The sequence below is a fragment of the Streptomyces sp. NPDC054796 genome, assembly GCF_053611545.1.
Map to the genome: position 1 here is coordinate 55,337 of NZ_JBSHAO010000015.1, position 112,736 is coordinate 168,072.

The 112,736-nt window shown below is 70.5% G+C and carries 98 protein-coding genes, 2 tRNA genes, 1 other RNA gene and 1 pseudogene (2 of these 102 running past the window's edge); 46 read left to right on the plus strand and 56 right to left on the minus strand.

Features of this window, described 5'->3' with window-relative positions:
- The 3 genes in view from ACWGJ2_RS15230 to ACWGJ2_RS15240 are tightly spaced (at most 20 nt apart) and all read left to right on the plus strand, a layout consistent with a single transcriptional unit that may run on beyond the window.
- Positions 1-195 carry the final stretch of a hypothetical protein gene (locus ACWGJ2_RS15230; protein ID WP_453346550.1) on the plus strand. It extends 513 nt beyond the left edge of the window, so the window shows 195 of its 708 coding nt (coding positions 514-708); its start codon lies off the left edge, out of view; the stop codon is at positions 193-195.
- A gap of 20 nt (positions 196-215) precedes the next feature.
- The gene (locus ACWGJ2_RS15235; RefSeq protein ID WP_453346551.1) at positions 216-500 is read left to right on the plus strand and encodes a helix-turn-helix transcriptional regulator; all 285 of its coding nucleotides are present in this window, start codon (positions 216-218) and stop codon (positions 498-500) included.
- Positions 497-1,675 (plus strand): hypothetical protein, encoded by a 1,179-nt coding sequence (locus ACWGJ2_RS15240; RefSeq protein WP_453346552.1) that lies wholly within the window; start codon positions 497-499, stop codon positions 1,673-1,675. The genes ACWGJ2_RS15235 and ACWGJ2_RS15240 overlap by 4 nt, the downstream gene beginning before the upstream one ends.
- 75 nt (positions 1,676-1,750) lie before the next feature.
- Here ACWGJ2_RS15240 and ACWGJ2_RS15245 read toward each other — a convergent pair whose 3' ends face one another.
- The 15 genes from ACWGJ2_RS15245 to ACWGJ2_RS15315 all read right to left on the minus strand — a co-directional run bounded on the left by ACWGJ2_RS15245 (position 1,751) and on the right by ACWGJ2_RS15315 (position 16,979).
- Positions 1,751-2,674 (minus strand): D-alanyl-D-alanine carboxypeptidase family protein, encoded by a 924-nt coding sequence (locus ACWGJ2_RS15245; RefSeq protein ID WP_453346553.1) that lies wholly within the window; start codon positions 2,672-2,674, stop codon positions 1,751-1,753.
- 312 nt (positions 2,675-2,986) lie between these two features.
- Complete coding sequence (locus ACWGJ2_RS15250) at positions 2,987-3,973, minus strand: NADP-dependent oxidoreductase (protein WP_453346554.1); 987 nt, start codon at positions 3,971-3,973, stop codon at positions 2,987-2,989.
- Positions 3,974-4,123: 150 nt separating this feature from the next.
- Positions 4,124-4,921: an HAD family hydrolase gene (locus ACWGJ2_RS15255; RefSeq protein ID WP_453346555.1), complete on the minus strand. Its 798-nt coding sequence runs from the start codon at positions 4,919-4,921 to the stop codon at positions 4,124-4,126.
- A complete protein-coding gene (locus tag ACWGJ2_RS15260; RefSeq protein ID WP_453346556.1) occupies positions 4,914-5,213 on the minus strand; it encodes an acyl carrier protein in 300 nt (99 codons plus the stop codon). The genes ACWGJ2_RS15255 and ACWGJ2_RS15260 overlap by 8 nt, the downstream gene beginning before the upstream one ends.
- A gap of 53 nt (positions 5,214-5,266) precedes the next feature.
- The gene (locus ACWGJ2_RS15265) at positions 5,267-6,280 is read right to left on the minus strand and encodes a beta-ketoacyl-ACP synthase III (protein ID WP_453346557.1); all 1,014 of its coding nucleotides are present in this window, start codon (positions 6,278-6,280) and stop codon (positions 5,267-5,269) included.
- 88 nt (positions 6,281-6,368) lie between these two features.
- Positions 6,369-7,358, minus strand: a complete 990-nt coding sequence (locus ACWGJ2_RS15270; protein WP_453346558.1) for an AvrD family protein — start codon at positions 7,356-7,358, stop codon at positions 6,369-6,371.
- 145 nt (positions 7,359-7,503) lie between these two features.
- Positions 7,504-8,997, minus strand: coding sequence for an MFS transporter (locus ACWGJ2_RS15275; protein ID WP_453346559.1), 1,494 nt, complete (start codon positions 8,995-8,997; stop codon positions 7,504-7,506).
- 50 nt (positions 8,998-9,047) lie between these two features.
- On the minus strand, positions 9,048-9,845 hold the full coding sequence (locus tag ACWGJ2_RS15280; RefSeq protein WP_453346560.1) for an ATP/GTP-binding protein: 798 nt from the start codon (positions 9,843-9,845) through the stop codon (positions 9,048-9,050).
- A 61-nt stretch (positions 9,846-9,906) separates the two neighbouring features.
- Entirely contained in the window at positions 9,907-10,569 is a 663-nt protein-coding gene (locus ACWGJ2_RS15285) for an AAA family ATPase (RefSeq protein ID WP_453346561.1), read from the minus strand.
- 154 nt (positions 10,570-10,723) lie between these two features.
- Complete coding sequence (locus ACWGJ2_RS15290) at positions 10,724-11,881, minus strand: LLM class flavin-dependent oxidoreductase (protein ID WP_453346562.1); 1,158 nt, start codon at positions 11,879-11,881, stop codon at positions 10,724-10,726.
- Between the two features lie 133 nt (positions 11,882-12,014).
- The gene (locus tag ACWGJ2_RS15295) at positions 12,015-13,118 is read right to left on the minus strand and encodes a Gfo/Idh/MocA family protein (protein WP_453346563.1); all 1,104 of its coding nucleotides are present in this window, start codon (positions 13,116-13,118) and stop codon (positions 12,015-12,017) included.
- Positions 13,119-13,204: 86 nt separating this feature from the next.
- Positions 13,205-13,792, minus strand: a complete 588-nt coding sequence (locus ACWGJ2_RS15300; RefSeq protein WP_453346564.1) for a flavin reductase family protein — start codon at positions 13,790-13,792, stop codon at positions 13,205-13,207.
- A 177-nt stretch (positions 13,793-13,969) separates the two neighbouring features.
- Positions 13,970-14,821 (minus strand): MBL fold metallo-hydrolase, encoded by an 852-nt coding sequence (locus tag ACWGJ2_RS15305; RefSeq protein ID WP_453346565.1) that lies wholly within the window; start codon positions 14,819-14,821, stop codon positions 13,970-13,972.
- Positions 14,822-14,901: 80 nt separating this feature from the next.
- Complete coding sequence (locus tag ACWGJ2_RS15310) at positions 14,902-15,810, minus strand: helix-turn-helix transcriptional regulator (protein ID WP_453346566.1); 909 nt, start codon at positions 15,808-15,810, stop codon at positions 14,902-14,904.
- A 404-nt stretch (positions 15,811-16,214) separates the two neighbouring features.
- On the minus strand, positions 16,215-16,979 hold the full coding sequence (locus ACWGJ2_RS15315) for a S1 family peptidase (RefSeq protein WP_453346567.1): 765 nt from the start codon (positions 16,977-16,979) through the stop codon (positions 16,215-16,217).
- Between the two features lie 176 nt (positions 16,980-17,155).
- Here ACWGJ2_RS15315 and ACWGJ2_RS15320 point away from each other — a divergent pair, with 176 nt between their 5' ends.
- On the plus strand, positions 17,156-17,803 hold the full coding sequence (locus ACWGJ2_RS15320) for a response regulator transcription factor (RefSeq protein WP_453346568.1): 648 nt from the start codon (positions 17,156-17,158) through the stop codon (positions 17,801-17,803).
- A gap of 88 nt (positions 17,804-17,891) precedes the next feature.
- Here the strand turns inward: ACWGJ2_RS15320 and ACWGJ2_RS15325 are convergent, their stop codons facing one another.
- The 9 genes from ACWGJ2_RS15325 to ACWGJ2_RS15365 all read right to left on the minus strand — a co-directional run bounded on the left by ACWGJ2_RS15325 (position 17,892) and on the right by ACWGJ2_RS15365 (position 24,697).
- A complete protein-coding gene (locus ACWGJ2_RS15325) occupies positions 17,892-18,314 on the minus strand; it encodes a PIN domain-containing protein (RefSeq protein WP_453346569.1) in 423 nt (140 codons plus the stop codon).
- The gene (locus ACWGJ2_RS15330) at positions 18,311-18,526 is read right to left on the minus strand and encodes a type II toxin-antitoxin system VapB family antitoxin (RefSeq protein ID WP_453346570.1); all 216 of its coding nucleotides are present in this window, start codon (positions 18,524-18,526) and stop codon (positions 18,311-18,313) included. Before ACWGJ2_RS15330 ends, ACWGJ2_RS15325 begins: the two co-directional genes overlap by 4 nt.
- A gap of 49 nt (positions 18,527-18,575) precedes the next feature.
- Positions 18,576-19,379 (minus strand): alpha/beta fold hydrolase, encoded by an 804-nt coding sequence (locus ACWGJ2_RS15335; protein WP_453346571.1) that lies wholly within the window; start codon positions 19,377-19,379, stop codon positions 18,576-18,578.
- A 111-nt stretch (positions 19,380-19,490) separates the two neighbouring features.
- A complete protein-coding gene (locus tag ACWGJ2_RS15340; RefSeq protein ID WP_453346572.1) occupies positions 19,491-20,396 on the minus strand; it encodes a VOC family protein in 906 nt (301 codons plus the stop codon).
- 277 nt (positions 20,397-20,673) lie between these two features.
- Positions 20,674-21,813: an FAD-dependent oxidoreductase gene (locus ACWGJ2_RS15345; protein ID WP_453346573.1), complete on the minus strand. Its 1,140-nt coding sequence runs from the start codon at positions 21,811-21,813 to the stop codon at positions 20,674-20,676.
- Between the two features lie 179 nt (positions 21,814-21,992).
- Entirely contained in the window at positions 21,993-22,688 is a 696-nt protein-coding gene (locus ACWGJ2_RS15350; protein ID WP_453346574.1) for a TetR/AcrR family transcriptional regulator, read from the minus strand.
- The gene (locus ACWGJ2_RS15355; RefSeq protein WP_453346575.1) at positions 22,685-22,984 is read right to left on the minus strand and encodes a hypothetical protein; all 300 of its coding nucleotides are present in this window, start codon (positions 22,982-22,984) and stop codon (positions 22,685-22,687) included. Before ACWGJ2_RS15355 ends, ACWGJ2_RS15350 begins: the two co-directional genes overlap by 4 nt.
- 283 nt (positions 22,985-23,267) lie before the next feature.
- Complete coding sequence (locus ACWGJ2_RS15360) at positions 23,268-24,233, minus strand: scabin-related ADP-ribosyltransferase (protein ID WP_453346576.1); 966 nt, start codon at positions 24,231-24,233, stop codon at positions 23,268-23,270.
- 379 nt (positions 24,234-24,612) lie between these two features.
- Positions 24,613-24,697, minus strand: a tRNA-Ser gene (locus tag ACWGJ2_RS15365).
- 140 nt (positions 24,698-24,837) lie between these two features.
- Between ACWGJ2_RS15365 and ffs the strand changes: the two genes are divergently transcribed.
- The 5 genes from ffs to ACWGJ2_RS15390 all read left to right on the plus strand — a co-directional run bounded on the left by ffs (position 24,838) and on the right by ACWGJ2_RS15390 (position 29,722).
- Positions 24,838-24,936: signal recognition particle sRNA small type (ffs, locus tag ACWGJ2_RS15370), an RNA gene on the plus strand.
- 196 nt (positions 24,937-25,132) lie between these two features.
- On the plus strand, positions 25,133-27,601 hold the full coding sequence (locus ACWGJ2_RS15375) for a DNA polymerase III subunit gamma and tau (protein WP_453346577.1): 2,469 nt from the start codon (positions 25,133-25,135) through the stop codon (positions 27,599-27,601).
- A 213-nt stretch (positions 27,602-27,814) separates the two neighbouring features.
- On the plus strand, positions 27,815-28,156 hold the full coding sequence (locus ACWGJ2_RS15380; RefSeq protein WP_453346578.1) for a YbaB/EbfC family nucleoid-associated protein: 342 nt from the start codon (positions 27,815-27,817) through the stop codon (positions 28,154-28,156).
- A gap of 305 nt (positions 28,157-28,461) precedes the next feature.
- Positions 28,462-29,061, plus strand: coding sequence for a recombination mediator RecR (gene recR, locus ACWGJ2_RS15385; protein WP_453346579.1), 600 nt, complete (start codon positions 28,462-28,464; stop codon positions 29,059-29,061).
- On the plus strand, positions 29,054-29,722 hold the full coding sequence (locus ACWGJ2_RS15390) for a DUF5063 domain-containing protein (RefSeq protein WP_453346580.1): 669 nt from the start codon (positions 29,054-29,056) through the stop codon (positions 29,720-29,722). The genes recR and ACWGJ2_RS15390 overlap by 8 nt, the downstream gene beginning before the upstream one ends.
- Positions 29,723-29,793: 71 nt before the next feature.
- Here the strand turns inward: ACWGJ2_RS15390 and ACWGJ2_RS15395 are convergent, their stop codons facing one another.
- The gene (locus tag ACWGJ2_RS15395) at positions 29,794-31,932 is read right to left on the minus strand and encodes an AIPR family protein (RefSeq protein ID WP_453346581.1); all 2,139 of its coding nucleotides are present in this window, start codon (positions 31,930-31,932) and stop codon (positions 29,794-29,796) included.
- An 84-nt stretch (positions 31,933-32,016) separates the two neighbouring features.
- A complete protein-coding gene (locus ACWGJ2_RS15400) occupies positions 32,017-32,673 on the minus strand; it encodes a hypothetical protein (protein WP_453346582.1) in 657 nt (218 codons plus the stop codon).
- 266 nt (positions 32,674-32,939) lie between these two features.
- On the opposite strand from ACWGJ2_RS15400, the gene ACWGJ2_RS15405 reads away from it, so the two are divergent.
- The 3 genes from ACWGJ2_RS15405 to ACWGJ2_RS15415 all read left to right on the plus strand — a co-directional run bounded on the left by ACWGJ2_RS15405 (position 32,940) and on the right by ACWGJ2_RS15415 (position 35,131).
- Positions 32,940-33,752 carry a helix-turn-helix domain-containing protein gene (locus tag ACWGJ2_RS15405; protein ID WP_453346583.1) on the plus strand — a complete coding sequence of 271 codons (813 nt, stop codon included), beginning with the start codon at positions 32,940-32,942 and terminating at the stop codon, positions 33,750-33,752.
- Entirely contained in the window at positions 33,749-33,928 is a 180-nt protein-coding gene (locus ACWGJ2_RS15410; protein ID WP_453346584.1) for a DUF397 domain-containing protein, read from the plus strand. The genes ACWGJ2_RS15405 and ACWGJ2_RS15410 overlap by 4 nt, the downstream gene beginning before the upstream one ends.
- 255 nt (positions 33,929-34,183) lie before the next feature.
- The gene (locus tag ACWGJ2_RS15415) at positions 34,184-35,131 is read left to right on the plus strand and encodes a hypothetical protein (protein ID WP_453346585.1); all 948 of its coding nucleotides are present in this window, start codon (positions 34,184-34,186) and stop codon (positions 35,129-35,131) included.
- 18 nt (positions 35,132-35,149) lie between these two features.
- On the opposite strand, the gene ACWGJ2_RS15420 is transcribed toward ACWGJ2_RS15415, so the two are convergent.
- The 5 genes from ACWGJ2_RS15420 to ACWGJ2_RS15440 all read right to left on the minus strand — a co-directional run bounded on the left by ACWGJ2_RS15420 (position 35,150) and on the right by ACWGJ2_RS15440 (position 43,820).
- Complete coding sequence (locus ACWGJ2_RS15420; RefSeq protein WP_453346586.1) at positions 35,150-36,772, minus strand: type I restriction-modification system subunit M; 1,623 nt, start codon at positions 36,770-36,772, stop codon at positions 35,150-35,152.
- Positions 36,769-38,187 (minus strand): restriction endonuclease subunit S, encoded by a 1,419-nt coding sequence (locus ACWGJ2_RS15425; RefSeq protein ID WP_453346587.1) that lies wholly within the window; start codon positions 38,185-38,187, stop codon positions 36,769-36,771. Before ACWGJ2_RS15425 ends, ACWGJ2_RS15420 begins: the two co-directional genes overlap by 4 nt.
- A gap of 20 nt (positions 38,188-38,207) precedes the next feature.
- The gene (locus ACWGJ2_RS15430) at positions 38,208-41,759 is read right to left on the minus strand and encodes a DEAD/DEAH box helicase family protein (RefSeq protein ID WP_453346588.1); all 3,552 of its coding nucleotides are present in this window, start codon (positions 41,757-41,759) and stop codon (positions 38,208-38,210) included.
- A gap of 172 nt (positions 41,760-41,931) precedes the next feature.
- Positions 41,932-42,621 (minus strand): DUF4276 family protein, encoded by a 690-nt coding sequence (locus ACWGJ2_RS15435; protein WP_453346589.1) that lies wholly within the window; start codon positions 42,619-42,621, stop codon positions 41,932-41,934.
- Entirely contained in the window at positions 42,618-43,820 is a 1,203-nt protein-coding gene (locus ACWGJ2_RS15440; RefSeq protein WP_453346590.1) for an AAA family ATPase, read from the minus strand. Before ACWGJ2_RS15440 ends, ACWGJ2_RS15435 begins: the two co-directional genes overlap by 4 nt.
- Before the next feature lie 340 nt (positions 43,821-44,160).
- Here ACWGJ2_RS15440 and ACWGJ2_RS15445 point away from each other — a divergent pair, with 340 nt between their 5' ends.
- The 5 genes from ACWGJ2_RS15445 (at position 44,161) to ACWGJ2_RS15465 (ending at position 50,562) form a co-directional block, all read left to right on the plus strand.
- The gene (locus tag ACWGJ2_RS15445) at positions 44,161-45,474 is read left to right on the plus strand and encodes an aspartate kinase (RefSeq protein WP_453346591.1); all 1,314 of its coding nucleotides are present in this window, start codon (positions 44,161-44,163) and stop codon (positions 45,472-45,474) included.
- 88 nt (positions 45,475-45,562) lie between these two features.
- Positions 45,563-46,594: an aspartate-semialdehyde dehydrogenase gene (locus tag ACWGJ2_RS15450; RefSeq protein WP_453346645.1), complete on the plus strand. Its 1,032-nt coding sequence runs from the start codon at positions 45,563-45,565 to the stop codon at positions 46,592-46,594.
- A gap of 386 nt (positions 46,595-46,980) precedes the next feature.
- Positions 46,981-47,556 carry a SigE family RNA polymerase sigma factor gene (locus tag ACWGJ2_RS15455; protein ID WP_453346592.1) on the plus strand — a complete coding sequence of 192 codons (576 nt, stop codon included), beginning with the start codon at positions 46,981-46,983 and terminating at the stop codon, positions 47,554-47,556.
- A complete protein-coding gene (locus tag ACWGJ2_RS15460; RefSeq protein WP_453346593.1) occupies positions 47,553-49,529 on the plus strand; it encodes a hypothetical protein in 1,977 nt (658 codons plus the stop codon). Before ACWGJ2_RS15455 ends, ACWGJ2_RS15460 begins: the two co-directional genes overlap by 4 nt.
- Positions 49,530-49,659: 130 nt before the next feature.
- The gene (locus tag ACWGJ2_RS15465) at positions 49,660-50,562 is read left to right on the plus strand and encodes an SURF1 family protein (protein ID WP_453346594.1); all 903 of its coding nucleotides are present in this window, start codon (positions 49,660-49,662) and stop codon (positions 50,560-50,562) included.
- Here ACWGJ2_RS15465 and ACWGJ2_RS15470 read toward each other — a convergent pair.
- Positions 50,480-52,324, minus strand: a complete 1,845-nt coding sequence (locus ACWGJ2_RS15470) for a prolyl oligopeptidase family serine peptidase (RefSeq protein ID WP_453346595.1) — start codon at positions 52,322-52,324, stop codon at positions 50,480-50,482. The two genes, ACWGJ2_RS15465 and ACWGJ2_RS15470, sit on opposite strands and share 83 nt — an antisense overlap.
- 331 nt (positions 52,325-52,655) lie before the next feature.
- Here ACWGJ2_RS15470 and ACWGJ2_RS15475 point away from each other — a divergent pair, with 331 nt between their 5' ends.
- The 3 genes from ACWGJ2_RS15475 (at position 52,656) to ACWGJ2_RS15485 (ending at position 56,749) form a co-directional block, all read left to right on the plus strand.
- Positions 52,656-53,570 (plus strand): PRC and DUF2382 domain-containing protein, encoded by a 915-nt coding sequence (locus tag ACWGJ2_RS15475; RefSeq protein ID WP_453346596.1) that lies wholly within the window; start codon positions 52,656-52,658, stop codon positions 53,568-53,570.
- Positions 53,571-53,765: 195 nt separating this feature from the next.
- Positions 53,766-54,329 (plus strand): DinB family protein, encoded by a 564-nt coding sequence (locus tag ACWGJ2_RS15480; protein WP_453346597.1) that lies wholly within the window; start codon positions 53,766-53,768, stop codon positions 54,327-54,329.
- 359 nt (positions 54,330-54,688) lie between these two features.
- Positions 54,689-56,749 carry an ATP-binding protein gene (locus tag ACWGJ2_RS15485; protein ID WP_453346598.1) on the plus strand — a complete coding sequence of 687 codons (2,061 nt, stop codon included), beginning with the start codon at positions 54,689-54,691 and terminating at the stop codon, positions 56,747-56,749.
- On the opposite strand, the gene ACWGJ2_RS15490 is transcribed toward ACWGJ2_RS15485, so the two are convergent.
- Together ACWGJ2_RS15490 and ACWGJ2_RS15495 are read right to left on the minus strand one after the other, a co-directional pair.
- On the minus strand, positions 56,709-58,049 hold the full coding sequence (locus ACWGJ2_RS15490) for a hypothetical protein (protein WP_453346599.1): 1,341 nt from the start codon (positions 58,047-58,049) through the stop codon (positions 56,709-56,711). The genes ACWGJ2_RS15485 and ACWGJ2_RS15490 overlap by 41 nt on opposite strands.
- Positions 58,050-58,805: 756 nt before the next feature.
- Positions 58,806-59,810, minus strand: a complete 1,005-nt coding sequence (locus ACWGJ2_RS15495) for an acyl-CoA desaturase (RefSeq protein WP_453346600.1) — start codon at positions 59,808-59,810, stop codon at positions 58,806-58,808.
- Between the two features lie 861 nt (positions 59,811-60,671).
- On the opposite strand from ACWGJ2_RS15495, the gene ACWGJ2_RS15500 reads away from it, so the two are divergent.
- On the plus strand, positions 60,672-61,124 hold the full coding sequence (locus ACWGJ2_RS15500; protein ID WP_453346601.1) for a DUF5994 family protein: 453 nt from the start codon (positions 60,672-60,674) through the stop codon (positions 61,122-61,124).
- Between the two features lie 617 nt (positions 61,125-61,741).
- Here the strand turns inward: ACWGJ2_RS15500 and ACWGJ2_RS15505 are convergent.
- From ACWGJ2_RS15505 to ACWGJ2_RS15520, 4 genes are all read right to left on the minus strand, one after another.
- On the minus strand, positions 61,742-62,473 hold the full coding sequence (locus ACWGJ2_RS15505) for a GAF and ANTAR domain-containing protein (protein WP_453346602.1): 732 nt from the start codon (positions 62,471-62,473) through the stop codon (positions 61,742-61,744).
- Between the two features lie 74 nt (positions 62,474-62,547).
- On the minus strand, positions 62,548-63,303 hold the full coding sequence (locus ACWGJ2_RS15510) for an ANTAR domain-containing protein (RefSeq protein WP_453346603.1): 756 nt from the start codon (positions 63,301-63,303) through the stop codon (positions 62,548-62,550).
- Positions 63,304-63,554: 251 nt separating this feature from the next.
- Positions 63,555-63,758, minus strand: coding sequence for a hypothetical protein (locus tag ACWGJ2_RS15515; RefSeq protein ID WP_453346604.1), 204 nt, complete (start codon positions 63,756-63,758; stop codon positions 63,555-63,557).
- A gap of 798 nt (positions 63,759-64,556) precedes the next feature.
- Positions 64,557-65,201, minus strand: a complete 645-nt coding sequence (locus ACWGJ2_RS15520; RefSeq protein WP_453346605.1) for a toll/interleukin-1 receptor domain-containing protein — start codon at positions 65,199-65,201, stop codon at positions 64,557-64,559.
- 142 nt (positions 65,202-65,343) lie between these two features.
- Between ACWGJ2_RS15520 and ACWGJ2_RS15525 the strand changes: the two are divergent.
- Both ACWGJ2_RS15525 and ACWGJ2_RS15530 read left to right on the plus strand, forming a co-directional pair.
- Positions 65,344-66,526, plus strand: a pseudogene (locus ACWGJ2_RS15525) (LacI family DNA-binding transcriptional regulator); the annotation flags it as partial.
- 222 nt (positions 66,527-66,748) lie between these two features.
- The gene (locus tag ACWGJ2_RS15530; RefSeq protein ID WP_453346606.1) at positions 66,749-67,864 is read left to right on the plus strand and encodes a DUF3644 domain-containing protein; all 1,116 of its coding nucleotides are present in this window, start codon (positions 66,749-66,751) and stop codon (positions 67,862-67,864) included.
- 19 nt (positions 67,865-67,883) lie between these two features.
- Here the strand turns inward: ACWGJ2_RS15530 and ACWGJ2_RS15535 are convergent, their stop codons facing one another.
- The 4 genes from ACWGJ2_RS15535 to ACWGJ2_RS15550 all read right to left on the minus strand — a co-directional run bounded on the left by ACWGJ2_RS15535 (position 67,884) and on the right by ACWGJ2_RS15550 (position 70,815).
- Entirely contained in the window at positions 67,884-68,675 is a 792-nt protein-coding gene (locus ACWGJ2_RS15535; protein ID WP_453346607.1) for a hypothetical protein, read from the minus strand.
- 130 nt (positions 68,676-68,805) lie between these two features.
- Positions 68,806-69,495 carry a DUF488 family protein, N3 subclade gene (locus ACWGJ2_RS15540; RefSeq protein ID WP_453346608.1) on the minus strand — a complete coding sequence of 230 codons (690 nt, stop codon included), beginning with the start codon at positions 69,493-69,495 and terminating at the stop codon, positions 68,806-68,808.
- 246 nt (positions 69,496-69,741) lie between these two features.
- Positions 69,742-69,815: transfer RNA gene (locus ACWGJ2_RS15545), tRNA-Pro, on the minus strand.
- Positions 69,816-69,885: 70 nt separating this feature from the next.
- A complete protein-coding gene (locus ACWGJ2_RS15550) occupies positions 69,886-70,815 on the minus strand; it encodes a metallophosphoesterase (protein WP_453346609.1) in 930 nt (309 codons plus the stop codon).
- A gap of 72 nt (positions 70,816-70,887) precedes the next feature.
- On the opposite strand from ACWGJ2_RS15550, the gene ACWGJ2_RS15555 reads away from it, so the two are divergent.
- Positions 70,888-71,352, plus strand: a complete 465-nt coding sequence (locus tag ACWGJ2_RS15555; protein ID WP_453346610.1) for a GatB/YqeY domain-containing protein — start codon at positions 70,888-70,890, stop codon at positions 71,350-71,352.
- A gap of 220 nt (positions 71,353-71,572) precedes the next feature.
- On the opposite strand, the gene ACWGJ2_RS15560 is transcribed toward ACWGJ2_RS15555, so the two are convergent.
- The gene (locus tag ACWGJ2_RS15560) at positions 71,573-73,855 is read right to left on the minus strand and encodes a transglycosylase domain-containing protein (protein ID WP_453346611.1); all 2,283 of its coding nucleotides are present in this window, start codon (positions 73,853-73,855) and stop codon (positions 71,573-71,575) included.
- Between the two features lie 423 nt (positions 73,856-74,278).
- Here ACWGJ2_RS15560 and ACWGJ2_RS15565 point away from each other — a divergent pair, with 423 nt between their 5' ends.
- Positions 74,279-74,623 carry a WhiB family transcriptional regulator gene (locus ACWGJ2_RS15565; protein ID WP_453346612.1) on the plus strand — a complete coding sequence of 115 codons (345 nt, stop codon included), beginning with the start codon at positions 74,279-74,281 and terminating at the stop codon, positions 74,621-74,623.
- On the opposite strand, the gene ACWGJ2_RS15570 is transcribed toward ACWGJ2_RS15565, so the two are convergent.
- Together ACWGJ2_RS15570 and ACWGJ2_RS15575 are read right to left on the minus strand one after the other, a co-directional pair.
- Entirely contained in the window at positions 74,605-76,113 is a 1,509-nt protein-coding gene (locus ACWGJ2_RS15570) for an ArsA family ATPase (RefSeq protein WP_453346613.1), read from the minus strand. The genes ACWGJ2_RS15565 and ACWGJ2_RS15570 overlap by 19 nt on opposite strands.
- Entirely contained in the window at positions 76,110-77,078 is a 969-nt protein-coding gene (locus tag ACWGJ2_RS15575) for an ArsA-related P-loop ATPase (RefSeq protein WP_453346614.1), read from the minus strand. Before ACWGJ2_RS15575 ends, ACWGJ2_RS15570 begins: the two co-directional genes overlap by 4 nt.
- Before the next feature lie 44 nt (positions 77,079-77,122).
- Between ACWGJ2_RS15575 and ACWGJ2_RS15580 the strand changes: the two genes are divergently transcribed.
- The 4 genes from ACWGJ2_RS15580 (at position 77,123) to ACWGJ2_RS15595 (ending at position 79,701) form a co-directional block, all read left to right on the plus strand.
- Complete coding sequence (locus tag ACWGJ2_RS15580) at positions 77,123-77,281, plus strand: DUF4177 domain-containing protein (protein ID WP_003991873.1); 159 nt, start codon at positions 77,123-77,125, stop codon at positions 77,279-77,281.
- Positions 77,278-77,742, plus strand: coding sequence for a RidA family protein (locus tag ACWGJ2_RS15585; RefSeq protein WP_453346615.1), 465 nt, complete (start codon positions 77,278-77,280; stop codon positions 77,740-77,742). The genes ACWGJ2_RS15580 and ACWGJ2_RS15585 overlap by 4 nt, the downstream gene beginning before the upstream one ends.
- 175 nt (positions 77,743-77,917) lie before the next feature.
- Positions 77,918-78,874 (plus strand): NUDIX hydrolase, encoded by a 957-nt coding sequence (locus tag ACWGJ2_RS15590; protein ID WP_453346616.1) that lies wholly within the window; start codon positions 77,918-77,920, stop codon positions 78,872-78,874.
- Positions 78,871-79,701: an MBL fold metallo-hydrolase gene (locus tag ACWGJ2_RS15595; protein ID WP_453346617.1), complete on the plus strand. Its 831-nt coding sequence runs from the start codon at positions 78,871-78,873 to the stop codon at positions 79,699-79,701. Before ACWGJ2_RS15590 ends, ACWGJ2_RS15595 begins: the two co-directional genes overlap by 4 nt.
- Positions 79,702-79,797: 96 nt before the next feature.
- On the opposite strand, the gene ACWGJ2_RS15600 is transcribed toward ACWGJ2_RS15595, so the two are convergent.
- Entirely contained in the window at positions 79,798-80,472 is a 675-nt protein-coding gene (locus tag ACWGJ2_RS15600) for a Crp/Fnr family transcriptional regulator (RefSeq protein WP_016473040.1), read from the minus strand.
- 292 nt (positions 80,473-80,764) lie between these two features.
- Between ACWGJ2_RS15600 and nth the strand changes: the two genes are divergently transcribed.
- The 3 genes from nth to ACWGJ2_RS15615 all read left to right on the plus strand — a co-directional run bounded on the left by nth (position 80,765) and on the right by ACWGJ2_RS15615 (position 83,878).
- Positions 80,765-81,844 carry an endonuclease III gene (nth, locus tag ACWGJ2_RS15605; protein WP_453346618.1) on the plus strand — a complete coding sequence of 360 codons (1,080 nt, stop codon included), beginning with the start codon at positions 80,765-80,767 and terminating at the stop codon, positions 81,842-81,844.
- Between the two features lie 131 nt (positions 81,845-81,975).
- Positions 81,976-82,665, plus strand: coding sequence for an NUDIX hydrolase (locus tag ACWGJ2_RS15610; protein WP_453346646.1), 690 nt, complete (start codon positions 81,976-81,978; stop codon positions 82,663-82,665).
- Positions 82,666-82,678: 13 nt separating this feature from the next.
- The gene (locus tag ACWGJ2_RS15615) at positions 82,679-83,878 is read left to right on the plus strand and encodes a MarP family serine protease (RefSeq protein WP_453346647.1); all 1,200 of its coding nucleotides are present in this window, start codon (positions 82,679-82,681) and stop codon (positions 83,876-83,878) included.
- Positions 83,879-83,948: 70 nt separating this feature from the next.
- On the opposite strand, the gene ACWGJ2_RS15620 is transcribed toward ACWGJ2_RS15615, so the two are convergent.
- The 6 genes from ACWGJ2_RS15620 to ACWGJ2_RS15645 form a co-directional block, all read right to left on the minus strand.
- Positions 83,949-84,125: a hypothetical protein gene (locus tag ACWGJ2_RS15620; RefSeq protein WP_453346619.1), complete on the minus strand. Its 177-nt coding sequence runs from the start codon at positions 84,123-84,125 to the stop codon at positions 83,949-83,951.
- Between the two features lie 128 nt (positions 84,126-84,253).
- Positions 84,254-85,189 carry an alpha/beta fold hydrolase gene (locus tag ACWGJ2_RS15625; protein WP_453346620.1) on the minus strand — a complete coding sequence of 312 codons (936 nt, stop codon included), beginning with the start codon at positions 85,187-85,189 and terminating at the stop codon, positions 84,254-84,256.
- Positions 85,186-85,680, minus strand: coding sequence for a phage holin family protein (locus ACWGJ2_RS15630; RefSeq protein ID WP_453346621.1), 495 nt, complete (start codon positions 85,678-85,680; stop codon positions 85,186-85,188). Before ACWGJ2_RS15630 ends, ACWGJ2_RS15625 begins: the two co-directional genes overlap by 4 nt.
- 286 nt (positions 85,681-85,966) lie before the next feature.
- Positions 85,967-87,940: an acetate--CoA ligase gene (acs, locus tag ACWGJ2_RS15635; protein ID WP_453346622.1), complete on the minus strand. Its 1,974-nt coding sequence runs from the start codon at positions 87,938-87,940 to the stop codon at positions 85,967-85,969.
- 167 nt (positions 87,941-88,107) lie between these two features.
- Positions 88,108-88,962 carry a ScbR family autoregulator-binding transcription factor gene (locus ACWGJ2_RS15640; RefSeq protein ID WP_453346623.1) on the minus strand — a complete coding sequence of 285 codons (855 nt, stop codon included), beginning with the start codon at positions 88,960-88,962 and terminating at the stop codon, positions 88,108-88,110.
- A gap of 458 nt (positions 88,963-89,420) precedes the next feature.
- The gene (locus ACWGJ2_RS15645; protein ID WP_453346624.1) at positions 89,421-90,071 is read right to left on the minus strand and encodes a ScbR family autoregulator-binding transcription factor; all 651 of its coding nucleotides are present in this window, start codon (positions 90,069-90,071) and stop codon (positions 89,421-89,423) included.
- 483 nt (positions 90,072-90,554) lie between these two features.
- Here ACWGJ2_RS15645 and ACWGJ2_RS15650 point away from each other — a divergent pair, with 483 nt between their 5' ends.
- On the plus strand, positions 90,555-92,009 hold the full coding sequence (locus ACWGJ2_RS15650; RefSeq protein WP_453346625.1) for an IS701 family transposase: 1,455 nt from the start codon (positions 90,555-90,557) through the stop codon (positions 92,007-92,009).
- 56 nt (positions 92,010-92,065) lie between these two features.
- Here the strand turns inward: ACWGJ2_RS15650 and ACWGJ2_RS15655 are convergent, their stop codons facing one another.
- Positions 92,066-94,873: a SulP family inorganic anion transporter gene (locus ACWGJ2_RS15655; protein WP_453346626.1), complete on the minus strand. Its 2,808-nt coding sequence runs from the start codon at positions 94,871-94,873 to the stop codon at positions 92,066-92,068.
- 254 nt (positions 94,874-95,127) lie between these two features.
- Between ACWGJ2_RS15655 and ACWGJ2_RS15660 the strand changes: the two genes are divergently transcribed.
- Positions 95,128-96,360, plus strand: a complete 1,233-nt coding sequence (locus tag ACWGJ2_RS15660) for a hypothetical protein (RefSeq protein WP_453346627.1) — start codon at positions 95,128-95,130, stop codon at positions 96,358-96,360.
- 103 nt (positions 96,361-96,463) lie between these two features.
- Here the strand turns inward: ACWGJ2_RS15660 and ACWGJ2_RS15665 are convergent, their stop codons facing one another.
- Positions 96,464-97,447 (minus strand): ATP-binding protein, encoded by a 984-nt coding sequence (locus ACWGJ2_RS15665; RefSeq protein ID WP_453346628.1) that lies wholly within the window; start codon positions 97,445-97,447, stop codon positions 96,464-96,466.
- A 90-nt stretch (positions 97,448-97,537) separates the two neighbouring features.
- Between ACWGJ2_RS15665 and ACWGJ2_RS15670 the strand changes: the two genes are divergently transcribed.
- Positions 97,538-98,359 (plus strand): oxidoreductase, encoded by an 822-nt coding sequence (locus tag ACWGJ2_RS15670; protein ID WP_453346629.1) that lies wholly within the window; start codon positions 97,538-97,540, stop codon positions 98,357-98,359.
- Positions 98,360-98,722: 363 nt separating this feature from the next.
- On the opposite strand, the gene ACWGJ2_RS15675 is transcribed toward ACWGJ2_RS15670, so the two are convergent.
- Positions 98,723-99,562: an HAD family hydrolase gene (locus ACWGJ2_RS15675; protein WP_453346630.1), complete on the minus strand. Its 840-nt coding sequence runs from the start codon at positions 99,560-99,562 to the stop codon at positions 98,723-98,725.
- A gap of 453 nt (positions 99,563-100,015) precedes the next feature.
- Here ACWGJ2_RS15675 and ssd point away from each other — a divergent pair, with 453 nt between their 5' ends.
- The 7 genes from ssd (at position 100,016) to ACWGJ2_RS15710 (ending at position 105,776) form a co-directional block, all read left to right on the plus strand.
- Positions 100,016-101,170, plus strand: a complete 1,155-nt coding sequence (ssd, locus tag ACWGJ2_RS15680) for a septum site-determining protein Ssd (protein ID WP_453346631.1) — start codon at positions 100,016-100,018, stop codon at positions 101,168-101,170.
- Positions 101,171-101,391: 221 nt separating this feature from the next.
- Positions 101,392-102,594 (plus strand): TadA family conjugal transfer-associated ATPase, encoded by a 1,203-nt coding sequence (locus ACWGJ2_RS15685; protein WP_453346648.1) that lies wholly within the window; start codon positions 101,392-101,394, stop codon positions 102,592-102,594.
- Between the two features lie 68 nt (positions 102,595-102,662).
- A complete protein-coding gene (locus ACWGJ2_RS15690) occupies positions 102,663-103,520 on the plus strand; it encodes a type II secretion system F family protein (protein WP_453346649.1) in 858 nt (285 codons plus the stop codon).
- Positions 103,517-104,515 (plus strand): type II secretion system F family protein, encoded by a 999-nt coding sequence (locus ACWGJ2_RS15695; protein WP_453346632.1) that lies wholly within the window; start codon positions 103,517-103,519, stop codon positions 104,513-104,515. The genes ACWGJ2_RS15690 and ACWGJ2_RS15695 overlap by 4 nt, the downstream gene beginning before the upstream one ends.
- A 317-nt stretch (positions 104,516-104,832) precedes the next feature.
- Complete coding sequence (locus ACWGJ2_RS15700) at positions 104,833-104,970, plus strand: DUF4244 domain-containing protein (protein ID WP_453346633.1); 138 nt, start codon at positions 104,833-104,835, stop codon at positions 104,968-104,970.
- A 43-nt stretch (positions 104,971-105,013) separates the two neighbouring features.
- Positions 105,014-105,382 carry a TadE family type IV pilus minor pilin gene (locus ACWGJ2_RS15705; RefSeq protein ID WP_453346634.1) on the plus strand — a complete coding sequence of 123 codons (369 nt, stop codon included), beginning with the start codon at positions 105,014-105,016 and terminating at the stop codon, positions 105,380-105,382.
- Positions 105,354-105,776, plus strand: coding sequence for an Rv3654c family TadE-like protein (locus ACWGJ2_RS15710; RefSeq protein ID WP_453346635.1), 423 nt, complete (start codon positions 105,354-105,356; stop codon positions 105,774-105,776). Before ACWGJ2_RS15705 ends, ACWGJ2_RS15710 begins: the two co-directional genes overlap by 29 nt.
- A gap of 95 nt (positions 105,777-105,871) precedes the next feature.
- Here ACWGJ2_RS15710 and ACWGJ2_RS15715 read toward each other — a convergent pair whose 3' ends face one another.
- The gene (locus tag ACWGJ2_RS15715) at positions 105,872-108,331 is read right to left on the minus strand and encodes a DEAD/DEAH box helicase (RefSeq protein WP_453346636.1); all 2,460 of its coding nucleotides are present in this window, start codon (positions 108,329-108,331) and stop codon (positions 105,872-105,874) included.
- 106 nt (positions 108,332-108,437) lie between these two features.
- Here ACWGJ2_RS15715 and bldG point away from each other — a divergent pair, with 106 nt between their 5' ends.
- The 4 genes from bldG to ACWGJ2_RS15735 all read left to right on the plus strand — a co-directional run.
- A complete protein-coding gene (gene bldG / locus ACWGJ2_RS15720) occupies positions 108,438-108,779 on the plus strand; it encodes an anti-sigma factor antagonist BldG (RefSeq protein WP_453346637.1) in 342 nt (113 codons plus the stop codon).
- Positions 108,780-108,915: 136 nt separating this feature from the next.
- Positions 108,916-109,395: an ATP-binding protein gene (locus ACWGJ2_RS15725; protein WP_453346638.1), complete on the plus strand. Its 480-nt coding sequence runs from the start codon at positions 108,916-108,918 to the stop codon at positions 109,393-109,395.
- Positions 109,396-109,894: 499 nt separating this feature from the next.
- Positions 109,895-112,303, plus strand: coding sequence for a sodium-translocating pyrophosphatase (locus ACWGJ2_RS15730; RefSeq protein WP_453346639.1), 2,409 nt, complete (start codon positions 109,895-109,897; stop codon positions 112,301-112,303).
- Between the two features lie 256 nt (positions 112,304-112,559).
- On the plus strand, positions 112,560-112,736 hold the start of the coding sequence (locus ACWGJ2_RS15735; protein ID WP_453346640.1) for a small secreted protein. Its footprint extends 390 nt past the window's final position; 177 of the gene's 567 nt are visible here — the first part of the coding sequence; the start codon lies at positions 112,560-112,562; the stop codon falls past the right edge of the window.

The window sequence follows — 112,736 nt, forward strand, 5'->3', positions numbered from 1 at the left end:
GAACCTCCCAGTGGGGTTGGCGGGCTGGCCTCAACCCTTCGGTTCACCGAGTCACGGAACCGTCGCGAAGGGGTACGGCTCGGTGCACTCGCCGGACGTCTCGGGCTGAAGGACGTCGTCTTTCAGGCGCGGCGTCCCGGCGCAGGGCCCCGCATCGGCACCCTCGCGCTGCGCCCGGCGGGGGCGACGCGATGAGCCCCCGTTCGGGACCCCCGATGGGCTTCGCTGAGGTCTTCGACCTCCCGCTCTGCACGGATCTGCGGACCGCGGCCCGTGTCTTCGGCGTGAGCATGAGCACGGCATATCGACTCGTCGGACTCGGCCAGTTCCCCTGCCCAGTGCTCCGGGTGGGTGGGTGCTACCGCATTCCGACGGCGTTCATGCTGCGGGCCCTCGGCATCGAGGAGCGGCCCGTGTACGCCGTCGACCTGGAAGCCGGAGCTGAGCACACCGACCCAGCACACTCCTCGCCCCACCTCGGAACGGAGGCTCGTACATGATCGCGCCCAGTACCACCGGGGCACCGCCGCAGACCGGTGATGTGCCGCAGCAGGAACAGGACAGCGTCCGGACGTGCTTCGTCATCGGCCCCATCGGAGATGCCCACGCGCCGCACCACTCGGACGAGCACCGTTCCTACGAGGATCACCTGCGCGTCTTCGAGAAGGTCATCGTCCCGGCCTGCGCCAGGTTCGAGATCGAGGCGCTCCGGGCGGATCGCATCAGCCGCGCGGGGGACATCAACGAGCAGATCTGCCGACACGTTCTCCAGGCCGACATCGTGATCGCGGATGTCAGCGGTGGCAACCCCAACGTGATGTACGAACTCGGGCTGCGCCACATCACCGGGAAGCCGACCATCCACATCGGTGAGCACGGCCAGCTCCCCTTCGACATCGCTCCCATCAGGACCATTCGGTACAGCAGGTCGCTGAGCGGTTTCGCGGACGCGCGAGCGGAGATCGAGGACGTCCTGGCAGGCGGCATCTCCGACGGGTTCGACATTCTCACCCCCGCCCGGGTGCTGCGCGGGTTGCAGACCAAGGACGTGGTGCGGCAGCCCGACGGCGGGGAGCCTGGGGACGACGAAGACGCCCCCGGCCTCCTCGATGACTTCGCGGCCATCGAGGAGGGCTTGGAGGAGATGACTGCGGACATGGAGGCGATCACCCAGGCCGTCGAGACAATCGCCGCGTTGACGGAGGAATCCGCTCCGGAGATGGACAAGCTCACCCGGGCCAACGCCCCCATGAGCGCTCGGCTGGCGATGGTCAGTACGTACGGCAAGAGCATCAGTGGCCCTGCGGAGGACCTCGACCGGTGCGCCCAGGCGTTCGCGAAGCGCATGGCCACCCTGGACAGTGGGGTCAGGGCCGCGTTGGGGCTCGTCCAAGCCACACCGGCCGCGGAGCGGGACGAGGGGACGGAGGAGTTCCTCGGCCAGCTCATGGACCTGGCCCGGTCCGCGGAAGAAGGTCTGGAAGGGCTTACCGTCTTCGGGACGGCGGCTCAGGAGCTGGGGGGACTCAGCCGGAACCTGCGGGGTCCGGCCAAGCGGATCTCCTCCGCCGTGAAACGGGTGGCTGCGGCCATCACGTGTATCGACGAGTGGGCGAGCACCGCCCGGAACCTGGCTTCCGAGGACAACCTGAAGCTCTCCCACGTGGCGGGGTGAACGGGCAGGACCCACAGAGCAAGGCCCCCACCGGTCCGCCGGTGGGGGCCTTGCTCAGCGAATACGGTCCGGCCCTCAGCCGTCCTCGCCCTCCGCAGGGAGTTCGGGGATCTCCACGTCGCCGTCGTCGTCCCCGAAGCCGTGGTTCAGGATCTTCGCCGCGTCGGTGAACCTGTCGCCGCTGTCCATCAGGGCGCCGACGAAGGTCTTGTCGCCGCGCGTGGCCGCGAAGACCAGGCACTTGCCCGCACGGGCCGTCGTGCCGGTCTTGATGCCGATGGCGCCGTCGTACGCGCCGAGGAGCTGGTTCGTGTTGGTCCAGGTGTACGTGCGTGTACGGCCGTTGGCCGCAGGCGCTTCGCCCTTGTACTTCTTCGTCTTGACGACCTTGCGGAAGGTGGCGTTCTCCATCGCGTGCCGGGCCAGCTTCGCCAGCTCGGCCGGGGTGCTGGTGTCCTTGCCGTGGCCGTCGAAGGTCTTGTACGTCGTCTCGCGCAGCCGCAGCTCCCGCGCCTTCGCGTTCATCTTCGCGACGAACGAGCGGATCCGCTCCGCACCGGTGGCCCCGGTGCCGAAGGTGTCGGCGAGCGCGTAGGCCGCGTCGGCGCCGGAGGGGAGCAGGGACGCGTAGAGCAGTTGGCGGACGGTGACCTCGTCGCCGGTCTGGAGGTCGGCGGTGCTGGCGTGGTGCTCGGTGACGTAGTCGCGGTACCGCTGGCGGACCTGCACCTTCTGTTCCAGGTCGACGCCCTCGGTGCCGAGGACCACGGAGGCCACCATGATCTTCGCCGTGCTGGCCATGGGACGCGGGGTGCCGGCGTCCTTCGCGTAGACCGAGTGGCCCTTCTCGTCCAGCAGCACGACGCCCTCGGCCTCGACCTCCGGAGCCGGGTTCCCGAACGGCATGGCGTGCGCGACCAGCGCGGACAGGGCGAGCACGGTGCCGCTGACGGCGGCGGTGACGGCGGTCCTCCGTCTGGTCAGGGAGCTGGCGTTCATGGCGTGGGTACTCCGCATCGGCGGGATCTGCGGGATCTGCGGTCGGGCCCAGGGAGGGGCGGTTGCGCTGTCCGCGACTCCGCTACGGCACGACCGCGTGACGGTGCGACGGCGCGACGGTGCGACGGCGCGACGGCGCGGCGGTGCGGAAGAGGCGGACACCGGAGTTCGATGGCGGGCCCCTCGGAAAAGTTCACGGCGCCGCCCGTGCGCGCCCACGCCCCGCCCCCGTGCGCGCCCACGCAAAAGGCCCCCACCGGCGAACCGGCGGGGGCCTCGGCGTCGTACCCCGGGTGCGGGACACGGACCGCCTCACAGGGACGAGGACCCCCGGCCGTCGCCGAAGGCGATGAGCTGCCGCCCCCGCACCCCGCCCCCCGCGAGCCGCCAGTGCGCCTCGCAGACCCGCTCGGGCGCGAGCACGGAGGCCGTACGGACGGTCAGCGTCCCCTCCGCTGCCAGCGCCGCCAGCTCGGCGAGCGCGTCGGTCTTGCCGGGGTAGGCGAGGACGTTCGCCTCGTGCTGGGTGATGCCGCGCTCCAGGGCGAGGCGGCCGGGGCGGCAGGTGACGATCTGGCCGCCGTCGCGGACGGCGCCGAGGATGGGGTCGCCGACCACGGCCGCGTCGACCACCGCGTCCACGCCCTCGGGCACGGCCCGGCGGTACCGGTCGGCGAGGTCGGCGGACTCGCCGTTGTCCGGCTGCACTTCGCGGGGCACGAGGATCTCCGCGCCGAGCTGCTTGAGCAACCGCTCGTCCTGCGCGGTGGCCTCGGCGGCGACCCGCAGCCCCCGGTGCACGGCGAGCTGGATCACGAAGCCGCCCAGCGCGCCCGCGCCGCCCGTCACGGCGAGCGTGGACCCGGCGGGCAGCCGCAGCAGGCCGAGCGCCTGGTGTGCGGTGAGGGAGTTCATGGGCAGCCCGGCCGCCGCGACGAGGTCCAGGCCGCGCGGCACGAGCGTGGTGTCCTCGGCGGCGACGACGACGTACTCGGCCTGTGCTCCCCCCTGCGGCCTGAACGGGTTGACGAACGCCATGACCTGGTCGCCGAGCGCGAACAGGGTGTCGGCGCCCGTCGCGTCGACGGTTCCGGAGACGTCCATCCCCGGCACGTACGGGGGGTCGAACTCCGCGACGTAGGGCGCCAGTTGTCCCGACCTGAGCATCAGGTCGGTCGGGTTGACGGCGGCGGCGGTGACGCGCACGCGCAGCTCGCCAGGCCCCGGGTCGGGGATGGCACGATCGACGACTTCGAGCACTTCGGGGTCGCCGAATTCCAGAATTCCGACTGCGCGCATGCCGAGGGGTCCTTCCTGTGCGGAGAAAGATGACTGGGGGAGCCAGTCGCGGGGGTGATGGTCGGCCGGGGTGGTGGGCAAAGGAGGCGCGGGGCGGGGCGGAACCGGGCTGCCATGGCCCGGCCCGCCCCGCCCCGCACCGGCCCGTGATCAGGCCGGGAGCCGCGGCACGGGCGCGGGCAACGGGGCGGACAAGGGAGCGGACAGCGGCGCTGACAACGGCGCTGACAACGGCGCTGACAGGGGCGCGGGCGCCGGCAACTGGCGCCAGCCCCGCCACCGCGCCCTTTCCCGCAGCTCGGCGTCGCCGCCCACGAGCACGCCGCGCCCCGTCAGCTCCAGCAGCGGCAGATCGGAGGAGTGGTCGCCGTACGACGTCGAGGCCGTCAGATCGACGCCCCGTGCCCGCGCCCAGGAGCGGGCCGCGTCCGCCTTGGCCCGGCCGATCATCGGGGTGTGGACCCGCCCCGAGTACCGTCCGCCGACGATCTCCGGCTCCGTGGCCAGCACCGCCTCCACGCGAAGGTGCCGGGCGAGCGGCGCGAGCGCCGCGGGAAAGGACCCCGATACGAGAACGACAGGCTCCCCCGCCGCCTGGTGCCCGCACAGGGCGGCGACGGCGGGCCCGTGCAGGAACCCGCCGTGCGCCAGTTCGCCGCTGAACCACTCGGCCGCCAGCTCCGCCACATAGGACGCGTCGAGCCCCGCGTAGCTGGCGAAGTACGCGCGGTTCGTCTCCGTGCGCGGCACGCCTCCCGACGTCATCGCGCGCAGCCGCTGCCGCTCGTGCCGGTACGCGTGCGCGGGACGGCCCTCGGCCGCGAACCGGTACTCGAGGAAGCGGAACAGGGTGGTGCCGGTGGTGAGGGTCCCGTCGACGTCGAAGAACGCCGCTCCGCGCGCCGACGGGCCCGCCGAAGGGCTCGGGCCCGGGGTCGGCTCAGCCATGGGGCCGTGCGCCCTTCCCGGCGAGCAGCGCCGCGGTACGGGTGACGTCGGCGGCGTCCAGGATCTCGTCGTCGGTGACCTCGACCCCGTACTCCTTCGTCAGGTGCACGGCGAGTTCCAGGAGCACGAGGGAGTCGAACTCCATGTCCTCGTACGGGGTCTCCGCCGTGGAGCCCTGGGGCGCCTCGAACTTGCCGCGTACCGTGGCCAGCACCTCCTCGGTCAGCTCCCGCGTGACGGCGTCGGTCCGGGCGACGTGGGTGGCGGTCTGGGCGTGGGTCTGGATGCTCATGGTGTCCTTCCTTGGTGTTCTGAGACGGGTTGCGGGGCCGACGGCAGGGGCCTTCAGGCCGGGACGATGTCCGGCCAGGTCAGCGCGGCGGAGCCCCAGGTCAGCCCGCCGCCGAAGGCGGTGAGCAGCAGCCGTTCGCCGGGCACGAGGCGGCCGTCGGCCGCGGCGTCGGCCAGGGCGAGCGGTATGGAGGCCGCCGACGTGTTGCCGACCTGGTCGAGGTTGACCACCGCGCGCTCGGCCGGGACGCCCAGTTGTTCCGCGACGGCCCGCAGGATGCGCGAGTTGGCCTGGTGCCCGACCAGGTGCCCGACGCTGTCGGTGCTCCAGCCGAGCCGGTCCAGCAGCGACTGCGACGACTCGGTCATGCGCTGGACCGCCGACAGGAACACCTTGCGGCCTTGCATGGTGAAGAACTCGTCACCGGGGGCCGGCGCCGTGCCCTGGGAGCGCTGGCGCGAGCCGCCCGCCGGGATGCAGATCAGGTCCTTCTGCTGGCCGTCGGAGCCGAGGTCGAAGCCCTGGAACGCGCCCGTCTGGCCCTCTTCCCCGGCCGTCAGCACGGCAGCGCCCGCGCCGTCCCCGAAGATCACGGAGGTGGTGCGGTCCTGCGGGTTGAGGATCGTCGAGTATGTCTCCGCGCCGATGACGAGCACGCTGCGCGCGCGTCCGGCCAGGATCGCGTTCGCCGCGGTGTCCAGTGCGTAGAGGAACCCGGAGCACACCGCGCTGATGTCGAAGGCGGCGGGCGCGCCGAGCCCGAGCCGGGCAGCGACGTCGGGCGCGGTGGCCGGGCAGGGGTGGTCGGGGGTGGTGGTGGCCAGGACGACCAGGTCGACGGCGCCCGGTTCCGGGACGAGCCCGGCGGACTTCAGCGCACGGTGACCGGCCTCCACGGCCAGGTCGCTGGTGGAGATGCCGGGGTCCGCCCAGCGACGGGTGCGGATACCGGTCCTGCTGGTGATCCACTCATCTGTGGTGTCAAAGCGGTCCGCGAGTTCTTCGTTGCTGACGCGGCGCGGCGGCAGGTAGGCACCGAGTCCGGTGAGTACCGCTGGCTGGGGCATGACGTCTCGCCTCCTGAGAAGAGCCGTGAAGAGAGCGAAGGGGGGCCGGGGGCCCGGAAAGCGGCCGGAGCGGCCGGGGAGAGGGCCGTCAGGCGGCGGGCAGCAGATGTGCGACGGAGCAGGTCAGCCGCAGGCCCGCGTATGCGCTGACCACGTCGGCGCTGCGCCAGGTGCCCTGCGCGCTCTCCAGCAGCGTCGGCTCGCTCAGGGCCACCTCGAACCGGCCCTTGCCGCCGCCTGCCGCGCCCGCGCCCTCACCCTCCGCTGCGGGGCCGATGACCGTACGGCGCATCCAGAGCGTGTTGCTGTCCGCCCTGGCCACACCGTCGAGCGAGTACAGCAGCACCTGGGCCAACTGGAGCGCGGAGACGAACAGATCGACCATGGTCGGCTCGCCCGTCTCGCCACCCGGCGAGAGCGCGAGGTCGGCGCGTGCCAGACAGGCGGACGTGTCGATCTCGACGTCGGTCAGGAACTGGCCGCGCTCCCGGTGCGGGACGCCGAACGGCGCGTCGTTCCACGCACCGGGAAGCTCCGCGGCTGAGCCGTAAGTGCCGTCGCCGGGCCAGGAGTTACGCACCGGACGGCCGGTTCCCACGGCCGCCTCGATCCGTACCGTCAGCAGACCGATCCGGCACTCCATCGTCACGATGCCGTCGTCGGACACGGTGCCGTCCTGCGCCGGAGCCGCGCTCTCCACCAGCCTGCCGGAGACCGCGAACGTGTCGAGGCCGTCCTCCTGCGGCTTGCGTCCGGCCTTGATGACGCACGAGCGGACCGCGAACGGCGTGCCGGGCCCGAGCCGCCCCGCGTGCGCGGCGTACAGGCCGGTCAACTGCGCGCCGAGCAGCATGACGTCGATGGTGGACAGGTGGGGGCGCTGGGTGGTCTCGCCCTTGCGGGACCAGGCGCCGGGTATCTCCAGACCGGCCGTGGCAGTGATCGTGCCGTCCTCGACGGCGATGTCGGTCAGCGCGTGGTGCACGCGCTTGAAGCCCTCCCCGAAGAAGCGCCCTTCGCGTGCTCCGAGGAAATCGTCGACAGTTCTCAGGGTGACAAGAGGTAGTGCGGTGGACATAGAGTTTCCTTCGTAGGCAGCGGTCACCCTTCGGGGTGCGGCTGTTGAACGACGGCGGCGATGCCCGGGACCCTCGGCAAAAGTGGACCGGGTGTCGCCGACGTCCGGCGCTTTCAGGCGCCCAGCATCAGGAGGCATGTGCCTCTCACGAGGTGCGCCCGGCCTGTACCGGCTCCGCAGCGCCCGGCGCGCCCGGCGCGGGCTCGGTCAGTGCGGGTTCGACGTGGTCGTCCGCTTCGGCCCCGGCGGCGGCCCGCTTGTTCAGGTTGAGCACCACCAGGAACGTCAGCGCGATGCCCACGGCGATCGCCCACGTCGCGGTGATGACGCCGTCCGTCAACTGGGCCGGGTCCTTCGTGCCGCCGCCGTTCACCGACTCGGCGATGGCGATCAGCACGGCCAGACCCACGGCGCCGCCGATCTGCTGGCCCGTTGTGGCGATGCCGGAGCCGATGCCCTGGTCCTCGCCGGCCACACCGGTCGTCGCGGCGGCGAACATGGTCGTGAAGACGATGCCCTGGCCGAGCGAGAGCAGGAAGAGCGACGGCGCGAGGACCGCGTAAGAGACGTCCTGCGTCAGCGTCAGCGCGAGCGCGACGGTGCCGACGACACCCATGGTGAGACCGATGAACAGGGTGTTGCGGACGCCGAACCTGGTGGCCCACTTGCCGCCGACGATCGTGCCGATCAGCACGCTGCCGGACGGGACGACGAACGCGAAGCCCGTGGTCCAGGCGCTGTACTCCTGCACGACCTGCCAGAACTGGGTGAGGAAGTAGGCCAGCGCACCGAAGGTGGCCATGAACAGGAAGGTGATACCGGCGCCCGTGGACAGGTTGCGGTTGCGGAAGAGCCGCAGCGGCACCATCGGGGCCTTCGACTTGCTCTCGATGAGCACGAACAGCAGCAGCATCACGACGGCCACGCCGAGCGCGCCCAGCACCTGGCCCGAGCCCCAGCCCGCCTCGGGACCCTGCACCAGGGCGAAGACGAACAGCGTGGAGGCGAGGGTGCCGGTGACGGCGCCCGGCAGGTCGAAGGCGCCGGAGGTCTCGGCGCGGTCGCCCGGCAGCAGCGACATCGCGGCGATCATGCCCGCGCCCGCCAGGATGACGTTGACGTAGAAGACCGAGGGCCAGCCGAACGCGTCGGTCAGCAGACCGCCGAGGATGGAACCGAGGACCATGCCGGAGCCGCCCGCGCCGCCCCACACGGACAGGGCGCGGTTGCGCTCCTTGCCCTCGGCGAACAGCGTGGTGACGAGGGAGAGCGTGGCGGGCGCCAGGAACGCGCCGCCGAGACCCTGCACCGCGCGGGCCGCCATCAGCAGCCATGGCTCCTGGGCGAGACCGCCCGCGAGCGAGGAGGCCGCGTAGAGGAACAGGCCGAAGATGAACATCCGCTTGCGGCCGAACAGGTCGGTCGCGCGCCCGCCCAGCAGCAGGAAGCCGCCGAAGGCGACCGCGTAGGCGGACACCACCCACTGGAGGTTCTGCGCGCTGAAGCCGAGGTGCTCGCCGATTTCGGGGAGGGAGACGAAGACGATGTTGTAGTCGATGGCGATGATCATCTGAGCGAAGGCGAGCAGCGCGAGCACTGCTCCCAGATGACGCGGCCTCGCGGTCACGTTGCTGGACACAACGATGTCCTTTCTTGGACAGGTTTCGTATGGGTGGGGAGGGGAGGGGCTCAGTAGCGCATCGCGTAGGCGATGCGGCGCGGGAGCGACTTCTGGCGCTGCGCCTCGTGGAAGCGGGCGTCGGCCTTCAGGTCCTCGATGTCGGCCTCGACGCGGCGCTGCGCCTCCGCGATGGCCTCCTCGATCGGGACGACCACGGGCAGGTCGAACATCTTCACGATCTTCTCGATGCGGTCCGGGATCGGGCCGCCGACGACGCGGTAGGGAATGTCCATCCGGTCCAGCGCTTCGATCAGCAGGTCGTCGGAGAGGCGCCGGAACTTCTCGGAGACGGGACGGTGGCCGTCGGGCTCCATGTCGAACTCGACGGGCAGGTGGACGTACGCGTCGTAGACGCGCTTGGCGCGGGCGCGGGTGATGTCGCCGAGGGTGTCGGTGTAGCGCTGGTAGAAGTGCTTCACGGGCAGGCCGACGACCTTCTTGATGCCCTTGAACCACCAGTCGGCGCCGGGGTTGATCCCGACGCGCATACGGGCCTCGAAATAGACCCACTCGTGGAAGACGCCGCCGTCGGAGATGAACGCGTCACCGCTGGACTCGTTGTGCACCCGCTCCTCGAAACGCCGCAGACCGAGCTTCACCAGCTCCATCGCGTTCAGCTCCATGACGGTCTTCCCCGGCACGAGGTCGACGAGCAGTTCGCGTGAGGTCTTGGCGTGGGTACGGGGAATTCCGGTCGCGATGGAAAGGGCCTCGGTGGTGGTCGACTTTCCCGTCGAATAGGTGCCGGAAATAGCGAGTTTGAGCTTGGGATTGTCCTTGAAACTGGGTACTTCGAGTGCGCTCACAGGAATGTCGCCTTCACAGGAGAAAAGCCCGGCGGGCTTGCGGGCTTGGTGGAATGGGTGATTACTCGGAGTCGGGCGCCGTGGTGAGGCGGACGGCTTCTTCGACGTCCATGACCGCTGTCTCCGCGAGTCCGAGGTGCTCGACGGCCTGCTTCAGGCGGTCGGCGAGGTCTCCGTTGACCGTGTGGACCGGCACGCCCGTCGCCGCCAGCGCGGGCAGCAGCAGGGCGTCGGAAAGGCGGCGGAAGTTCTCGTTGATGGGCCGGTTGTCCGGGGCGAGTTCGAATTCGACGGGTACGTGGACGAACGCGTCGTACGCGGTGCGGGCGTGGTGCTTCATCAGCAGGCCGATATCGTCGACCGCCGCTTCCAGCACCGCGGTCTTGGTGCTCCGGTGCCGGTCGTCCAGGGGGACGTCGGTCCCCGGGTAGGAACCGGCCACCAGCCTCAGCTTCGCGTACGTCCACTCGTGCACGACGGAGCCGTCGGAGACGAACCCTTCCGGATGTGCTGCCTCGCCGAGCAGCCGCTCGGCGTAGCGGTTCACGGTCAACTGCATGAGCTGGCCGTCGGTCCAGTTGTGGACGCTGTGCCCCTCGCCGCCGATCGGCTCCCGCATCGGGGAGCCGTGGGTACGCGGCAGGCCGGTCAGATGGGAGAGCGCCGTGGAGAGAGTGGTCTTCCCCGACCCGTAGGCGCCGACTACTGCTATTCGCTTGCTCACGGATCCAGATTCACACTGAAACCAAGTACGTACCAGATGTCATTAATGGTATTGCCAGGAACAACAGGAACGCACTTCTGGAGTTGACAATTCCGTGACTCGTGATGCGGAACGGTGCGTTGCGGAACGGAGAAGTCAACTCCAGAAGCCGATTTCAGCTCGCGGTGCCGCCCACGCCGTTGAGGCGGTTGCGCAGCGCCTCGGTGTGCGGGAAGACGGCCCGGTTCTCCACGCTCCAGCGGATCGAGTCGAGACCGCGCTCGGCCGACCCGTTGAAGCGCGGGGCCACCTCGCTCGCCAGCAGCTCGAAGCTCCGCTTGACCTTGTCGAACGAGGCCCAGTTGACGACGTAGGTGAGGAACGTGCCGAACCCGCCGGTCGTCTCCTGGAGCCGCTGGATCGCCTCGACGGCGTCCTCGACCGAACCGATGATCGCCCGCCCCTGCTCGACGGTCGTCTCCAGCTCCCGCGACTCCGGCACCCCTTCGAGGCCCGCCGCGACATCCGCGCCGACCGACTCGCCCCAGTACCCGTGCAGCCACTTGCCGAAGCCCGCGCGCGCGTCGCGGTACGCCTCCTCGCGGGTCTCCGCGATGTGCAGCGGCACGGCGATGCGCCAGTTGCGACGGTCCACGGTCTGCCCGTGCTCCTCGGCCGACTCCTCCGCGTACCGCCACTGCTGCGCGAGGTCGGTCGACGGCCAGCCGGGGGGCGCCGCGCCGAAGGAGAGCAGGCCGATCCCGTACTTGCCCGCGATCTGCGGGCTGTTGGGCGTGCCGACGCTGGAGATCGCCATCTCGATGCCGGGCCTGCTGTAGCGCGGCAACTGCATCTTGGCGTCCTGGAGTGTGTACCAGTCCGTCTTCTCGGAGATCCGCTCCTCGCCGTTGACCAGCTCCAGGATCGTCGGCACCGCCTCGCGGGCCATGCGCTTCAGCTCGCCCGCGTCGAGACCGAGCATGTGCGCGTCGTTGGGCGTGGCGCCGGGGCCTACGCCCAGGATGTAGCGGCCACGGGTGAGGTGGTCCAGCATGATCGCCCTGGTGGCGACGTGGAACGGGTGGTGGAACGGCAGCGTCACGACGCCGTTGGCGAGCTTGATCTGACGGGTGCGCTCGGCGGCGGCGGCGATCAGGGTCTCGGGGGCGCCGATCGTCGGCCAGGACAGCGAGTGGTGCTCGCCGAACCAGCACTCGTCGAAGTTCAGCTCGTCGAGGTGCTCCACGAGCTGGAGGTCGCGCCGGATGGTCAGATGCGGGTCCTGGCCGGGGGCGTGGAGAGGGGAGAGAAAGGCTCCGAAGCCGGTGTGCATGGGGACTCCTCAGATGGTTCGGATAGGTGGAAAACAGGGGTTTTCGGGCATGGCAGGGCAGGGTGAGCCCTTGCATGAGCCATGCGTGAGTGGTGTGGCGTAGGGAGGAAGGGCGAGTGGACGGGGGAGGGGGTCAGGCTTGGGTGCCGGTGCGGGCCGCCGTCCCGATGCGGTCCAGGAGGCGGTGGTGCGCGGCGGCGTGCGCGAAGTCCGGTACGTGGTGGGTGCCTTCGGCGAGGTCGGCGCGCAACTGGACGTACGCGTTGGCGACGACACCGGCGGGCCCCTCCAGGCCCGGCGCCAGCTCATAGCTCTCCGGCACCGGGAGCGGACGGGGCTCCGCCTCCTCGCCGCGGCTGCCGCGCAGCTCGACCTGCCCGAACTGGAGGTGTCCGGAGCCACCCGTCACCACGAGGTCGCCCTCGGTGCCGTTGATCTCCCACAGGAAGTTCGTGCCGCGCGACGAGCCGCCCCGGTAGTGCAGCGATGCCACAGCGCCGCCCGCCAGCCGCCCCGTCACGGCGATCTGGTCCTCGGCCGTCATGGGCAGCGTCGCACCGGTCTCGGCGACCCGGACCTCGGTGCGGCGGGTGGCGGTGGTCGCGGTGAGCGAGTCGAAGCCGGAGAGCACCATGGTCAGCGCGTCGAGGGTGTGACCGAAGGGGACGGTGAGCATGGTGGCGCCGTTGGCGCGGTCGGCCACATAGGCGGACCGCTCCTGGACGGCCGGGCCCCAGCCCCCGCCCGAGCCGACGAGCGTGGTGGACAGCACCTCGCCCACATAGCCGTCCGCGACGAGGTCCCGCAGATAGCGGACGACGGGCGCGGAGCGCGCCTGGAGGCCGACGGCCGTCCGGGTGCCCGACTCGGCGGCCAGCGCCGCCAGTTCCTCCGCCTCCGCGAGACCGTTGCCGAGCGGCCACTCGCTCAGCACGGTCTTGCCGGCGCGGAGCAGCGGAAGGATCAGCTCCCGGTGGCGGGGCACCCGCACGGTGACGACCACGACGTCGACGTCGTCCCGCGCCGTGAGTTCACCGGCGTCCGTCCCGGCCGCCGACTCGGGCAGCCCGAACGCGGCGGCGGCCTTGCGTGCCGACTCCGGTGTGGACGCCGTCAGCGCGCGCAGCTCGTAGCCTCCGGCGGCGGAGAGCGCGGGCAGATGCCCCCGCGCGCCCCAGCCGCCGTCCGCGCTGAGTCCGACGATCCCCACACCGAGCGGGGCAGCGTTGTGCGCCACGAATCTTCCTTTCGAACGAGATGAGCGAGATGAGCGAGACGAGCGAGACGAGCGAGACGAGTGGGCGGTCATGCGCCGCATGGTGATCAGAGCTGGGCGTAGCGCCCGTAGAGACCGCGGAAGAAGACAAGGGGGGAGTCCTCTTCGGAGGCGTCCAGATCGTGTACGCGGGCGAGTACGACGGTGTGGTCCCCGGCCGTGATCTCCTCCTCGACGGAGCATTCGATCCAGCCGATGGAGCCGTCGAGCACGGGAGCGCCGCCCGGCGACGGCGTCCACGGCACGCCGCTGAACTTCTCCGCGCCGCTCGTCGCGAAGCGCGTGCTGAGCATGCGCTGGCCCTCGCCGAGGATGTTGACGCAGAAGCGGTCGGCCGACCGTACGTCGGGCCAGCTCGTGCTGGTCCTGGCCACGCAGAACAGGATGAGCGGCGGTTCCAGGGAGACCGAGGTGAACGAGTTGACCGCGAGCCCGACCGGGGCGCCGTCACTCGCGCGCCGCGCTGTCACGGCCACCACTCCGGTGGTGAACCGTCCGGCGATGGACCGGAAGCGGCGGGCGGCGACCGGGGTGGCCGCGGACGCCGGGGTGGCCGTCGGGGTCGCCGCGGATGCCGGGGCCGCCGGAGCCGCCTCGGAAGTCTGGGACGTCGGGGAGGTAACCGTCGAGGACATGTCTCCAGACTCGGGGCGGCCCGCACCCCCTGCCAGTGCGCAGACAACATATTGGTCGCGCCAACAGACGCACCGCGAAATCGCCCCGGAACACGGGAATAGGCCCGGGAACCGTCCGTGGAACGGCAGCGCCCCGGCCGCTGACGTACGGCGGCCGGGGCACGGGAACGTGACGTCTCAGACGGCGAGCGGCTCCCAGCGCGGACGCGAACCGTCGGCGCCCGTGGCCTCGGCCCCCGTGGCCTCGGGACCCGCGTCGGAAAGGGTCAGCCGCCCGAAGACCGCACCGGCGAAGTGCCCCGCGTACCCGATCGTGCCCGGCCTGGAAAGCTCCGCGACGATCCGTTCGCGGCTGCGCACCGCCTGCGCGGGGTGGACGTCGGAGAACGCGTTCCACGACAGGTCGGCGAGCTGGAGAGGGGAGTGGAGCACGTCCCCGACGACAACGGCACGCGCGCTCCCCAGGCCCCCTTCCGCCTCGCCGATCACGTACGAGAGGTGCCCCGGCGTGTGCCCCGGGGTGGCGAGCACCCGCACCCCTGGGAAGATCTCCTCGCCGTCCGACGCCGCGACGGCGTGCCCCGCGACCGCTCGCGGCTCCGCGCGCCACTCCTCGGCCGACGCGACGAACCGCGCGTGGGCGAGACCGGGATCGGTGGCCCAGCCGACGTGATCGTCGTGCAGATGCGTGAAGGCCACACAGCTCACCGACGCGAAGGTGTGCCCCACGGCGGCCAGGCTGGCCGGAAGCGCGCCGCCCTCGATCCGGCCGAGGGGCGGGATGGTGCGGTCGGCGGGGATACGGGCCGGGCCGAAGCCGGTGTCGATCAGCATCGCCTCGTCCCCGTACTCCACCAGCAGGGCGCCCACCGAGCCGATGAGGCAGCCGTCGGCGTCGAGGTGGTTTCCCTTGTCGGCCCAGAAGGCGTCGGGCGAAGCGGGATACCAGGTGTGCGGGTGCAACTGCACATAACCGTCGGGCAGATACGTCAGCCGGTGTGCTCCGGCCGTGACGCCGGACGGCCTCATGGATGCCAGGCTGCCGACGTTCCCGGGTCCGGTACCGGTACCGGTACCGGTACCGGACCCTGCCCCGGTTCCGAGCCCGCTCATCGTGTCTCGCCGAGCGGATCGACGGCGTTCATGCCCTGCGACAGCGAGACGTGTGAGAGCCGCCGGAGCGCCGCCTCCGTGCCGGTGCCCGGCGTGGGCAGGAAGACGGTCATCCGCATGGCGATGCGACGGGTGAAGTCCAGCGTGGCGCGGGTGAAGTGGAGTTCACCGACGTCGCGGTGGCGCAGGACCTCAGGGCCGCAGGAGTCCTCCACGACCTCGTGCCGGTCCCACAGCTCGGCGAAGTACGGGCTGTCCGCCATGAGTTCGGCCGCCAGGGCCGGGATCGCGGGCTCGTCGAGATGGTGCGCGGCGTGGCTGCGGAACCGGGCGACGAGCGTCGGCGCGGTCTCCTTCCAGCTCGGGAACGCCGCGCGCATGTGCGGGCTGGTGAAGAACTCGCGCAGCACGTTGTAGGGACGGCCCTCGGCGTCCTGCTGCGCCGAGTCGATGCCGAGGAGCGCCTGCGCCGCCGCGTTCGCGACCACGATGTTCCACGCGTGGTCGGCGATGTAGGCGGGGTTGGGCCACCAGTTGTCCACGAACGGGCGCATCGCCTCGGCCTCTGGCTGCGCGACCTGCGGATGCGGAACGGCCTGGACGCCCGCCAGTTGACGCATGTACAGGCGCTGGTTCTCGCTGAGCTGGAGCACGCGGGCGATGGAGTCCAGCACCTCCCCCGAGACGTTCTCGGCCCGGCCCTGTTCGATCCACGTGTACCAGGAGACGCCGACCCCGGCGAGCAGGGCGACTTCCTCCCTGCGCAGCCCCGGAGTGCGGCGCTTGCCCGCGTCGGGAAGCCCGACCTGGCTGGGAGCGACCTCGGCCCGGCGCGTCATCAAGAATCGGCCCAGATCGACCAACTGCGGAGACACAGCCCTGCGGGCTGAAGCAGTGTTCCCCATATCGGTTCGAGTCCCTTCTGTTCATCGCGGAGCAGAGGGGTGGTCAGGTTTCGTGCAGCTCCCCCGTGCCGCCGTACCTCTCAAACAAACATACTCGTCTGTTTATTGCGGTATGGCTACGTGATTTTGAACAGCAGGGTCCAGATCGGACATCGGGCGCCGTCGGCGGACGGGCGGGGTACCGGCCCAACTGTGGCTCCTGTCAGGGCATTTCATCCCGACGAGTTCCTCCGGATGCCCGCCGCGCGGCCCTCGGAACCCCTACCCTCCGCCCCAACAATTTCTTGGTCCGCATCATGAACAGAAACCGCCTGACTGGTATGTGAAGTATCGGCTCCGCATGTGTACGGCTCGGGCCGAGTCGGGGCGGATGGGGTGACGGCTCAAGTCGGCGCCGTCGCGGATCACTTGGCGGTGACGCGCTCGATCCAGTCGCGGTGCGCGGTCAGGTCGGTGTAGATGCCGGGCCCCGTGGCGCACTTCGGGTCGGCGTCGCCGTCGCGGCTGGTCGCCCCGATCAGCTCCCAGTGCCCGGGGCGGCCCTTGATCTGCGGCCCGCCCGAGTCGACCATGCACGCCTGCGCGTTCTCGGTGGGGCTGTCGGTGCACAGCTCGTTGGCCGCGTTGTAGTTCTCGCTGCACAGGGCGTCCGGAACGAGCTTGGTGTCCAGCTCCTGCAACTTCCTCGGCAGGTCCGGGCACTCGCTGCCGTCCTCGCAGGTCATCCCCCAGCCGAGTATCCGCGTCTTGGTGCCCGTCGGCCCGGGTTCGGCGGCCAGCTCGACGGGCTTCGCGTCCACGGGATGGTCCAGCTTCATGACGGCGACGTCGTCGCGGAACGGCTCGTAGGAGAAGTCCGGGTGCGCGACGACCTTGGTGACCTTCGCCTTTGCGCCCTTCGTGCGGTCCTGGTCGCCGACGCGCACGGAGAGCTGCTCGGGCTTGACGTTCACCGAGCAGTGCCCGGCGGTCACGATCCAGTCCGGCTTGATCAGGGAGGCCCCGCAGTAGTGCTTGCCGTCCTTCTGCACGCTCACCATGAACGGGTACTCCGAGGTGGCGTCGTGTCCCCCGATGATCGCCGATGCCGACGGTGCCAGCGCCACGGTGAGCGCGACAGCGCCCGCCCCCGCCACCGCGCACAGCGCCGCCTTGCCGCGCTTGATCATCCGACCTCCTGTGTCTCGTCGTCGTCCAGCCGTCTTCCGACGCCGTCGATCCTGACCCGCGCGGCACTCCCGGCACATCATCCTCAGCGCTCGGGCGCACTTACCCGAAAGTGGTACAGGGGGCCGATACCGTGTGCGGGCGATGTTGCCCGTGCGCGGATGAGGTGGTGGCGTGTGTGACCGTCAAGGTGGTCCTGCTCGACGACGAGGAACTGGTGCGCAAGGGCATCCGGCTGATCCTCGACGCCGACCCGGACATCGAGGTGGTCGCCGAGGGCGCTGACGGCACGGTGGCGGTGGACCTGGTGACCGGCCACCGCCCGGACGTCGTGCTCACCGACATCCAGATGCCCCGCGTCGACGGCCTGGAGGTCACCCGCCGGCTCACCGCACTCCCCGACCCGCCCGCCGTCGCGGTGCTCACCACCTTCGACGCCGACGAGTACGTCTACGCCGCGCTCCAGCACGGCGCGGCGGGCTTCCTGCTCAAGGACACCCCGGCGCGCGAACTGGCCGACGCGGTACGGGTCCTCGCACGCGGCGAGGCGATGCTCTCACCGCGCATCACGACGAAGCTGCTGTCCGCCTTCGCCACGGGCGCGACCGCTCCGCGCGCGCGACCGCGGATGGCGGAGCTGACGGCCCGCGAACGCGAGGTCGCCGTGGCGGTGGCGCAGGGCCGCAGCAACTCCGAGATCGCCACCGGCCTGCTGATGAGCCAGTCCACGGTCAAGGTCCACCTCAGCCGCATCATGACGAAGCTCGACGCCGCCAACCGCACCCAGGTCGCACTGATCACCCACGACGCGGGCCTGACGGCCTGACCGCCCAGCTCACGGGCCCGGGCTCAGGACCCCGGCCGAGGTGGCGCTGGGCGGAGCGAGTGCGACCAGGGCTGCGGTCATCGCCTGCCTATTTGCCGCTCTCCGGGCCGTACCACTGGAGAGCCTGGCCGGTGACTGCCGCGATGCACTCGAAGTCGTGATCGCGATGGAGCAGGGTGAGCCCTTGCAGTTCGGCCGTCGCGGCGACGACGAGGTCCACCGCACCCGCACTGCGGTGCTTTCCCCGTTTGGTGAGAGCTTCCTGGACCTGCCAGGCGCGGTCATAGGAGCGGTCGTCGACGGGAACCCAACCGAAGATCAACCGCATGTCTTCGATGCCGCGTGCCCTGTCGGCAGCCGACCGGGCGCTGTAGAAGAACTCAAGCTCGGTGACCGGGCAGGTGGCGATGAGCCCGGCGGCTGCCGCTTGGTCCCAGCCGTACTGTTCCGCGTCCTCGCGCATGAATCGAGCGAGCGCGCTGGTGTCGATCAGGAACTGGGCCGCGTTCACCGGCGGTAGTTCCCCTTGTTCTCGAACAGTTCCAGGTCGAATGCGCCGTCCCCGGCCGTGGCGCGCAGCCGGGCGAGAGCCAGGGCACGACGCCGACTCTCCAGCACCTCGCGAAGAGCGGTGTTCACTGTCTCCTTCTTGGTTCCCGTCCCGAGAGCTTTCGCCACGTCCGCGACCAGGTCGTCGTCCAGGTCGATAACCGTCCGACTCATGAGCACCTCCCTGATATCAAATGTGGAGTTAAGTATACCTCGTGAGATGTCAGGTGCTTCGCGTATTCGGCGACGAACAGGCGCGGGGGGCGTCGTCGAGGAAGTCGCGGATGCGGCCGGCGACGGCCTGCGGCTGTTCGCGCATCGGGACGTGGTCGGCGTCCTTGACGAGTTCGAAGCGCGCGGCGGGGATGGCGGCGGCGTAGGCGCGGCCGAAGTCGGGCGTGACGACCACGTCCTGCTCCCCCCACAGGACCAGGGTGGGCACCTCGAGGCGTCCGAGCCGGGTCGCGAGGCGGGGGTCGTGCATGCTCTCGCCGGCGTACGCCCTCAGGGCTGCCATGGAGGCGGGGGCGGGGCCCTGGCGGGGTGTGCCGCTGCCGGCCGGCGGCCGGGGCTGCGGGGCACCCGGTGGGCGGCCCGGTCCGGGGGTGCGGATCCGGTGGCCGTCGATCTTCGGGCCGATGGCGTCGATGAGGATGAGCTTGCTGATGAGCCGGCCGCGGTCGCGGACCGCCATCTCCGAGGCCACCCAGCCGCCCATGGAGGTGCCGATGACGGTCACGTCCTTGTGGCCGCGGCTGTCCAGGAGGTCGAGGTAGCACTCGACGAGGGAGTCGATGCCGGCGAACCAGTCCGGGCGGGGGGTGTCCGACCAGCCGGGGTGGGTGGGAACGATGACGTGGTGGCGGTCGGCGAGACGTCGCGCCAGGTCGGTGACGCCTCCCGGGCCGGTGCCGCCGTGCAGCAGGAGGACCGGGGTGCCGGCGGTGCCGGTGGTCCGGGTGTCGAACTCTTCGATCAGTACGGTCACTTCCGGGTACGGCGCGTACGTCCAGGTGTGCGGATCCACGGTTGAGCCTTTCTGCGGGAGCCCCGTGGCGGCGGTGGACCGGCGGCGGTGGGCTGGCGGCGGTGGACCGGCGGCGGTGGACGCCATTCGGCACGGAGCGGAACGGGACGGTCAGCGGTTCCGCGGGCGCCGCCGGGAACCGCGTGCGGTCCAGGCGGAGGCGGCCACGTCGAAGCGGAGCGTGTTGCCGGACGGGTCCTGCACCGTGAGGTCGTTCCCGGTGTGCTCGTACGGATGGCCGGCGGCCCGGAGGCGCTCGGCCAGGGCGTCGACGGCTTCCGGGGTGCCCAGCGAGAGCCGGACACCGAGCAGCCGGGCGGTGCCGGGGCCGGCCGGCCGGCCGCCATCGGGGCTGAACCGGTTGGTGACGACGAGGAGATTGCGGTGGTCGGCCACGCCGAAACCGAGGAAGCGGTCTCCCAGTCGGGCGTAGATCTCCATGCCCAGCACGTCGTTGTAGAACTGCCGGGTCGCCGTCAAGGCGGTGTCGGTCACCTTGAGCTGGACGTGTCCCATCTCCGTCCCCACCGGCAGACGCGCCGACGGTGGCGCGGCGGGCTCGTCCCGCAGGTCCGCCAGGCCGATCGGCTCGGCGACGACGACGGGCAGGCCGTCGGTCCACTGCCACTCTTCGCGGGGAGTGATCCAGGTGGCCTCGATGGTGTGGCCGTCGGGGTCGGTCACGTAGCAGGACCGGGAGACGACGTGGTCGTGGAGGTCGACGGCCAATCCGGCGTCCAGGTGACGCTGGGCGAAGTGCGCCACATCCACCTTGGCGGGCACCGCGGGAGCGAAGTGGCTCAGGCCAGGGCTGGACGGCGGCGGCAGCACGGCGCCGGGGGCCTCGCGAAGGTCGGCCAGCACGGTGTCCCCCGCACCGAGCCGCGCGCGGTGAGGCTCACGGGCGAGCACTTCGAAGCCGGCGATCCCGGTGTAGTAGCGCAGGCTGCGTGCCAAGTCGGCGACCGTCAGCTCGACTGCGCCGAGGGTGAAGCTCTGATCCATGGTGCTGGGCACGGTGTGACTCCCTCCACTGCCGTGGGCCGCGACAGGTGGTGATGTGTGAACGGGAGAGCCGTCCATGGGGCGGCTCCGCAAGCGTGACGGTGGGCGGGTCAGGCGGTTGCGGCGGCCTCGGCGTCACGGACCTGGGCGAGCGCCTCGGTCCAGGCCGGCAGCCGGCCGAGCAGCCGCGTCAGGGCGGGGCCCTGGTGCTCGCCGGGGTGAAGGACGCTCCGAAACCGGCGAAGCCGGGCCTGGCGGGCGTTGGCGTGAACCCTTCGCCGGGCGGGGGTTACTGGCCGCCGGGGCCGGTGGTGAAGAACGCCATCAGCCGCTCCAGGCCCCGCGGGCCGAACATCGACTCCAGGTTCTCGGCGGAGTCGGCGGCCGAGGTCTCGCTGCGCGGGAAGAGGGCTGCCTCGTAGGCGGCCAGGGCGGCCTCGGTGTCCCCGGGGTGGGCGGCGATGGCCGAGGCGAGTCCGGCGCCGTCGAACATGGCCAGGTTGGCGCCCTCACCGGCGAAGGGCGACATCAGGTGCGCGGCGTCGCCCAGCAGGGTCACGCCCGGCACCCGGTCCCAGCGGTGGCCGACGGGCAGGGCGTGGATGCGGCGCGGGGTGATGGTGTCCGCGTCGCAGACCAGGCGGCGCAGGCCCTCGTCCCAGCCGTCGAAGTGGGCGAGCACGGCGGTCTTGGCCGTCTCCTTGTCGGTGAAGTCGATGGTGTCCAGCCAGTCTTCGTCCGCCTTGAGGGCGGCGTAGACGTGCAGGCTGCCGTCGGTCTCCCGGTGGGCGAGGAAGCCGCGTTCGTCGCCGAGGCTGATGAAGAACCCGCCGCCGATGACGGCGGCGCTGCGCGGGTGACGGGTGTCCGCCTCCCACAGGTCGGTCTCCACGAACGAGATCCCGGTGTAGGCGGGCTTGGCGTCGGAGACCAGCGGCCGGATGCGCGACCAGGCGCCGTCGGCACCGATCAGCAGGTCGGTGGTGATGGTGGAGCCGTCGGCGAAGGTCACCTCGTGGCGGCCGTCGCCGAGTGCGCGGGCGCCGGTGACCTTGCGGCCCCAGCGGACGGTGCTGTCCGGCAGCGAGTCGAGCAGCAAGTCGCGCAGGTCGCCGCGGTCCACCTCGGCGCGGCCGCCCGTGCCGTCGTCCTCCTCGGAGATGTGGACGGTGCCGTCCTTGCCGAGCAGGCGCATGGCCTCCCCGCCCTCGTGGATGATCTTGCGGAACCCGTCGGACAGGCCGGCGGCGTGCAGGGCCTGCTGGCCGTTCTCCTCGTGGATGTCGAGCATGCCGCCCTGCGCGCGGGCCTCGGGGGAGCCCTCCAGCTCGAAGACGGCCGACTCGATGCCGTTGACGTGCAGGACACGGGCGGCCGTGAGGCCACCGAGGCCGCCGCCGATGATCGCGATGGGGTGGTGCGTGCTCATCCGGGAACTCCAAGGGGGTGAGAGAGCGTGACGCCGCGGGCGAACCGTTATCGGCGCTCACAGATCCACCGTAACGAACATGTTCGCTACGAACAAGTTCGGCCGAGGTCGCGTCGCACCTTTCACGACCGAGCGGAGCCCTCACCCACCGCCGCAGGGCTGCGAGCGCGGCCGGGCGGCTAGCCTCCGGCACCCGGGACGGGCGTGTGGATGATGCCGTTGATCACGACGTCGAAGCCCCAGGCCAGCCTGCCGCTCTCCGTCCCGGACAGCAGGACCGGAAGGTGTGCCTTGATCATGGGGTGGACGGCCTCGTCCACTCCGTGCGCGGCCCGGGCGAGAGCGTCCCAGTCGTCCTGGCTCATGGGGTCGCGCTCCTGCGTGCCGTGCTCGGCCGCGGTGGCCGTCGCGTACTGAAGGAGATTGTCGACACCCCAGGCGACCTGCGCCTGAGGGGCGCCGCTGCGGGAAAGCAGGAGCAACAGGCGCTCGACCAGGTTGAGGTAGTTCTCACCGCTCGGACGGGCCACCAGCGCGGAGCGGGCCAACTGCGGGTGCTCGAAGAGCAGATACGCATAGGACGTCAGGACCGCGACGAGCTGGTCGCGCCAGTCGGCCCCGGGCTCGTCGGCGGGCAGCTCCACCTCGCCCAGGAGGGCGTCCAGGACTGCGGCGTGCAGCTCGGCGGTGTTGGCCACGTAGACGTAGAGCGAGGCCGGACCGGTGTCCAGCTCCTGGGCCAGGCGCCGCATGGTGACCTTCTCCAGTCCCTCGGACCGCATGACCCGCACGGCCACGTCGACGATTCCGCGCCGGGTCAGGGCGGGCTTCGCGGGTCGTTCACGCCGGCTGATCGGTTCTCGCTGCGCAGTCATACCCCGATCGTAACGAACATGTTCGTCACCGAGCCGGAAAGCCCGGCGAGCGGCTCCACCACCGCTTCCAGATCCGGGGAGGCGGGGGCGAACTCGGCATGCTCGCCCTCCTCGACGGCGTCAAAGCCGAGCAGTGTCCACCCGGCCGCCACCACGCGCCACAGCACGCGCGGGCAGGAGTCGGGCAGATAGGTGTCGACCTGGTACTCCCGGTCGAGCTCATCGGCCTCGTCGTGGCCGTGCGGCATCCCCTTCACGAAGACGGCGCGGGTGCCGGTGGAGAGCACGGCGGCCACCGCCCAGGGCGTCGACGGCGGTGTACGCGCTGTCCTCCGGGTGCCGGGCGACGGCCTCACGCACTGCACCGGGCAGTTGAGCCCAGGGGATGCGGTCCATGACGCCGACTACTTGGGTGGCTTCGGCGACGGGAACGGAGGGTCCTTGTCCGGTGTGACCGGGCCGGGCGGACGCTCGGGAGGCATGGGGTTTTTCGGGCCGGGCGGGGGCTTTCTCCCGGCGGTCGGCAAACGCCGAGGGTAGCGGCGCCGTACGGGTCCTGTCCGGTCTGTGTCCTCACCATCACGGACGCCGGCCTCTCTGCTGTCCCGAGCCGTAGCGGCCGTGGGCTGCGGCGCTCACCGAGGGCCCCTGGGCAGAGCCGGCAGAGCCTGCCGAGCGCGACTGCGAATACGACGGGCCGACGGCCAACCGCTGGGCGACGGTGAAGGATCCTTCGGGGGAGTAGTGGGGGTTGTAGTACCGCTTCGCTTTGAGCGCTCCCGTCCGGAGATCGATCTCCTGCGCGTACTTGATGTACCTGGATGGGATGCGACCTGGGGCGATGTACTCTCGCTGATCCGGAAACGCCGAGGCGATGTCGAGGGTGGCGTTGACGTTGATGGCCCCGTGCGGAAGGTCGATGTTGTACGCCCACCGGTCCTTCATGGAAGAGACCGGGACTTGGCTTTGCATGGCCGTCCGCTGAACGTAGTTCTCGACGGTGGTGAGGCTTATGTATGTGGTGTTCTTTGGTGAATCATATACGAAGCTCAGTAGGTTGGGTGTCTCTCTTCCCTTGGTCAAGAAGCCTTCAGCAAAAACCTTAGGCGGTGAATGCCTGCTGTTGCGCCAGAGCTCAACGCCATCGGTCGGTGCCCATACCGGTGTCGGATGAATCCGTGAGAGGTGTATACCGGATTCATGGGCGACCCCCCGCCAGTATTCGGGTGTCGTTGTGAAATTTGTTCCCCACTCGGTCTCAGGGAGAGAGTCGAACGCGCCGATGGATGCCCCGACCTGCCGACCGCTCTGGTCGTACCAGTTCCATGCCGGAATCTCTCCCAGGGAGAACTGGTTTCCCGCGTAGTCTGTGATCTTTCCTGTGCGCGGCCCTGCCTGGTCATAGAAGCCGACGAGGCTGCCGTCCCTGAATTGGGCCGCGTACGACTCACTGGAATTATCCGTGAGCAACCGCCATGTCCCGTTTTCCTGAATCACCTCCGTGAACCCGGTCGGCTTGTTCGGATAGCCGCTGCGCTGATTCATTTCCATGGCCCCTGTATCTTGTGAGAGCTCGGCGCACTTGACGCTCCGCGCGTCTCAAGCGCCGCGAGCAGCAACGGGCTCGGGAACCAAAGGGTTCAACGGATGCCTCTGAGGATAAACGGCGGGTGTTATTTGAGGCCGAATAATCTGATTACCCTGGTTTGTTGAGGATGTGTGATCGAGGTGCGGCTGCGGGCAGCCGCGTCGGCACGGCTTCACCCCGTAGCGCCCGGCCCGCTCGCGTCCGGTCCAGCGCGAGCCTGCGGTGGGCCGGATCCCGAGCGGTCGGGGCACTGGCCGGCGGCAACTGAGACCACCAACTACGAAGGGCCCCACCGCCGGAGCGGTGGGGCCCTTCGTTCAGCCCGGTGAGGCTGGGCGGAGGATACGAGATTCGAACTCGTGAGGGGTTGCCCCCAACACGCTTTCCAAGCGTGCGCCCTAGGCCACTAGGCGAATCCTCCGCCGCAAACACTACAAGACGTTGAGGGGTGCTCGCGAACTCGATCCGGGGTCGCGAACCGGAACGGGTTCGGGGGTGGTCCGGAGGTGGGGTGGAGGGGGTCCGCGTTCGGTTCGCGCGGCGGGGATCGGGTAAGGTGGGCGCAGCCCCTCACGTGGCGCTATCTCTCTGAACTCCCCCAGGGCCGGAAGGCAGCAAGGGTAGGAGGGCTCTGGCGGGTGCGTGAGGGGCGCTTGCGTTCTGCGGGACGTCGGGCGCTCCGGGTTCCCGGGGCCCTCGCGGCGCGGGAAGCGGTACGGCAGTGGTGCGCGTACGTCGCCGGTGTGACGTGTGACGCATCCGGAAGCCGTCCCGGCCGCCTCGCGTACCACGGTCCGCTCCCGCGTATCGCTGTGACCGAAACCACTTGTCAGCGGTCCCCGATATCGTCGTTGTTGTGTCGTCCCTCGCCCTGTACCGCCGCTATCGCCCCGAGACCTTCGCCGAGGTCATCGGGCAAGAGCATGTCACCGACCCTTTGCAGCAGGCGCTGCGCAACAACCGCGTCAATCACGCGTATCTCTTCAGCGGCCCCCGCGGCTGCGGCAAGACGACCAGCGCGCGCATCCTCGCCCGCTGTCTCAACTGCGAGCAGGGGCCGACGCCCACGCCGTGCGGCGAGTGCCAGTCGTGCCAGGACCTCGCGCGGGGCGGCCCGGGTTCCATCGACGTCATCGAGATCGACGCGGCCTCGCACGGCGGTGTGGACGACGCCCGTGAGCTGCGCGAGAAGGCGTTCTTCGGCCCCGCCTCCAGCCGGTACAAGATCTATATCGTCGACGAGGCCCACATGGTCACCTCGGCGGGCTTCAACGCCCTGCTGAAGGTCGTCGAGGAGCCGCCGGAGCACCTGAAGTTCATCTTCGCGACGACGGAGCCCGAGAAGGTCATCGGCACGATCCGCTCGCGTACGCACCACTATCCGTTCCGCCTCGTCCCGCCCGGCACGCTGCGCGATCACCTCGCGGCGGTGTGCGAGCGGGAGGCGATCCCCGTCGACGACGCGGTGCTGCCCCTCGCCGTCCGGGCCGGTGCCGGTTCCGTGCGTGACTCGATGTCCGTCATGGACCAGCTCCTCGCGGGCGCGGGCGACGACGGTGTGACATATGCCATGGCCACGGCTCTGCTCGGCTACACGGACAGCGCCCTCCTTGACGACGTGGTGGACGCGTTCGCCGCGGGCGACGGCGCGCGGGCCTTCGAGATCGTGGACCGCGTCATCGAGGGCGGGCACGATCCGCGCCGCTTCGTCGCCGATCTGCTGGAGCGGCTGCGGGATCTGGTGATCCTCGCCGCCGTCCCTGACGCCATGGAGAAGGGGCTCATCGAGGCCCCGGACGACGTGGTCGAGCGCATGCAGGCCCAGGCGTCGGTTTTTGGCCCCGCCGAGCTGAGCCGCGCCGCTGATCTCGTGAACTCGGGGCTGACGGAGATGCGCGGGGCGACGTCGCCGCGTCTGCAACTGGAGCTGATCTGCGCGCGGGTGCTGTTGCCCGCGACGTACGGGGACGAGCGGTCCGTCCAGGCGCGCCTCGACCGGCTGGAGCGCGGCGCGGCCCTCTCCGGGCTGGGCGGCGGCGGACAGGGCGCCCCCGGTCCTGGGCCCGGTCCCGGCCCGGCGGCAGTTGGGCCCGGTGCGTTCCAGGGCGGGGGCGCGCCCGTTCCCGGCCCGGCGACGCCCCCTGGGCCCGTCGACGGCGCGGGTGCGGGTGCGGGTGCGGGTGCGGGTGCTGGTGGTCCGGCGCCCGCCGCTCCGGCACCGTCCGAGGCCGCACCGCCGCCCATGCCTCCTGCGCAGCCCCCGCAGCCCGCGTCGTCCGCGCCGGCCGACGAGGGGCGCCGCCCCGGCGCCTGGCCAGGTGGCACCGCTCCCGGCGGGGGCGGCGAGCAGACCCGTCGGCCCGGTGCCTGGCCCGGCAGCGAGGGGGCGCAGCCCGCACCCGCACCGTCGGCAGGGGCCCAGGCTCAGGCCCCCGCCCCTGCACCGGCTCAGCCGCCGCAGCCGCAGCCGCAGGCCCCCGCTCCCGCCCCCGCCGCTCCGGCGTCGTCGGGCCAGCGGGGCGGCGGCCAGGACCCGTCGCAGGGCGCGGCCCAGGTGCGGAACATGTGGCCGAACATCCTGGAGGCGGTCAAGAACCGTCGCCGCTTCACCTGGATCCTGCTCAGCCAGAACGCGCAGGTGGCGGGCTTCGACGGCACGACGCTCCAGATCGGGTTCTCCAACGCGGGCGCGCGCGACAGCTTCGCCAACGGCGGCAGCGAGGACGTGCTGCGGCAGGCGTTGAGCGACGCGCTCGGCGTGCAGTGGAAGGTCGAGGCGATCGTCGATCCCTCCGGTGGCGTCTCCTCCCCGGGCGGCGGCAGCGGAGGCTCCGGTCCCGGTTCCGGCGGCGGCTACGGCGGCGGCTTCGGCGGTCCGGGCGGCGGCCCCGGCGCGGGCCCCGCGAGCCCGCGTCCGCCCCAGCCCGACCAGGGCCCGCCGCCCTCCGCGCCCGCGCCCCAGGCCCAGCCGCCCCAGGCCCCGCCCCCGCAGGACAGCGGCGGCGGCGGCGGTGGTGGCGGTGGTGGTGCCGCCTCCGCACGGCAGGCGCTGGCCACGGCACAGGCGGCCTCGGACGCGCCCCCGCCCGGCGGCCGGTCCGAGTGGTCCGAGTCCGCTACGGGCTCGTCCGCCGCCATGTCCGGCACGTCCACGGTCGCCGAGCCCCGCTCCTCCGGGGCGTCCTCCCAGGGGGCGTACGCGGGCCTCGAGGACGACATGCCTGCCGAGGACGATCCCGATCTCGACGAGTCGGCGCTCTCCGGCCACGATCTGATCGTGCGGGAGCTGGGTGCGACGGTGATAGAGGAGTTCCACCACGAGTGAGGGCCCGGAGGCGGCGAGCGGGCGCGCCCGTCGGCCTGGCCCCCTGACGGCGGCTCCCTGACGGTCACCCCGGCCACCCGTACGGCCCCGTGACGAGCCCGTACCTCCCGCGTGTGCCCATGGCGGGATCAGGACGGCGGAGGCGTCGGCGACCACGTAGGCTCGGGCCGAGCAAGCCGAGCAAGACATTGTCGACGAGCCAGGAGCCAAGTCGTGATTCCCGGTGGTGGCCAGCCCGATATGCAGCAGTTGCTGCAACAGGCACAGAAGATGCAGCAGGACCTCGCCGCGGCTCAGGAGGAGCTGGCCGAGACCCCCGTGGAGGGGTCGGCGGGCGGAGGTCTCGTCAAGGCGACGGTGACCGGGGCCGGTGAGCTGAAGGGCCTGGTCATCGACCCGAAGGCGGTGGATCCCGAGGACACCGAGACGCTGGCCGACCTCGTGCTCGCCGCCGTGCGCGACGCGAACGCCAGCGCGCAGGAGTTGCAGCAGCAGAAGCTCGGCCCCCTCGCCCAGGGCCTGGGCGGCGGCGGGATGCCGGGCCTCCCGTTCTGATCCGACGTCCCGGGCGGGACCTGACGGGACCTGCCCGGGCCTGACAGGACCCGCCGGGACCCCGCCGGGATCCCCGTCGGGACCTGACGGGGTCGGCCTGGATCGGACGAGACCGGACAGGACTGGTCCGGTCCGGTCGGGGCTGGTCACGGCCGGGCGGAGCCGGACAGGTCCCGCCCGGCGCCGGGACGTCACGTTCCGGGGGCGGCGAGGGCCGGGAGGACAGAACCGCCGGTAGCTGGTGGCGGGGGGCGCGGGCAACTACGGTTCGTAGAGCAGAGCCAGCGGAAGAAACGGGAGCATCCGTGTACGAAGGCGTGGTCCAGGACCTCATCGACGAGTTGGGCAGGCTGCCCGGCGTCGGTCCCAAGAGCGCGCAGCGGATCGCCTTCCACATCCTCCAGGCCGAGCCGACGGACGTCCGGCGCCTCGCGCACGCGCTCACCGAGGTCAAGGAGAAGGTCCGGTTCTGCGGTGTCTGCGGCAACGTGGCGCAGGAGGAGCAGTGCCGGGTCTGTCTCGACCCGAGGCGGGATCCCTCGGTCATCTGTGTGGTCGAGGAGCCCAAGGACGTCGTCGCGATCGAGCGGACCCGCGAGTTCCGCGGGCGCTATCACGTACTCGGCGGGGCCATCAGCCCCATCGAGGGCGTCGGCCCCGACGATCTGCGGATACGGGAGCTGATGACCAGGCTCGCTGACGGCACCGTCACCGAGCTGATCCTTGCCACGGACCCCAACCTGGAGGGCGAGGCGACAGCGACGTACCTCGCGCGCATGGTCTCGGCGATGGGTCTCAAGGTGACCCGCCTTGCCAGCGGCCTCCCCGTAGGGGGCGATCTGGAGTACGCCGACGAGGTCACGCTGGGGCGGGCCTTCGAGGGGAGAAGGTTGCTCGATGTCTGACGCCACGCTGAACGCCATCAAGGACGACCCGAACGACTTCGAGGTGCAGATCGCCGACCAGGTCGAGAGTTTCATCGTCGCGGTCGCCGAGGTCGCCAAGGGTGACGAACCGGACAGTGCGATCCCTTATCTGCTCCTGGAGGTCTCCCAACTCCTCCTCGCGGGCGGCAGGCTGGGCGCGCACGAGGACATCGTTCCCGACGAACGCTACGAGCCGGACATCGGCCCGGAGCCGGACGTCGACGAGATGCGCATGCGGCTGGCCGCTCTGCTGGAGCCGGTGGACGTCTACTCCGAGGTCTTCGACCCGTACGTGCCGCGCACGGCGCCCGTCGCCTGCCGGATCTCCGACGACCTCGCCGACGTGGTCACCGACCTGCGGCACGGCATGGCGCACTACCGCGCGGGCCGGGTCAGCGAGGCCATGTGGTGGTGGCAGTTCTCCTACCTGTCGAACTGGGGCCCCACCGCCTCCGCCGCGCTGCGCGCCCTCCAGTCGCTGGTCGCGCACGTACGCCTCGACACCCCGCTCGACGAACTCGACGGCCTGGACACCGACAGCAACGCCACCCCGGACGACAGCGAGCTGGAGGCCGAGGCGGGCGCGGTGATGGCCGCCGAGATCGGCGTCCCCCTGGGCATGAAGCAGGGGCAGGCGTGAGGCGGGGCCGGGCGTAGCCGCCCGTACCCACTGGCTCTGACCGCCCAGCCCCCTGCTCGCCTCTCCGGGATCTACTGCTCCGGAGAGGCGAGGGTGTCCTCGTTCTGCTGGCGTACCAGCCGACTGGCCAGGTCGGCGAGTGAGCCGCGACCCGGTACGTTCCACAGCGCTGTGGCCTGCTTGGGGCCGGGTTCCGCCGCGCCGGCGGAGTGGAACATCTGCTTGTAGAGGCTGTTCGCGGAGTACCGCTGACCGTCCATCTCCCAGAGCAGGTAGCGGCTGCGGCTGTTGACCCAGGTGGCACGTCCCCGTCGGGGGTCCTCCGCCAGCCACTCCGAGAGGGCGGCGCGCTCCCGGGCCGACTTGGGCGTGAACTCCAGGACGGTGCCGTTGGCGATGGCGTCGTTGTCCACCAGGATGTGGGAGGCGAACGGCTGTTTCTTCGGCGCCTTGAGCAGGTAAGCGGGTGCCAGCTCCGGCTCACCCGTATCGGAACCGCCGCCGTTCTCCGCCGCCTGCTCCGGGATCCCTGTACCGCCCTCCAGGGACGCTTCGGCGCGCCGGGCCAGGGCTACGAAGCGCCGCTCGTTGCTGAAGAGGGCGCCGATGTAGATCGACCGCTCGTCGGAGTTGTCGATGTGGTGCAGGGCCCAGCGCAGCGTCCTGTCGACGAGGGCGGGCAGGGACTCCTCCAGCGCCCGCCACTCGTCCTCCGAGTACCTCTCCCACCCCTTGTGCTGCCGAAGGACCAGGTGGGTGACGAGATAGGTACCGTTGTCGGCCACGGCAGCCGCACGGCCTCGCAGTCCCTTGCGGATGGCGGCCAGCGCGGTGGTGCAGGCCCGCAGCGCCTGCACCGCGCGCCAGATCCGGAAGACGTCCGTCTTTGGCGTGAACACCTCGGGGTAGGTCTCCTCGGCCCACAGCTTCCACGGCTCGGCGGCACGGTGGGCGAAGACGGGGTTGCCGTGCGCGCACGCGAGTGCGCGTGCCGCCTCCAGCAGTCCGCAGCCCTCGGACTCGGCGGGCGCCTGCTCGCCGCGCCGCAGCACGTACGTCTTGCCCAGCAGTGCGGCGAAGTCCTTCCGTAGTTGTGCCTGCTCGGGCTGGTCGGCGACGAAGTCCTGAGCTTCGGTCCCGTTCTGCCGGTTCTTGCCCCGCACGAGCTGGCGCACGAAAGCCGGTTCCGCCCCCTCGGAGGACACGAAGACCGCGCGTAGTCGCACTCTGTCCACGAAATCGGGCGCCTGCCGGTAGGCGTGATACAGGGAGGCGACGGTCTGGGCGCCGTCGATGATGCTGGCGGCGGTCAGCTCCACGTCGCTGCCGCGGGGACTGCTGATGATGCGGTCGCAGGAGACCGTGATGCCGTGGTTCAGGTACCAGAATCGTTCCGGCTGTTCCAGGATGGTGGTGACGATCTCCTGGTTGACGTCGGTCATACCGAGCGGGTTGCGCACATTGCGGAGGAAGAGGTCGTACCGCTTGTCGTCGAACCACTCGGCGACGGTGGTTCCGCTGACGGTCCCGTGGATGGCCTTCTCCGGACCCGGATGCCAGGTGGCGCCGCTGAGATGGGCGTGCAGCGTCGGTCGTGACGGCTCGGTGGACAGGTCGAGGTGCCCGATCATCTCGCCGAGCTTGAGGGGTACCCACTGGAACGCCTCGTCGTTCCGGTCCTCGTTGAAGTCGTCGCACAGATTCTGGATGGCGTCGCTGACGGGGCCTGGGAGATCCGTGGTGCTGGGCAGTACGGGGACCAGCGTGATGCGGGCGCCGTAGGAGTGCAGAGCGGCGGAGATCTCCGTACGGCGGGCCCGGATACGGTCGTTCAGGCGGTCGTACTTGTCCGCGAGCAGCAGCTCCAGCCCTTCCTTCCAGGCCAGGACGTCGCGTTCACTGAGTGACTTCGAGCCGGTCTTCCACTTCGACTGGGCCACGACGATGCGAGGCGCGCGGGCGCTGGTGTCGATGCCGATGGCATCCATACCCCGGTCCTTGAAGTCGTCGGTGACGGAGGCCGCGGCCTGTTCGGGTGTGAGGTTCGCCACCATCTCCAGCGTGAGCGCCGCCTGGGCCCGGCTGAGGAAGCTGCGCTCCGGGTCCTCGTGCCTGCCTTCGAGGTCCTCGGTGCTGATCAGCGAGCCGTAGTGCCGCTTCAGGAACGCCCTCAGCCGCCCGATCTGCCGTTGTGCTTCTTCTGGTGTCACGCTCCACCCACCGCTCTCGTGCCCCGTGATCCGTGCTGCGTCGAACGCATCAGATTATCGGCGGGGATGCGCCACGTCGTCCGCTTAGTTGTCGTCCAGCACTTTCGCCACGGCCAGGACCACGCGCTCCAGCCAGTTCACGGCCTCGTTCGCGTCGGCTGCGGTGATCGGGCGGCGCTGCTTCAGGTCGCCGTCCTCAAGGTCCGCGTGATGCGCGATCTTGTTCCGGCGCTCGATGACGGCCGAGAAACGCTTCCGTACGGTCTGGCTGCTGAAGTTCGTGCGGTTCTGGTTCCAGCCGTTCATCCGGACGGCGACCTTCTGCCACAGGTCGATGTCGCTGACGAGCTTGTACGCCTCGGCGATCTTGCGCGGGTTGTGGAGGGACGCGAAAGCCCACTTGGCCCGGACATGGTGCAGCACCGCGTCGGCCATGGTCCGTTCCTCGCGCCGTACGGCCTCGATGACGGACAGGGGAAGCTCGAAGCGCCGCAACTGGGCGGGAAGGTCCGCTTCCGGGTCGGCCGCCAGTTCCTCCACCCGCCGGAAGAGTTCCTCGTGCAGCCAGTGGTCCGTCGCGCTGACGGCCTGCACCCAGGCCGCGCGGTAGAGATCGGTGATGTCCAGGGCGCCGGGCTGGAGTCCCTGGAGGCTCTCGCCCGCCGCGATCAGCTTGCGGGCGTATTCGAGGTTGGTCTGGAAGGACTGGAACTGTCGTGTCTGCGGCGGGGCGATCGGCATGCGGTCTTTCCTTGCTCCTGCTCGTTCGCGAAGCTCGTGCTCGCGTCGAAAACCGGCCGTACGGCCAGGTACGACGCGTTTCGCCGCCGCGCCGACCGTTCAGGCTCCGGGGACCGGACGGGGACAGTCAAGGGTGTACGCGTCCCGTACCTGTCCGCTTCTCCGATCTCCGCGTACACAGGGTGCGCACGTCAGTAGCCTCCTGCGTGACGGTGCGCTCACACAAGGTGATGAACGCGGGGTGAGCAGGAGAGAGGCGGGAGTCGGTGGCGAAGAAGGAACGGCCGTCCGCGACGATGCGGATGTTCGGCAGTCAGTTGAAGATGTGGCGGACGCGGGCCGGGGTGAGCCGCGAACAGCTCGGTGAGGAGAGCGGCTACTCCCCCGAGATGGTCAGCGCGGTCGAGCGCGGCTTGCGAAAGCCGCCTGTCACGGTGATCCGCGCGGCGGAGGACCTGTGCGGGGCGGGCCCGTTCCTCCAGGACGCGGCGGACAAGATCGTCGTCAGTAGATTCCCCGACTGGTTCGAGGAGTACGTCGAGTACGAGGCGGACGCTGCCTCGCTGGGCCTGTACGAGAACCATGTGGTGCCGGGGCTGTTCCAGACGGAGGAGTACGGGCGGGCGGTGTTCCTCAACGAGTACCCGCGACTGGACGACGACGAGATCGAACGGCGGCTCGCGGCGAGACTGGAGCGCCAAGCGCTGCTGTCCCGTACTCCTACGCCGATGATCAGCGCCGTGATCGAAGAGGCCATGCTGCACCGTTGGATCGGCGGACGGGAGGTCATGCGGGAGCAGATCGCGCGGTTGGTGGAGATCGCGGAGATGCGTCACGTCGAAGTGCAGGTCATGCCGACCCGACGCGAGACCCACGTAGGGCTGGCGGGGCCGATGTACGTCGTTGAAACAACCGATCAGCGTCGCCTTGCCTACTCCGAAGTCCAGAAGGGAAGCGTTCTGATTTCCGACCCCGAAGTCGTCAGCGTTCTCAACCAGCGCTATGCAATGCTGCGTTCGCAGGCTCTGACGCCTGAAGACTCGCTGAGCCTGCTGCGGACGACGTTGGGAGAGCTATGAACGACGGTCTGGCATGGTTCAAGTCCAGCTACAGCAGCGGCGAGGGCGGTGCTTGCGTCGAGGTGGCCCAAGCGCCGAGCGCCGTGCACGTGCGGGACTCGAAGGTTGTGGCGGGGCCGCGGTTCGCGGTGTCGCCGGAGGCGTGGGAGGCGTTCGTCGCGCTGGCGGCGCGCTGAGCCCGTAAGGGAACGCGCGGGGGCCCGAGCGTCGGGCTGCGGGCCCCCAACCCCGAGCGCTTTTTCTGAGGAATGGGTGGTGGGACTTATCCCGCCCACCCACCCCAAGCGCGAGGCCAGGGGGCGCGCTTGGCGGCGTCGCGCGCCGTTGCAGAGGGTTACGTCGTGTGGTTAGCGTTCCCGCAGACAAACAACCCCGGCGCGGTGCAGCAACACCGGCCGGGGTCTCACCACCAGAGTCAGGACATTGACTTGATGGCTTCCGAAGACTTTAACGCTGCCCTCGCCACGCCCGCACCTCCCATGGCCAAGCTGGGGTTCGGCAAGCGCACCCCCGACACCGGGCAGCCGCAGCCCGCGCCCTCACAGTCCGACTTCGTCCATCTCCCGAAGCGCGCGGCGTATCTCGCGGCGTTCATCGACCGGCTCCCCGAGGGCGCCGCCATCGACGTGAAGACCCTCTCCAAGTCCCAGCCCCACTACGGCCAGCAGGCATGCCGTTCCGCGTTACGCGAGCTGTCCTGCGCGGGGCATCTGCGCCGGGTCGGCGGGCGCGCGGGGGAAGGGCTTCCGCAGCACGTGACGCGGACGTACTTCTCGCGTACCGCACGGGATGACCAGTGGTGGTCGGACTTCCTGGACGAACGCCAGCCGTCCGCTCCCGCCCCTGCGCCTGCCCCCGCTCCTGCGCCGTCTGCCCCTGCTCCTGCCCCCGTCTCCGCACCTCGGCGCACCGATGCGTACGAGGCACTCGCCGCCCTCGGACACCGCGACCCCCGCCTCGTCCTCTCGGCGACGGAGTGCGCGGAGCTGGAAGGGCAGGCCGGGGAGTGGCTGGCCCGGGACGCGGATACGGAACGGTTCACGTACGCGATGGCGGCCGGTCTCCCACCCGTTGTCCACAGCCCTGTGGGTCTGCTGCGGAAGCGGCTCAGGGCCAAGCTGCCGCCCGTACCGGCGGCTCCGGTACGGAAGCCCGCGCCGCCCGTACGACTCCGTCCGGAGTGCATCGACTGCGGCCGTCCCGGCACCACGGAATCCCTCCCCGACGGCATGTGCCGCTCCTGCCGTGGGAAACCCGCCTACCGGTCCTCACAGCGCGACGGCCTCTCCCGCGAGGAGGTCCGGAGCTGGGCCGCCCGAGTACGGGCTGACCTGGCCCCACGCCGTCTCCGTACGGGGCCGCGCCCGCGTCTGGCGTGACCGTGCGGGGCTGATTCCTCAGACGGTCTCGCCGCCCGTCCCCTCGACGGTCTCCGTGACTTCTGTGATCTCCGTGGCCTGCGCGTCGATCGCCGGGACCTCGCCGCCGAGGGCCTCGGCGATCGCGGCGAACTCGTTCAGCGCGGCCTGGAGGTCCTGCACGATCTCCTGAGCGATGACCTCCGGGGGAAGAAGACTGTCGGCGTCGTCAAGAGCCGGGTCCTTCATCCACGAGAGGTCGAGGTTGACCTTGTCGCGGGCGATCAGCTCTTCATAGGTGAAGCACTTGAAGCGCTCGTCCTCGGTCTCCTCGCGGTCGCCGTGGGGGCGCTTGTCGTCGGTCGGCTTATAGGCCTTGACGAAGTCGTCCAGGTCCACTCGACGGAGCTGGCGCTGCTTGAGCGTGAAATGCTTGGCCGTACGGAAGTCGTAGACCCACAGCTTTTCCGTGTTCGGATGGTCATCGCCGCGAGGGGTCTTCTTCTCGAAGAAGAGGACGTTCGCCTTGACCCCGCCCGCGTAGAAGATGCCGGTTGGTAGACGCAGGATCGTGTGAAGGTTGAAATCCAGGAGAAGGCGTCGGCGGATTTTCTCGCCGGCGCCGCCCTCGAAGAGGACGTTGTCGGGAAGGACGACCGCAGCTCGACCGTTCGTCTCCAGCATCGACATGATGTGCTGGAGGAAATTGAGCTGCTTGTTGGTGGTGGTGGCGCGGAAATCGTCGCGGTTGTAGGAGATGTCCTCGCGGTCGACTTGGCCGTCCGTACCGATCACGGTGATCGCGGACTTCCGTCCGAAAGGCGGGTTCGCGAGCACGAGGGAATAGTGGCTGCCCGGCTTGTTCGCGAGAGCGTCGGCGACGGTGATGAGGCTTTCACCCTGACTGTCGCCGATGCCGTGCAGCAGCATGTTCATAGCGGCGAGACGGGCGGTACCGGTGACCAGTTCGGTACCCGCGATCTTGCCCCTCTTGCTGAGGTCGAGGCGCTGCTCGCGGGTCAGGTCCTTCATGCGGTTCTGACGGATGTAGTGGTGTGCGGCGATGAGGAAGCCGCCCGTACCGCAGGCCGGGTCCGCGATCGTGTCGTCGGCCTGGGGTCGCATGACGTCCACGATCGCGTCGATGAGGGGGCGAGGGGTGAAGTACTGACCGGAACCGGTCTTGGTGTCCTCCGCGCCCTTGGCCAGCAGTCCCTCGTACGCGTCGCCCTTCAGGTCCGTGCCCTGGATCGTCCAGTCTTCCTTGCCGATCAGATCGACGACGAGCTTTTCGAGCAGGGACGGCTCGGTGATGCGGTTCTGGGCCTTGGCGAAAATGGTGCCGAGAGTGGTTTTGCTGTCGCCCTTGAGGTGTTCGAGGATGGCACGGTAATGCTCTTCGAGAGCGTGCCCCTTTTTGGAAGCGAGCGACTTCCAGTCGTAGCCCTTCGGGACGACGGGGGTGGCCTCTTCCTCGGTGAAAGGGTCGTCGGCGATCTCGTCGGCCATCTTCAGGAAGAGCAAGTAGGAAAGCTGCTCGACGTATTCGATGGTGGACAGCCCGTTGTCACGCAGGACGTTGCAATAGTTCCAGAGCTTCGCGACCAGCGTGCTGGTCTGTGCGTGCTGCTGGGGGGTGTGGGCGGGGGCGTAGGTCGTCACTGGTCAGCGTCCTGGGGCTTGGTCTCGGGCTCGTCCTGAAATACGTCGAACGTCGGCTGCACGGCGTGCGTGGGAAGCGGCGCCGACGACGCGGCGGGCGGCGGCCCCCCTGCGCTCGCGGTTCGCTTGGCGGGAGCCCGCCGCGCCCGCTTCGGCTTCACCTTCGCCTGCGCGGCACGCTCCTCCTGAATACGGGCCAGGAGGACGGAGGCGGGCTCGTCGGCGGGGTCCTGGGGGACGAGACGGCCGGTGAAGGCGTGGTGGAGGAGGGCGCGGCGCAGGTGTTGAGAGCGGATGCTCGCTTTCGAAACCTCTGCGTCGAATGCATCAGCGCCTCTTAGCTGCTCCTGGCAAACGGTTACCAATCGCTGTTGTTCTTCTAGCAGCGGGATCGGGAACTCTACGGATTTCAGGCGTTTCGCCGAGAGGTGCGCGATGTTTGTTGTGATGCGCACCTCTTGCATGAAGCGTCCAGTGTGCAAATGGCGTCGGAAAACAAGGAGGGCCCATTCAGGTAGCACATCTTCTCGCGCCCTGAATCGAAGCAGACTGTTAGTGAAGGCGACGTTCTTGGGGAAACCGCGGTACATCGCGGGTCGGCCGACTAGATGTGGGCTCTGTCCTTCGTTGAGAAGGATGTCGCCAGGGTGAAGCTTGTACCTATTGAAAATCCCTGAAAAATCCATTTCCATGACGTCGGAATCGTCAATGCGATCTTCGAATACATTGGCCACCCTTAGGTATGGGTGCATTTCTGGCCCATTGTGCCAATCTGGGTGGCGCTGACGCCCCAAATCAATACTTCCCGCTTCGCCCACGGTCGTGACTTCCCATGAAGGGGGAAGTGGCTGTGGGATGATCTTGGCGAGCAGTGACTTTCGTAGAGATGCAATACGGTGGCGGGATTCGGCCATGGTTTTTTCTGTCGCATCAAGGTGTGACAGGTGGCCTTCAAGGGATTCAACGATTCGGGACTGCTCGGCGAGCGGCGGGATTGCCACCGGTAGTTCATCGAATTTATTTCGCGTTACGTGAACCATTCCTGAGCCGTGAGTGGAGCCCGTGATGTTCTTGAGTTGATAGTCGATCAAATGCCGCAAGAATTTTTTGTCGATGAAGGGGGTGACTTTAAAGATGTGCTGGTTCAGTGCAGCCTCGGGGCCACTCCAGATGTAGACCCCCAGAGAAGCGGCCCAAGAGACCAGCAAATCTCCGGGCTGCACGATGTGCTTGTCTTCAAGCGGTCCAGGGAAATAATTGAAAGATTCGCTAGATCCAGTGAGGTTCTGGATACGGATGATTGGGCGTCCGGATGTCGACCACTCCGCCTTCTTGAAACCGCGCCCATTGATGTATTCTGCAAGATCCCCAAGCGTCGCCCAAGCCCACCCCTCCGGCAGCTCCGTCCCCGCCACGTCCCCCTCAGCAACCCCACTCACGCAAGCTCTCGATTCAACTCGTCCAGCAAAGCCCGTACGTCCCGATCCCCGAACGCGTGCTTGAAGCCGCGTCCGCCGCCCTTGGCAACGAAGGGCTCCCCGCCCAGGTCACTGGGCCCTATGCCCACGTCGCTCGCGATCACGTCGCGTATCTTCTCCAGCCACCACATCTGATCCTCGGTGAACTCCGCGCCGGCCTGCTCCTGCCGGAGGAGCCACGCGGCGAACCGTTCCTCTACCTGTTGGCGGTAGAGGCGCAGCTCCGTGTCGGCGCCGAGTTCGTACCGGATCAATGAGATCAGGTCGGGGACATCCGCCTTGCGACCGCCCCGGGGGCCGGGCACGTCGAGGTCCTCGTAGCACTTCCACAGGGACTCGGCGGTCCAGGCGTACTGGGGGCGGTGGATCTCGTCGGCGAGGGCGCGCAGCGCTGTCCACGCTTCGGTCTGCGAGGTGGCGCGGGGGCTGCTGAGGGCGATCTGGATGGCGGCGATCTCGTCGCGCCGCTCCTCCAGGAACCGGTGCCACGAGCCGATCTCGTTGCGGGCGCGCTCCTCCGGCGGGACGAGTTCCAGGCCGGTGCTGGTGACCTCGGTCGTCTCGTCGTAGACGTAGTCCTTGTCGCGACGGATCTCCAGAATGCGCTGGCGCAGCTCCGGGTTGCTGGTGAGTGGCGCGATGGCGTCCTCGATGAGCTGCCGGGCCGCAGCGGGGCCCTGCGTCTCAGCGACCTCTTCCTGACGGTCCATGTCGGCGGCCCGCATGATCCGTCCCGCGATGTCCGTGAGGCGCTCGCCTCCGGCCTGGCGCTGGAGCTCGTCCCGTTCCTCGTCGTTGAGCTGGTGGGTGAGGCGGGCCAGGCGGCCGGCGAGGACCTCCGCCTCCTCCGCGCTGATGGCCTTCGTGCCGACCTTGTCGAGAAGCTTCTCCAACGCGATACGGCGCGGCCCCTCCGCCGGGGCCAACGGCCTGGCGTCGATCAGCGGGGACTGGGTGACGCCGACCGCGTCGAAGAGGATGAACCGGCTCTTGCGGGTGTTCTCGTCGGAGTCCGGGGTGACGTCCCGCAGCTCGGTGGGCTCGATGGTGCGGGCGCCGCGCCCCTTCATCTGCTCGAAGAGCACCGCGCTGCGGACCTCGCGCAGGAAGATCACACACTCCAGTGCGCGGATGTCCGTGCCGGTGGCGATCATGTCGACCGTGACGGCGACCCGCAGCCGGGGCGAGGTGCGCAGCTCGCGGATGAGTTCGTCGGGGTCGTGGCCCGCCGCGCGGCTCTTGTAGGTGATCTTCTTGGCGAACTCGTCGCCGCGCCCGAAGACCTCCTTGACCTGGGTGAGGACGTCCTCGGCGTGGTTCTCCCCGACGGCGAAGATCAGCGTCTTCGGCAGCTCCGTACGGTCGGGGAACCAGCTCCGCCAGTTGTCGCGGAACTCCGACAGCACGAGGCGGATCTCGTCCACGCTGACCACCGAGCGGCCGATCTGGGGCGTGGTGTAGCTGAGGTCGTCATCCAGCTCCTGGAGCCGTTCGCGGCGCGTCTTCCGGTCCCGTACGCGCACCGTCGTGCCGGACTCGATCGTCGCGCCGCCGTCCTCGCGCAGGCTGGTGCCGAGGCGCGCGACATCGAAGTCGACGTTCACTCCGTCCGCGACGGCCTGCTCGCGCGTGTACTCGGAGACGAGGTTGCGCTGGAAGAAGCCGAAGGTCTGCGGGACGGGGGTGGCGGTGAGGCCGACGAGGTGGGCGTCGAAGTATTCGAGGACGCCGCGCCACTTGCCGTAGATGGAGCGGTGGCACTCGTCCACGACGATCAGGTCGAAGGACTCGATCGGGACGGCCGGGTTGTAGCCGACCTCGATCGGGAGGTCGGTCTCGTAGCTGTCCTCGTCGTGGGTGAAGGCCGAACTGTCGCGGGCGTCGTCGGCCGCGTCGTCGTCGGTCACCTCCCCGCCGGTGAGCAGCCGGTGCATCTTCTGGATGGTGCAGATGACGACGGACGAGGTGTCCTGGAGCCCCGCGGAGCCCAGCCGATCCACGTTGTAGATGTCGGCGAACTGGCGGCCGTCGTCAGGGGTGGGAAAGTTGCGGAACTCGTCCTGCGCCTGACGGCTCAGGTTGTTGCGGTCGACGAGGAAGAGGACACGGCGGGCCTCGGCGTACTTCAGCAGCCGGTACGTCTCGGCCACCGCCATGAACGTCTTGCCCGCGCCCGTCGCCATCTGGATCAGGGCTCGGGGCCGGTCCTGCGAGAGGGAGGTCTCCAGGCCGCTGATCGCGTCGAACTGCGCGGTGCGCAGCCCGTTCGTCTCCAGGTGGGGCAGAGCACGCAGTGCCGCGCGGAACGTGGGGCTCTCCGGCTTCTCGTCGGCCCGCCGCATCCAGAGGGCGACGGTCTCGGGGCGGTGGAAGGTGAAGACCTCGCGGGAGCGGTGGTCCGGGTCGAGCCGGTTGACGAAGTACGTCTCGGCCCCGGTCGTCGCGTACCGGAAGGCGAAGGGCTCGTCCTGCCGCCACACGGCGAGGCTGTACTCCTTCGCGACGCCCGAGGCGTAGCGGTCGTTCTGGGCGAGGGCGCTGCTGAGGACATCGCCCTCGCGCTTCGCCTCGACGACGCCGACGATCTTCCCGTCCACGTACAGGACGTAGTCGGCGCGCCCCGTCGCGAGGGTGAACTCGCGGACCGCCACACCGATACCCGCGGTCGGGTTGATGCCGACGCGGTCCTGGATGACCCAGCCGGCGGCGCGGAGCATGCCGTCGATGACCTCGCGTGCCTGCACCTCGTTGAGCGGGGCCGGGCGCTGGGCGCGATGCACGATCTGGTCGCGGACCGCGCTGTCGACCTTGCGCGGTTCCCGGCGCAGGACCTCGTAACTCTGGCTCTGCTCCTCGCGGAGTCGCTTGATCTCCGCGGTGAGCTGCTCGATGGTCGCGGCCATGCCGCTGCGCTGCTCCTCGGCGCCCGCGATGAGCCGCTCGGCTTCCGCGCGGGCCCGGCGCTCGGCCTCCAGCCCGCTCTCCTTCTCGGTGAGCCGGGTGCGGGCCTCGGTCAGCGCCTGCCGGTGGCCCTTCAGCGCCTCGCGCAGCTCCTCCAGCTCGGCGGGGTCGGTGATCCTCGCGGCGGCACTCGGCTCGGAGGGCGGCACGAACGCGGCGACGGTGCGGCGCCCTGAGAGGGCGTCGTGGAACCAGAGGCCCAGCTTGTAGCAGGTACGGACGGCCTTCAGCGCCCGCGTGGTGTCGAAGACGTGCTCGTGCGCGGCGTCGTTGCGCTCGCGACGCAGCAGGTCGAAGTCGTCGCGGATGCCGGAAACGAGGAACTGGTTGCGGGTGAGCGCGTTGAGACGGTCGACCTGGCGGTTGCCGTGGACGGTCAGCCCACTACGGGTGATCAGTTCCTCGGCCAGCACCTCACCGAACTGGCCGGCCTGGACGAGGGAGGCGTTCGGGTTGGTGAAGACGGTGACCTCGGAGAGGGCGCCGAAGAGGGAGAGCAAGGGCTGATGGGGGAAGAGCAGACCGAAGTTCGGCGAAGCCTTCGCCATCCGTTCCAGGTTCTCGTCCACTGTCCCCAGCCCTCTCGCGCCCGTACTCGTGGTCCTGTTTCGTCCGCAGCCTCAGCTCAGGTAAGGGGGAAGAGTAGTCCTGTGGTCCATGGGGCACGAGCGGGAGGGGACGCGGCTCTTCTGGCCTGGCCTGACGTTCGCAAGAGCGGTGTCAGGACGACGCTATGTCGCGTACGCCCTTCACGAAGGCACGGAAGCTGGGTGACTTGTTGCCGTCCACGCTCAGGTTCGGTCCGACCCGACGGCCCCACTCGGGCTTCGAGGCGATATTCACCCTGCTCGCACGCAGCATCTTCTCGAAGTCGTCGGAGCACTTCTTGTCGACCGAGTCGGGATTGCTCCGGTAAGCACGGGGTGCGTCCTTGGGCACCTTGGGGAACCCGGCGCGCACTGCTTCCCAGTCACCGAAGTACCAGCTTTCCAGCTCGCGTACGGCGACACAGGTCAGCACGTGGAACGAGCCCGACGATCCTGAGCCGGTTCCGGCGCGAGGCGTCAGCCCGGCCTCCCGTGCGATGGCGTCCAGGTCTGCCTTGAGCACGGCACAGTCGTCGGAGTCCCGGTCGACGAGCACCACCACGCGGAGATCCTCGCCTCGCTTGCGCGCCTGCGCGTAGCCCCTCAGCCGCTCGGGGAGCCTTTTGATCAGATCGGGTTTCCCCCGGAAGTGACGGATCTGGAAGCGCGCCCCGGTGCCTTCGAGGATCTTGTGTATCAGGGGCCTGAGCGCGGTGCTCGCCGACTCCTCTTCCACCAGTACTTCGATGGTGACCGGCTGATCCGCAGCTTGCGCGTTCTTCCCCTGCTGTCTGATCTTCTTCGATTTTGGGATCCGGGTCACCGCTTGCCCTCGCCGAGGTCGGTGACGGGTGTAGCGGGGGCGGGTACCTCGTCGAAGTAGTTCTCCTGCCAGAGGGCGCCGAGCTGTGCGCCTTGCTCGAGCATGTCCGTGACCAGGGGGATCTTGTTCGGGCGCACCACCTGCGTGTATCCCTCGTGGTCCCGGTAGAGGGCGATCACCTCATCCGGCTTGCACGAGTTCACGAAGTCGTGAGAGTGCGTGGTCACCAGGACCTGGGAACGCTCGCTGGAATGCCGGCACTGATCGGCAAGCCCCGGCAGGACCGAGGGGTAGAGGTGGTTCTCCGGCTCCTCGATGCCGATGAAGGGGGCGGGATCGGGATCATGCAGGAGGGTGAGGTAGGAGAGCAGCTTCAATGTGCCATCAGAGGCGTTGCTGGCCAGGACCGCGTCCCTGAAAGGAGCGTCCTTGATGAAGAGGACGAGACGGCCATCCGGTGACGTGTCGTAATCGACGCGTTCGAGGGTCGGGATCGTCTCCTGGAGAGCGTCGATCACGGACTGCAATCGCTTGGGGTGGTTCTCCTTCAGATACTGGAGAACGTTGCTGATGTTGTCCCCGGACTGGGAAAGCCGTTCCTGTGGCCCGGCCGCAGGGGACTTACGCTCCTCCGCGACGGAGAGGTAGGAGAGGTACCAGCCCGAGATGAAGCGTCGGAGTGCCGTCACCCGCGGATGGGAGGTGAGCTGCCCCAGGGCGTTCACCGCGAGCCTGTCCGACCCGTCGAGCGTCTCGTGGTTCTGCGCGCCCGTCTCCTCGTCCTCGACATAGCCTGATCCGTGCTGGAAGTCGAGGAAGTGCCTGGGGCGCCCCTGGCCCTCTCCCTTCGTCCAGCGCAGCAGCTCTCTGACCACGACGGGACGGCCGCGCTCCTCATCGAGTTCGAGGCGGTACGTCAGGCGCTTCGCGCTGGGGCGCTCCCGGTAGGAGAACTGGATCGCGATAGGTCCGTCCGCGCCCCGTGACTGGAGCTGTCGCTTCCCTCCACGCTGGTCCCAGGCGTTGCGCACGCCCAGGGTGAAGCAGGTCTCCAGGAAGGCGAAGACGTCGAAGAGCGTGGATTTTCCGCTGCCGTTGGGGCCGATGAGGACTGTGAACGGCTTCAGGTTGTTGATCTGCACGTTTTGCAGAACGCGGTAGTTCTCGATCCTGATCGCCTCGATCACCGGGGGTCGCATATTCGCTCCTCATCAAGCGTTCGTGGCGGCGCCATCGTCTCTCTCCGGACCGGGATCTTCATCCTAGGACTCGACCTGGCGTCATGAGCGCTCCTGCCGGTCGGGCCCGTGCCGCTCGTGCGGGACATCGTGCCGGGGACACCAGGATGAGCGCCCCACTCCATGCCCCCGCTCACTCACTCTCCGTCGTGTGAGGTCTCTAACGTTCCCGTGTGGGTCCCGGATCCGGGGGCAGGGTCGTCGCTGGACGAGAGGGCCGGGCGCTCTCTCGTTAGACTGAGCCGACCGCAGGATCCCGGCAATAGGGTCCAAGAAAGACTGATTCGAGGAGCGAGCACACGTGGGCCTTGTCGTGCAGAAGTACGGCGGCTCCTCCGTTGCCGATGCCGAGGGCATCAAGCGCGTTGCCAAGCGGATCGTCGAGGCCAAGAAGAACGGCAACCAAGTGGTGGTCGTGGTCTCTGCGATGGGTGACACGACGGACGAGCTGATCGATCTCGCCAAGGAAGTTTCCCCGGTCGCGTCCGGGCGCGAGTTCGACATGCTGCTGACCGCCGGAGAGCGGATCTCCATGGCCCTTCTGGCGATGGCGATCAAATCCCTCGGCCACGAAGCGCAGTCCTTCACCGGAAGCCAGGCCGGGCTGATCACGGACTCCGCGCACAACAAGGCGCGGATCATCGACGTCACGCCGGGCCGGATCCAGACCTCCGTCGACGAGGGCAACATCGCCATCGTCGCGGGCTTCCAGGGCGTTTCCCAGGACAGCAAGGACATCACCACCCTGGGACGCGGCGGTTCCGACACCACCGCCGTCGCGCTGGCCGCCGCGCTGAACGCGGACGTCTGCGAGATCTACACCGACGTCGACGGCGTCTTCACCGCCGACCCGCGGGTCGTCAAGAAGGCGCGGAAGATCGACTGGATCTCGTTCGAGGACATGCTGGAACTGGCCAGCTCCGGTTCCAAGGTGCTGCTGCACCGCTGCGTCGAGTACGCGCGCCGGTACAACATCCCGATCCACGTGCGCTCGTCCTTCTCGGGCCTCAAGGGCACGTGGGTCAGCAACAAGCCGCTGGACGACGAGACCGGCCAGGGCGATCAGAGCGAGAGCGGGCAAGGGGAACAGTCGATGGAGCAGGCGATCATCTCGGGCGTCGCACACGACACGTCCGAGGCCAAGGTCACGATCGTCGGGGTGCCCGACAAGCCGGGCGAGGCGGCGACGATCTTCCGGACGATCGCGAACGCCGAGGTCAACATCGACATGGTGGTGCAGAACGTCTCGGCCGCCTCGACGGGCCTGACGGACATCTCCTTCACCCTGCCCAAGACCGAGGGCCGCAAGGCGATCAGCGCGCTGGAGAAGACGCAGAGCGCGATCGGCTTCGATTCGCTGCGCTACGACGACCAGATCGCGAAGATCTCCCTCGTCGGCGCGGGCATGAAGACCAACCCGGGCGTCACCGCGACCTTCTTCGAGGCGCTGTCCAACGCGGGGGTCAACATCGAGCTGATCTCCACCTCCGAGATCCGCATCTCGGTCGTGACCCGCGAGGACGACGTCAACGAGGCCGTCCGCGCGGTGCACTCCGCCTTCGGCCTGGACAGCGACAGCGACGAGGCCGTCGTCTATGGGGGCACCGGAAGGTGACCCGGTGACCCCGGCCGCCCGCTCCCACTCCCAGGGCGCCCCCTACGGGGGTCCCCGTGAGGGCGGGGGCCGTACGGGCAGACCGGCCCTGGCGGTCGTCGGCGCGACCGGCGCCGTCGGGGCCGTCATGCTCGGGCTGCTCTCGGAGCGGGCGGATATATGGGGCGAGATCCGGTTGATCGCCTCGCCCCGCCGCGCGGGCGGCAAGCTCACCGTGCGGGGCGAGCCGACGGAGATCCTCGCGCTCGGCGAGGACGCGCTGGAAGGCGTCGACGTCGCGCTTTTCTGCGTGCCCGACGAGATCGCGGAGGAGTGGGCTCCGGTCGCGGCGGCCAAGGGCGCCGTGGCCGTCGACGGTTCGCGGGCCTTCCGCGCCGACCCCGAGGTGCCCCTCGTGGTGCCCGAGGTCAACGCGCACGCCGCGCGGCTGCGCCCCCGCGGCATCGTCGCCAGTCCGGGCTGCGCGACCCTCTCCATGATCGTCGCCATGGGCGCCCTGCACTCGGAGTGGGGCCTGGAGGAACTGGTCGTCTCCTCGTACGAGGCGGTCTCCGGTTCCGGACGCGCGGGCGTGGACGCGCTGCGCGGCCAGCTCTCCGCCGTGAGCGGTACGGAGCTGGGCGAGCTGCCGGGCGACGTACGGCGGGCCGTCGGCGAGGGGACGGGCCCCTATCCCGCGCCGATCGCGCTCAACGTGGTGCCCTTCGCGGGGGTGCTGGCGGACGGCGGCTGGACCTCGGCCGAGCTGGACATCCGCGAGGAGACGCGGAAGGTGCTGGGGATGCCGGGGCTGCGGGTCACGGCGACCTGCGTACGGGTACCGGTGATCACCGGTCACTCGCACTCCGTGCACGCGCGCTTCGAGAACGAGGTCACGGTGGCCGCCGCGCACGAGATCCTCGCGAACGCGCCGGGCGTCGTACTGTGCGACGACCCGGGATACGGCGAGTTCCCGACGCCGGCCGACGTGGCGGGCACCGACCCGACGTGGGCGGGGCGCGTACGGCGCTCGCCCGACGATCCGAGGGTGCTCGAACTCTTCGTCTGCGGCGACAACCTCCGCAAGGGCGCGGCGCTCAACATGGTGCAGATCGCGGAGTCCGTGGCCGCGGATCTGTGAGGCGGTTCGGGGTGCTTGGGTGCTGAAAGCGCCGGTTTTGATTACCCTCCGGTTTCAGTTGTGAAGCATTTGTGACCGTGATGCGGTCGTGCGCCACTGGTAAGGGAAGCGCTTCCTGGCCGACAATTTCAGCAGCTCCTCCCTGCAACCAATGGCAGGTCGGGGAGCGTCTCAGTGTCCGCTGCCAGGACTCGGAGACGCTGTGATAATTGGGGCATTGGGGAAGAGCTGGTACGCATGAGGACATTTGACACATCGTCAAGGGCGGTGTCTTACGCGTACAACCCTGACGGGGGGAAGTGTGTCCAACAGGCGTGGCAGAACTCGGACTCGGACTCGGAATCGCAACGGCCCCGGCAGGGCCCTCCGGTGTGCACACCGGAGGCATGCCCGTGATCGCGCCGTGGCCTGCCGCCCGTCCCGCGCGTATGCCGTCTCAACGCGGGGATTCTGACGACGCGATGACAGTGGGCACCACAGTTGACCACCTCACCGAGACCTATCGGCTCCACTACCGTTCCCTGCTCGGCCTCGCCGCGCTGCTCCTCGACGACACGGCGTCCTGCGAGGACGTCGTCCAGGAAGCGTTCATCCGGGTGCACTCCGCCCGTAAGCGTGTCCGTGACCCGGAGAAGACCCTCGCGTATCTGCGGCAGACCGTGGTCAACCTCTCCCGCTCCGCGCTGCGCCGTCGCATCCTCGGCCTCAAGCTCCTCTCGAAGCCGATGCCCGACATGGCGAGCGCGGAGGAGGGGGCCTACGAGCAGCTCGAACGCGATCAGTTGATCCAGGCCATGCGTGGCCTCCAGCGGCGTCAGCGCGAGGTGCTGGTGCTGCGCTATTTCGCGGACATGACCGAGGCACAGGTGGCCGAGACCCTGGGCCTGTCGCTGGGTTCGGTGAAGGCGTACGGCTCGCGCGGTATCGCCGCGCTCCGTGTCGCCATGGAGGCGGCTTCATGAGTGAGCGCGAGCGCGAGGAGCGCGGACGCGAGGAGGGTACGTACGAGCGGGAGCCCGGCACGGAGCCGGAGGAGCCCGACTCGGACTCGGGCCGCGTCCCGGGCGGCCGGGGCGACTTCGCGGGTGCGGGGAGTTCCGCTCCGACGGGCGGGTCCGCCGCGACGGGCCAGGCCGGGGCGACGGGTGACTCCGGCGCCGGCGGCCGGGGCGACCCGGGTGACACGGGCGCGGAGCGCGTGGAGCGGGAGTCCTCCGAGGGGCTGGACCCCGTGCTGCCGCACGGCCCCGGCTCGGACGACACGGAGACCGACCCCGGTTCCCCCGAGGAGCTGGACCCGGTGCTGCCGGAGGGCCCGGAGTCGCCCGAGACGCCGGAGGTCGAGGCGCCGGACCTGCCCGAGGGGCCGACGTCCCCCGAGGGCCCCGACATCCGGCCGCCCCATCTGCCGGAGGGTCCGGTCGGCGACGACGCACCGGGCTCCCCGGGCACGTCGGATGCCCCGCTGGTCCCTGACTTCGAGGTGCCCGAGCCGCCGGACATTCCCATGCCCGAGATCCCCGAGGCCCCGGAGATCCCGGAACCCGAACTTCCCGAGATGCCCGAGCCGACTCTGCCGGAGGCTCCCGTGATCCCGGAACCCGAGCTGCCCGAGCCGCCGGACATTCCCGAGCCCCAGTTGCCCGACGCGCCGCCCGAGGTACCGGGCCCGATCAACCCGCGCGGCACGGGCATCCCCAGGGGCCCGGCCATCCCGCACGCGCCGGGCACGAAGGGCCCCGACCTGCCGGAGATGCCGCAGCCCGACGCACCGGAAGCGCCCCGCGCACCCGGCGCGCCGGACCGCGACGAGGAGCCCGGACAGGGGCAGGGACAGGGGCAGGAGCAGGAGCAGGAGCCCGGCGAGGGCGAGACGCGCGGCGAGGGGGAGTCGCTCGGTGAGGACACGCTGCGCCGCCTCCTGCACGACAGCGTCGGCGATCTCGAACCGTCGCCCGGCTCGCTCGACCACATCCGGCGCGCCGTCCCGGCGCGCCGCACGCACCGTCGTCAGGCGCTCGTCGGCGCCGCCGCGGCGGTGGTGCTGGGAAGCGCCGGGTTTCCGGTTCTGGTCAGCGCGGGGTTCGTTCCCGGCATGGGGTCGCACGAGTCGCCCGCGCGGGCCGACGGCGGCCACCAGCAGTCGCAGGGCCCCGACGGGCACCGGGGACCCGGCGCCGGAGAGGGCGGCGAGTCCTCGGGCAGGGACGCGAGCGGCAAGGGGCGGGACGGTCAGGGCGAGGGCGGAGGCGCCGCCTCACCGAGCCCGTCGGCAGGCACGGCCACGGGCGGCGCCGACCCCAGCGACACCCTCATCGCCAGTGCCCCGACCTGCGACCGTGAGCAGTTGGGCGACGGCTCGGCCGAGTCCGGCTCGCCCGACTCCGAGGGCAAGGTCTACGGAAGCTTCCGCGTCGTGAACACCTCGGGCGACGCTTGCGCGGTCGAGGGCGAGGGCATGGTGGGCGCCTCGGCGCGCGGCCGTGCCGACAGCTCCCGTATCCAGGTCGTCGACCACACCACGGGCGATCCCGCCACGGGCCTGCCCGATCCGGGGACGGCGCCGGACGAGCTGGTGCTCAAGCCGGGCGAGGCGTATCTGGTGAAGTTCGCCTGGATCCCGGCCGACTGTCCCACCTCCGGCTCACCGACCCCGAACACCAGCGCCAGCGACCAGACCGCCGAGACCAGTGGCGGCGACGGCGGCGGCGAGGCGCAGGGCGCGACGGGCGGCGGCACCGGCAGCGGCGGCACCGACACGGGCGGCGGCGACAGCGGCAGTACGGGCGAGACGGGCGGCGGTGGCGAGTCGGCCAGCGTGGTCCTCAGCCACACCCCCGAGGTCGGCTCCCCCGAGGCGGCGGACACCACGCTCTCCGGCGCCTGCGCCGGCACCGTCTACCGCACGGGCCCGCTGGCAGCCGACGGCGGCTGACGCGTCCGGCACGGTTGACGCGACGGACGCGGCGGACACGGCTGACGCGTCCCGCACGGCGGACGCGCACGAAGGCGCATAGCCGGGGGCGGATCGGGCGGCGCGGACCCGCACCCGTACCGTGGAGGGCGTGTACCGGTTCCTGCTGACCCCGCGGTGGTGGGGAATCAACCTCTTCGCCGTGCTGGCGATCCCGGTCTGTCTCTTCATGGGCAGCTGGCAGCTTTCGCGCTTCGAGGCGCGCGTGGACACCCACCAGCAGCAGGAGCAGAGCGCGGACAAGGCGGAGCACGCCAAGGCCGAGCCCCTGCACGACCTGCTGCCCCTCACCGGGGAGACCGTGGGGCGCACGGCGAAGACCACGGGGCGCTACGACACCGGGCACCCGCTCCTCGTACCGGACCGCGAACTGGACGGGAAGCGCGGCTTCTACGTCCTCTCCCTGCTGCGTACGGACTCGGGCAAGGCCCTTCCCGTCGTACGGGGCTGGCTGCCGGGCGCCGCCGACCCCGGCCGCGTTCCCGCGCCGCCCAAGGGCGAGGTGACCGTCTCGGGCGTGCTCCAGGTGTCGGAGTCCGCGCGCAGCCCCGACGTCGAGTCGGCCGGTGGCCTCCCCGAGGGCCAGCTCGGCATGATCAGCGCCGCGGCCCTGGTGAACGTCGTGTCCTACGACGTCTACGACGCCTGGATCACCCAGCAGCGCACAGAGGCCCCGCTGAAGCCGGTGCCGCCCGTCCAGCCCGACAACTCGGGGCTCGACATGAAGGCGTTCCAGAACCTGGGCTACACGGGCGAGTGGTTCGTCTTCGCGGGCTTCGTGGTCTTCATGTGGTTCCGGCTCTTCCGTCGGGAGGCCGAGCTGGCCAGGGACGCGGCACTGGGCCTCATCCCCGACCAGCCCGACGAGTCCGGCGAGTCCGGTCAGCCCGACGAGTCCGACGGGCCCGGCCCTAGCGAGTCGGCTGAGCCTTCTGCGGAGGGCCGCCGGGGAGATGACGGAGAGCAAAGTCGATCTCCAGCCTCAACTGCTTGATCCGCTCCTCCACGACGAGCGAGCCGTGCCCCGCGTCGTAGCGGTAGACCTCGTGCGGGTGACCCCGGTCCTCCAGCCGCGTCACGTAGTTGTCCACCTGACGGATCGGGCAGCGGGGGTCGTTGACCCCGGCCGAGATGTAGACGGGCGCCCGTACCGCGTCGACGTACGTGAGCGGCGAGGACGCCTCGAAACGCTCGGGGACCTCGTCCGGCGTCCCGCCCAGGAGGGTGCGGTCCATGGACTTCAGCGCCTCCATCTCGTCCCAGTACGCGGTGACGTAGTCGGCGACCGGGACGGCCGCGAGGCCCAGCGCCCACGCCTTGGGCTGGGTACCGAGGCCCAGCAGGGTGAGGTATCCGCCCCATGAGCCGCCCGCGAGAACCATCCGCTCCGGGTCGGCGAGGCCCGAGGAGACGGCCCACTCGCGTACGGCCTCGATGTCCTCCAGCTCGATGAGCCCGATCCGGTGCTTGAGCGCGTCGGTCCAGGCGCGGCCGTAGCCGGTGGAGCCGCGGTAGTTGACCCGTACGACCGCGAAGCCGTGGTCGATCCACGCGGCGGGCTGGGCGGCGAAGGCGTCGCTGTCGTGCCAGGTGGGGCCGCCGTGCACCTCGAAGACCGTCGGGAACGGGCCCTCGCCCTCCGGGCGCTGCACCAGCGCGTGCACGGTCCCGCCAGGACCCTCGACCCAGGCGTCCTCGACAGGCACCGAGTCCGGGGCCTTCATCCCGGGCGGGTCCAGCACGACGGCGCCCGTCGTGCTCCGCATGCGCGGCGCCTCCGCGGCCGACGACCACATGTACTCGACGGAGCCGTCGGGGCGCGGGCCCGCGCTGGTGACGGAGCCCGCCGGGGTCTCGACGCGGGTCAGCTCGCCCGTGGCCAGCTCGTAGCGCCACAGCTCGCTGCGCGCCTGGAAGCTGTGGACGACGAGCAGTGCGCTCCCGTCCGGGTACCACTCGGCGGAGACGTCGCCGGGGAGGTCGATGGCGAGGTCCGTGGTGTCGCCGCTCGCGGTGTCCCAGATCATCGGCTCCCAGCGCCCGCGCCGCTGGTGTCCCACCAGCAGCCTGGCGTCGCCGTCGACGGGCGCGAAGCCCAGCACCGTCAGGCCCAGCTCGCGCCGGCCGCCCTCGCTGTCGTCCAGCTCGGCGACGGGCGTGCCGTCGGTGCGCACGACGCGCAGCGCGGAGTGCATGGCGTCGCCGTGCTCCGTGTGCTCGATCGCGATCAGTGAGCTGTCGTGCGACAGGTCGCCGACCCCGGCCGACTCGCGGTGCCGGTAGATCTCCACGGGCTCGCCGCCCGCGGCGGGTACGACGTGCAGCGTCGTGCCGTCGTCGTCCGTGGAGCGGCCGACGACCGCCGTGCCGTCGCGGCCGATGGCCAGTCCGGCGGGGTAGGAGGGTTCGAGGCCCGGTACCGCGGGCTCGTCGGGGCCGCCGCCGAAGGGCTGGCGCATCCACACGCCGAACTCGTCGCCGTCCGTGTCGGAGAACCACCAGATGGTGCGGCCGTCGGGCGTCAGCGTCCCGTCGGTGGTGCCGTTCGGCCGGTCCGTGACCTGCCGCTGCTCGCCGGTCGCGCGGTCCCAGGCGTACAGCTCGTGCGTCCCCGTCACGTTCGAGACGAACAGCGACCGCTCCGGCGCGTCCTCCGCCCAGTCGGGCAGTGAGACGCGGGGTGCCCGGAAGCGCTTCTCCCAGTCCGGCATGGGATCCGTTGGGCCCGTGGAATCCGTGTTCGCGATCGAAGTCATGGCCCCCATTCTGCGCTGGCGCCCGGGGGCGCCGAGGGGGAAGGGGTGCTATGGCACCGGGACGGGGCGCGGGCGGAGCGGGGACGGGGCGGGGGCGGTGGCGGTACCGGCGGTGGTGTCACCCGTATGGAGTAAGAGGGGTTTGGGGGACGGGATGCCACTGAGATGGCCCCTGCCGCCGCATGAGGCCGTTCGGGGGACCCGGGGCCCGCTGTGACGGGGCACGACGGGGGTGGCGCGGGTTGCCGTGGCCATGCGCGTCATGCGTGATGGTGGAGGCGCGTTCCCCGCCGAGGAACTGCCCCGCGGCGCGCCGCGACAAGGAGTCCGCATGGAACCCAACGGCCGGACGGACGGCTTCACCAATTCCGAGGAACTGAGCGGCCTCACCGTATACGACCCCGAGGGCGACAAGATCGGCTCGGTGGAGCACGTATACGTCGACGACCGCACGGGACGCCCTGACTGGGTGACCTGCAAGACGGGTCTCTTCGGCAGCAAGGAGACCTTCGTACCGCTCGCCGGGGCCCGGCGCCAGGGCTCCGACCTGCACATCCCGTACTCCAAGGAGATGGTCAAGAGCGCTCCGAACATGGACGCCGACCAGCATCTGGACCGCAGCGAGGAAGAGCAGCTCTACCGGCACTACGGGCTGGACCGCGGCATGAACACCGGCACGGACACGTCCGGCGAGCGCGGCATGGGTGCGGGCGCGGGTGCCGGTGCCGGTGGTATGGCGGGCGCTGGCGCGGGCACGGGCCGGGGCACCGGCGGTTCCGCCTCGGACATGCGCGAGCCCGCGATGGCCCGTTCCACGGACAAGGGCGACGAGTGGAGCGACAAGGAGAGCATGATCCGCTCCGAGGAACAGATGCACGTCGGCACCGAGGAGCACGAGGTCGGCCACGCCCGGCTCCACAAGTACGTGGTCACCGAGCATGTGACGACGGAGGTGCCCGTCAGCCACGAGGAGGTCCGCGTCGTCCGCGAGCCGATCAACGAGGCCGACCGGCCCAGGTCCGCCAACATCGAGGAGTCCGAGATAGAGGTGACGCTCCACGCGGAGGAGCCGACGGTGCGCAAGGAGGCCGTCCCGGTGGAGAGGGTCCGCCTCGACACCGAGAAGGTCACCGAGCAGCAGGAGGTCTCGGCCGACATCCGCAAGGAGCAGGTCGAGTACGACACCAAGGACGACGACGCCTCCGGAGGCGGGGGCAGGGGCGGCCGGCACGGCCGTGGGCGGTGACGTCCGGCGTCGGGAGACGCCGGGGGGCGCGGGGGGCGTGAGGGAGGGGCATCCGCACATCGCGGATGCCCCTCCCTTTTTGTTCTGCGGTCGCCTTTCTCCGTGGGCATTGAGGACCGAACCTGACCGCAAGGGTTCATAACGTGGGGTTCATCGGGAGGCGCACTCCGGCGCCTCGGGATGAGAGGCGGCGACATGCCCGTAGTGGTGAAGAACGAGGCCCCCGGCGACGAGCGCGGCGCGCTGCTGCTGTACCTGGAGGCGCAGCGGGGCGGCATCCGGCGCTCGGTGTACGGGCTCACCGAGGAGCAGGCCCGCAGCGTCCCCTCGGCCAGCGCGCTCTCGCTCGCCGGGATCCTCAAGCACGTGGTGCACGGGGAGCGCGGCTGGCTCCGTACGCTCCAGGGCAAGACGTCCGACTTCGCCGAGGCCAGCAAGGAGTGGGAGCACAGCTTCGCGCCCGCCGAGGACGAGACCGTCGAGTCCCTGCTCGCCCTCTACGACCAGGTGGCCCGCGAGACCGAGGAAGCGGTGCTGGCCCTGCCCTCCCTGAACGTCACGTTCGAGGCGCTCAAGATGCCCTGGGACGAGGGCGGCCCGCGCTCCTGGCGCTGGGCCCTGCTCCACCTCATCGAGGAGGTGGCCCGCCACGCGGGGCACGCGGACGTGATCCGCGAGTCCATCGACGGCAAGGGCGCGTTCGACCTCGTCTTCGCGACGGGCGCGATGGCCGAGCCGGACTGGACCGCGGTCCAGTAAGGGGCGGGGGCGTCCGGCGCCGGGCCCTGGCGCGGGCCCGGCCCGGCCCGGCGCGGGTCAGGCCGTCGGTCAGGCCGTCGGCAGGAGGACCACCCCGTCGCCGTCGGCGTGCAGGATGTCGCCGGGGCCGAAGGTCACGCCCCGAACGAGACCGGTACGTCCACGGCACCCTCGCCCGCCTTCCCGCTCTCGCGCGGGCTGGTGCCGAGCGCCTGGACCGGGCCGGGCTGTCGTTCCGCCGTGCGACGTGGATAAAGTCGGCGGGGAGCGGACCCGGGAGGGGCGGCGTGATCGAGGTCGTGACGGCGAGTGCGGTCACAGCATTTGTGACTGCTGTGCTCAATGGTGCTGCCGGTGAGATGGGCAAGCAGTTACTGCTGTCGACCCAGGCGCAGATCGTGCGGACCCTGGGACGGCCGACGCCGCTCCCGGCCAGCGGCCCCGAGCTGGACATGGTGGGCCGCGAGATCAGCTCCCGGCTCGAACCCGACCAGCGCCTCACCCGCGAGTGGGCACTGCTCCTTGGCAGCGCGCCCGTCGCGGCCACGCTGACCCCCGGAGCGGGGATGCCGCCGTCACCCCGGGACTTCACGGACCGGGTGGCCGTGCTGCGGCAGCTGAAGCGCGAGGCGACGCGTCCCGCGAAGGGGCGGTCGCGGGTGGCGCTGCTGTGGGGACCGCCGGGTATCGGCCGCCGGGTGATCGCGTTGCAGTTCGCGTCCGAGAACGCGGGTCTCTATCCCGACGGGCAGTTCTACGTCGATCTACGGGACGTTGCCGGAGACCAGGCCGTGGAGCCCGTCGTCGTACTCCAGCGCGTGCTGCGGGAGATGAACGTCGGCCCTGACGACCTTCCGGCCACCGAGCTGGGGTGCCAGGACCTCTACCGGCGCCTGACGAACGGCCGTCGCGCCCTCGTAGTGATCAACCACGCGACGACGGCAGCCCAGGTGCGCCCCCTCGTCCCCAACACGCCGGAACTGTTCCTGGTGGTCGTCGCCTCAGGGCCGCCCTTCGCCCTGGACGCCGAGCGTATCGAGGTGCCCCCGCTCAAGGACCGGGACGCGAAGGCGCTGCTCAAGAAGGCGGCGGGAGCTGAGAACGTCGCGCGGGCAAAGGCGCGGCTGCCCGGAATCCTGGAGCGCTGCGCGGGGAACGGCTACGCGCTGCGGGCGGCGGCGGTGCGGTTGTTCGACGCGGAGCCGCCAGAGCCGCCGAGCGGACCCCGCTCCCCGTCCTCCGACCCCGTGCGCGGCACGGTGCGGGCTGTCTGCGCCCGGCTGCCGTCGCCGACGGTGCGGATGTGCCGTCTGGTGGCGCTGGGCGGCTGGCCGGTGGTGACCGCCGAGCTCGCCGCGTGGGCGGTGGCGGCTTCCCCGGAGGACGTCGCGCCGATGCTGACCGAGGCGGCCGAAGCGGAACTGCTCCAGCCCCTGGGCGACGGCGGCTACCGCTTCCCTCCCGAGGTGGGGCGCTACCTCGCGGACACGGCGGGCGCGGAACTCGGCGCGCCCGCGTGCTCGGCCGCTGTGTCCCAGATGCTGACGGGCCTGCTGAACCGCGCGGAGCACGCGGCGCACGCCGCGCTGCCGCAGAGCTGGCGGGTCGCGGAAGCGCCCGAGCAGGGCGAACCGTACGCGGGGGAGGCCGAGGGCCTGGCGGCGCTCGTGGCCGGGCGGGTGAACCTGCTGCGGGCGATCCTCGTCGCGGAGGACTACCAACACGTCGAGACCTGCCTGCGGCTGGCCCGCACCCTGTGGCCCCTCGTACTGAAGGCCGGGTACTGGGCCGAGGCGCTGCCCGCGCTCCAGGTCGCGGCGCGGCGCGCGGACGAACGGCATCCGGAGTCGGAGACGTCGGCGGCGCTGCACTTCCAGCTCGCCCACTGCCTGGGCCAACTGCGCCGCTGGGACGAAGCGGAACGCGAGGCCGGGACCGCCGTCGCGCACGAGCGGGCCGCCGGGCACCTCTTCGGAGAGGCATCCTGCGTCGAATATCTGGGCCTGCTGCACCTCTACCAGTCGAAGGGCCCGGAGGCCGCGCAGCGGTTCGCCGAGGCCGGAGCGCTCTACCGGCGCACCGTGGACGACCGGGGGGACGACCAGGGGGAGGACCGCCAACTGCGACGCGCCCTCGCCCTCCTGGAGCGCCACACGGGGCGCGCCCTGTGGGTCAACGGAGAGCTGGCGGAGTCCCGCCGTCATCTGGGCGTCGCACGCGCCCACTTCGAGCGGGAGGGAGAGGACTACAACCTGGCCCGCACGCTCACCGACCTCGCGGAGACGACGCACACCATGGGGCGCGACGACGAGGCGCTGGACCACATCGCCGAGGCCGAACGGCTGCTTCCCGCCAGCGCGAGCGCGCACCGCCGCTATCTCACGGACCTGCGACGGCGCTGCGAGGCGACGTCGCGGTAGCGGACTCCACCGTCACCGGGTGCGTACGGCCCGCCGTGCGCACCCGTAGCGTCGTCGTCCCCTCGGGGGACAGGGAGCCTCCGCCTGCCAGCCAGGCGTGCAGCGCCGAGGCGTAGGCGGCGGGGTCCGCGTCCGCGTCCGGCCCCGAGGCGAGCTGGAGCAGGCCGTACCCCCGCACGTAAGCGGTGCAGGTGTGGGGGCCGGTGACGTAGGCGGCGAGCGCGCACTGCGGGTACCGTTCCAGCGCCTCCGCGGCCCAGACCGCCGGGCCGCCCCACCGCGGATCGTCGCGCGGCCCCTCCCGCGTGATCACGTCGGTCACGGTGAGATCGACGGGGTTCCGCGTGTCCTCGTGCACCGCGAGGTGGGTCTCGCCACTCGCCCCGTACGGGTGCTCAGCCGTCCGCTCGACGCCGATGCGCCGCCCCTTGACCCAGGTCCGCACGTGCAGCGGCGCCGTCCGCCGGGGCGGCTCGTAGGGCGGCAGCGCCAGCGGCTCCAGCAGCGCGGGGGACGCGGGCTCGGAGAGGCCCAGCAGCCCGTAGAAGCTCCGGCGCAGCAGGGCGGCGGACTCACCGGGCACCGAGCTGGTGAACTCCGCGGGGCCAGGGAGGGGGCGGTGCGCCGCGAGGGCCCGCTCCAGTTGGCCGCGCAGGTCGGCGTACGGGTCGAGCCGGGGAGCGGTACGGACGAAGTCCGCGAGCGGCGCCTCGGGGTCCAGCCGCTCCTGGCCCGTCGCCGCGAGCAGTACGGGGACGCCCAGCGCCGCGGAGTAGTAGGAGACGGCCCCGAAGTCGCCCAGCACGATGTCCGCGGCCAGGAGGGCCTGCCGCCAGGAGTGCAGGGGGTCGATGAGCGCGAGCCCGTGGCGACGGGCCCGGTCCAGCCACGCGCGCACCTGGCCCGGACCGTGGCCGTACCAGATGTTGGGGTGCAGCACGGCGGCCACTCGGTACTCGTCCGCCGGAAGCTCGGCGGCCAGCCGGGGGAGCAGGCTCGGCAGCAGGTCCTCGGAGCCGCCGTCACCGAAGAAACCCTCGGGGTTCCAGGTGGAGTTCAGCACCACGAGCCGCTGCCCGCGCCGCACCCCCAGGGCACGTCGGAACCGCTCCCTGTACGGGCGTCCCGCGAGCATGCGGTCGTAGCAGGGGTCACCCGCGAGGACCGCGGCGTGCGCCGCCTCCGGGCACGTGCGTCGCAACCGCGAAAGCTGCTCGGGGTGGGACAGCACGAGGGCGTCGACGAACGGTTCGCCGTCCACCAGCAGCCAGTCGGGCGCCAGCCCGAACGTCGGCTCCAAGGCTCGCGGCTCGCGGCTCGCGGCTCGCGGCTCGCGGCTCGCGGCTCGCGGCTCGCGGCTCGCGGCTCGCGGCTCGCGGCTCGCGGCTCGCGGCTCGCGGCTTAGCCAGCTTCTTAGTATATCCGACTCCATGTGACAAAACGCACAATTTGCCCTTCAGGGCATGGAGTTCGCCCCCGAAGCTCGCGGAGATCGCCAGGTCGACGGGTGTGGAAAGGGCCTGCTCCCAGGGGAGCACGGGCAGTCCCAGCTCGGTGAAAAGCTCTCGGATCCCGCCCTGGAAGGCCGAGGATCCCGTCGCGGTGACGAGCGACTGCACGCGGAAGTCATCGTGGAAGAGCGGCAGGACGTCCAACAGACGCCCGGCCGAGGTGACGTTGTGGACCACGAACAGCACCCGGCGCGGCGCCTTCCGGCTTGCCCACTGATCGGCATCCAGTCCCACAGGCACGCGTATGGCCGAGGGATCCGCTGATCCCACCCGTCCTCCTGCTGGCTGCGATGTCGTCAAGCGTCCCCGGCCACCCTAGCTCCGGGCCCGGCGGCGGTCGCAGGGGCGTGGGTCATCGTTGCCGCTCCCGCTCCCGCTCCCGCTCATGTTCCCGTTCGGAGCGCGGCTCCTCCATGCTTCCCAGCGTGTCCCGCCGACAGGGGCGCGGACCCTCGCCGGGTCCGCTCATGTCGATCTCACCGGCCGAGGTGATCAGCGCCTGGCTCCCCCTGTCGTGCCGGTGGACGTTCAGACGGTGCGGGAGTTCAGGTACGCCGGGACGCGACGCGGTCCGTTGTCGGCCAGCGCACGTCGTGCACCCAGCCGAGGCGTTCGAGCAGGCGGATCACGGCGGCGGACGGGTCGATCTGGCCGCGGTCCACACCGTGGCGGGCGCTGGTGGGGTCGGAGTGGTGGAGGTTGTGCCAGCTCTCGCCGAAGGAGATGAGCGCCAGTGGCCACAGGTTGGTGGCGCGGTCGTGGCGCCGGGTGCGGAACGGGCGCTGTCCGATCACGTGGCAGAGGGAGTTGACACTCCAGGTCACGTGGTGGAGCAGCGCGATACGTACGAGGCCGGCCCACAGCAGCGCGGTCGTCGCGTGGACCCAGGTGCCGCCGATCACCCAGCCGAGTGCGAAGGGGAGGGCCAGGGTGAGGACGCACAGCGCCGGGAAGGCCCGGGAGACGGCGCGGATGTCGCGGTCGGCGAGCAGGTCGGGGGCGTAGCGCCCGGCGGGGGTGGGGTCGTTGCGGAAGAGCCAGCCCACGTGGGAGTGGGCGAGGCCGCGCAACTGGCCGCGCAGGTGTGTGCCGTAGCGGTAGGGGGAGTGCGGGTCGCCGGGGCGGTCGGTGAAGGCGTGGTGGCGCCGGTGCGTGGCGACCCAGCCGATGACGTCGCCCTGGAAACTCATCGACCCGGCCACCGCGAGGGCGATCCGCACGGGCCGGGGTGCCCGGTATCCGCCGTGGGTGAGGCCGCGGTGGAAGCCGACCGTGACGCCGAGCCCCGTGACCACGTACAGGGTGAGGCCGAGCAGCACGTCGGTGGAGTGGACGAGACGCCCCCACAGCAGCCATACGGCCAGGCCGAGCGCGAGGAACGGCAGGACGACGATCAGTGCCGTCACCGTCACGTACAGCCGCTCGCCGCCGCTGCGCGCGGGCGCCGGGTGGTCGTCGGAGGGGAAGGGGGCCGTCCCGTCGTACTTCTGGGATGTGGTGACGTCGCGCGGCGGGGCGGGGGCTTGGGAAACGGAGGAACTGGGGGTCATGCAGGGCTCCTTGGCCTCGGTCCGGAAGAGGTGGCCGGGGTCCGGGGCCAGGGGATCGCTGGGTGGGTGACCCGGGGGTCAGCTCGTTTCGCCGACGTGGCCGACGTGGCCGACGTGGCCGACGTGGGTGCGCCGCGCCCGTGAGCGGCTTTCCCCGGGCCAGGACTCGGCTGCCGGGCCGGGCCCTTGGGGCAGCGGGGTGTCCACCGTCAGGTGGAGCCGAGTACCCCCTTTTCCGTCGTCCATGGGGCAGCTGCGGGACTCGTCGCGGACGAAGCCGTCGCGGACGAGGAACCGGCTGTGGAGCAGCGCATCCTGCCGTGCCGCTTCGAGGGCGGCGACGGCGCGGACCTCTCACCCGTTCGTCCGGAGTCGTACGTCCCGGTCGTTTTCCGTCCGGCAGGAGTACGGTGGAGAGGCGAGGGCGTTCGTACGCCGGTGCCCTACCGACTGGAGAACTCCTCCCTCGCCGTCCGTCCACTCAGGGGCAGCCCTGGACCTCGGCCGCGCCATCCGCAACCAGGCCGAGGAGCCCGCGCATGTCCCGGACATCCATCGCTCGTGCCTCCCCGAGTCCCCGCAGGGCGCAGCCCCGTACCGGGATCATGACGGCGACCTTCCTCGTCCACAGGGGAGTGCGATGCCGCGCGGGAGGTGGGGAGCGTCGGTACACCCCCTGGGCCCGGCACGGCGTGGAACGCGTCCGGCTCGACCCGTCGGCCACCCTCGTCCGCCTCTCCGAAGCACCTCGGCCGCGCATGCGACGGCCTCCGCGAACCACTCGCGAACCACTCGCGAACCACCCCGTCACGTCCCCGTGAACACCCCGTCCGAGCACGGCAGTCGGCAGGAGCCGCACCCATGACCCTCACAACGAACCCCCCGCTTCCCTCCCCGCCTCTGCTCCGCCTGCGCCTGGCATCTCACGCCGACGGGCCCCGCGCCATCGACGGAGCATGGCGACCGCGCTCGTACGATCTGACCGCCGAGCTCCCCGGGCTGCTCGCCGGGCTGCCCCGCGCCTGGGGGCACATCACCACCGTCACGTTCAACGGTGCGGTGTGGTCGTCGACGCCGGGCCGGATGTTCGTCGCAGGTCAGGTCGTCCGTCTGTGCAGGAGCCTGTCGCCCACGGTGGCGCACACCGTCGTCCTTCTCGCTCCCGGCCATGGGCGCTGGGACCTGCTCGTCGTCCCGCCGGACACGACCGAGGAGGCCGCGCAGTCGATTATGGAGCGTGTGGCGGGAGCAGGGAGTGTCGCGGGGCCGGCATCCGCCATGGCGATCCCCCTGGCGCCCCGGGCGCGCTCCTGACGCGGACGAGGCGGGCGAGGCGGGCGAGGCGGACGAGGAGATCCCGGAGGGGAGCGCGTTCGCTCGCCCTGGCCGACCGCGCCGCGCTGGCGGCCGTGTCCTGGCTGACCAGTCCGCTCTCGTCCGACGACCATCTCGGCCTGATCGATCCACTGTGGTCGGCGAGGCGCCCCGCGGGCCGGGTGAGCGCCGTGCGGCGCGAGGTGCCCGGTGCGGCCACGCTGGCGATCCGGCCGGGCAGGGGCTGGAACGGTCACCGGGCCGGGCAGTGTCTGCCGCACGGAGCCGAGATCGACGGCGTACGGCACGGGCGTACGGATGGACGGCTGACCGCGGCCCGGACCGTCGAACTCTGCCCGGACTGGCGCCGTCGGGAGACCTGGGCATGCGGTCCGGCCGGACTCCTCGACGCGGCCGAGGCGCGGTGGGCCGCCGCAGGCGTGCGGGAACGGCCGCGGGTGGAGCGTTTCCGCCTGGCACCCGTGCGGGCACCGGGGGCCGATGCGGTCGGCGGCCGGGTGCGGTTCGGCCGCAGCGGCTCCGGCAAGAACCTCGGAAGTTCTTGCCGGAGCCGCGTTCCTACGTACGCTGCCCGTCTGCCGTTTTCGACGTGGGGCTTACTTCTGGGGCTGTTCGGGGCGGAGATCGGTGAGGGGTTCGGTACCGCTCATGAAGGCGGTGGCGAGTTCGGTCAGGCGCCGGTTGTGCGAGCGTGCGTAGGCGCGCAGCAGCCGGAATGCCTCGTCCAGGCTCACGCCATAGCGTTCGGAGAGCTTGCCCTTGGCCTGCTCGATCACCACGCGGGTGCCGAGCGCGGTCTCCAACTGCCGGGTGAGCAGGTCCTGGTCCTCGCTGGTGCGCTGTTGCAGGACGCTGATCGTGGCGACGTCCGCCATCGCCTGCGCGATCTCGGCGACCCCCGGGTCCTGCGGCTGCGCGGCGGTGTGGAAGAGGTTGAGGGCGCCGATGACCTTCTGCCGCAGCCGCAACGGCAGCGCGTGCACCGCGGTGAAGCCCCGCCGCTGGGCGTCCTCGGCGAAACGCGGCCAGCGCTCCGTGCCCTCCGTCAGATCGGGGACGATCACTGCCTCGCCGCTGCGGTAGCAGGTCAGGCAGGGTCCGCTGTCGTTCTGCACCTGGAGCAGCTCTATCAGCCGAACGTCGTCGCTGGAGGCGCCCATCACCCGCAGCGACCCGCCGCGGTCGGCCAGCAGCACCCCGGCCGCGGCGACCTCCAGCGTCTCCACGCAGTGGCTGGTGAGCAGCGTCAGAAAGTCGATGAGGTCGAAGTCGTCGACGAGGTTGTCGGCCAGCTCGACGAAGGCGGGAGCCAGACGCTGTTCATCCACGCTGCTCACTCCCGGTCCTGATGGTCTCTGTCCTCGGCCGCCCGAGACGTCGGAAGTCGGGGTACATGGAGATGTCACTCCCCTTCACGGACGCGCGCTGTGCCGTCCGGGTCGAAGCGCAGACGGCGGGAGACCACTTCGATGGCGATGTCCGTCACCGTCTGCGAGTGGGCGTAGGCGTGGGCGCGCAGCCGCACGGCTGCTTCCTCGACGCCGACGCCGATCTGTTCGGTGAGCATGCCGACGGCCTGGTCGACCTCCGCCCGGTAGTGGTCAAACCCGAGGACGTCCTCCATCGTGCCCGGCCCGGGGGCTTCCACCGAGACGACGCTGGCGGCGGTGAGCAGCAGCAGTGTGGCGGCGGTGTCCGCGAAGGCCAGGGCATCGGCGAGGGCCTCCCCCTCCAGAATGCCGGTGCGGGCGGAGTACATGTCCAGTACGCCTGGCATACCGGCCCGTGCGGCCAGCGGCAGCGAGAACAGCGCGTTGGCCCCCGCGGCGTGGGCGGCCGGGGCGAAAGCGGGCCACCGCTCGTGCGGCTCGGGGGCGGACAGATCACCTGTGAGCACCGGAAGCCCGGTGGTGATGGCATCGACGCACGGCCCTTCCCCCAGGGTGAGCTGCAACTCCTCCAGCTCCCCGCTGATCCGGTCGGTGGTGTGCAGTACGTGCCGCAGCGCGGGCGAGCTGGCCATCGAGATGCCCACGCCGTCCACCGGAAGCGCCTTGACCGCCGCGGTGCACACGTCCCGCACATCAATGGTGCCGACGCGTCCTCCGGCTTCCCTGGCCACGAGTTCGAGCACGCGCATGGCCCGGTGGTCAGACACGGACGTAGAGGCAATGGGTTGCGGGCATACCGCACATGATCCGGCTCCGTTCCGACGCAGCGCCGACTGCACCGAAGCCCGAGGTGTCAACAGCGGGGACTCGACCATCAGCCCTGATCCCACGAGGCAGCCCTGAGTTTCCAACGTACCGCAAGAACGAGCGGCATCGCAGTCGCGGGGACGGACCGCCGCACGGAACCGGCGCTGGGCGCGACTGTCTTCCGCACCGCGCCCTGGGGCAGGTCGCGCTGTCAGGGCTCGCGGGTCAGTTGGTACGGCGGGTCCATCGGATCGAGGTGGAACAGATCGTCGACGTCGGCGTAGGGCATGTGCCCGGGGGAGCCGCGTAAGTAGGCGACGGCGGCACTCGTGAGCCGGACCCTGCCGCCGCCGAGGTCGGTCACGCCCTTCGGCCGGCCGAGCGCCCCCAGCCATTCGGAATGCGCCGGGTCCATCGTGGCGACGTAGGTGCCGGGTGTGCCGGGTGTGCCGGGTGTGCCGGATGCGAGGTCGCGGGCAGCCAGGACGTCTCCGTCTGGACCCAGCCGATGAGGAACCCGTCACGACTGCCGTCGTCCACGCGGATCTGCACCACCCCGCGCGACGTCCCCGGCCTCACGAACAGGTTGCGTCGGCGCAGCGTGTCCCTGGCGTGCGCGCCCAGACGTTTGAGGTCCATGGGCCAAGAGTGTCAAGGGAGTTGGCGAGGGCTGGCAAGACCACCTCGTCAGGCACAGACCGAGGCCGTCGCGTGGTGACCGGGCAGTGCGAGGCGGCGCTGGGTGCCCGTCTCGCACTGTGCCCGACGGGTGGCCCCCCAATGGCCCCCACGTAGCAGATCAGGCCCGGCGCTGATCTCTCAGCACCGGGCCTGACCTGGTGTTTCCTCTGTCGGGGTGGCGGGATTTGAACCCACGACCTCTTCGTCCCGAATGAGGTCTGGGTGTGATCGTCACCAGATAGTTCGCTATTTTGCCTGGTCAAAGCGTTGGTACTGGGTGGTCTCAGAGGGGGTCGACGGCGCGCGGGGAGCTGGTCGGCTCCCGAATGGCTCCCAAAAGTGCCGGGGAACGTTCTGCAGAGCGTCCCTCGGAGGGCGTGCTCGTGCACGCGACGGACTGTCTCGTAGCGTGATGTGTGACTCGGCCGAGTCGTCGGGCGTTTCTTGAGACAGGCGCTCGCACCCTCGGGCGCGTAGGCGAAGAGCCAGCAGCCTGGATGTGGGCCGAGCAACCAGCGCGGAGCCGCCTCACCTACTCCTCATCGAGCAGTACGGCTTCGGCGATCTTCTGTGCGATGCCCTCCACAGAGTCGTACTCCGTGCTGAAGCCCGCCTGGTCGCGGAGGAAGCTACTGAACTTCCCGACATCCCCGAAGCTCACGCCGTGGAGTACGGGGATCACCGTGTCCTTGTGCAGCAGGGCACCCAGCTCGCGCTCGGTCCAGAAGCGTCGCCCCAGGTACGCCTCAGTAAGCAGCGTCACACCGGCTCGCGCTCGGGTAAGTCCGTCATCCATCTGACGGGACAGGCTCTTCCCGGCGCGGATGGCCACTTCGTCAAACCAGACTGTGATGCCGAGGGAGTCAAGCTCGCTACGCAGATGTTCGGCCACATCGGCTCCGTCGACACGTGCGTAACTCAGGAATACGTCGTACTCGCGCTCGTCCTGCTCGGCGACGGCGCTCTGCACTCGGTCGACAAGGTGCTGCTCTTCCACTGTGAACGAGACCGACGAGCCGCTGCTCTGCCTGAGCTTGGCGAGCTGCTGACGGTTGTGTCTTTCAGCCGTGCGGTTGTAGTCCGACACCGTCTTCCTGACCTGACTCTCGAACTTGCGCTGGGCCCTCTTGGCGTCCTGCTCTGCTTTGCGCTGGGCGCTTCTGAGCTGCTGGCGCATGGAGCTCGTGCTGATCCTCTTGGCCACTGGTCCTCCGGAAACCACTGAAGCGTGTGCCTCTTCACGAGGCTCCGGTTGACCACGCTAGACGATGGGTCTGACAGCGGAGCGAAACATCAAAGATGCTTCCATTGCGGTCGTTACAGCCAGGTTCGCCACCAAGGGCGAGGCCCAGCGCGCCGCGAGCGAGGCGAGAATCGCTACCGTCGCGGCGACTGGCGCGACCCGGTCCTCGGCCAGGAGACCTTCGGCGAGTACGCCAGCCGCTGGTTCGCCGCCCAGGACCTGGCCGCCTCGACCATGCAGAACTACAAGCGCCATATTGAGGAGCGCTTGCTCCCCGAGTTCGAGGACAAGGCACTCGTCGGCATCCTGCGCGCGGATGTCGACGCCTGGGAGAAGAAGGAGAAGGCTGCCTACGCGGCCTCCAGCGTCAAGACCTGGCGCTCCACCCTCCACTTGATCTTCGAGGACGCGATCGATGAGGGCCTGATCACGTCCAACCCGGCCGCCAGGCGGCGCGGGCGCGGCAAGCGCGCGGGCCGCTCGCGGGACCGTGGTCCGGAGAAGGTCGTCACCGGTGCGCTCGGCATCCTGCTGACCGCCTTGGTCCTCAACCACGTCGCCCGCACGAAGCCGACGCCCTGCCCCTGCCACGGCAGGACTTATGTCTTCCGGGGCCTGGGCGCGGCCCGTACTGGTGGCCACCAGGGTGCGAAGCTCGTCGACGTCGCGCGTCTCGCCGGGGTCTCCACGGGGACGGTCTCTCCAACGTCCTCAACCACCCCGATCGCGTACGGGAGGACACTCGGGCCCGTGTCGTGCGGGCGGTCGCCGACCTCGGATTCGTCAGGGGCGGCGTGGCGCCGGAGCACGCGGCCCACTGGCGCCGCAACGGTTTCGCCACCTGGCTCTTCACCCCGGCGGTCTCCGGCTGGTACCCGAAGAAGGCGCCGCAGGAGGCCCGCCCGGTACCGATCCTCGGCGAGCCGTGACCCGGCATCCCGGCACAGGGCCGAGGTGCTTCTGCTTGAGCAGACGCCTGCTGGCTTCCGATCGCCAAGGGCCTCGCACCCCACGGCCTCCGCCACACGCACCGCACGATGATGGAGGACCTTGGCACCGAGAAGGTCCTCATGGACGAGCGCATGGGCCACATCGACGGCTCGATCTCGGCCCGCTACGCCCACGTCACGCCGGGCATGCGCAGGCGACTCCTGCTCGGGCTGACCGAGCAGTGGGAGGCGGCGCTCGAAGCGCGCCGAGAGCTGGCCCCAAGGTCTCCGGTGTCAGCCCTTGATCGTCTACTCCAGGAACGGCCCTGATCTCGGGAAGTCCTCATCAGGCGAGCTGATTTTCAGTTGCGGGATGATGGCCCAGCCCCGTCACTTCTCTCCGATCTCCGGAGCAAGGGCGGGGTTTCCTGAGTATCTACTTCTCCTGCCTCGGTCGGTTGCGCGTGCTCTTCCGGCCTTGATCGTTGATTTTCGCTTGCCGTGACTCTGCTGTCGGTTTGATCCTTCTCTTGAAAGAGGAGGGCGTGTGACATGGCATACGCTCGTTGGCGCCACGTCCTCATAGAGTCCCAGCGGCACGCTCTCAAAGCGGTGGACGAGTGGAATTGCACGACTGGAAACTACGGTGATTTCCTCACGCACATGCACAAGGCGTGGCACTACCTGCTCCATGCGGAGTTTCACAAGGCGAAGATCGACTATCACTACAAGGACTCCAGGACCGGCCGCCACCAGCTAATCAACGGTGAACCCAAGGCTTGGGATCTGGAGCGGTGCTTGCGGGAGCGATTCCCCAACAACCAGGACCCCGTGCGTTTGAACGGAGAGTTGTTCGTGGCGCTCCGCAACAAGGTGGAACACCGCTACGAGCACAACCTGAAGATTGTTACAGGTGGAAGGGCCCAGGCGCTCGTGATGAACTACGAGCAGGAGATGGTCGCCCACTTCGGCCCCGAGCACAGCCTTGCTGATCGACTTCGATTCCCGATTTCACTTCAGGCTCTCACTGCCGAGGAACGGGCGCAGCTCCAGGCGGCGGCGAAGAAGCTACCGAAGTCCACCCGCGATCTGGTAGCGAAGTTCCAGGCCGCCATTGACCCGGCGCTGCGGGACGATCTCCGGTACGACTACCGTGTGCGGCTCGTGCCCGTCGTCGGGCCGAAGACGGAAGCCGACCTGGCGATCAACTGCGTCAAGCTTGATGAGCTGAGCGAGGATGAGCGCAGGACTATGGTCGAGGCCGGGCGTCGCGGCACGGTGATTGAGAAGGTCAAGCACGTCGAAGTAGTCGACAAGGACAAGCTGCTCCCGGGCCAGGTAGCTCGCCTCGTCGAGAACCAGGTGCCCTTCGAATTCAGCGCCAGTCACGAGCACGCGAAGATGTGGCGACGTCTTGGGGTGAGACCTGCGGCCGGAGCTTCCGACCTTCGTGCTACGAACACGAAGTACTGTGTGTACAACGAGGCGTTCGGTGCGTACGTCTACACGCCCGCTTGGGTGAAGAAGGTCGTCAAGGAGATCGGTACCGTCGAGAAGTACCGGCAGTTCTTCGGTAAGGAGCCCCGGCTGAAGACGGTGGCCTCGTTTCCGAGGCAGCCGGGAGCGCCGGAAGCGAGCGATGCACAGCAGCACAGCGAGTCCGCCTAATCCTCGAAGGACAGGGGTGTTACTCGCCGAACAGACTGTCTTGCACGTACTCGACGACCTTCCGCTCCGGGTAGAAGACGGCTAGCAGCATGAACGTTTTGGGGTGGGAAGCGATGTTGCCCACGAAGAAGTGGACGGCCCGGTTCGGGGCACACATCCGGTTGTACCAGCGCTCCTGCAACGCATCACGAACTCCGCGCTCACCGTACTTGCGTAGGAACTTGCGGTACGACTGACCGGCCTCCCAGTCCTTCAGCCTCATGTCGTGACTCGGACAGTCGTCGTCCGCGCAGCGGAAGCTGTAACGGAGATCGAGCGGCACCCACTCCAGCGGGTTCAGCTCCTGCTCGAACAGATCGATCTGGTCGGCCAGCGCGGCTTTGGAGACGGGCCAGGGCTCGGCCTCCTCTAGCCGGAAGCGGGTGATCTCAGCGGGCCGGAAGACGCCGAGGGACGTCCCCCGTTTCTCCTGATCCCGCTTGATGGCGCAGAGCGACGGGGCGACCAGTGGCTCTACGTACCGGTACCGCTTCTTCCAGCCTTCGTCGGACGGTATGTCACCCACGATTTCCAACGTGTCGAGGTCGGGGCGCAGACTCTCCGGGCGAGAGTCCCGCTCCGGCCGGTGCGGTTCGACGTCGACTTCGATGAGCGAATACTTGGAGAACTGGGCGTCCTCACTGAGGAGCCGGAAGGGCACAGGGAATAGCCGTACGTGCTGCGGCTCGCCCTGGTCCAGGCGTATGCCGGCAACGCAACTGGTCTCGCGGTACTTGTTGGACAGCTCCGGATACGTCTTGACCGTGATCATGATCCGTGCGCGCTGCCTATTCCTGAACGCCGACGACGCCATGGCGTGCCCCCTCCATCGGTCTCCCCGATCTGATTGGAAGAGCGACATGTGCCACGGGCAAGGGCGCGTGTAGGAGCTAGGGGCGAAGTCAGGCCAGGGGATTCACCGGCACCGCGGCCCGTTTGCGGATCGTCTCCAGGACGACCTGCCGGTGACAGCGGCTCTCATCCTTCTCGAAGCACAGCACCGCTACCCGCGATGCTCGGGCGTGCTCCGCGAGGCGGTCAAGATCGGCTTGGGCTTCCTCGGACCGCAGTACGCCACGGAAGCGTGCCCGGCCCACTTCGACGCGGCCGTCCCAGAAGGGCTCCCGATTGTCCTTCGGATTGCCCAGGCCACGCAGGTGCGTGTACTCGATGCCGGCTTCAGCCAGAGCCTCTCCGAGACGGGTCTTGCTGAAGCCCTTCTTGCGGCTGATCGGGGTGAGCCGTACATCTGCCACGACACCGATGTGGCTGTCGACGAGCGAGGCGACGAACGAGTCGATGTCCCGTCCTTCGTATCCGGCCGACCAGAGACCGGGGGTGATGGGCGGGGCCTGGGCCAACCGGAACAGATCGTCGAGAGAGACCGCAAGGGCCCCGGCCACCGCGCCGACAGTGAAGAAACCTGGCTGGATCGTTCCCTCGCTCTCCAGGCGGCCCAGCGTCCTGACGGTGATGCCTGCTTCCTTGGCCAGCCGTTCGCGGGTCCACCCTCGGTCTTCCCGCAATGCCCGTACCCGCTGGGCGAGCGCGCGGGCGTTGCCGTGGGGAGGTGCTGAGCGAGGACCTGCCATGTGCGGTGTTCCTAACGACCGTTGGGGTGGCCCGCACGGATGTTCCTGGTCAGTTGCGAGCCTTGGGTTCGCGAACGCGCAGGTCTGAGGGGCGGGCGAGCACCGCTCTTCCTGCGGCACTGGAGACTGCTCCTGGGAGAAGCCGACCAAGATCTTCTCCCAGATTTCTCCCAAGCGATCTCCAGAAACCCGTCAGGGGCCTGACCCGCTCTCGCGAATCAGGCCCCTGACCTGGTGTTTCCTCTGTCGGGGTGGCGGGATTTGAACCCACGACCTCTTCGTCCCGAACGAAGCGCGCTGCCAAGCTGCGCTACACCCCGAAGCAACGAGGACTACTTTAGCCCAGGTGAGCGCTGAGGCGAAATCCGGTTTGCGGGGGCCGGGTCCCCCTTACTCGCGGGCCGTCAGCGTCAGCAGCGTCGCCTCTGGTGGGCAGGCGAAGCGGACCGGGGTGTAGCGGTTCGCGCCGCAGCCAGCGGAGACGTGGAGGTAGGAGGTGTGGCCGCCCGCGCGGTGGTGGGAGAGGCCCTTCACGCGGTCCGTGTCCAGGTCGCAGTTGGTGACCAGCGCACCGTAGAAGGGGACGCAGACCTGGCCGCCGTGGGTGTGCCCCGCGAGGATCAGGGGGTAGCGGTCGGCGGTGAAGGCGTCCAGGACGCGCAGGTACGGGGCGTGGACCACGGCCAGGGAGAGGTCGGCGTCCGTCTCGGGCCCGCCCGCGACCTCGGCGTAGCGGTCGCGCTTGATGTGCGGATCGTCGAGCCCGGTGAGGGCGATCTCCTGGCCGCCGTCGAGCTTGAGGCGGCCACGGGTGTTGGAGAGCCCGACCCAGCCCGCCGCGTCGAACGCGTCCTGCATGCCCTCCCACGGGTTGTGGACGGCGCCCACCACGGGCGCGTTCCCGTTCAGCCCGTGCCGGCCGGTCGCCTTCTCCAGCAGGTACTTGGCGGGGTTCTTCGGCTTGGGCCCGTAGTAGTCGTTGGAGCCGAAGACGTACGCGCCGGGGAACTCCATCAGCGGCCCCAGCGCGTCCAGCACCTCGGGCACCCCCTCGGTGTCGGAGAGGTTGTCGCCGGTGTTGATCACGAAGTCGGGGCGGAGACCGGCGAGGGACTGGAGCCAGCGCCGCTTCTTGTTCTGCCCGCTGACCATGTGGATGTCGGAGACCTGGAGCAGCCGCAGATCGTGCATGCCCCGCGGCAGTACGGGCACGGTCACTCTCCGCAGGCGGAAGGAGCGGGCCTCCACTCCTGCCGCGTAGCCGACGCAGGCCGCGCCGAGAGCCGTCATTGCGAGAGGTACTCCGTATCGCGCACGCATGGGTCCATCGTCGCAGACGTGGCGAGCACAATGCGGTGGGTGACCGACAGGCTTGCTGGCATCCTTATGGGCATGACCACGCTCAAGTCCCGGCTCCAGGACGACCTCACCGCAGCGATCAAGGGGCGCGACGAACTGCGCTCCGCGACCCTCCGTATGACCCTCACCGCGATCACCAAGGAGGAGGTCGCGGGCAAGGAGGCGCGCGAACTCTCCGACGACGAGGTCCAGCAGGTGATCACGCGCGAGGCGAAGAAGCGGCGCGAGGCCGCCGAGGCTTTCGCGGGCGGCGGCCGTGCCGAGCAGGCCGAGCGGGAGCGGGCCGAGGGCGAGGTGCTCGCGGACTACCTGCCCCAGCAGCTCGGGGACGAGGAGCTCGACGCGATCGTCGCCGAGGCGGTCGCCGAGGCGAAGGCGGGCGGCGCCGAGGGGCCGCGGGCCATGGGTGCCGTCATGAAGATCGTCAACCCGAAGGTGGCGGGCCGGGCGGAGGGCGGCCGGGTGGCCGCCACGGTCAAGAAGCAGCTCGCGGGCTAGCCAGCCCCCTTGCTTCCGGGGTCCGCCCCTGCTTCCGGGGCCTGCCCCTTTTCCGGGGTCCGCCCCGTTGCCGGTTGCCCGGTCCTCACGGGCCCCGCACCCCGCGCATGAGTAAGGGGCACCCTCCCCATGAGGGTGCCCCTTACTTACGTGCCCGGAGCGGGGGCGGAAGCGGTACGGCTCGGCCCCTCCGCCCGCGCACCCGCCCTGCGGTCAGCGGCTAGCGCCAGCCCCCGTTGCCATTGCCATTGCCGTTGCCGCCGATGTCCCAGCCGCCACCCGGACCGCCGTCGGCGCCGCCGTTGCCACCGCCGCCGATGACGTCTGGCGGGATGCTGACGTCGGGCCACGGGTCCTCGGGCTCCTCGGCGGGCGGCTTGTCGTCCGTCGAGCCGCCGTCGTCATCGTGGTTGCGGCCGCTGTCCGGGGTCTTGTCGCGGCTGCTGCCCTTCTTGTCGTCCTTGATGGCCGAGCCCTTGAACTTGGGCGCGGGCTTCCCCGACAGCGCCCCCGTCATCGCGTCGCGCCAGATCGGGCCCGGGACCTCGCCGCCGAAGACCTTGTCGTGGTACTCGCCGCCGATGGTGATGTCGGTCATCTGGGTGCGGTGTGCGGGGTCGCCGACCCAGACGGCGCCGGACATGTTCGGGGTGTAGCCGACGAACCAGGCGGCGTAGCGCTGGTCGGTCGTACCCGTCTTGCCCGCGCTGTCGCGTCCGCTCAGGCCGGCCTTCTTGCCCGTGCCGTCCTCGACCACGCCCCGTAGCAGGGAGCTGACGGTGTCCGCCGTCTTCGTCGTCATCGCCCGCTTGCACTTCGTCTTCGGCACGGGCAGCTTCTTGCCGCGCGCGTCCGTGATCGACTCGATGGCGATCGACGTGCAGTGCACGCCCCTGTTCGCGAAGGTGGCGTAGCCCTCGGCCATCGTCAGCGGCGAGACCTCCTGGGTGCCGAGGCTGATGGAGGGGACCTGGTCCATCTCCTTGCCGTCGGCGCGCTCGATGCCCATCTTCTTGGCCAGGGTGGTGACCGGGCAGACGCCGATGTCGCTGATCAGGGAGACGTAGTAGGTGTTGACCGACTTCGCGGTCGCCTCCTTCATGCGGTACGGGCCGACCTCCGAGCGGTTCTCGTTCTCGACGGGCGCGCTGCCGCTCCACTTGCCCTTGCAGGTGTTGACGGGCGACGGGTACTGCATGCGGTACGGGGAGGCGTAGCGCTTGTAGGGGCTGGTGCCCCTGTCGAGGGCCGCGGCGGCGATCACGGGCTTGAAGGTGGAGCCTGGCTGGTAACCGGCCCCGCCGCCCATGTCGCCGTCGACGGCCAGGTTCATCTCCGTCTCGTTCTTCTTGTAGCCGTACGGCCGGGACTGGCCCATTCCGAGGATCTTGCCGGTGCCCGGCTCGACGATGGCCGCGGCGGTGGCGACCTTGTCCGACTTGTTGACGTGCTGCTCGATCGACGCCTGGATCGACTCCTGCGCCTGCGGGTCCATGGTGGTCTTTATCGTCAGACCGCCCTGGTCCCAGCGCTTGGAGCGCGCCTTGCGGGTCTTGCCGAAGGTCTCGTCGTTGAGGAAGACCTCGCGTACGTAGTCGCAGAAGAACCCGCCGCCCTTGACGGCGGTGATGCAGCCGTTCTTCGGGGTGCTGACCTTCAGATCGATGGGCTTCTTCTTGGCCTCGGCGGCCTCCGCCTTGGTGATGTCGCCGAGGTCGGCCATGCGGGCGAGCACGGTGTCGCGCCGCTTCTTGGCCTCCTCCTCGTTGTTTATCGGGTCCCATCTGCTGGGGGACTGCACTATGCCCGCGAGCAGCGCCGACTCCTCCAGGGCCAGGTCCTTGGCCGGCTTGGAGAAATAGCGCTGGGCCGCGGCCTCGACGCCGTAGGCCTGCTGGCCGAAGAACGTGATGTTCAGGTAGTTCTCCAGGATCCGCTTCTTCCCGAGCGTCTCCTCGACCTGTATCGCGTACTTCAGCTCCTTGATCTTCCGCCCGATCGTCTGCTGGGTGGCCTGGGCGACCTTGTCGGGGTCGTTCCCGGCCTCCTCCACGAAGACGTTCTTGACGTACTGCTGGGTCAGGGTGGAGGCGCCCTCCTGGACCTGGCCCTGCTGGGCGTTCCGGTTGACGGCGCGGAGCACGCCCTTGAGGTCGATGGCGCCGTGCTTGTAGAAGCGCGCGTCCTCGATGGCGACGATGGCCTTGCGCATGGAGGGCGCGATGTCGTCGAGGTCCACCACGGTGCGGTCACGCGAGTAGACCTTGGCGATCTCCCCGCCGTCCGCGTCCAGGATGGTGGTGCGCTGGCTGAGCGGGGGGCGCTTGAGGTTGGCGGGGATCTCGTCGAATCCCTCGACGGTCCCCTTCGCCGCGAGCCCCAGGCCACCGGCCGCTGGCAGCGCGATCCCCGCCAGCACGGCACCGGCGAGCACGCTGACACCGACGAACTTGGCGGCTTGCTGCGGCCCTGACAGCCCTCCGCCCGAGCGCTTCTTACCCATGAGGGGCAGCCTACGTGTCGAATCCCCGGACAGGGGACCATCTGTTCGCCTAGGCTGTCGGATGTTCACCCCTCCACACCCGTCACATCGGCCTCCCTTCGTCACATCTTCCTAGTCACTCCAGTGAGTGATGAGAAGTGTCCGTAATGGCGTGAACTGTCGGTATGCATTAGCCGCGCGCTCCGTTTGGCGGAGTCTTGGCGGAGTCGAACTGTCCCGTCCTGCCCCGTAAGACTTTTATGTCACCGGCTCACTCCGTTGGGTGATCTGCCGCATACGCATAGTCCGTTCGGGCCATTCAAGATTGGGCCCGAAGGGGGTGTTGCGCCCTGCCCCGCTTCCGTAACGTCCTCAACTGGCAATGGTGAATATGCCGTTCACCGCCGTGGGGGAGCCTCGATTCGGGAGAGGACGGCACCGGCTATGAGCTGGGTAACCGACTGGAGTGCGCAGGCAGCCTGCCGCACGACCGATCCGGATGAACTGTTCGTACAAGGGGCGGCCCAGAACCGCGCCAAGGCGGTCTGCACCGGATGTCCGGTGCGTACGGAGTGCTTGGCCGACGCCCTCGACAACCGCGTGGAGTTCGGTGTCTGGGGTGGCATGACGGAGCGCGAGCGCAGGGCACTCCTGCGCAGGCGCCCGACGGTCACCTCATGGCGACGCCTCCTGGAGACGGCGCGTACGGAGTACGAGCGCGACACGGGCGTGCTCCCCGTCGACGTCGGTCTCGACGACGAGGAAGAGGACTACGCCGTGGCGGGGTGATCCGGCTGGTCGGGCCGGTCGTCCGATCGCGGCTTGTGATCCGACCCCGACTCCGACTGCTGACGGGCCAGATGGTCGCCGATGGCACGCAGCCCCGCCAGGTCGTGCACGTCCCCCGGCAGTGCGCCCACCTCCACGACGGGCACTTCAGGGTGCAGCGCGGCGAAGCGGTCGCGCGTGCGCCGTTCACGGGCCAGCAGCCGCATGCGCTCCGCGTGCAGGCGCAGCAGGCCCGCGGCGAGTTGCTGCGCGGACGCGTGTGCGGCTGCGGCGTGTGCGGTCGATGCCTGTGTCCCCTCGTCGTCCGCCGTCCCGGCCGTTTCGGCCATCGCGTCGCCGGTGTCCACCGCGTCGTCGGTCTGACGGGCTCCGGGGCGGGGGGAGTCGCCCTCGGGAGCGGCCGACGGGACGCTGTGCCCCTCACCATTCCCGTGGCCGAGATCCACAATGCCGCCCTCTTCAAGATTTTCCGCGGCGGCCAGGGCCCGCTCCGCGCTCAGCCGTGACGCCTCGCTGCCGTGCATGCGGTTGAGGACGAGACCGGCCAGCGGCATGTCGTCGGCGGCCAGCCGCTCCACGAAGTAGGCGGCCTCGCGCAGCGCGTCCCGCTCGGGCGCCGCGACCACCAGGAAGGCCGTGCCGGGGGCCTGGAGCAGCCGGTAGGTGGCGTCGGCGCGGGTGCGGAAGCCGCCGAACATGGTGTCCATCGCGGCCACGAAGGTCTGCACGTCGCTCAGCAGCCCGGCGCCCAGCAGCTTGTTCAGCGCGCCGGTGAACATCGAGAGCCCGGCCATGCCGAGGTTGACGAACTTCATGCCTGCCTTGCCGCCGACCTTCGCCGGGGCCATCAGCAGCTTGATGAACCTCCCGTCCAGGAACGAACCGAGCCGCTTCGGGGCGTCCAGGAAGTCCAGCGCCGAGCGCGAGGGCGGGGTGTCCACGACGATCAGGTCCCACGTGTCCTGGGTCCGTAGCTGCCCCAGCTTCTCCATCGCCATGTACTCCTGCGTACCGGCGAAGCCGGCGGACAGGGACTGGTAGAAGGGGTTGCCCAGGATGGCGCGGGCGCGGTCCTGGTCGGCGTGTGCCTCGACGATCTCGTCGAAGGTCCGCTTCATGTCGAGCATCATGGCGTGCAGTTCGCCGCCCGCCGACTCGTCCACCCCGGGGACCTTGCGCGGGGTGTTGTCCAGCTCGCTGAGCCCCATCGACTGGGCCAGGCGGCGGGCCGGGTCGATGGTGAGGACCACGACCTTCCTGCCGCGCTCCGCCGCCCGTACGCCCAGGGCAGCCGCCGTCGTCGTCTTGCCGACGCCGCCCGAGCCGCAGCAGACCACGATCCGGGTCCGCGGGTCGTCCACCAGGGGGTCGACGTCCAGCCGGAGGTCCTGGAGGGCTCCCGAAGCGGCCTCCTTGTGCTCCCTCTGCTCCTTGCCGGGCGTCCCGGGCGTCCCGGGTGCTCCGGGTATCCCGGATGTCGCGGGTGTCATGCAGCCTCCTTGTGTGGCCACTGGTCGCGCAGCTCGGCGGAGAGCCCGTACAGGCCCGCCAGCTCGACGCCGTCGGCGAGCAGCCCCAGCTCGTGCGCCGGCAGCCCCAGCTTCTCCAGCTCGCGGCGCTGCGCACGCTCCAGCGCGACGCGCTCCGCGTGGGCGTGCGCCTGGTCGAGCAGGGGCCGCACGAGGGCGCCGCCCTGGGCGAGGCCCGCCTGCGCGAGGGCCTCGGATATCTCCTCGCGGCGCCCGTCGGCCGCTGCCACGAGGTCCTGGTCCAGCAGATGCGGGCGCACCATGTTGACGATGACGGAGCCGACCGGGAGCCCGGCGCCCCGCAGCTCGGCCACCCCGTCGACGGTCTCCTGGACGGGCATCTCCTCCAGGAGCGTCACCAGGTGCACCGCGGTCTCCGGGGACTTCAGCACCCGCATCACCGCCTGGGCCTGGTTGTGGACGGGGCCGACCTTCGCGAGGTCGGCGACCTCCTCGTTGACGCCCAGGAAGCGGGTGATGCGCCCCGTGGGCGGCGCGTCCATGACCACGGCGTCGTACACGCGCCGGTCGCGCTTGTCCTTGCGGCGTACGGCCTCGCACGCCTTCCCCGTCAGCAGCACGTCGCGCAGCCCCGGCGCGATCGTGGTGGCGAAGTCGATGGCGCCGAGCTTCTTCAGCGCCCTGCCCGCGCTGCCCAGCTTGTAGAACATCTGGAGATAGTCGAGCAGCGCCTTCTCGGGATCGATGGCCAGGGCGTACACCTCCCCTCCGCCGTGTGAGACCGCGATCTTGCGCTCCTCGTAGGGCAGTGCCTCCGTCTCGAAGAGCTGCGCGATCCCCTGGCGTCCCTCGACCTCGACGAGCAGCGTGCGCTGCCCCTCCTCGGCGAGCGCCAGTGCGAGTGCGGCGGCGACCGTCGTCTTCCCGGTCCCGCCCTTGCCCGTGACAACATGCAGCCTGCTCACGCCCGGGAGCCTAACCACCGGGGCGACGGGCTACGCTCGGCACCATGACGAAGTGGGAATACGCGACCGTGCCCCTGCTGGTGCACGCGACCAAGCAGATTCTGGACACCTGGGGCGAGGACGGCTGGGAGCTGGTCCAGGTCGTGCCGGGACCGAACAACCCCGAGCAGCTCGTGGCGTACCTCAAGCGGGAGAAGCAGTGAGTGCGGCCGAGGACAGGCTGGCCGAGCTGGGTCTGACCCTGCCCGAGGTCGCCACCCCGGCGGGCGCGTACGTACCGGCGCTGCGCAGCGGCCCGTACGTCTACACCGCCGGCCAGGTCCCGCTGGTGGCGGGCGAGCTGCCGCTGACCGGCAAGGTCGGCGGCGAGGTCACCCCGGAGGAGGCGAAGGAGCTGGCGCGCACCTGCGCCCTCAACGCCCTCGCCGCGGTCAAATCCGTCGCCGGTGACCTGGACCGCATCGCGCGCGTCGTCAAGGTCACGGGCTTTGTCGCCTCTGCCCCGGACTTCACGGGCCAGCCGGGCGTCATCAACGGCGCGAGCGAGCTGCTGGGCGAGGTCCTCGGCGACAAGGGCGTGCACGCGCGCAGCGCGGTCGGCGTCGCGGTGCTGCCGATGGACGCGCCCGTCGAGGTCGAGATCCAGGTCGAGCTGACGGACTGACGGACCGGGGCTGCCGGACCGGCGGGCTGACGGACCGTACGGCCGGTTCCGGTTCGGGTCCCGGCCCGGGTTCCGGTTACGGCGTCCCTCCGGCGACCGTACGGGTGACGGCCTCCCGCCGCGACGGGACGGAGTCCCCCTCGAACATCGGCGCGGGGACCCGTAGCATCCGCCCATGTCGTCCACCACCAACGGCCAGTGGTACCCGCAGGAGTGGCCGGAGCGCATCCGGGCCCTCGCAGCGGGGGAGATCACTCCCGTGCCGCCGCGGCGGGCCGCGACCGTCATGCTCCTCCGGGACACCGACCCGGGCCCCGTCGTCCACATGCTGCGCAGACGCGCCTCCATGGCCTTCGCCGGAGGCGCGTACGCGTATCCGGGCGGCTCCGTCGACGCGCGCGACCAGAGCGACCAGCGTGACCTCGGCTGGGCGGGCCCGACGCGCGCGGAGTGGGCCGAGCGCTTCCGTACGGACGAGGCCACGGCCCAGTCCATCGTCTGCGCCGCCGTCCGCGAGACCTTCGAGGAGTCCGGCGTCCTGCTCGCGGGCCCCGACCCGGAGACGGTCGTCGCCGACACGACGGGCGAGGACTGGGAGGCGGACAGGGCGGCGCTCGTCGCGCACGAGCTGTCCTTCGCCGATCTGCTCGCCCGGCGCGGGCTCGTACTGCGCGGCGATCTGCTGGGCGGCTGGGCGCACTGGATCACCCCGGAGTTCGAGCGGCGCCGCTTCGACACCTGGTTCTTCGTCGCCGCGCTCCCCGAGGGCCAGCGCACCCGCAACGCCTCGACGGAGGCCGACCGCACCGTCTGGACCCGGCCGGCCGACGCGGCCGACGGCTACGACAGGGGCGAGCTGCTGATGATGCCGCCGACGATCGCGACGCTGCGCGAACTGATCCCCTACGGGACGGTCGACGAGGTGCTCGCCGCCTCGGCGCACCGGGATCTGACGCCCGTGCTCGCGAAGGCGCGCATGGAGGGCGACGAGATCGTGCTGAGCTGGCCGGGGCACGACGAGTTCACGAAGCGGGTGCGGACGCACGCCTCCGGTGCGGAAGCCGGTACGGGCGGGGAAGGCCCTGGCGACCCGAGCGGCACCGGCGACACGACGAGGAACGGGACCGCATGACCGACGCCGCCGCACTGCCAGGACAGCCGCGGGGCGGTGCGCTCACCGGGATGGGCACCGCGCGCGCCACCTGCGTCCTCGCGCCCAACCCGTCGCCCATGACGCTCGACGGCACCAACACCTGGATCGTCGCCGAGCCCGGTTCCGACCTCGCCGTCGTCATCGACCCAGGGCCCCTGGACGAGGCGCACCTCAAGAACGTCGTCGCGACGGCCGAGCGCGCCGGGCGGCGGGTGGCGCTCACCCTGCTGACCCACGGCCACCCGGACCACTCGGACGGCGCGGCCCGCTTCGCCGAGCTGACGGGCACGTCCGTACGGGCCCTGGACCCCGCCATGCGGCTGGGCGACGAGGGGCTGGCCGCGGGGGACGTCGTGACGACGGGCGGCCTGGAGCTGCGCGTCGTGCCCACTCCGGGGCACACGGCCGATTCGCTCTGCTTCCATGTACCGGCCGACGCGGCCGTGCTGACCGGCGACACGGTCCTGGGCCGGGGCACCACCGTCGTCGCGCACCCCGACGGGCGGCTCGGCGACTACCTGGACTCCCTGCGCCGCCTGCGCTCGCTGACGGTGGACGACGGCGTCGGCACGGTGCTGCCGGGCCACGGGCCCGTGCTGGACGACGCACAGGGCGCCATCGACTTCTACCTCGCGCACCGCGCCAAGCGCCTGGCCCAGGTGGAGACGGCCGTGGAGAACGGGTACGTCACCTCGTCCGAGGTCGTCGCGCACGTCTACGCGGACGTGGACCGGTCGCTGTGGCCGGCCGCCGAGCTGTCCGTGAAGGCGCAGCTCGACTATCTGGGGGAGCACGGGCTGATCTGAGGCCCGCGTGCACGGACGCGCGCACAAGTAGGCAGAAGTAAGGGGCGCCCTCCAGGGAGGGCGCCCCTTACCTACGTCCTATGTGACCGGATCAGGTCAGCGCGAGCGCTTCGCCAGCCGCTCGATGTCGAGCAGGATCACGGCGCGGGCCTCCAGACGGAGCCAGCCGCGGCCCGCGAAGTCGGCGAGCGCCTTGTTGACCGTCTCGCGGGAGGCGCCGACCAACTGGGCCAGCTCCTCCTGGGTGAGGTCGTGGACGACGTGGATGCCTTCCTCCGACTGGACCCCGAAGCGGCGCGACAGGTCGAGGAGCTGCTTCGCCACTCGCCCCGGAACGTCGGAGAAGACCAGGTCGGACATGGAGTCGTTGGTGCGCCGCAGACGGCGGGCGATGGCCCGCAGCAGCGCGGAGGCGACCTCCGGGCGCGCGTTCAGCCAGGGCTGAAGGTCGCCGTGGCCCAGTCCGAGCAGCTTGACCTCGGTGAGCGCGGAGGCGGTCGCCGTCCGTGGACCCGGGTCGAAGAGGGAGAGCTCGCCAATGAGCTCACCCGGCCCGAGTACGGCCAGCATGTTCTCGCGGCCATCGGGGGAGGTGCGGTGCAGCTTCACCTTGCCCTCGGTGACCACATAAAGACGGTCGCCCGGGTCACCCTCGTGGAACAGGGCCTCCCCGCGGGCGAGCGTCGTCTCGGTCATGGAGGCGCGCAGCTCAGCGGCCTGCTCCTCATCGAGCGCCGCGAAGAGCGGCGCGCGCCGCAGAACGTCGTCCACGAGTTCTCTCCTTGTCGACCTGCCCATGGAGTGCGTCGGTCCCATGATGCCGGACGGTAAAACAGTGCGATCAATCACAAGTTTGACGCACGTGACGCACAGCCCCTACGGCAGGGGGCCGATTGGACCGTTAATTGCCTTCGTGCGGGGCGAATGTCGGTGGTCCCCTTTAGTCTGGCCGAGTGTCCAATACCCCGGTGAGCGCACGGAGAAGGGGGCCGGGCGGGTGACGGCGAAGGAAGATTCCGCTGTGGGCGAACACGCGCCCGTAAAACAGGCAAAAGGGGCAAGCGTGGCGAAGAGTGCCGCCGATCAGGGGGCCCGTAAGCCCGCCAAGAAGTCCGCGTCGGTGAAGAAGACGGCTCCGGCCAGCGGAAACGCCAAGAAGGCCGCCCCGGCCAAGAAGACCACCTCCGCGAAGAAGGCCGTCGGCGCGAAGAAGACCGCTCCCGCCAAGAAGGCGGCCCCCGCGAAGAAGACCGCCGCGAAGGCGGCCAAGCCAGTGAAGGCCGCGAAGCCCGAGTCGCGGGCCACCATCGTGCGCCGGGCGCGCCGCATCAACCGCGAGCTGGCCGAGGTGTACTACTACGCACACCCCGAGCTGGACTTCGAGAACCCCTTCGAGCTGCTCGTCGCCACCGTCCTCTCGGCCCAGACCACGGATCTGCGGGTCAACCAGACGACGCCGGCGCTCTTCGCCGCCTACCCCACCCCCGAGGACATGGCGGCGGCCGATCCCGAGCACCTCGAGGAGCTGCTCAGGCCCACGGGCTTCTTCCGCGCCAAGGCGAAGTCCCTGCTCGGGCTCTCGGCCGGGCTGCGGGACGAGTTCGGCGGCGAGGTGCCCGGGACCATAGAAGAGCTGGTCAAGCTGCCCGGTGTGGGCCGTAAGACCGCCTTCGTCGTGCTGGGCAACGCGTTCGGGGTCCCCGGGCTGACGGTGGACACCCACTTCGGGCGGCTCGTGCGGCGCTGGCGGCTGACGGAGCAGACCGATCCGGTGAAGGTGGAGGCCGAGATCGCCGACATCCTCCCGAAGAGCGAGTGGACGATGTTCTCGCACCGGACGATCTTCCACGGCCGCCGCATCTGCCACTCCCGCAAGCCCGCCTGCGGCGCCTGCCCGATCGCGCATCTGTGCCCGTCGTACGGCGAGGGCGAGACGGACCCGGAGAAGGCGAAGAAGCTGCTCAAGTACGAGATGGCGGGGCAGCCGGGGCAGCGTCTTAAGCCCCCGGCCGACTTCCCAGGGCCGCCCGCACCGCCCCTCGGCGCGTCCACGACCGCCTCCGCCGCCTCAGCAGCCTCTGCCGCCTCCGCGTCCACCGTCGTCTCCGTGTCCGCCTCAGCGGGCGCCGGAGCCGCCGAGTGAGCGGAGCCCGCCCCCGTTCCGCGCACGACGGCACGCACGGCACGCACAGCACGTACGGCCCGTCGGACGGCCCGCACAGCCCCGGCGCCGGTTCTGGTGACGGCCACGGGCCCGGCCGCTCTCCGGCCGACGTGGGCGCCCCGGACGTCCTAGGCGACGTCGAGGTCAGCGACCGGGACCTGCCCGGCTGGCTGGCCCCCGTGGCCCGAGCGGCCCGCACCGTCGCGCCCGAGCAGCTGAGCAGGTTCCTGCCGCCGGCGGACGGCGGCGGGCGGCCCTCGGCCGTCCTCGTGCTCTTCGGCGAGGGCCAGCGCGGCCCCGAGCTGCTGCTCATGGAGCGGGCCTCCAGCCTGCGCTCCCACGCGGGCCAGCCGTCCTTCCCCGGCGGCGCGCTCGACCCCGAGGACGGCGACCCGCTCGGCGAGGGCCCGCTGCGTGCCGCGCTGCGCGAGGCGGAGGAGGAGACCGGGCTCGATCCGGCCGGGGTGCGGATCTTCGCGACGCTCCCCGCGCTCTACATCCCCGTCAGCGGCTTCGTCGTCACGCCCGTGCTGGGCTGGTGGCGCGAGCCCACGCCCGTCGCGCCCGTGGATCCGGCCGAGACCGCGCGCGTGTTCACGGTGCCGGTCGCCGAGCTGACCGACCCCGCCAACCGCGCCACGTCCGTCCACCCCTCGGGCCACAGGGGTCCCGCCTTCACCGTCGGAAACGCGCTCGTCTGGGGGTTCACGGCCGGGGTGATCGACCGGATTCTGCACTATGCCGGATGGGAGCGCCCGTGGGACCGCGAGAAGCGTGTCCCGCTCGACTGGCACGCATGAGACGGTGGCTCTCGTGAATGTGCTGGACATCGTGCTGTGGCTGGCCGCCGTGTGGTTCGCGGCCGTCGGTTATCGCCAGGGTTTCGTCGTCGGTGTGCTGTCCGTTGTCGGGTTTCTCGGGGGCGGACTCGTCGGCATCCTCGTGCTTCCCGTCGTCTGGAAGGCCGTCTCCGACGGGGCCTCTCCTGGCACGTTCGGTGTCGTGGTGGCGGTGGTCATCGTCATCGTCCTGGCCTCCGTCGGCCAGGCGGGCACCACGCACCTGGGCAACAAGCTGCGGCAGCACATCACCTGGAACCCCGCGCGCGCCCTCGACGCGGCGGGCGGCGCGCTCGTCAACGTGCTCGCGATGCTGCTGGTCGCCTGGCTGATCGGCGCGGCCCTCGCCGGTACGTCGCTGCCCACGCTCGGCAAGGAGGTGCGCGACTCGCGGGTGCTCCAGGGCATCTCCCGGGTGATGCCGGAGATGGCCAACACCTGGTTCACCAACTTCTCCTCGGTGCTCGCGCAGAACGGTCTGCCCCAGGTCTTCTCGCCCTTCTCCAACGAGCCCATCACCTCCGTGCCCGCGCCCGACCCGAAGCTGGCCCAGAGCCCCGTCGCCGCGCAGGCCAAGCAGAGCATCGTCAAGGTGCTGGGCACGGCGTCGAGTTGCGGCAAGGTCCTGGAGGGGACGGGCTTCGTCTTCGGGCAGCAGCGCGTGATGACGAACGCGCACGTCGTCGGCGGTGTGGACGAGCCGACGGTGCAGATCGGCGGCGAGGGCAGGCTCTACGACGCGCGGGTCGTCCTCTACGACTGGGAGCGGGACATCGCCGTCCTCGACGTACCGGGGCTCCAGGCCCCCGCGCTCCGCTTCACCGACGACGACGCCTCCAGCAGCGACGACGCCATCGTCGCGGGCTTCCCCGAGAACGGCGCCTTCGACGTCCGCTCCGCGCGCGTGCGCGGCCGGGTCGACGCCAACGGCCCGGACATCTACCACCGGGGCACCGTCCGCCGCGACGTCTACTCGCTCTACACCACCATCCGCCAGGGCAACTCCGGCGGACCGCTGCTCACGCCCGAAGGCGAGGTCTACGGCGTCGTCTTCGCCAAGTCCCTCGACAACCCCGACACCGGCTACGCGCTCACGGCCGACGAGGTGCGCGAGGACATCGCGAAGGGACGCACCGCACAGCGCGAGGTCGATACGGAAGGCTGCGCGATGTGACGCGGTGACGTGACGGGCGGCGAGGCCGCCGCGCGAGCGGCGGGCCCGTCAGCCGGGACTCGGCCGGGATTCAGCCGCGCGAGTGCCGCAGGCGTGCGCCGAACCAGCGCGCCCTGCGGCGGAGCAGGTGGGGAATTCCCGGATCGGGGTTCTGGGGATGGTGGCGGTCCATGCGCTGGGCAGGGACCTTCTCCCTCAGAATGCTGCGGTTACGTGCCACGTCACGGTAGTCGTGCGTCCAGCCCATACAGCGCACTGTGCCCGCGCCCCATGGTCAGTAACCGCTTCGGGGGCATCCAATCGGCCTATGCTGGGGGCATTTTTACGACCCCCCGTACGGCCGCCCGCCGGGTCGCGGGAACCCCGCCGGGGGAACTAGCGGTCCGGCTCCGGGTCCTTGAGCCAGCTCACCAGCTCCGCCGTGAACGCCGCCGGATCCTCCTCGTGCGGCCAGTGTCCCAGGCCGTCGAAGAGCCGCCAACGGTACGGCGCCTCGACGTACTCCCCCGACCCCGCCGCGCTCCGGGTGCGCAGTACCGGATCGAGTGAACCGTGCAGGTGGAGCGTCGGCACACGCACGGGGCGCTTCATGCGCCGGTTGAACTGGATGCCGTCGGGCCGCGCCATCGAGCGCACCATCCAGCGGTACGGCTCGATCGAGCAGTGCGCCGTCGAGGGGATGCACATGGCGCGCTGATAGCGCTCGACGGCCGCGTCGTCCAGGTGGTCCGACATCTTCGGGCCCGACCACTCCCGTACGAGCCGCCCGACCAGCGCTCCGTCGTCCGCGACGAGTTGACGCTCCGGCACCCACGGCCGCTGGAACCCCCAGATGTAGGAGCCCGCCGAGGTCTGCCGCAGGTCGCCCAGCATCGAGGCGCGCCAGCGCCTCGGGTGGGGCATCGACGCGACGGCCAGCCGCCGGATCAGCTTGGGGCGCATGACCGCGGCCGTCCACGCGAGGTAGCCGCCCAGATCGTGCCCGACCAGCGCCGCGTCCGGCTCGCCGAGGGAGCGGATGACGCCGGTGACGTCGAGGGCGAGGTTGGCCGGATCGTAGCCCCGGGGCGTGCGGTCGCTGCCGCCGACGCCGCGCAGGTCCATCGCGACGGCGCGGTACCCCGCCTCGGCGAGTGCCGGGAGCTGGTGCCGCCAGGCCCACCAGTACTGCGGGAAGCCGTGCAGCAGCAGCACCAGCGGCCCGTCGCCCATCTCCGCGATGTGGAACCGTGCCCCGTTGGCCGCCACGTCCCGGTGGGTCCAGGGGCCTTCGGGTCGTACGACTGTCGCGGGGCTGTCGGGGAGCGTCATACGGACGAGCGTGTCACATGCTCGTCCTTGGGGCGGACCGTCGAACCGTCCGGCTTCACGAACACCTGGCCGTCGGAGCCCGCGCGGGCGGCGCGCGGGTGCGGCTTGACGTTCGAGAGGACGGCGGCGGTCTCCTTCGCGGAGGCGATGGACTTCTCCGGGGGCTTGATCTTCTTGAACTTGGCGACCGCCGCCAGCACCAGGATCAGGGCCAGCACGATGAAGGCGCCGCCCACGATCAGGAAGGACCAGGCGAGGCCGAGCCCCAGGTTGTGGATGCCGTAGGCGGCGGCGAAGCTCAGCACAGGGAGCGAGAAGAGGAGCAGCACGCCCGCCGCGATCGCGGCGCCGCCGCCGATCGCCCCCCGCTTCACGTCCTGCCGGATCTCGGCCTTGGCCAGCGCGATCTCGTCGTGCACCAGCGCGGACATCTCGGCGGTTGCCGCGGCGACCAACTGGCCGAGGCTGCGGCCGTCGTCGGCTGCGCTCATCGGTATCTCCCTCTTCTCTTGACTCTCTTGACCCGTGCTGCTCGATGCTCTGCTGTCACTCTGTACCGCTCCGGGTGACGTGTCACGCCGGGGGTGGGCGTATTCCCCCGTGCCCCATCAGCATGCCGGACCATCGTCCGTCACGCGTCGGCGCGCGGCCACCTCGACGGGCCGTACGGGAACGACGGCGCTACGGGGTCCCGTACGGGAACGGCTGAGGGGCGCCCGGCCGTGCCGGACGCCCCTCAACCCTCACTCGGCCTGGACCGCCGGGCCCAGTCCTCGCTCAGTCCTCGCTCGACGCGCTCGGCAGCTTGTCCTGGATCAGGTTCATCACCGAGGAGTCGGTCAGCGTGGAGACGTCGCCCAGGGCGCGGTTCTCCGCCACGTCGCGCAGCAGGCGCCGCATGATCTTGCCCGAGCGGGTCTTGGGCAGCTCGGCCACCGGCAGGATCCGCTTCGGCTTGGCGATCGGGCCGAGCTGCTTGGCCACGTGCGAGCGCAGCTCCTCGCTCAGCCCCTCGTCCTCGGCCGCCGTGCCGCGCAGGATGACGAAGGCGACGATGGCCTGCGTCGTCTGCGGGTCCGTCGCGCCGACGACGGCCGCCTCGGCGACCTTGGGGTGCGAGACGAGGGAGGACTCGACCTCGGTCGTCGAGATGTTGTGCCCGGAGACGAGCATCACATCGTCCACCCGGCCCAGCAGCCAGATGTCGCCGTCGTCGTCCTTCTTGGCGCCGTCGCCCGCGAAGTACTTGTTCTCGAAGCGCGACCAGTACGTGTCGAGGAAGCGCTTGTCGTCGCCCCAGATGGTGCGCAGCATCGACGGCCACGGCTCGGTGAGCACCAGATAGCCGCCCCCGCCGTCGGGCACCTCGTTCGCGTCGTCGTCCACGACCGTCGCGGCGATGCCGGGCAGCGGGATCTGCGCGGATCCCGGCTTGGTCTCGGTGACGCCGGGCAGCGGGCTGATCATGATGCCGCCGGTCTCCGTCTGCCACCAGGTGTCCACGACGGGCGTGCGGTCGCCGCCGATGTGGTGCCGGTACCAGACCCACGCCTCCGGGTTGATCGGCTCGCCGACGGAGCCGAGGACGCGCAGCGAGGACAGGTCGAACTTCGCCGGGATGTCGTCGCCCCACTTCATGGCGGCGCGGATCGCGGTGGGCGCGGTGTAGAGGATGGTGACGCCGTACTTCTGCACGATCTCCCACCAGCGGCCCTTGTGCGGGGAGTCGGGCGTGCCCTCGTAGAGCACCTCGGTCGCCCCGTTGGCCAGCGGCCCGTAGACGATGTACGAGTGCCCCGTCACCCAGCCGACGTCCGCCGTGCACCAGAAGACGTCGGACTCCGGCTTGAGGTCGAAGACGGCGCTGTGGGTGTAGGCGACCTGCGTCAGGTAGCCGCCGGTCGTGTGGAGGATGCCCTTCGGCTTACCGGTGGTGCCGGAGGTGTAGAGGATGAAGAGCGGGTGCTCGGCGTCGAAGTTCTCCGGCGTGTGCTGCTCGCTCTGCCGCTCGACGACGTCGTGCCACCAGACGTCGCGGCCCTCGGTCCACTCGATGTCCTCCTGGCCTGTCCGCTTGACCACCAGCACGTTGCGGACGTTCTCGGTGCCGGGGCGGGTCAGCGCCTCATCGACGGCGGGCTTGAGCGCGGAGGCGCCGCCCTTGCGGTAGCCGCCGTCGGCCGTGACGACCACGCGGGCGTCGGCGTCCTCGATGCGGGTGGCCAGCGCGTCGGCCGAGAAGCCGCCGAAGACCACCGAGTGCGGGGCGCCGATACGGGCGCACGCCAGCATCGTGACCACCGTCTCCGGGATCATCGGCAGATAGACGGCGACGCGGTCACCGGCCTTGACGCCCAGCTCCGTGAGCGCGTTGGCGGCCTTGGAGACCTCGCGCTGGAGATCGGCGTAGGTGAGGGAGCGGGAATCGCCGGGCTCACCCTCGAAGTGGAGGGCCACCCTGTCCCCGTTGCCCGCCTCGACGTGGCGGTCGACGCAGTTGTACGCGACGTTCAGCTTGCCGTCGGCGAACCACTTGGCGAAGGGCGGGTTCGACCAGTCGAGTGTCTCGGTCGGCTCGGTGCCCCAGCTCAGGCGCCGCGCCTGCTCGGCCCAGAAGCCCAGCCGGTCGGCCTTCGCCTGCTCGTATGCCCCCGCGGTGACATTGGCGTTCGCCGCCAGTTCGGCGGGTGGCGCGAACCTCCGCTCCTCCTTGAGCAGATTGGCCAGGTTGGCCGAGCTTTCGTTGCTCACGACTTCTCCCTTTCCCAGGGTGTCCGCATGTGTCCCAGGCCATAGCTCATCAGCCGGTACACCCCCATGACAAGGGCCCTCGGAGAAATTGGTTTAGACCTGTCAGCCATGTCATGGGGTACGGGTCCGGCGGCCTCGCGCCTGCCCGGTGCGGGGGAGGGGGCCCGTCAGGCGAGGGTGCGCGCCAACTCGGCCGCGTCGTCGAGGCCGTTCGGGGTGCGGGACCCGGGGGCGGCGCCGGAACCGGGGCCGGAGGCGGGGTCGGCGCCAGGGGTGGACGCGGTTCCGGTGCCAGGGGCGGTGCCGTTGCCGGTGCCGTTCCCGGCCGTCGTGTCGTCCGTCGCCGCCGCTATCGCCGCCGCCGTCGCGCTGCGGTCCCGCGCCACCTCGATCGACGCCATGACACGGGCGCCCCTGTCGGGCGCCATGTCCAGGCGTCCGAGCACCGCGGGCACGGCCACGGACGGCATGATGCAGTGGTAGAGGCTGGAGGCCCGCTCGCACACGTCCTCGTAGTCGGAGAACGTCTGGGACATCCCCTGGATGCCGGCGAACGCGCCGACGATCATTTCAGCGGTCTGCTTCGTGGAGACGTGCGGCAGCAGTTCGCCGCTCTCACGGGCCATCTCCAGTTGTCCCCACACCTCTTGGGACCAGCGCAGATACGGGAGGCGACGGTCCGGGGCGCCCCGGCCGCCGCGTTCGACGGTGAGCCGGACGCTGCCGCGTACGAGCGGGTCGTGCTTCAGCAGATGCCCCACCAGCATGCCCTGGTCCAGCATCCGCTGGAGCTTCAGCGGCTGTTCGGGAGGCGCCGGGACGGAGCTGACCTGTACGTCCAGTACGGCCTGTGCCAGTTCCTTCTTGGAGGCGAAGTGGAAGTACAGCGCCCCCTTCGTCACGCCCGCCGTCCGCAGGATGTCGGAGATCGTGGCGGCTTCGTACCCGATGTTGCCGAACACCTCGGCGGCGGCGCGCACGATCGTGGCCTTGGTCCGCGCTGCTCGCTGTTGCTGTGGCATGCCCTCTCCGTCTCTCGCCGCATCTGACACCAGCGGGGGTGCTCAGAACCGCACGGACAGTATCCATGGTTCGCTCGTAAAAGACCGTGCGGTTCATATTCTGGCAGCTTCGTCGCACCGGCCTTACGGGTGCGGGGCGCCATGACACGCTCGCCATAGGTTCCACACCCTGATGGCACGGCCGTGACCGGAAACCGCGGGGGACTGCGGGAAACCGCGTGGAACCGCCACGCATCGCCTCCGGAGGTAAACAATCCGTCAATCCGGTTTCGTCTTGCGCACGCAGAGTGTCCTGTTCATGCGGGGGCGAAGGGGATGCGTGAGTGTGGGCGCGGGTCCGGGTCCGGGTCCGGGTCCGGGTCCGCGCTCGGGCCGGGGCCGGGGAAGACGCCGTCGCCCCCGCGGCGGGGGAGGGCGCGGGGGCGACGGGCGGCCGGGCCGCGAACGGCCCTCGTGGTTCAGGCGGGTGCGAGCGCGAGGGCGTCGGACCAGTCGGCCTCGGAACCGGCGGCACGCAGCGGCCAGGGACTCTGCTCGGCCATCAGCGCGGGCAGTGACAGCTCCCACAGCTCGCTCAGCCATGTGTGCACTTCGACGCCCGGTTCGAGCTGGTGCGGCTGCGAACCGGAGACGAGCGACATCGCCAGCGCCGCCACCGAGTGGGGCGCGAGGTCCCGCCGCAGGCTCTGGTCCTTCTCGGCCTCCATGGCGACCTCCATGAAGCACTCCTGCCAGTTGGCGAAGGAGTGCACCGACGGGTCGGAAGGAGTGCAGCGCTCGCGGGTCAGCCGCACTCCCGCGCGGGTCGTCTCGTCGTGCGCGAGCTGCTGCGCGGTCGCGTGCGTCATGTCGATGAGCGTCTGGAGCGCGGGGACGTCCCTGGCGCGCAGTTGCTCCATGCGGGCGCGTGCCGTCGAGCACGCCAGGAGCTGGACGGTGTCGGCCAGCTCGGCCTTGCTCGCGAAGTGGAACGACAGGGCGCCCTTGCTGACTGCTGCCATGCTGCTGACCTCGGAGAGCGTGGCCCGTTCGTAGCCCACGCGGTCGAACATCGTCGCAGCCGCCAACGTCAGGGCGGTCCTTGTGCGTTCGGCCCTTTCTTGCCTCATGTGTGGATTCCTTCAGCCGATCCGGCACGTGGTCGGCGAGCCGGTGGGGACACGGGCAGGGAATGATCAACGTCCTGTCAAGAATAAAAACGGCATGTACGGTTTGTCAACGGTCGGTCACTGTCCGGATGTTGCCCGGAACGCTCGGAAACCGCAAGGGGAGGCAAAGCGGTTGATCTTTGCAGTTCAGAGGCGTCTTTCTCTGTGAAATGCCTGTGCGTTGGCTGTGTGGGGTGTAGTCGCGCAAGGACGCGTGGTGACCAAATCGGCGTTCCACTGATGGTCAACGTCGCGTCCCATACCTGTAAAACAGGCATCCCGGTTTGTTAGAGTCGCGAGGAGGCCACGCTCGCCGGGGCGCGACCGCATCCGAACTCCCTTCGCAGACGGGGACGTCCGAAACAGAAGAAGACGTCCGAGTCCGGACCCGAGGGAGTCCCCCGACCGCTTCGCTCATATCCGGCCGCAGGCAAGGGGGAGTGCGTGAGTAAGCCCGAGTCCCGTCTCCAGCACACGGTGCCGTCAGCCGTCGCCGACGAACTGGCCTCAGACGTCTTCGCCTCCCTCCCCAGAAGTGACCAGCGCCGCAAGGCACGTCAGTACGTGCGCGGCCTGCTGGAGGCCGAAGGGCGCAAGTCCATCCGCAAGATCGCCGCACTCACGGGCGAGCGCGCGGCCGAGCAGAGCCTCCAGCACTTCGTGAGCTGCTCCACCTGGCCGTGGGACGTGGTGCGGGCGACGCTCGCGCGGCGCATGGAGACGGTGGTCCGCCCCTCCGCCTGGGTGGTGCGGCCGTTGGTGATCCCCAAGGCCGGATCGCGCTCCGTGGGCGTGGGCCGCAGGCTCGTTCCCGAACTGGGCCAGGTCATCAACTGCCAGCGCGCGTACGGCGTCTGGCTCGCGAACGACGCGGTGAGCTGGCCGGCGCACTGGCGGCTCGACCTCCCGGCCTCCTGGACGGACGACCCCACGAGCCGCCGCGAGGCCGATCTGCCCGACTGGGCCGCCGCCGAGAGCCCGTCCCTGGGCATCGCGCGGGCCGCCGTCGAGATGGCCGAGGGAGGCTGGGGCCTCGCCCGCCGCCCGGTGGTGCTCGACGCGGGTGACGGGGGCGACGACGGCACGGGCGCCGCGGTGCTCGCAGCGGCCGGACTGCCCTTCATCGCCCGGATCAGCGGCACGGCCGGGGTCGTACCGACCGACGCGCCGGTTCCGGGGCGGGGGCGCGGGCTCGTTCCCGCGCACGAGGTGATGTGCGCGGTGCGCGGGCTGCGGCGGCCCGTGGAATGGCTGGATCCCGAAGGGGCTCCGCTGCGGACGAGCCTGGCGGCCAAGGTGCCGGTGACGGTGCGGAACCTCGCGCCGTACACGCGGACGGGCGTCCTCGCGGGAGCGGGGCCGGGGCCGGGGGCGGCAGCGGGGGCGGGTTCCGGCGGGGTTTCCGGTGTGCGCTACGGCGGTGGTGCGGGGGCCGCCGGCGGGCGGGTCCCTGGACCGAGACGCGGGCGCGTCGCGGGGGCCGGGGCCGGGGGCGGGGCCGCTGCCGTGCCGGGCGTCGTTCCCGGGCGGACCGCCGGGGCGATGGCGCGGCCCGGACTCTGCCTGCTGGGCGAGTGGGAGCACCCGTACCGCTGGCCCGTGCGGTTCTGGCTGACCGATCTTGTGGGCGTACCGGCGGGTGTGCTGCTGCGCCTGACGAAACTCACCCGTCGCGTCGACCGCGACCTCACCGAAGTGGCCGACGCCGTGGGCGTCCGCGACTTCGAAGGGCGCACCTTCCCTGGTTGGCACCGCCACACCACGTTGACCTCGGTCGCACACGGGGCAGCGGTGCTGGCGACGGCGCGTGGGGCGCGGGTAAGGAGCGGGACCCCTGGACCCCGCTCCTTACCCGGCATGCTGTCACTGCCCGGCGCGGCCCAGGGCCGTACGGGCTGACGGGGCTGCTCGGGCTCGGGCTGACCGGGCTGACTGGGCCGACCGGGCCCGGCCCGTCATCGCGGCTCCCTCACCTCCAGGGGGCCGGGGTGCTCGGGGCGTTCCGGCTGCTCCAAGGGTTCCGGGTGCTCCGGGCGGACGGGAGCGAAGACGACGCCCCCGGGCGCGTCGGTACCGGTGCCGTCCAGGACGTACGCCTGTGCTCGTGCGACGTCGAAGTACATCCCGTGCAGCTCCAGCGAACCCTCCCGCAGCCGACGGGCCACGCACGCGTGCGCGCTCAAGTGCTCCAACTGCTGCACCACGTTGTGCAGGCACAGCGCCTCGATCTCGTCCGCGATGTCGCGGTCCTCGATGCGCGGGCCGCAGCCGGAGCCGTCGGCTCCGCCCTCGCCGCCCCCGTCGCCGGGTGTTCCCAGGCGCTTCAGGCTGGGGTGGCCGTGGCGCAGCCAGCGGCTGAGCGGTGAACCGGCGCCGTCGTATGCCTCGTTGAGGCCGGAGCCGGAGCCGGAGCCGGAGCCGGAGCCGGAGCCGGAGCCGGAGCCGGAGCCGGAGCCGGGCCCCGGACCCGGACCGGAGCCCGGGACACCCGTGGTGTGCAGGGCCTGCATCGCCCCGCATCCGGAGTGCCCGCACACGGTGATGGACTCAACCTTCAGCACGTCCACCGCGTATTCGATGGCCGCCGCCACCGACTCGTCCCCCGACTCCTCGCCGGGCGGCGGCACAAGGTTGCCGACATTGCGCACGGTGAAGAGATCACCAGGCCCGCTGGAGGTGATCATGCTGGTGACCAGCCGGGAGTCGGCGCAGGTCAGGAAGAGCTGCGAGGGCTGCTGCCCCTCCTTCGCGAGCCGCGCCAGCTCCTCCCGTACGAGCGGTGCCGTGATGCGCTGGAAGTTGCGCACCCCGCCCAGCAGTTGCCCGCGCCTCGGCGTCACGGCCTGCTGCTGACCGGATCTCGGTCTGGTGCAGTGGTGATTGCGCCAGGGCGTCCAGGGGGTGCAGCTGTGCGCGGACGCCGGCTCCGCGATCCGGTGACCCGTGCGCCCCGTGATCTCCACTTCCCCGCCCTTGGCCGTGTGCGAGCCCCGCCAGTCCTGGAGGGATTCGTAGGCCGCGTGATCCATGAACGAACCGTCCAGTTCCACCACCGCTTTTTCCCCTTCCGGTACCTGTGCCAGTGCCCGGCTCAGCCGGGGCACCGCGAGAAACGTCAACTGCCCCCGCACCCGCACCCGGTGCTCCCCTCCCGGGACCTGCTCGTGGGTGATGCGCGTGCGCGTCAGCCGGTGCAGCGCCGTGGCCACGGCGACCGCGATGCCGATCACGACGCCCTGGAGGACGCCCGCGAGGACGACGCCGGTGATCGTGACGGCGTAGACCAGGAACTCGCGGTTCCTGTGCACGTTCCTGATGTGCGCGAAGCTGACCATCTGGATGCCGACCACCATCACGAGGGCGGCCAGCGACGCCAGCGGGATCAGCTCCAGCGCCCCCACGAGCAGCAGCGCGGCCAGCGCCACCCACACCCCGTGCAGCACCGTGGATCTTCTGGAGACCGCTCCGGCCCGTACGTTCGCCGAGCTCCGCACGGCGCCGCCCGAGAGCGGCAGGCCGCCGAGCGCGCCGGAGGCCACGTTCGCGATGCCCTGGCCGCGCAGCTCCTTGTCGAGATCGGAACGCGGCCCCGTCGGACCCGGGCGCTCCGCCTCCAGTTTGTCGACGGCGACCGACGAGAGCAGCGACTCCAGGCTCGCCACCAACGTCACCGTCAGCACGGCCGCCACCAGGCCCAGCAGCGGGCCTTGCGGGCTCTCGGGCAGCACGTGACTGCGCCATGACGGCAGGTGCACCTTGGGCAGTCCGGGAGCGGCCACCGCCGCCACCGCCGTGGCGAGGACCACGGCTACCAGCGCCGCCGGGACGCGCTTGGCTCTGTTGCCCGCGCGCCCGGGAAGCCGTGGCCACAGGAGCAGCACCGCGATGGTCAGCAGCCCGATGGCCGGTGCGGCGGGCGACAGCCCCGAGAGCTGGGCGGGAAGCGCGAACAGGTTGGTGATCGTGTTGCCCTCTGGCTGGCCGCCGAGCACCACGTGGAGCTGGGCGACGGCGATCGTGATCCCGATGCCCGCGAGCGTGCCGTGCACGACGGCGGGGCTGACGGCGAGCGCGCCGCGCGCCACCTTCAGCATCCCCAGAAACAGTTGGACGATCCCGGCGAGCACGGTGATGGCGCAGGTGGTGCGCCAGCCGTAGATCTGGATCAGCTCGGCCGTGACCACCGTCAGCCCCGCGGAGGGGCCGCTGATCTGGAGCGGTGTCCCGCCCAGCAGCCCGGCGACGATCCCGCCCACCGCCGCGCCCACCAGCCCCGACTGGAGCGGGGCCCCGACGGCGATGGCCAGGCCGAGGGAGAGGGGGATGGCGATGAGGAAGACGGTGATGGAGGCCGACAGATCGCGAGCGAGCCCGGACCGTCCCGTATGGCCTCCGTTTCCGGCTCCGCTTCCGTCGCTGTTTCTGTTTCTGTCTCTCTTTCCGGCTTCGTGTTCCGCGCCGGGGGAGGTCTCCGGCGGCGCGTCGGGCGTGCGCCGTCCCGGCCATCGCGAACGCGCCGCACGCGCCTGCGTACGGGCGGCCGCAGCCGCACTGGCGGAGTCGCGGGAGGCCCACGAGTACGGCGAACCGTGGTCGTGATCGTGTTCGTGGGCGTGATCGGGGCCATGAACGTGGCCGTGGTCGTAGGCGTGCGGGAGGTCGTTGGTGTGGGACCCGGCGGCAGGGCCGTTCCGGGAAGCACAGGGATCGGGGGTGCGCCGACTGTGGGCGGCAGTAGCGCGCACAGGGGTACAGGCGGACATCGTGTCTCCTTCGCGGCGGCACGGTGTGTAACCGTCTGACTACTCTCAAGCGTTGGTAAACGAACCGTAATGCCATGTAAAGGCCGGAGGGAACCCCTGTCGGCCCATACGGGAGGCCGTTCCACCCAAGGAGTGAACAGTCATCCGGATGCCCTTGTCGTATTTATTCATCTTGGGCGCTATGTCACGTTTTATGTGACCGCGTTTGCCGCTGGTCGTGGAATCGGCGGGCACGGCAAGGGAGAGGTGGGCCGATGACAGCCACGCGAAGCCGGGTCGCGGCAGTGGCCGCCGGAGTGGCCGCCGGACTGGCGCTGACCGCGACGATCAGCGGTTGTTCGGGCGGCGGGCACGGGGGTGACGGCGGTTCGGCACCGGAGGAGAAACCGGAGCAGCAGACCCGGACCATCGGCGACGGCTCGATGTCCGTCACGGGGCGCCAGCCGCACCAGCCGAGACCCAGAAAGCTGCGTCCGGGCGAGAGGCCGCCGCAGTTCGTGGTCTTCTCCTGGGACGGTGCGGGCGAGGACGGCAAGAAGCTCTTCTCGCGCTTCCGCGAGATCGGCAACAAGTACGGCGCCACCCAGACCTACTTCCTGAGCGGGATCTATCTGCTGCCCGAGGGCAAGGCGCGGCACTACGACCCGCCGGGCCACCGCAGGGGCGCCTCCGACATCGGCTACCTCAAGGACAGGAACGTCAGGGCCACCCTCCGGCAGGTGCGCGAGGCGTGGCTCGACGGCAGTGAGATCGGCACCCACTTCAACGGGCACTTCTGCGGCCCCGGCGGGGTCGGTGACTGGTCGGTCGACCAGTGGAAGAGCGAGATCAACCAGGCGAAGTGGTTCGTGGGGAACTGGAAGTCGACCACGGGCTGGGAGGCCCTCGACGCGCTCCCCTTCGACTACGAACGTGAGCTGGTCGGGGGCCGCACCCCCTGTCTGGAGGGCCGGGACAATCTCGTCAAGGCGGCCCGGCAGATGGGCTTCCGCTACGACTCCAGCGGCAACGGCACCCAGGTCTGGCCTGGCAAGCGCGGCGGCCTGTGGGACCTGCCGCTCCAGCAGGTCCCGATGCCCGGCCACGGGTACGAGACGCTCGCGATGGACTACAACTTCCTCGCGAACCAGTCCGTGACCGTCGACGGGCCCGTCGAGAAACGCCCGTACTACAAGCGGCAGATGCGCGGCGGCCTGCTCGCCGGGTTCGAGCGCGCCTACGAGGGCAACCGCGCCCCGATGATCATCGGCAACCACTTCGAGGACTGGAACGGCGGCATCTACATGGACGCCGTCGAGGACGTCATGAAGACCGTGTGCCGGAAGGCGGACGTCCGCTGTGTCTCCTTCCGGCAGCTCACCGACTGGCTCGACGCGCAGGATCCCGAGGTCCTCAGCAAGCTCCGCACCCTGGAGGTCGGCGAGCGCCCAGAGAAGGGCTGGGCCTCCTTCCTCGCGGGCAGCCGTTCGCATCTGATGTCGCGCTGACGGTCCGCCAGGGCCCCGGGATTCTCAGGGTTCCCGGGGGCCGGGCGCCGCTGTGAAGCGGCGCCCGGAAGCCGTCGGGGACAGGCAAGGGAGGCGCGGCCCGTCAGGCGGGCTGCGGCTCGGGCTCCTCGCGCAGGACGAAGGACGGGTCGACCTGCGCCGCCAGGTCGGTGCCCGTCCGCTCGTTGCCCCAGCTCTCCGCGTTGCGCAGGTGGAAGTGCACCATCTGCCGCGTGTAGCGCTCCCAGTCGCGGGCCTCGTAGGCGCCGTCCGCGGCCTCCGACAGGGCCTCCAGCGCGCTCCGGTTCCCCTCCTCCAGCTCGGCGAACGGGCGGGGGCGGCCCTTCTCCATGGCGCGGACCCAGTCCGAGTGGCCGACGGTGAGCAGCAGGTCCTCGCCGACCTCCTCGCGCAGGAAGTCGGCGTCGTCCTGGCTCTGCACCTTGTTGCCCACGACCTTCAGCGCGACGCCGAAGTCCCGCGCGTACTCCTTGTACTGCCGGTAGACCGACACGCCCTTACGGGTGGGCTCCGCGACGAGGAAGGTCATGTCGAAACGGGTGAACATGCCGGACGCGAAGGAGTCGCTGCCGGCGGTCATGTCGACGACGACGTACTCCTCCCGCCCGTCCACGAGGTGGTTCAGGCACAGCTCCACCGCGCCCGTCTTCGAGTGGTAGCAGGCGACGCCGAGGTCGGAATCGGTGAAGGGGCCGGTCGCCAGCAGCCTGATGCCGCCTCCTTCGAGGGCGACGGGGCGCGCGCAGGCGTCGTAGACCGGGTTGTCCTCGGTGATCCGCAGCAGCCGTGAGCCCTCGCCGGGAGGCGTCGTCTTGATCATGGACTCGGCGGAGGCGATCCGCGGGTTGGAGCCGCGCAGATACTCCTTGATCAGTGGCAACTGGGCCCCCATCGCCGGAAGCGCCGCCGACTCCGCGTCGTCGAGCCCGAGGGCCGCGCCGAGGTGCTGGTTGATGTCGGCGTCCACGGCGACGACCGGGAGGTGCCGTGCGGCCAGATGACGGATGAAGAGCGAGGACAGCGTCGTCTTGCCGCTGCCACCCTTGCCAACGAAAGCGATTTTCATGAACAAGAGCGTAGTCATCGCGAGCGCTCCAGGCTGGCGCTCGGACCGCGAAGTCCACCCGATCGTGGGTGGCCACGTAATGTCGTACGCATGAGTAGCACCGCTGATCCCCTGGCGCCGCTGGGCGCGCTCCCCGGCGTGAACGACGCCGTGGACTCCGTACGGAAGGCCGTGGACAGGGTCTACGGGCACCGCGTCATGCGCCGTCGCAGCAGTGAGGTGACCGCCGAGGCGGCACTGCGCGGGGCGCGGGCCTCGGCCGCGCTGGACGGCGCCGACTGGGAACTGGAAGAGGTGCGGCGGCGCACCGACTTCGGCGTCGAGGGCGAGCCCCGTACCGTCGGCGCCGCGCTGCGGGTGACGGCGGAGTCAGGCCAGCTCCTCGACGTGTGGCGGCAGTCCCCGCTCCGGGTGCTCGCGCGGCTGCACCTGGTGGCGGCCGGGGGCGTCACGGAGGAGGAGCGCGTGGGCAGGCCCAGGCTCGCGGGCGAGCCTGTGGACGACGCCCTCCTGGAGGCCGCACCGCCCTCGGCCGACGAGGTCTCGGCGCGGCTGGAGGGGCTGGCCCAGCTCGTGGCCGGCGGCTCGTCGGCGCCTGCGCTGGTGCTGGCGGCCGTGGTGCACGGGGAACTGCGGGTGCTGCGGCCCTTCGGCTCGTACAACGGGCTGGTCGCGCGCGCGGCCGAGCGTGTGGTGCTGGTGGGCAGCGGACTCGACCCGAAGTCGATCTGCCCGGCCGAGGTCGGCCACGCCGAACAGGGGCGCGAGGGGTACGTGCACGCGCTGAACGCCTACGCGGCCGGGACGCCCGAGGGCATGGCGGACTGGATCGCGTACTGCGGCCGGTCCGTCGAGCTGGGCGTGCGCGAGAGCACGGCGGTCTGCGAGGCGCTTCAGCGCGGCGCGGCGTAGGGGCCTGGGCCGGGCGTCTGGAGGTCTGAGGGCCCGCGGGCCTGGCGGAAGGGGCCCGAGGACAGAAAATGCGGCGGCACTGCTTCGAAGGCGGTGCCGCCGCTGGCATGTTCACCGGGTTACCAGTGCGTGCTCTTCATAGTGTCCGTCATCGGGCCGGAACGTTGCCCGGTTCCCGAGGGGACGTGCCCGATACGCGGGCTAGGCGTCGCGTGGGTGCCCTGTGTTCATGCGTACGGTCCGTGGGCCTTGATGCGTGAACGGGATCCTCTCGGATGCCGTTGGTCTCGCGGGCCGCTGATTCCTTTGTACTGCGTGAGGAGAGCAAGCGGAACCCCTCGACGCAGTTCTTTACTTTCCGCTTCAAAAGCTGCCGAATCGGGCACGCCTTCGACTCGTGTACCAGACCAGTCCGGCTGTCGCCGCCGCCGCTCCCACGGCAGCGGCGGTGACCGCGAGCGCGGGCCGGGAGGGCATCGACAGGCTGGGAATGCGCTGCTTGAGGCGCACCGGGCGGGAGAAGGAGAGGACGGGCCACTCCCGGGTGAGTGCCTCCTTGCGCAGTGTCCGGTCGGGATTGACGGCGTGCGGATGGCCGACGGACTCCAGCATGGGGATGTCGGTTGCCGAGTCGCTGTAGGCGTAGCAGCGGCTGAGGTCGTAGCCCTCGGACTCCGCGAGCGCGGCGATGGCCTCGGCCTTGGTCGGGCCGTAGGCGTAGTACTCGATCTCGCCCGTGTAGCAGCCGTCCTCGACGACCATGCGGGTCGCGACGACGCGATCGGCGCCGATCATCTCGCCGATCGGCTCCACGACCTCGGCCCCCGAGGTGGAGACGATGACCACATCGCGTCCTGCGAGGTGGTGCTCCTCGATGAGGGAGGCGGCCTCGTCGTAGATGATGGGGTCGATGAGCTGGTGGATGGTCTCGGCAACGATCTCCTTGACCTGCTCCACGTTCCAGCCGCGGCACAGAGCCGAGAGATACTCCCGCATCCGCTCCATCTGGTCGTGGTCGGCCCCACCCAGGAGATATACGAACTGGGCGTAGGCGGTGCGCAGTACGGCACGGCGATTGATCAGGCCACCTTGGTAGAAGGACTTGCCGAAGGTGAGCGTGCTCGACTTCGCAATGACCGTCTTGTCCAGGTCGAAGAAGGCGGCTGTACGGGGCATCGCTAGGTTTTCCACGATGGCGAGCATAGGCGCCAACCATTCGGCGTAAGGTGGGGCGCGTGGGTTTGCCTGAGAAGGCTCTCGGGTACACCATGGAAGTCACGGATCGTTCGCGACCGTGCTAACCCGGCCCGACTCCTCCCCCCCCGAGTCGGCCGTGGAGACGACCCCCGCTCTCCCCCCCGGCGGGGGTCGTCGCATGTCCGGGGGCATTTTCCGGAATCCATGCCTCTGGATCCCTCCCTTCGCGATCTTCGTGGACGAGCTCTGTGGATCCATGAGAACCGTCACTCAGCGTAATCGCATTGCTGCTCTCCGGAAGTCACCGGGATGAGTGAAGAAGTTATTCACAACCCCCGAGTTGTTCACGGTTTTGGACCATGATCCTCAAGTTTTTCGCGTTCGCCGCACAGTGATTCCCGGCAGCACCCACGGGTGTTTGCGGAAGCGAGGGTGTCATGTGTGAAGGGGGAGCGGATCGTGGCCGAAACCATTCTGATTGTCACGGAGGACGAGGAACTCCTCGATGATCTGCTGCGGTTGTGCGCGGCGGCGGGAGCCGAGGCCGAGGTGGCGCACGGTGCCCCGGCCGACCGCCTGAGCTGGGCGGGCTGGAGCGGAGCCGCCGCGTGGGAGAAGGTGCCCCTGGTCCTGGTCGGTGACGACTGCGCGGGCGCGGAGGGGCTGGGGTGCGCCTCGGGTGGTGGGCCACGTGGAGCACCGCGCAGGCCGGGCGTGTTGCTGGTCGGCCGGGACCTGGACGATTCGGGAGTGTGGGAGCGCGGCGCCCGTATCGGCGCGGAGGGCGTGGTCCTCCTCCCCGATGCCGAGAGCTGGCTCACCGGCCGCATCGCCGACGCGGCCGAGGGCGTGGGCAGGCCCGCGCTGACGGTCGGGGTCCTCGGCGGACGTGGCGGTTCCGGAGCCTCCACTCTGGCCTGCGCCCTCGCGGTGACGGCCGCGCGCGAAGGCCGTCGCACCATGCTCGTCGACGCCGATCCGCTCGGCGGAGGCATGGACGTGCTGCTCGGCGGCGAGCGCGCCGAGGGGCTGCGCTGGCCCGCGTTCGCCGAGTCGCGGGGACGGCTCGGCGGTGTCGCGCTGGAGGAGTCGCTGCCGAGACTGCACGACGTGAGCGTGCTGAGCTGGGACCGGGGAGAGTCCGTGCTGATCCCGGCGGACGCGATGAAGTCCGTGCTGTCCGCCGCGCGGCGGCGCGCCGGGGTGGTCGTCGTCGATCTGCCGCGCCGGGTGGACGAGACGGTCGCCGAGGTGCTGGCACTGCTCGATCTGGGACTCGTGGTCGTGCCCGCCGAGCTGCGCGCCGTCGCCGCGGCCCACCGGGTCTCCTCCCGCGCCCGGCTGGTGCTGCGCGATCTCCGGGCCCTGGTGCGCACTCCGGGCGGCCCCGGCGGCCCCCGGGGTTACGGGCCGGGGCTGGACGAGGAGGAGGTCGCGCGGCTGCTGGGGCTCTCGCTCGCGGGCGAACTCCCCTGGGAGCCGGGCCTCCTGGACGACGTCGACAGGGGCGTGCCCCCAGGCGCACGCGAGACCGGCGCGCTTGCCCGCTTCTGCCGCGAGTTCTGGGCCCAGGCCCTGAGCGGCGGCGTGAGCGACGGAGGGGTGGCGGCGTGAACGGGCGCACGGAGCGGCGAGGCGGTGCAGAGGGCCAGCGGGTTGGGGACGGGCAGGAGGGCCCGTCGGGCTTCGGCGGCCGGCGTCACGGCGGCGGTCACGGTCGCGGCCGCGGTCACGAGGCGCGTCGGGTGCTCGCGCGGCGCCCGGCGGGCGTGGGGGTGGGCGTGGGCGCACCGGAGCGGTATGCGGCGGCGGAGACCCTGCTGGACTCGGTGCGGATGCGGCTCGCCGAGTCGGGCGCGGAGCCGACACCGGCCCGGGTGGCCGCCGCGCTGCGCTCCCAGGGCCGTCTGCTGGGGGACAGCGCGGTGCTGGGCGTGGTGGAGGAGTTGCGTTCGGAGATGGTGGGCACGGGCCCGCTCGAACCGCTGCTGGCCGATCCGGAGGTCACCGATGTGCTGGTGACCCGCGCGGACGAGGTCTGGGTGGACCGCGGCCGGGGTCTGGAGCGTACGGAGATGCGCTTCCGGGACGCGGCGTCCGTCCGACGGCTGGCCCAGCGCCTGGCCACAACGGCGGGTCGGCGGCTGGACGATGCCAGGCCCTGGGTCGATGCCCGCCTGCCGGACGGCACCCGGCTGCACGCGGTGCTGCCACCCGTCGCCGTCGGCTGCACGTGCCTCTCGTTGCGCGTGGTGCGGCCACGGGCCTTCGGCCTGGACGAACTGGTCGCGGCGGGCACGGTCCCGCCAGGGGGCGACGCGCTGCTGCGGGCTGTGCTGGACGCGCGGCTCTCCTTCCTCATCAGCGGCGGTACCGGCACCGGCAAGACCACGCTGTTGAGCACCCTGCTCGGGCTCGTCGGCCCGGAGGAGCGGATCGTGCTGGCGGAGGACTCGGCCGAACTGCGCCCTGACCACCCCCACGTCGTCCGGCTGGAGGCACGGCCCGCCAACCAGGAGGGGGTGGGACGTGTGGGGCTCGACGATCTGGTGCGCCAGGCGCTGCGGATGCGGCCCGACCGCCTCGTCGTCGGAGAGGTGCGCGGCGCCGAGGTCACCGATCTGCTGGCCGCGCTCAACACGGGCCACGAAGGCGGCTGCGGCACGGTCCATGCCAACGCCGCGTCCGATGTGCCCGCCCGGCTGGAGGCCCTGGGGACGACGGCCGGTCTGGACCGCGCCGCCCTGCACAGCCAGTTGGCCGCCGCGCTCGATGTGCTGGTGCACCTCGTGCGGGACCGCGCGGGGCGGCGGCGCATCGCCGAGATCCATGTGCTGGAGCGCGATGCGAAGGGCCTGGTCACGACCGTCCCCGCCGCGCTGTGGGGCGAACGGGGCTTTGTGGCGGGGCGCGGCTGGGAGCGGCTGCGTCGGCTGTGCGGCCGGGGCACGGGCGAGGGGCTCGGGCCGCACGAGGGGCTCGGCCCTGGCGAGGTTCTCGGGGCCGTTGACAGGGCCGAGGGGAGGCGGCGGCCGTGACGACGCTGACGAACACGGAGACGGCACCGGTGTACGCGGCGGTGTGCCTCGGTGCCGCCGTCCTGCTGATGGCAGGGCGCGAGGACGGGATGCGCAGGGCCCGGCTGCTGCTCGCGGGCGGCGGCGAGGCGGGTGCGCGGACGCCGAGGGCGCCCGTCTGGTGGACCGCGTGGGCGGCACCGCGTGTGCGGGCGGTGTTCGGGGAGCGGGCGGGCCACGAGTGGTGGTGTCTGCTCGGGGGAGCGCTCCTGGGACTGCTCGGGGAGTCCTGGCTGCCGCTGCTCGCCGGGCTGGTGGCGGTGCCCCTGGTGCGCCGTCGGTTGCGGGCGCGGGAGCGTCGGCGGCGCGCGGAGAGCCGCGAGTGCGCTGTGGTGGAGCTGTGCGCCGCCGTCTCCGGCGAACTGCGGGCGGGGCGGCAGCCGGACCGCGCCCTGCTCGTGGCGGGCGCGGAGGCGCTGCGGAGCCTCGGCGAGGCGGGGGCGCCCGTCCTCGCCGCCGCCCACTACGGCGGGAACGTCCCCCACGCGCTCGACCACGCCTCCCGGGCACCGGGCGCCGCAGGACTGCGCGGGGTCGCGGCCTGCTGGCAGGTGTCCGTGGAAGGGGGCGCCGGCCTCGCGGAGGGACTGGACAGGGTCGCCGCGGCGCTGCGCGCCGAGCGGGACCAGAGAGAGGAACTGCGCGCCCAGTTGGCAGGCCCGCGCTCCACGGCGGCGGTGCTGGCACTGCTTCCGGCCTTCGGACTGCTGCTGGGCAGCGCGATGGGCGCGGATCCGTTGCGGGTGCTCCTGCACAGTCCCGCCGGACTCGGCTGCCTGCTCGTCGGCGGGCTCCTGGAGTGGGCCGGGCTGGTGTGGGTCGCGCGCCTGGTGCGGTCGGCGCAGGGCACGCCCGGAGGCGGCGACGCGAAGGGGGAGGTGGCATGAGCGGCGCGGCAAGCGTTGCCCGGACGGCGGATGTCTCCGGTGCGCAGGGGCCGGGTGCACGGGGTGCGCTGAACGTGGCCGGTGAGGTCATCGGGGCGGGCGTGACGGTGTGGTGGATCGCGGTGCTGGTCTGCGTCGGCTGTCTCGCGGGCACCTCGCTGGGCTGGTGCCGCGAGCGAGGCGGGCGGCGCAAGGCGGGGCGCCTGTTCGCGGGGCCGGGGCACGGGGAGCCGGTGAGTTCGGGGCGTCGGCCAGGAGCGGGCGGCGCTGACGAGGGAGAGGGAGCAGTCGAGGCGGAGCCGTCGAGCGGCGGGGCCACCAGGACCGGGGCCCGCCCCTGGGCCGGGCGGTTTGCGGGACGGGCCGGGCTGCGAAAGGCGATGGACCGGTGGCCCTTACGGGAGGGCGCCGCCGCTGCCGGGGCCGCCGCTCTAGGGGTGGTGCTCGTGGACGGGGGCGTCGGGTGGGCGCTCGGGGGCGCGTGCGCGTGCGCGGCGTGGTGGTGGTCGCGGGCCCGGCTGGGGCGGGGGGAGGGGGCTGAGGCGGCGGCGGAGGCACGGATGACGGAGGGCCAGCTTCCGTTGACGGCGGAGCTGTTGGCCGCCTGCCTCGCCGCGGGGTCAGCGCCGGGCGCCGCGGCCGAAGCGGTGGGCCGCTCCCAGGGCGGGCCGCTGGGAGAGCGCCTGGTGAGAGCGGCTACGGAGCTGAGGCTCGGGGGCGAACCGGCCGATGTGTGGGGCCGTTTCGGGGCGTTTCCCGGAGGCGCGCAGCTCGCCCGCTGTCTGGAGCGGGCCGGAAGTGCGGGGGTTCCTGCGGTGGAGCCGGTGACGCGGCTGGCGGCCGAGCTGAGAGCGCGCGGAGCCCGCACGGCCACGGCCAGGGCCCGTCGCGCGGCCGTCCTGGTCACCGGACCGCTCGGCCTGTGCTTTCTGCCCGCCTTCCTGGCGGTGGGCGTCGCGCCCGTGGTGATGGGGCTGGCCCGCTCCCTGCTGTGAGCGGCCGGACGGGCGGACGTGCGGGGCGGCCGGGCGGCCCGTCGAAAAGGCGCCGTCGCTCGGCTCGCGATCCCGGGCGGGGAACGAAGGGAGGGGCCGGAAACCAGAAAGGGGGAGCCGGAAGAGAGCCGACCCGTCGGGCGGAGGCCCGCGCGGAGAGGGATCGGTGGCCGGGAGGAAGCCGCCGGGCGAGAGGGCCCAGCGGTCAAAGCGGGACACGGGACGAGAAGGGGGACGTGATGAACGCCAAGGGGGAAGCGGTGCGGACGGGGTTCCGGCTGTGCCTGCGTGGACGTGGAGCGTCGAGGGACGCGGGGATGAGTACCGCCGAGTACGCGGTGGGAACCATCGCCACCTGCGGGTTCGCGGCTGTGCTCTACAAGGTCGTCACCAGCGGAGCGGTCAGCGCGCAGATGCAGCAGCTCATCGAGAGGGCGCTCAGTGCCCAGTTCTGACGGTGGGTTCGGCCGCGCGAGAGGCGCCGCCGACCAGGGCTCCGTGACGGCTGAGGCCGCCGTGGTGATTCCCACGCTGGTGCTGCTGACCGCGGTGCTGCTGTGGGGCGTCATGGCGGCGGCCACCCAGATCCAGTGTGTGGACGGGGCACGCGCGGGAGCCCGTGCGGCGGCACGGGGCGAGACGGAAGGGGGAGTGCGGGATGCCGTGCGTTCGGCGGCGCCCCACGGAGCACGGGTCACGACGGCGAAGGAGGGCGACCTCGTGCGGGTACGGGTGCGGGCGCGTACGGCGGGGCCAGGGGCGTTGACGGTCGAGCTGGACGCGGACGCGGTCGCCCTGGACGAGGCGAGTGTGGGCGCGGACGCGGAGGGGGTGGGCCATGAGGCCGGACGTGACGGGGAGCGCTGACCGGGGTTCGGCGACGGTGTGGGCGGCCCTGACCGCCGTGGTGCTGTGCGGAGTGCTCGCGGTGGTCTTGGGGCTGGGGCAGGCGGTCGCGGCTCGCCACAGAGCGGGCGGCGGCGCCGATCTCGCGGCGCTCGCGGCCGCGGGCCATGCCCTGGAAGGCGAGGCCCGCGCCTGTGACGGGGCACGCAGGGTGGCGGCGGCGCAGCGGACGTGGCTGGCCCGTTGCGCGGTGCGGGGTGAGGTGGCCGATGTGACGGTGGGGGCGCGGTGGGGGCCGTACGCGCCGGAGGTACGGGCACGGGCGGGGCCGCCCACGCCCACCCCGTCGCCCACCCCCTCGCTCACCACGGCGTCCCGCTCCGAGGCACTGTCCGGCCCGCCCCGCCCCCCTTAGCCCGGCACCGGCACCGGTTCCAGGGCCGGCACCAGGCCGAACGCCCCGGTCCCGCGCCTCGCCCCACAGCCCGGCGCGGGGGCCAGGAACAGGAGTCAGGGGCTAGGCGAGGGCTCGGGGGCGGAGGAGAGGAGTTCGGAGAGGAGGCGGACGGCGCCGCGCTTGTGGAGGGGGTCGTTGCCGTTGCCGCACTTGGGCGACTGGATGCACGAGGGGCACCCCGCCTCGCACTCGCAGGCGGCGATGGCGTCGCGGGTGGCGGTGAGCCATTCGCGGGCCGTACGGAAGGCGCGTTCGGCGAAGCCCGCCCCGCCGGGGTGGCCGTCGTACACGAAGACCGTGGGAAGGAGCGTGTCGGGATGGAGGGGTACGGAGACGCCGCCGATGTCCCAGCGGTCGCACGTGGCGAAGAGGGGCAGCAGGCCGATGGAGGCGTGCTCGGCAGCGTGCAGGGCTCCGGGAACGATCTCCGGGTTGACCCGGGCGGCGTCGAGCTGGTCCTCGGTGACCGTCCACCAGACGGCGCGGGTGCGCAGGGTGCGCGGAGGGAGGTCGAGCTTCGTCTCGCCGAGCACCTCGCCGGTGATGACACGTCGGCGCAGATAGGAGACGACCTGGTTGGTGACCTCGACGGTCCCGAAGCACAGCCGCGCCTCCCCCCAGGGGATCTCGGTCTCGGTCTCCAGGACGGCGACGGAGGTGGTGTCGCGGGCCATCGTCGTCCAGGGCGGGCTGGCCTCCTCCACCAGCGCGGCGGAGTCCTCCAGATCGAGGTGCTCGACGACGTAGGTGCGGCCCTGGTGGAGGTGGACGGCGCCGTCGTGGACGGTGGTGTGCGCCGCCGCCGCGTCGACGGTGCCGAGGAGGCGCCCCGTGGCCGCCTCGACGATCTGTACGGGGCTGCCGCCCGAGCCCCGGATGTCGGTGAGGTCGGCCGCCCGCTCCTTGCGCGTCCAGTACCAGGAGGCACCCCGGCGGCGCAGCAGCTTGCGCTCTTCGAGCTGGGCCGTCAGTTCGGGGAAGGCGGGGCCGAAGAGCGCCGAGTCGGCCTCGGAGAGGGGGATTTCGGATGCTGCCGCACACAGGTGCGGGGCGAGGACGTACGGGTTGTCGGGGTCCAGGACGGTGGTCTCGACGGGCTGCTCGAAGAGGGATTCGGGGTGGTGGACGAGATAGGTGTCCAGCGGGTCGTCGCGGGCGACGAGTACGGCCAGCGCCCCCTGCCCCTTCCGGCCCGCGCGCCCTGCCTGCTGCCAGACGGAGGCCCGGGTTCCCGGGTAGCCGGTGATCAGGACCGCGTCGAGACCGGAGATGTCGATGCCCAGTTCCAGCGCGCTGGTGGCGGAGAGGCCGAGCAGCTCGCCGGTGTGCAGGGCCTGTTCGAGGGCGCGGCGCTCCTCGGGGAGATAGCCGCCGCGGTACGCGGCGACCCGTGAGGCCAGGCCCCGGTCCACGGCGGCGAGCCGCTCCTGGGCGATGAGGGAGATCAGCTCGGAGCCGCGCCGTGAGCGGACGAAGGCGACGGTGCGTACGCCCTGGACCGCCAGGTCGGTCAGCAGTTCGGCGGACTCGGCGGTGGCGGTGCGGCGGACCGGCGCGCCCCGTTCGCCCTCCAGCTCGGTCAGCGGGGGCTCCCAGAGCGCGAAGACCAACTCGCCGCGCGGCGAACTGTCTTCAGTGATCTCCGTCACGGGCAATCCGGTCAGCCGGGTGGCCGCCTCACCGGGGTCGGCGGCCGTCGCGGAGGCGAGGAGGAAGACGGGGTCGGAGCCGTAGCGGGCGCACAGCCTGCGCAGACGCCGTATGACCTGGGCGACGTGGGAGCCGAAGACCCCGCGGTAGGTGTGGCACTCGTCGATGACGACGTAGCGCAGGGCGCGCAGGAAGGAGGACCAGCGGGCGTGGGCGGGCAGGATGCCGCGGTGGAGCATGTCCGGGTTGGTGAGGACGTAGTTCGCGAAGAGCCGAACCCATTCGCGCTCCTCGACCGGCGTGTCCCCGTCGAAGACGGCGGGCCGCACGGCGGTCCCCAGCGGGGCGGCCAGATCGGCGATGGAACGCCGCTGGTCAGCGGCGAGAGCCTTGGTGGGGGACAGGTAGAGCGCTGTGGTGCCCCGGCCGTTGGGCGCCTCCGAGCCGTCGAGGAGGGCGCTGAGGGTCGGCACGAGATAGGAGAGGGACTTGCCCGAGGCGGTGCCCGTGGCGATGATCACCGACTCGTCGCACAGGGCGTGCCGTGCCGCACGGGACTGATGTTCCCATGGTTGTTCAATGCCCGCTGAGCGAACGGCTTCGATCACTTCAGGCCGGATCAGGTCAGGCCATTCCGCATGGCGACCGATCCGCGGGGGCAAGTGCTCCGTATGGGTGATGCGCTCAGCGCGTTCCGCCCCCGCGGTGAGACGGTCGAGCACCGTGCGGGGGTCGTTGTGGGAGACCTTGCGGGAGGGCACAGCACGTGAGCGTACGCTCGTGGACCGTTGGCGCTGTCCGGCGGCCACTGACACTGTGGGTGTCACCAGCGTGACGGACAATGCCCGCAAGGCGTCGTGCACGCAGGCTCGTAAGTGATTGAATGCCTCTGCGGCTGCCGATCCGTACCCTGCCTCGGCCGGGAGGCTTCGGGGGCGGACGACTCGATAGCAAGGTGCTGGAGGATCCGTGGACCTGTCCCTGTCGACCCGGACCGTAGGCGATCGGACGATCGTCGAGGTCGGTGGCGAGATTGACGTATATACCGCGCCCAAGCTGCGCGAGCAGCTGGTCGAGCTTGTGAACGATGGCAGCTATCACCTCGTAGTGGACATGGAAGGCGTGGACTTCCTGGACTCCACCGGCCTTGGGGTGCTCGTCGGAGGACTCAAGCGTGTTCGTGCCCACGAGGGCTCACTGCGTCTGGTCTGCAACCAGGAGCGCATTCTCAAGATCTTCCGGATCACCTGTCTCACCAAGGTGTTCCCGATCCACGGCTCCGTCGACGAAGCCGTAGCGGCCACCGACTGACGTCCGTCCCCGCCGTCCGACGGCCACTGGGCCGCTGGGCGGCGGGCGCGACGACGGACTGGACACCGGACGCCGGGGCCGGGCCCTCTCAGCCCGCCCCTCGCGAGTGAGCAAGGAAAGACCCGAGGGGGATGGCATGGCCACCGTGGAACTCCGCTTCAGCGCGCTGCCTGAGCATGTGCGGACGGCGAGGCTGGTAGCCGCCGCCGTCGCGCGGCGCGCCGGAGTGGACGAGGCCGTGCTGGACGAGGTGCGGCTGGCGGTGGGCGAGGCGTGCACACGCGCCGTCGGGCTGCATGTGAGCAACGGCGTGGAGAGCCCGGTGCGGGTGGCGCTGATCGAGGAGGAGAAGAAGTTCTCCATCGAGGTCGGCGACGAGGCCCCGGCCGTCCCCTCGGCCGTGACGGTGGGCGGCGATGGCACGCTGGTGCCCGGCGCCCGTAACGGGAGCGGCGGCGACGGCTCCGGCCACGCGGGTGACGAGGACGAGGCCGACGGCGAGATGGGGCTCGCGGTGATCAGCGGGCTCGTCGACGACGTCGAGGTCACCGCCGACGAGAACGGCGGGCTGATCCGGATGAGCTGGCCCGTCTCCCCGGAGCCCGTGCTCCCCTGAGCCCCGCGGCCCCGCGTTCCCTCGCTGAGCGTCACAGAGGCCCGTACACCTCTGAACCCGTACGTTCCTGAACTCATACATGCGCGTTCGCCCCGTCCGGCCTCCGGGCCCGGGTGGGGCGGACGTGTGTTTGCGCCCCGATCTTCCCGTACGGATGTTCTCCGCTCCGTCCCCAACGGCCCACCGGGCGCACCCCGCGCGTAACCCCTCGCGCCCCTGACGCCCCACCAACCCCACGCGCCCCGGGCGCTTTTCCGGGGTATCCGGGAATTTTTCATGACCCCACACGATCATTCTTTACAGCGTCAGCGAATTTGTCACCCTCCCTCATGCGAGGGAATTTCCTGGGCCCGATCCTTTTGATCCTGGCTGTTGCAGGCGAAATACCGCTGTGGCGCTCTGTTTTGATCTAGTGCTGATCCCTACAATCCGTCCACATCTTTGCAGCAGGAGCTGAGCGCCCTACCGCGCGCCCCTGCCCCAACGTCAAGGAGGACGAATGGCGGGGCATCTCACCCCACTTCAGAACCACCAGCATCTCGCCGACGCCGTACTGACAAGCGCCAACCGTGGCCTCGTCATCGTGATCGCCGTGGTGGCCCTCGCGGCCCTCGGCGTCGCCGTGGTGCTGGTACGACAAGTGCTCGCCGCAGGCGAGGGCACAGACCGCATGAAGGAGATCGCCGCTGCCGTGCAGGAAGGCGCGAACGCCTACCTCGCACGGCAGTTGCGTACGCTCGGCGTTTTCGCCGTCGTGGTCTTCTTCCTGCTCATGCTGTTGCCCGCAGACGATATGAACCAGCGGCTAGGCCGTTCGTTGTTCTTCCTGGTCGGCGCGGTATTCTCCGCGGCAACCGGCTATATCGGCATGTGGCTCGCGGTACGCAGCAATGTTCGTGTTGCCGCTGCGGCACGTGAGGCGACACCTGCCGAGGGCGAACCCGCACATGATCTGACGAGCGTTTCGCACAAGGCGATGAAGATCGCTTTTCGTACGGGCGGCGTCGTCGGAATGTTCACGGTCGGGCTCGGACTTCTCGGCGCGGCCTGCGTGGTGCTCGTCTACGCGGCCGACGCGCCCAAGGTCCTGGAAGGCTTCGGTCTCGGTGCCGCGCTGATCGCGATGTTCATGCGTGTCGGCGGCGGCATCTTCACCAAGGCGGCGGACGTCGGCGCCGACCTCGTCGGCAAGGTCGAGCAGGGCATCCCCGAGGACGACCCGCGCAACGCGGCCACCATCGCCGACAACGTCGGTGACAACGTGGGCGACTGCGCGGGCATGGCGGCCGACCTCTTCGAGTCGTACGCGGTCACCCTCGTGGCGGCGCTCATCCTGGGCACCGCGGTCTTCGGCGACGCGGGCCTCGCCTTCCCCCTGATGGTCCCGGCCATCGGCGTCATCACGGCCATGATCGGCGTCTTCACGGTCGCCCCGCGCCGTGCCGACCGCAGCGGCATGACCGCCATCAACCGCGGCTTCTTCATCTCCGCCGTGGTCTCCCTGGTGCTGGTCTCCGCCGCCGCCTACGTCTACCTCCCCTCCAGCTACGCCGACCTGAACGGCGTGTCGGGGACCGACGCGCAGGAGGTGCTGGGCCACAGCGGCGACCCGAGGGTCCTCGCGATCGTCGCCGTCGCCATCGGCATCGTCCTGGCCGCCGTGATCCAGCAGTTGACGGGGTACTTCACGGAGACGACCCGCAAGCCCGTGCGCGACATCGGCAAGACCTCGCTCACCGGGCCCGCCACCGTCGTCCTCGCGGGCATCTCCATCGGCATGGAGTCCGCCGTCTACACCGCGCTGCTCATCGGGCTCAGCGTGTACGGCGCCTTCCTGCTCGGCGGCGGCACGGTGATGCTGGCGCTGTTCGCGGTGGCGCTGGCCGGTACCGGTCTGCTGACCACCGTCGGCGTCATCGTCGCCATGGACACCTTCGGCCCCGTCTCCGACAACGCGCAGGGCATCGCCGAGATGTCGGGCGACGTCGAGGGCGCGGGCGCCCAGGTGCTCACCGACCTGGACGCGGTGGGCAACACCACCAAGGCCATCACCAAGGGCATCGCCATCGCCACGGCCGTACTGGCCGCGTCGGCGCTCTTCGGCTCGTACCGCACGGAGCTGGTCTCCGCGCTGAGCGAGGCAGGAGAGAAGAGCGGGAAGATGCTGGAACTGCTCGACATCGCGCAGCCCAGCACCCTGGTGGGCCTGATGTTCGGCGCGGCCGTCGTCTTCCTCTTCTCCGGGCTGGCGATCAACGCCGTCTCCCGCTCCGCGGGCGCGGTGGTCTACGAGGTGCGGCGCCAGTTCCGGGAGAAGCCCGGGATCATGGACTACACCGAGAAGCCGGAGTACGGGCGCGTCGTCGACATCTGCACCAAGGACGCGCTGCGCGAGCTGACCACGCCGGGCCTGCTCGCCGTGATGTCCCCGATCTTCGTGGGCTTCACCTTCGGGGCCGGCGCGCTGGCCGCCTTCCTGGCGGGCGCGATCGGCGCCGGCACCCTGATGGCGGTGTTCCTCGCGAACTCCGGAGGCGCCTGGGACAACGCCAAGAAGCTCGTCGAGGACGGGCACCACGGCGGCAAGGGCAGCGAGGCGCACGAGGCCACCATCATCGGCGACACGGTCGGCGACCCGTTCAAGGACACGGCGGGCCCCGCGATCAATCCCCTGCTGAAGGTGATGAACCTCGTCGCGCTGCTCATCGCGCCCGCCGTCGTGCAGTTCAGCTACGGCGACGAGGCGAACGTGGGCGCCCGGGTCGTGGTCGCGGCCGTCTCCATCGCCGTGATCGTCGGCGCGGTCTACGTCTCGAAGCGGCGCGGCATCGCCGTCGGGGACAGCGACGGTGACGAAGGCAACACGGAACGGACGACCAAGCCGAGCGATCCGGTGACCGCCACCTAGCCGCGACCGGAGACCGGCCGGACACCGGCCGGAGAAACGCGGACAATCCCACCCAACTCGCGGGTGGACGAGGCGCTTTGACGCCCCGTCCACCCGCCTATTCGTGTGAGGGATATCCCAATGAGGCCCATGGGTCAGCCGGTGCGCTTTTAGTGCAAATGGCTGCAATAGTGGTCAGAAGGATCGTTCGACTCGCCGTTGGTGCCCTCTTGGCGTGTATGTTCCGGGCCGAACAGCCACGGAAGGGACCGATCCGGTGAACAAGAAGCTTGCGGCTGCACTCTCCGGCTGTGCGGCACTCGTACTCGCGCTGTCCGGTTGCAGCGACGACAGCGACAAGAAGACGGACGAGTGGGCCAAGAAGGTCTGCGACCAGGTGCAGCCACAGGTCAGCAAGATCCAGAAGGCCAATGCCTCCATCGACGACGCCTCC

What these genes read in the sequence shown, in the direction of transcription:
- ACWGJ2_RS15235 (WP_453346551.1), top strand. Translation starts at nt 216, where the DNA reads ATGGGCTTCGCTGAGGTCTTCGACCTCCCGCTCTGCACGGATCTGCGG.
- ACWGJ2_RS15240 (WP_453346552.1), top strand. Translation starts at nt 497, where the DNA reads ATGATCGCGCCCAGTACCACCGGGGCACCGCCGCAGACCGGTGATGTG.
- ACWGJ2_RS15245 (WP_453346553.1), bottom strand. Translation starts at nt 2,674, where the DNA reads ATGAACGCCAGCTCCCTGACCAGACGGAGGACCGCCGTCACCGCCGCC.
- ACWGJ2_RS15250 (WP_453346554.1), bottom strand. Translation starts at nt 3,973, where the DNA reads ATGCGCGCAGTCGGAATTCTGGAATTCGGCGACCCCGAAGTGCTCGAA.
- ACWGJ2_RS15255 (WP_453346555.1), bottom strand. Translation starts at nt 4,921, where the DNA reads ATGGCTGAGCCGACCCCGGGCCCGAGCCCTTCGGCGGGCCCGTCGGCG.
- ACWGJ2_RS15260 (WP_453346556.1), bottom strand. Translation starts at nt 5,213, where the DNA reads ATGAGCATCCAGACCCACGCCCAGACCGCCACCCACGTCGCCCGGACC.
- ACWGJ2_RS15265 (WP_453346557.1), bottom strand. Translation starts at nt 6,280, where the DNA reads ATGCCCCAGCCAGCGGTACTCACCGGACTCGGTGCCTACCTGCCGCCG.
- ACWGJ2_RS15270 (WP_453346558.1), bottom strand. Translation starts at nt 7,358, where the DNA reads ATGTCCACCGCACTACCTCTTGTCACCCTGAGAACTGTCGACGATTTC.
- ACWGJ2_RS15290 (WP_453346562.1), bottom strand. Translation starts at nt 11,881, where the DNA reads ATGCACACCGGCTTCGGAGCCTTTCTCTCCCCTCTCCACGCCCCCGGC.
- ACWGJ2_RS15300 (WP_453346564.1), bottom strand. Translation starts at nt 13,792, where the DNA reads ATGTCCTCGACGGTTACCTCCCCGACGTCCCAGACTTCCGAGGCGGCT.
- ACWGJ2_RS15305 (WP_453346565.1), bottom strand. Translation starts at nt 14,821, where the DNA reads ATGAGGCCGTCCGGCGTCACGGCCGGAGCACACCGGCTGACGTATCTG.
- ACWGJ2_RS15310 (WP_453346566.1), bottom strand. Translation starts at nt 15,810, where the DNA reads ATGGGGAACACTGCTTCAGCCCGCAGGGCTGTGTCTCCGCAGTTGGTC.
- ACWGJ2_RS15315 (WP_453346567.1), bottom strand. Translation starts at nt 16,979, where the DNA reads ATGATCAAGCGCGGCAAGGCGGCGCTGTGCGCGGTGGCGGGGGCGGGC.
- ACWGJ2_RS15330 (WP_453346570.1), bottom strand. Translation starts at nt 18,526, where the DNA reads ATGAGTCGGACGGTTATCGACCTGGACGACGACCTGGTCGCGGACGTG.
- ACWGJ2_RS15345 (WP_453346573.1), bottom strand. Translation starts at nt 21,813, where the DNA reads ATGAGCACGCACCACCCCATCGCGATCATCGGCGGCGGCCTCGGTGGC.
- ACWGJ2_RS15350 (WP_453346574.1), bottom strand. Translation starts at nt 22,688, where the DNA reads ATGACTGCGCAGCGAGAACCGATCAGCCGGCGTGAACGACCCGCGAAG.
- ACWGJ2_RS15360 (WP_453346576.1), bottom strand. Translation starts at nt 24,233, where the DNA reads ATGAATCAGCGCAGCGGCTATCCGAACAAGCCGACCGGGTTCACGGAG.
- ACWGJ2_RS15390 (WP_453346580.1), top strand. Translation starts at nt 29,054, where the DNA reads ATGTCTGACGCCACGCTGAACGCCATCAAGGACGACCCGAACGACTTC.
- ACWGJ2_RS15400 (WP_453346582.1), bottom strand. Translation starts at nt 32,673, where the DNA reads ATGCCGATCGCCCCGCCGCAGACACGACAGTTCCAGTCCTTCCAGACC.
- ACWGJ2_RS15410 (WP_453346584.1), top strand. Translation starts at nt 33,749, where the DNA reads ATGAACGACGGTCTGGCATGGTTCAAGTCCAGCTACAGCAGCGGCGAG.
- ACWGJ2_RS15415 (WP_453346585.1), top strand. Translation starts at nt 34,184, where the DNA reads ATGGCTTCCGAAGACTTTAACGCTGCCCTCGCCACGCCCGCACCTCCC.
- ACWGJ2_RS15430 (WP_453346588.1), bottom strand. Translation starts at nt 41,759, where the DNA reads ATGGCGAAGGCTTCGCCGAACTTCGGTCTGCTCTTCCCCCATCAGCCC.
- ACWGJ2_RS15440 (WP_453346590.1), bottom strand. Translation starts at nt 43,820, where the DNA reads ATGCGACCCCCGGTGATCGAGGCGATCAGGATCGAGAACTACCGCGTT.
- ACWGJ2_RS15455 (WP_453346592.1), top strand. Translation starts at nt 46,981, where the DNA reads ATGCCCGTGATCGCGCCGTGGCCTGCCGCCCGTCCCGCGCGTATGCCG.
- ACWGJ2_RS15460 (WP_453346593.1), top strand. Translation starts at nt 47,553, where the DNA reads ATGAGTGAGCGCGAGCGCGAGGAGCGCGGACGCGAGGAGGGTACGTAC.
- ACWGJ2_RS15470 (WP_453346595.1), bottom strand. Translation starts at nt 52,324, where the DNA reads ATGACTTCGATCGCGAACACGGATTCCACGGGCCCAACGGATCCCATG.
- ACWGJ2_RS15475 (WP_453346596.1), top strand. Translation starts at nt 52,656, where the DNA reads ATGGAACCCAACGGCCGGACGGACGGCTTCACCAATTCCGAGGAACTG.
- ACWGJ2_RS15480 (WP_453346597.1), top strand. Translation starts at nt 53,766, where the DNA reads ATGCCCGTAGTGGTGAAGAACGAGGCCCCCGGCGACGAGCGCGGCGCG.
- ACWGJ2_RS15485 (WP_453346598.1), top strand. Translation starts at nt 54,689, where the DNA reads ATGGGCAAGCAGTTACTGCTGTCGACCCAGGCGCAGATCGTGCGGACC.
- ACWGJ2_RS15495 (WP_453346600.1), bottom strand. Translation starts at nt 59,810, where the DNA reads ATGACCCCCAGTTCCTCCGTTTCCCAAGCCCCCGCCCCGCCGCGCGAC.
- ACWGJ2_RS15500 (WP_453346601.1), top strand. Translation starts at nt 60,672, where the DNA reads ATGACCCTCACAACGAACCCCCCGCTTCCCTCCCCGCCTCTGCTCCGC.
- ACWGJ2_RS15515 (WP_453346604.1), bottom strand. Translation starts at nt 63,758, where the DNA reads ATGGACCCGGCGCATTCCGAATGGCTGGGGGCGCTCGGCCGGCCGAAG.
- ACWGJ2_RS15520 (WP_453346605.1), bottom strand. Translation starts at nt 65,201, where the DNA reads ATGCGCCAGCAGCTCAGAAGCGCCCAGCGCAAAGCAGAGCAGGACGCC.
- ACWGJ2_RS15530 (WP_453346606.1), top strand. Translation starts at nt 66,749, where the DNA reads ATGGCATACGCTCGTTGGCGCCACGTCCTCATAGAGTCCCAGCGGCAC.
- ACWGJ2_RS15535 (WP_453346607.1), bottom strand. Translation starts at nt 68,675, where the DNA reads ATGATCACGGTCAAGACGTATCCGGAGCTGTCCAACAAGTACCGCGAG.
- ACWGJ2_RS15540 (WP_453346608.1), bottom strand. Translation starts at nt 69,495, where the DNA reads ATGGCAGGTCCTCGCTCAGCACCTCCCCACGGCAACGCCCGCGCGCTC.
- ACWGJ2_RS15550 (WP_453346609.1), bottom strand. Translation starts at nt 70,815, where the DNA reads ATGCGTGCGCGATACGGAGTACCTCTCGCAATGACGGCTCTCGGCGCG.
- ACWGJ2_RS15555 (WP_453346610.1), top strand. Translation starts at nt 70,888, where the DNA reads ATGACCACGCTCAAGTCCCGGCTCCAGGACGACCTCACCGCAGCGATC.
- ACWGJ2_RS15560 (WP_453346611.1), bottom strand. Translation starts at nt 73,855, where the DNA reads ATGGGTAAGAAGCGCTCGGGCGGAGGGCTGTCAGGGCCGCAGCAAGCC.
- ACWGJ2_RS15565 (WP_453346612.1), top strand. Translation starts at nt 74,279, where the DNA reads ATGAGCTGGGTAACCGACTGGAGTGCGCAGGCAGCCTGCCGCACGACC.
- ACWGJ2_RS15570 (WP_453346613.1), bottom strand. Translation starts at nt 76,113, where the DNA reads ATGACACCCGCGACATCCGGGATACCCGGAGCACCCGGGACGCCCGGG.
- ACWGJ2_RS15580 (WP_003991873.1), top strand. Translation starts at nt 77,123, where the DNA reads ATGACGAAGTGGGAATACGCGACCGTGCCCCTGCTGGTGCACGCGACC.
- ACWGJ2_RS15590 (WP_453346616.1), top strand. Translation starts at nt 77,918, where the DNA reads ATGTCGTCCACCACCAACGGCCAGTGGTACCCGCAGGAGTGGCCGGAG.
- ACWGJ2_RS15595 (WP_453346617.1), top strand. Translation starts at nt 78,871, where the DNA reads ATGACCGACGCCGCCGCACTGCCAGGACAGCCGCGGGGCGGTGCGCTC.
- ACWGJ2_RS15620 (WP_453346619.1), bottom strand. Translation starts at nt 84,125, where the DNA reads ATGGGCTGGACGCACGACTACCGTGACGTGGCACGTAACCGCAGCATT.
- ACWGJ2_RS15625 (WP_453346620.1), bottom strand. Translation starts at nt 85,189, where the DNA reads ATGACGCTCCCCGACAGCCCCGCGACAGTCGTACGACCCGAAGGCCCC.
- ACWGJ2_RS15630 (WP_453346621.1), bottom strand. Translation starts at nt 85,680, where the DNA reads ATGAGCGCAGCCGACGACGGCCGCAGCCTCGGCCAGTTGGTCGCCGCG.
- ACWGJ2_RS15640 (WP_453346623.1), bottom strand. Translation starts at nt 88,962, where the DNA reads ATGCCACAGCAACAGCGAGCAGCGCGGACCAAGGCCACGATCGTGCGC.
- ACWGJ2_RS15645 (WP_453346624.1), bottom strand. Translation starts at nt 90,071, where the DNA reads ATGAGGCAAGAAAGGGCCGAACGCACAAGGACCGCCCTGACGTTGGCG.
- ACWGJ2_RS15655 (WP_453346626.1), bottom strand. Translation starts at nt 94,873, where the DNA reads ATGTCCGCCTGTACCCCTGTGCGCGCTACTGCCGCCCACAGTCGGCGC.
- ACWGJ2_RS15660 (WP_453346627.1), top strand. Translation starts at nt 95,128, where the DNA reads ATGACAGCCACGCGAAGCCGGGTCGCGGCAGTGGCCGCCGGAGTGGCC.
- ACWGJ2_RS15665 (WP_453346628.1), bottom strand. Translation starts at nt 97,447, where the DNA reads ATGAAAATCGCTTTCGTTGGCAAGGGTGGCAGCGGCAAGACGACGCTG.
- ACWGJ2_RS15670 (WP_453346629.1), top strand. Translation starts at nt 97,538, where the DNA reads ATGAGTAGCACCGCTGATCCCCTGGCGCCGCTGGGCGCGCTCCCCGGC.
- ACWGJ2_RS15675 (WP_453346630.1), bottom strand. Translation starts at nt 99,562, where the DNA reads ATGCTCGCCATCGTGGAAAACCTAGCGATGCCCCGTACAGCCGCCTTC.
- ACWGJ2_RS15685 (WP_453346648.1), top strand. Translation starts at nt 101,392, where the DNA reads ATGCGGCTCGCCGAGTCGGGCGCGGAGCCGACACCGGCCCGGGTGGCC.
- ACWGJ2_RS15690 (WP_453346649.1), top strand. Translation starts at nt 102,663, where the DNA reads ATGGCAGGGCGCGAGGACGGGATGCGCAGGGCCCGGCTGCTGCTCGCG.
- ACWGJ2_RS15695 (WP_453346632.1), top strand. Translation starts at nt 103,517, where the DNA reads ATGAGCGGCGCGGCAAGCGTTGCCCGGACGGCGGATGTCTCCGGTGCG.
- ACWGJ2_RS15700 (WP_453346633.1), top strand. Translation starts at nt 104,833, where the DNA reads ATGAGTACCGCCGAGTACGCGGTGGGAACCATCGCCACCTGCGGGTTC.
- ACWGJ2_RS15710 (WP_453346635.1), top strand. Translation starts at nt 105,354, where the DNA reads ATGAGGCCGGACGTGACGGGGAGCGCTGACCGGGGTTCGGCGACGGTG.
- ACWGJ2_RS15725 (WP_453346638.1), top strand. Translation starts at nt 108,916, where the DNA reads ATGGCCACCGTGGAACTCCGCTTCAGCGCGCTGCCTGAGCATGTGCGG.
- ACWGJ2_RS15730 (WP_453346639.1), top strand. Translation starts at nt 109,895, where the DNA reads ATGGCGGGGCATCTCACCCCACTTCAGAACCACCAGCATCTCGCCGAC.